This window comes from Roseomonas acroporae, from assembly GCF_023223525.1.
Classification (GTDB): Bacteria; Pseudomonadota; Alphaproteobacteria; order Acetobacterales; family Acetobacteraceae; genus Roseomonas_E; species Roseomonas_E acroporae.
The window spans coordinates 1-113,877 of record NZ_JALPRX010000068.1; the positions used below are offsets into that span (position 1 = coordinate 1).

At 74.7% G+C, this 113,877-nt stretch carries 93 protein-coding genes and 1 tRNA gene (1 of these 94 only partly in view); 40 read left to right on the plus strand and 54 right to left on the minus strand.

The genetic code is table 11. From position 1 onward, the window contains the following. The first annotated feature begins 117 nt into the window (after window positions 1-117). Complete coding sequence (locus tag M0638_RS15430; RefSeq protein ID WP_248667890.1) at window positions 118-330, plus strand: hypothetical protein; 213 nt, start codon at window positions 118-120, stop codon at window positions 328-330. A gap of 149 nt (window positions 331-479) precedes the next feature. On the opposite strand, the gene M0638_RS15435 is transcribed toward M0638_RS15430, so the two are convergent. Both M0638_RS15435 and M0638_RS15440 read right to left on the minus strand, forming a co-directional pair. Then, window positions 480-797: a hypothetical protein gene (locus tag M0638_RS15435; RefSeq protein WP_248667891.1), complete on the minus strand. Its 318-nt coding sequence runs from the start codon at window positions 795-797 to the stop codon at window positions 480-482. A 129-nt stretch (window positions 798-926) separates the two neighbouring features. Next, window positions 927-3,053, minus strand: coding sequence for a sodium-translocating pyrophosphatase (locus M0638_RS15440; RefSeq protein ID WP_282572046.1), 2,127 nt, complete (start codon window positions 3,051-3,053; stop codon window positions 927-929). 291 nt (window positions 3,054-3,344) lie between these two features. On the opposite strand from M0638_RS15440, the gene M0638_RS15445 reads away from it, so the two are divergent. From M0638_RS15445 to M0638_RS15455, 3 genes are all read left to right on the plus strand, one after another. Beyond that, window positions 3,345-3,827 (plus strand): DUF6525 family protein, encoded by a 483-nt coding sequence (locus tag M0638_RS15445; RefSeq protein ID WP_248667892.1) that lies wholly within the window; start codon window positions 3,345-3,347, stop codon window positions 3,825-3,827. 332 nt (window positions 3,828-4,159) lie between these two features. Next, window positions 4,160-5,128 carry a Bug family tripartite tricarboxylate transporter substrate binding protein gene (locus M0638_RS15450; RefSeq protein WP_248667893.1) on the plus strand — a complete coding sequence of 323 codons (969 nt, stop codon included), beginning with the start codon at window positions 4,160-4,162 and terminating at the stop codon, window positions 5,126-5,128. A 31-nt stretch (window positions 5,129-5,159) separates the two neighbouring features. After that, a complete protein-coding gene (locus M0638_RS15455) occupies window positions 5,160-6,152 on the plus strand; it encodes a hydroxyacid dehydrogenase (protein WP_248667894.1) in 993 nt (330 codons plus the stop codon). Between the two features lie 46 nt (window positions 6,153-6,198). On the opposite strand, the gene M0638_RS15460 is transcribed toward M0638_RS15455, so the two are convergent. Then, window positions 6,199-6,522 (minus strand): helix-turn-helix domain-containing protein, encoded by a 324-nt coding sequence (locus tag M0638_RS15460; protein WP_282572047.1) that lies wholly within the window; start codon window positions 6,520-6,522, stop codon window positions 6,199-6,201. A gap of 4 nt (window positions 6,523-6,526) precedes the next feature. Further along, on the minus strand, window positions 6,527-7,867 hold the full coding sequence (locus tag M0638_RS15465; protein ID WP_248667895.1) for a type II toxin-antitoxin system HipA family toxin: 1,341 nt from the start codon (window positions 7,865-7,867) through the stop codon (window positions 6,527-6,529). 289 nt (window positions 7,868-8,156) lie between these two features. Here M0638_RS15465 and M0638_RS15470 point away from each other — a divergent pair, with 289 nt between their 5' ends. Both M0638_RS15470 and M0638_RS15475 read left to right on the plus strand, forming a co-directional pair. Next, window positions 8,157-9,620: an MmgE/PrpD family protein gene (locus M0638_RS15470; RefSeq protein ID WP_248667896.1), complete on the plus strand. Its 1,464-nt coding sequence runs from the start codon at window positions 8,157-8,159 to the stop codon at window positions 9,618-9,620. Next, complete coding sequence (locus M0638_RS15475) at window positions 9,617-10,234, plus strand: acetyltransferase (protein ID WP_248667897.1); 618 nt, start codon at window positions 9,617-9,619, stop codon at window positions 10,232-10,234. The genes M0638_RS15470 and M0638_RS15475 overlap by 4 nt, the downstream gene beginning before the upstream one ends. Before the next feature lie 169 nt (window positions 10,235-10,403). On the opposite strand, the gene M0638_RS15480 is transcribed toward M0638_RS15475, so the two are convergent. The 3 genes from M0638_RS15480 to M0638_RS15490 form a co-directional block, all read right to left on the minus strand. Continuing rightward, window positions 10,404-11,666 (minus strand): CaiB/BaiF CoA transferase family protein, encoded by a 1,263-nt coding sequence (locus M0638_RS15480; RefSeq protein WP_248667898.1) that lies wholly within the window; start codon window positions 11,664-11,666, stop codon window positions 10,404-10,406. A 209-nt stretch (window positions 11,667-11,875) separates the two neighbouring features. After that, window positions 11,876-12,604: a metallophosphoesterase gene (locus M0638_RS15485; RefSeq protein ID WP_248667899.1), complete on the minus strand. Its 729-nt coding sequence runs from the start codon at window positions 12,602-12,604 to the stop codon at window positions 11,876-11,878. Window position 12,605: 1 nt separating this feature from the next. Next, complete coding sequence (locus M0638_RS15490; RefSeq protein WP_248667900.1) at window positions 12,606-14,189, minus strand: ABC transporter substrate-binding protein; 1,584 nt, start codon at window positions 14,187-14,189, stop codon at window positions 12,606-12,608. Window positions 14,190-14,773: 584 nt separating this feature from the next. On the opposite strand from M0638_RS15490, the gene M0638_RS15495 reads away from it, so the two are divergent. The 4 genes from M0638_RS15495 to M0638_RS15510 all read left to right on the plus strand — a co-directional run bounded on the left by M0638_RS15495 (window position 14,774) and on the right by M0638_RS15510 (window position 18,562). Continuing rightward, window positions 14,774-15,790 (plus strand): NAD(P)H-quinone oxidoreductase, encoded by a 1,017-nt coding sequence (locus M0638_RS15495; protein WP_248667901.1) that lies wholly within the window; start codon window positions 14,774-14,776, stop codon window positions 15,788-15,790. 91 nt (window positions 15,791-15,881) lie between these two features. Continuing rightward, the gene (locus tag M0638_RS15500) at window positions 15,882-16,844 is read left to right on the plus strand and encodes a DMT family transporter (protein ID WP_248667902.1); all 963 of its coding nucleotides are present in this window, start codon (window positions 15,882-15,884) and stop codon (window positions 16,842-16,844) included. Window positions 16,845-16,953: 109 nt separating this feature from the next. Beyond that, on the plus strand, window positions 16,954-17,736 hold the full coding sequence (locus tag M0638_RS15505; RefSeq protein ID WP_248667903.1) for an alpha/beta fold hydrolase: 783 nt from the start codon (window positions 16,954-16,956) through the stop codon (window positions 17,734-17,736). A gap of 175 nt (window positions 17,737-17,911) precedes the next feature. Further along, complete coding sequence (locus M0638_RS15510) at window positions 17,912-18,562, plus strand: hypothetical protein (protein WP_248667904.1); 651 nt, start codon at window positions 17,912-17,914, stop codon at window positions 18,560-18,562. A 34-nt stretch (window positions 18,563-18,596) separates the two neighbouring features. Here M0638_RS15510 and M0638_RS15515 read toward each other — a convergent pair whose 3' ends face one another. Next, on the minus strand, window positions 18,597-19,229 hold the full coding sequence (locus M0638_RS15515; protein ID WP_248667905.1) for a DNA-3-methyladenine glycosylase family protein: 633 nt from the start codon (window positions 19,227-19,229) through the stop codon (window positions 18,597-18,599). Between the two features lie 309 nt (window positions 19,230-19,538). Between M0638_RS15515 and M0638_RS15520 the strand changes: the two genes are divergently transcribed. Beyond that, a complete protein-coding gene (locus tag M0638_RS15520) occupies window positions 19,539-20,516 on the plus strand; it encodes a pirin family protein (RefSeq protein ID WP_408903633.1) in 978 nt (325 codons plus the stop codon). A gap of 447 nt (window positions 20,517-20,963) precedes the next feature. On the opposite strand, the gene M0638_RS15525 is transcribed toward M0638_RS15520, so the two are convergent. From M0638_RS15525 to M0638_RS15535, 3 genes are all read right to left on the minus strand, one after another. Beyond that, window positions 20,964-21,155 (minus strand): hypothetical protein, encoded by a 192-nt coding sequence (locus M0638_RS15525; RefSeq protein ID WP_248667906.1) that lies wholly within the window; start codon window positions 21,153-21,155, stop codon window positions 20,964-20,966. 249 nt (window positions 21,156-21,404) lie between these two features. Beyond that, window positions 21,405-22,448 (minus strand): DUF2891 domain-containing protein, encoded by a 1,044-nt coding sequence (locus M0638_RS15530; protein ID WP_248667907.1) that lies wholly within the window; start codon window positions 22,446-22,448, stop codon window positions 21,405-21,407. Between the two features lie 20 nt (window positions 22,449-22,468). Next, window positions 22,469-23,875 (minus strand): dipeptidase, encoded by a 1,407-nt coding sequence (locus tag M0638_RS15535; protein ID WP_248667908.1) that lies wholly within the window; start codon window positions 23,873-23,875, stop codon window positions 22,469-22,471. Window positions 23,876-24,165: 290 nt separating this feature from the next. Here M0638_RS15535 and sugE point away from each other — a divergent pair, with 290 nt between their 5' ends. After that, entirely contained in the window at window positions 24,166-24,483 is a 318-nt protein-coding gene (gene sugE, locus M0638_RS15540; RefSeq protein ID WP_248667909.1) for a quaternary ammonium compound efflux SMR transporter SugE, read from the plus strand. 4 nt (window positions 24,484-24,487) lie between these two features. Here the strand turns inward: sugE and M0638_RS15545 are convergent, their stop codons facing one another. The 5 genes from M0638_RS15545 to M0638_RS15565 all read right to left on the minus strand — a co-directional run bounded on the left by M0638_RS15545 (window position 24,488) and on the right by M0638_RS15565 (window position 36,979). Then, on the minus strand, window positions 24,488-24,925 hold the full coding sequence (locus tag M0638_RS15545) for a PaaI family thioesterase (RefSeq protein WP_248667910.1): 438 nt from the start codon (window positions 24,923-24,925) through the stop codon (window positions 24,488-24,490). A 137-nt stretch (window positions 24,926-25,062) separates the two neighbouring features. After that, window positions 25,063-25,845 (minus strand): formyltransferase family protein, encoded by a 783-nt coding sequence (locus tag M0638_RS15550; protein ID WP_248667911.1) that lies wholly within the window; start codon window positions 25,843-25,845, stop codon window positions 25,063-25,065. Between the two features lie 55 nt (window positions 25,846-25,900). After that, complete coding sequence (locus M0638_RS15555) at window positions 25,901-27,214, minus strand: aminotransferase class I/II-fold pyridoxal phosphate-dependent enzyme (RefSeq protein ID WP_248667912.1); 1,314 nt, start codon at window positions 27,212-27,214, stop codon at window positions 25,901-25,903. A 295-nt stretch (window positions 27,215-27,509) separates the two neighbouring features. Further along, window positions 27,510-35,531 carry a type I polyketide synthase gene (locus tag M0638_RS15560; protein ID WP_248667913.1) on the minus strand — a complete coding sequence of 2,674 codons (8,022 nt, stop codon included), beginning with the start codon at window positions 35,529-35,531 and terminating at the stop codon, window positions 27,510-27,512. Between the two features lie 53 nt (window positions 35,532-35,584). Continuing rightward, complete coding sequence (locus M0638_RS15565) at window positions 35,585-36,979, minus strand: glycosyltransferase family 4 protein (protein ID WP_248667914.1); 1,395 nt, start codon at window positions 36,977-36,979, stop codon at window positions 35,585-35,587. A 463-nt stretch (window positions 36,980-37,442) separates the two neighbouring features. Between M0638_RS15565 and M0638_RS15570 the strand changes: the two genes are divergently transcribed. Continuing rightward, window positions 37,443-38,234: an SDR family NAD(P)-dependent oxidoreductase gene (locus M0638_RS15570; protein WP_248667915.1), complete on the plus strand. Its 792-nt coding sequence runs from the start codon at window positions 37,443-37,445 to the stop codon at window positions 38,232-38,234. A 166-nt stretch (window positions 38,235-38,400) separates the two neighbouring features. Here the strand turns inward: M0638_RS15570 and guaD are convergent, their stop codons facing one another. Next, the gene (guaD, locus tag M0638_RS15575) at window positions 38,401-39,759 is read right to left on the minus strand and encodes a guanine deaminase (protein ID WP_248667916.1); all 1,359 of its coding nucleotides are present in this window, start codon (window positions 39,757-39,759) and stop codon (window positions 38,401-38,403) included. A gap of 276 nt (window positions 39,760-40,035) precedes the next feature. On the opposite strand from guaD, the gene dctP reads away from it, so the two are divergent. The 4 genes from dctP to M0638_RS15595 all read left to right on the plus strand — a co-directional run bounded on the left by dctP (window position 40,036) and on the right by M0638_RS15595 (window position 43,795). Then, window positions 40,036-41,043, plus strand: a complete 1,008-nt coding sequence (gene dctP / locus M0638_RS15580) for a TRAP transporter substrate-binding protein DctP (protein WP_248667917.1) — start codon at window positions 40,036-40,038, stop codon at window positions 41,041-41,043. After that, entirely contained in the window at window positions 41,040-41,723 is a 684-nt protein-coding gene (locus tag M0638_RS29125; protein WP_248667918.1) for a TRAP transporter small permease, read from the plus strand. Before dctP ends, M0638_RS29125 begins: the two co-directional genes overlap by 4 nt. Window positions 41,724-41,742: 19 nt before the next feature. Further along, complete coding sequence (locus M0638_RS15590) at window positions 41,743-43,047, plus strand: TRAP transporter large permease (protein ID WP_248667919.1); 1,305 nt, start codon at window positions 41,743-41,745, stop codon at window positions 43,045-43,047. A 124-nt stretch (window positions 43,048-43,171) separates the two neighbouring features. Beyond that, window positions 43,172-43,795, plus strand: a complete 624-nt coding sequence (locus M0638_RS15595; RefSeq protein WP_248667920.1) for a hypothetical protein — start codon at window positions 43,172-43,174, stop codon at window positions 43,793-43,795. Between the two features lie 485 nt (window positions 43,796-44,280). Here M0638_RS15595 and M0638_RS15600 read toward each other — a convergent pair whose 3' ends face one another. The 4 genes from M0638_RS15600 to M0638_RS15615 all read right to left on the minus strand — a co-directional run bounded on the left by M0638_RS15600 (window position 44,281) and on the right by M0638_RS15615 (window position 48,092). Next, window positions 44,281-44,544 carry a hypothetical protein gene (locus M0638_RS15600; protein WP_248667921.1) on the minus strand — a complete coding sequence of 88 codons (264 nt, stop codon included), beginning with the start codon at window positions 44,542-44,544 and terminating at the stop codon, window positions 44,281-44,283. Between the two features lie 292 nt (window positions 44,545-44,836). Beyond that, entirely contained in the window at window positions 44,837-46,453 is a 1,617-nt protein-coding gene (locus M0638_RS15605) for a sensor domain-containing phosphodiesterase (protein ID WP_248667922.1), read from the minus strand. 263 nt (window positions 46,454-46,716) lie between these two features. After that, window positions 46,717-47,265 carry a carboxymuconolactone decarboxylase family protein gene (locus M0638_RS15610; protein WP_248667923.1) on the minus strand — a complete coding sequence of 183 codons (549 nt, stop codon included), beginning with the start codon at window positions 47,263-47,265 and terminating at the stop codon, window positions 46,717-46,719. 251 nt (window positions 47,266-47,516) lie between these two features. Then, on the minus strand, window positions 47,517-48,092 hold the full coding sequence (locus M0638_RS15615) for a peroxiredoxin (RefSeq protein WP_248667924.1): 576 nt from the start codon (window positions 48,090-48,092) through the stop codon (window positions 47,517-47,519). Window positions 48,093-48,219: 127 nt separating this feature from the next. On the opposite strand from M0638_RS15615, the gene M0638_RS15620 reads away from it, so the two are divergent. Continuing rightward, window positions 48,220-49,125, plus strand: coding sequence for a hydrogen peroxide-inducible genes activator (locus M0638_RS15620; protein WP_248667925.1), 906 nt, complete (start codon window positions 48,220-48,222; stop codon window positions 49,123-49,125). A gap of 236 nt (window positions 49,126-49,361) precedes the next feature. Beyond that, a complete protein-coding gene (locus tag M0638_RS15625; RefSeq protein WP_248667926.1) occupies window positions 49,362-50,456 on the plus strand; it encodes an LLM class flavin-dependent oxidoreductase in 1,095 nt (364 codons plus the stop codon). 102 nt (window positions 50,457-50,558) lie between these two features. Here the strand turns inward: M0638_RS15625 and M0638_RS15630 are convergent, their stop codons facing one another. Beyond that, window positions 50,559-50,852 carry a hypothetical protein gene (locus tag M0638_RS15630; RefSeq protein ID WP_248667927.1) on the minus strand — a complete coding sequence of 98 codons (294 nt, stop codon included), beginning with the start codon at window positions 50,850-50,852 and terminating at the stop codon, window positions 50,559-50,561. 354 nt (window positions 50,853-51,206) lie between these two features. Here M0638_RS15630 and M0638_RS15635 point away from each other — a divergent pair, with 354 nt between their 5' ends. Further along, on the plus strand, window positions 51,207-53,867 hold the full coding sequence (locus M0638_RS15635; RefSeq protein ID WP_248667928.1) for a bifunctional diguanylate cyclase/phosphodiesterase: 2,661 nt from the start codon (window positions 51,207-51,209) through the stop codon (window positions 53,865-53,867). A 141-nt stretch (window positions 53,868-54,008) separates the two neighbouring features. On the opposite strand, the gene M0638_RS15640 is transcribed toward M0638_RS15635, so the two are convergent. Together M0638_RS15640 and M0638_RS15645 are read right to left on the minus strand one after the other, a co-directional pair. Then, the gene (locus M0638_RS15640; protein WP_248667929.1) at window positions 54,009-54,443 is read right to left on the minus strand and encodes an NfeD family protein; all 435 of its coding nucleotides are present in this window, start codon (window positions 54,441-54,443) and stop codon (window positions 54,009-54,011) included. Beyond that, window positions 54,428-55,453, minus strand: a complete 1,026-nt coding sequence (locus M0638_RS15645; protein WP_248667930.1) for an SPFH domain-containing protein — start codon at window positions 55,451-55,453, stop codon at window positions 54,428-54,430. Before M0638_RS15645 ends, M0638_RS15640 begins: the two co-directional genes overlap by 16 nt. Window positions 55,454-55,811: 358 nt before the next feature. Between M0638_RS15645 and M0638_RS15650 the strand changes: the two genes are divergently transcribed. Next, window positions 55,812-56,303, plus strand: a complete 492-nt coding sequence (locus tag M0638_RS15650; protein WP_248667931.1) for a MaoC/PaaZ C-terminal domain-containing protein — start codon at window positions 55,812-55,814, stop codon at window positions 56,301-56,303. Between the two features lie 96 nt (window positions 56,304-56,399). Next, on the plus strand, window positions 56,400-57,338 hold the full coding sequence (locus M0638_RS15655) for an aspartate carbamoyltransferase catalytic subunit (protein ID WP_248667932.1): 939 nt from the start codon (window positions 56,400-56,402) through the stop codon (window positions 57,336-57,338). A gap of 196 nt (window positions 57,339-57,534) precedes the next feature. Here the strand turns inward: M0638_RS15655 and M0638_RS15660 are convergent, their stop codons facing one another. After that, the gene (locus M0638_RS15660) at window positions 57,535-58,530 is read right to left on the minus strand and encodes a ketopantoate reductase family protein (protein ID WP_248667933.1); all 996 of its coding nucleotides are present in this window, start codon (window positions 58,528-58,530) and stop codon (window positions 57,535-57,537) included. Window positions 58,531-58,795: 265 nt separating this feature from the next. After that, the gene (locus M0638_RS15665) at window positions 58,796-59,992 is read right to left on the minus strand and encodes a M20 metallopeptidase family protein (protein ID WP_248667934.1); all 1,197 of its coding nucleotides are present in this window, start codon (window positions 59,990-59,992) and stop codon (window positions 58,796-58,798) included. A gap of 711 nt (window positions 59,993-60,703) precedes the next feature. Between M0638_RS15665 and M0638_RS15670 the strand changes: the two genes are divergently transcribed. The 3 genes from M0638_RS15670 to M0638_RS15680 all read left to right on the plus strand — a co-directional run bounded on the left by M0638_RS15670 (window position 60,704) and on the right by M0638_RS15680 (window position 64,537). Beyond that, window positions 60,704-61,348 (plus strand): tripartite tricarboxylate transporter TctB family protein, encoded by a 645-nt coding sequence (locus M0638_RS15670; RefSeq protein ID WP_248667935.1) that lies wholly within the window; start codon window positions 60,704-60,706, stop codon window positions 61,346-61,348. 94 nt (window positions 61,349-61,442) lie between these two features. Further along, the gene (locus M0638_RS15675) at window positions 61,443-62,945 is read left to right on the plus strand and encodes a tripartite tricarboxylate transporter permease (protein ID WP_248667936.1); all 1,503 of its coding nucleotides are present in this window, start codon (window positions 61,443-61,445) and stop codon (window positions 62,943-62,945) included. A 137-nt stretch (window positions 62,946-63,082) separates the two neighbouring features. Continuing rightward, window positions 63,083-64,537, plus strand: a complete 1,455-nt coding sequence (locus tag M0638_RS15680) for a mannose-1-phosphate guanylyltransferase/mannose-6-phosphate isomerase (RefSeq protein ID WP_248667937.1) — start codon at window positions 63,083-63,085, stop codon at window positions 64,535-64,537. Between the two features lie 264 nt (window positions 64,538-64,801). Here M0638_RS15680 and M0638_RS15685 read toward each other — a convergent pair whose 3' ends face one another. The 3 genes from M0638_RS15685 to trxB form a co-directional block, all read right to left on the minus strand. Then, a complete protein-coding gene (locus M0638_RS15685) occupies window positions 64,802-65,512 on the minus strand; it encodes a pirin family protein (protein ID WP_248667938.1) in 711 nt (236 codons plus the stop codon). A 351-nt stretch (window positions 65,513-65,863) separates the two neighbouring features. Further along, entirely contained in the window at window positions 65,864-66,757 is an 894-nt protein-coding gene (locus M0638_RS15690; protein ID WP_248667939.1) for a LysR family transcriptional regulator, read from the minus strand. Between the two features lie 32 nt (window positions 66,758-66,789). After that, window positions 66,790-67,767, minus strand: coding sequence for a thioredoxin-disulfide reductase (gene trxB / locus M0638_RS15695; RefSeq protein WP_248667940.1), 978 nt, complete (start codon window positions 67,765-67,767; stop codon window positions 66,790-66,792). Between the two features lie 281 nt (window positions 67,768-68,048). Between trxB and M0638_RS15700 the strand changes: the two genes are divergently transcribed. After that, window positions 68,049-68,555, plus strand: a complete 507-nt coding sequence (locus tag M0638_RS15700; protein WP_248667941.1) for an Lrp/AsnC family transcriptional regulator — start codon at window positions 68,049-68,051, stop codon at window positions 68,553-68,555. A gap of 270 nt (window positions 68,556-68,825) precedes the next feature. On the opposite strand, the gene M0638_RS15705 is transcribed toward M0638_RS15700, so the two are convergent. The 6 genes from M0638_RS15705 to M0638_RS15730 all read right to left on the minus strand — a co-directional run bounded on the left by M0638_RS15705 (window position 68,826) and on the right by M0638_RS15730 (window position 74,735). Further along, a complete protein-coding gene (locus M0638_RS15705; protein WP_248667942.1) occupies window positions 68,826-69,515 on the minus strand; it encodes an NnrU family protein in 690 nt (229 codons plus the stop codon). A gap of 66 nt (window positions 69,516-69,581) precedes the next feature. Further along, window positions 69,582-70,064, minus strand: a complete 483-nt coding sequence (locus tag M0638_RS15710; RefSeq protein WP_248667943.1) for a 23S rRNA (pseudouridine(1915)-N(3))-methyltransferase RlmH — start codon at window positions 70,062-70,064, stop codon at window positions 69,582-69,584. Between the two features lie 33 nt (window positions 70,065-70,097). Continuing rightward, complete coding sequence (gene rsfS / locus M0638_RS15715) at window positions 70,098-70,583, minus strand: ribosome silencing factor (RefSeq protein ID WP_408903639.1); 486 nt, start codon at window positions 70,581-70,583, stop codon at window positions 70,098-70,100. Window positions 70,584-71,530: 947 nt separating this feature from the next. After that, window positions 71,531-72,142, minus strand: coding sequence for a nicotinate-nucleotide adenylyltransferase (locus M0638_RS15720; RefSeq protein WP_248667998.1), 612 nt, complete (start codon window positions 72,140-72,142; stop codon window positions 71,531-71,533). Window positions 72,143-72,425: 283 nt separating this feature from the next. Then, entirely contained in the window at window positions 72,426-73,322 is an 897-nt protein-coding gene (locus M0638_RS15725) for a 2-keto-4-pentenoate hydratase (RefSeq protein ID WP_248667944.1), read from the minus strand. A 147-nt stretch (window positions 73,323-73,469) separates the two neighbouring features. Further along, the gene (locus M0638_RS15730; protein ID WP_248667945.1) at window positions 73,470-74,735 is read right to left on the minus strand and encodes a glutamate-5-semialdehyde dehydrogenase; all 1,266 of its coding nucleotides are present in this window, start codon (window positions 74,733-74,735) and stop codon (window positions 73,470-73,472) included. A 568-nt stretch (window positions 74,736-75,303) separates the two neighbouring features. Here M0638_RS15730 and M0638_RS15735 point away from each other — a divergent pair. The 5 genes from M0638_RS15735 (at window position 75,304) to M0638_RS15755 (ending at window position 79,351) form a co-directional block, all read left to right on the plus strand. Beyond that, window positions 75,304-76,608: an E22 family MetX-like putative esterase gene (locus M0638_RS15735; RefSeq protein WP_248667946.1), complete on the plus strand. Its 1,305-nt coding sequence runs from the start codon at window positions 75,304-75,306 to the stop codon at window positions 76,606-76,608. Window positions 76,609-76,809: 201 nt separating this feature from the next. Beyond that, window positions 76,810-76,882: transfer RNA gene (locus tag M0638_RS15740), tRNA-Ile, on the plus strand. 38 nt (window positions 76,883-76,920) lie between these two features. Beyond that, window positions 76,921-77,874 carry an SAM-dependent methyltransferase gene (locus M0638_RS15745; RefSeq protein ID WP_248667947.1) on the plus strand — a complete coding sequence of 318 codons (954 nt, stop codon included), beginning with the start codon at window positions 76,921-76,923 and terminating at the stop codon, window positions 77,872-77,874. Between the two features lie 162 nt (window positions 77,875-78,036). After that, on the plus strand, window positions 78,037-78,270 hold the full coding sequence (locus M0638_RS15750) for a DUF2171 domain-containing protein (protein ID WP_248667948.1): 234 nt from the start codon (window positions 78,037-78,039) through the stop codon (window positions 78,268-78,270). A gap of 166 nt (window positions 78,271-78,436) precedes the next feature. Next, the gene (locus tag M0638_RS15755) at window positions 78,437-79,351 is read left to right on the plus strand and encodes an NAD(P)-dependent oxidoreductase (protein ID WP_248667949.1); all 915 of its coding nucleotides are present in this window, start codon (window positions 78,437-78,439) and stop codon (window positions 79,349-79,351) included. Window positions 79,352-79,399: 48 nt separating this feature from the next. On the opposite strand, the gene M0638_RS15760 is transcribed toward M0638_RS15755, so the two are convergent. From M0638_RS15760 to hslO, 14 genes are all read right to left on the minus strand, one after another. Further along, window positions 79,400-80,761: an LLM class flavin-dependent oxidoreductase gene (locus tag M0638_RS15760; protein WP_456316043.1), complete on the minus strand. Its 1,362-nt coding sequence runs from the start codon at window positions 80,759-80,761 to the stop codon at window positions 79,400-79,402. A 136-nt stretch (window positions 80,762-80,897) separates the two neighbouring features. Beyond that, entirely contained in the window at window positions 80,898-81,914 is a 1,017-nt protein-coding gene (locus M0638_RS15765; protein ID WP_248667950.1) for a dipeptidase, read from the minus strand. Between the two features lie 137 nt (window positions 81,915-82,051). Beyond that, window positions 82,052-83,233, minus strand: coding sequence for an isovaleryl-CoA dehydrogenase (locus M0638_RS15770; RefSeq protein ID WP_248667951.1), 1,182 nt, complete (start codon window positions 83,231-83,233; stop codon window positions 82,052-82,054). Window positions 83,234-83,318: 85 nt separating this feature from the next. After that, entirely contained in the window at window positions 83,319-83,969 is a 651-nt protein-coding gene (locus M0638_RS15775; RefSeq protein WP_248667952.1) for a hypothetical protein, read from the minus strand. A 218-nt stretch (window positions 83,970-84,187) separates the two neighbouring features. Beyond that, window positions 84,188-85,012 (minus strand): c-type cytochrome biogenesis protein CcmI, encoded by an 825-nt coding sequence (ccmI, locus tag M0638_RS15780; protein ID WP_248667953.1) that lies wholly within the window; start codon window positions 85,010-85,012, stop codon window positions 84,188-84,190. Then, complete coding sequence (locus M0638_RS15785) at window positions 85,009-85,500, minus strand: cytochrome c-type biogenesis protein (RefSeq protein ID WP_248667954.1); 492 nt, start codon at window positions 85,498-85,500, stop codon at window positions 85,009-85,011. The genes ccmI and M0638_RS15785 overlap by 4 nt, the downstream gene beginning before the upstream one ends. Before the next feature lie 182 nt (window positions 85,501-85,682). Then, window positions 85,683-86,192 (minus strand): DsbE family thiol:disulfide interchange protein, encoded by a 510-nt coding sequence (locus M0638_RS15790; RefSeq protein WP_248667955.1) that lies wholly within the window; start codon window positions 86,190-86,192, stop codon window positions 85,683-85,685. A 272-nt stretch (window positions 86,193-86,464) separates the two neighbouring features. Beyond that, window positions 86,465-88,468: a heme lyase CcmF/NrfE family subunit gene (locus tag M0638_RS15795; protein ID WP_248667956.1), complete on the minus strand. Its 2,004-nt coding sequence runs from the start codon at window positions 88,466-88,468 to the stop codon at window positions 86,465-86,467. A gap of 265 nt (window positions 88,469-88,733) precedes the next feature. Then, window positions 88,734-89,246, minus strand: coding sequence for a cytochrome c maturation protein CcmE (ccmE, locus tag M0638_RS15800; RefSeq protein ID WP_248667957.1), 513 nt, complete (start codon window positions 89,244-89,246; stop codon window positions 88,734-88,736). Beyond that, window positions 89,243-89,422: a hypothetical protein gene (locus M0638_RS15805; protein ID WP_248667958.1), complete on the minus strand. Its 180-nt coding sequence runs from the start codon at window positions 89,420-89,422 to the stop codon at window positions 89,243-89,245. Before M0638_RS15805 ends, ccmE begins: the two co-directional genes overlap by 4 nt. Next, complete coding sequence (locus tag M0638_RS15810; protein ID WP_248667959.1) at window positions 89,419-90,252, minus strand: heme ABC transporter permease; 834 nt, start codon at window positions 90,250-90,252, stop codon at window positions 89,419-89,421. Before M0638_RS15810 ends, M0638_RS15805 begins: the two co-directional genes overlap by 4 nt. A 508-nt stretch (window positions 90,253-90,760) precedes the next feature. Beyond that, window positions 90,761-91,516: an FkbM family methyltransferase gene (locus tag M0638_RS15815; RefSeq protein ID WP_248667960.1), complete on the minus strand. Its 756-nt coding sequence runs from the start codon at window positions 91,514-91,516 to the stop codon at window positions 90,761-90,763. A 253-nt stretch (window positions 91,517-91,769) separates the two neighbouring features. Continuing rightward, a complete protein-coding gene (locus M0638_RS15820) occupies window positions 91,770-92,537 on the minus strand; it encodes a DUF3750 domain-containing protein (protein ID WP_248667961.1) in 768 nt (255 codons plus the stop codon). Between the two features lie 431 nt (window positions 92,538-92,968). After that, window positions 92,969-93,979 (minus strand): Hsp33 family molecular chaperone HslO, encoded by a 1,011-nt coding sequence (gene hslO / locus M0638_RS15825; protein WP_248667962.1) that lies wholly within the window; start codon window positions 93,977-93,979, stop codon window positions 92,969-92,971. Between the two features lie 285 nt (window positions 93,980-94,264). Here hslO and M0638_RS15830 point away from each other — a divergent pair, with 285 nt between their 5' ends. Beyond that, window positions 94,265-95,320 carry a DUF2272 domain-containing protein gene (locus tag M0638_RS15830; RefSeq protein ID WP_248667963.1) on the plus strand — a complete coding sequence of 352 codons (1,056 nt, stop codon included), beginning with the start codon at window positions 94,265-94,267 and terminating at the stop codon, window positions 95,318-95,320. Window positions 95,321-95,377: 57 nt separating this feature from the next. On the opposite strand, the gene M0638_RS15835 is transcribed toward M0638_RS15830, so the two are convergent. Continuing rightward, window positions 95,378-96,157, minus strand: coding sequence for a carbonic anhydrase (locus M0638_RS15835; protein ID WP_248667964.1), 780 nt, complete (start codon window positions 96,155-96,157; stop codon window positions 95,378-95,380). A gap of 108 nt (window positions 96,158-96,265) precedes the next feature. Between M0638_RS15835 and M0638_RS15840 the strand changes: the two genes are divergently transcribed. The 8 genes from M0638_RS15840 to M0638_RS15875 all read left to right on the plus strand — a co-directional run bounded on the left by M0638_RS15840 (window position 96,266) and on the right by M0638_RS15875 (window position 109,817). Next, the gene (locus M0638_RS15840; protein ID WP_248667965.1) at window positions 96,266-97,999 is read left to right on the plus strand and encodes a lysine--tRNA ligase; all 1,734 of its coding nucleotides are present in this window, start codon (window positions 96,266-96,268) and stop codon (window positions 97,997-97,999) included. Between the two features lie 63 nt (window positions 98,000-98,062). Then, window positions 98,063-100,210, plus strand: coding sequence for a lysylphosphatidylglycerol synthase domain-containing protein (locus M0638_RS15845; RefSeq protein WP_248667966.1), 2,148 nt, complete (start codon window positions 98,063-98,065; stop codon window positions 100,208-100,210). A gap of 262 nt (window positions 100,211-100,472) precedes the next feature. Beyond that, window positions 100,473-103,331 carry a bifunctional diguanylate cyclase/phosphodiesterase gene (locus M0638_RS15850; protein WP_248667967.1) on the plus strand — a complete coding sequence of 953 codons (2,859 nt, stop codon included), beginning with the start codon at window positions 100,473-100,475 and terminating at the stop codon, window positions 103,329-103,331. 176 nt (window positions 103,332-103,507) lie between these two features. Then, window positions 103,508-104,389 (plus strand): bifunctional DNA-formamidopyrimidine glycosylase/DNA-(apurinic or apyrimidinic site) lyase, encoded by an 882-nt coding sequence (gene mutM, locus M0638_RS15855; RefSeq protein WP_248667968.1) that lies wholly within the window; start codon window positions 103,508-103,510, stop codon window positions 104,387-104,389. 168 nt (window positions 104,390-104,557) lie between these two features. Further along, window positions 104,558-105,334, plus strand: coding sequence for an enoyl-CoA hydratase (locus M0638_RS15860; protein ID WP_248667969.1), 777 nt, complete (start codon window positions 104,558-104,560; stop codon window positions 105,332-105,334). Between the two features lie 225 nt (window positions 105,335-105,559). After that, the gene (gene rpsT / locus M0638_RS15865) at window positions 105,560-105,841 is read left to right on the plus strand and encodes a 30S ribosomal protein S20 (RefSeq protein WP_248667970.1); all 282 of its coding nucleotides are present in this window, start codon (window positions 105,560-105,562) and stop codon (window positions 105,839-105,841) included. A gap of 552 nt (window positions 105,842-106,393) precedes the next feature. Further along, entirely contained in the window at window positions 106,394-107,860 is a 1,467-nt protein-coding gene (dnaA, locus tag M0638_RS15870) for a chromosomal replication initiator protein DnaA (protein ID WP_248668000.1), read from the plus strand. Between the two features lie 700 nt (window positions 107,861-108,560). Beyond that, window positions 108,561-109,817, plus strand: coding sequence for an NAD(P)/FAD-dependent oxidoreductase (locus M0638_RS15875; RefSeq protein ID WP_248667971.1), 1,257 nt, complete (start codon window positions 108,561-108,563; stop codon window positions 109,815-109,817). A gap of 334 nt (window positions 109,818-110,151) precedes the next feature. Here M0638_RS15875 and M0638_RS15880 read toward each other — a convergent pair whose 3' ends face one another. The 4 genes from M0638_RS15880 to M0638_RS15895 form a co-directional block, all read right to left on the minus strand. Then, window positions 110,152-110,790 carry a LutC/YkgG family protein gene (locus M0638_RS15880; RefSeq protein WP_248667972.1) on the minus strand — a complete coding sequence of 213 codons (639 nt, stop codon included), beginning with the start codon at window positions 110,788-110,790 and terminating at the stop codon, window positions 110,152-110,154. Beyond that, window positions 110,787-112,223: a LutB/LldF family L-lactate oxidation iron-sulfur protein gene (locus M0638_RS15885; protein ID WP_248667973.1), complete on the minus strand. Its 1,437-nt coding sequence runs from the start codon at window positions 112,221-112,223 to the stop codon at window positions 110,787-110,789. The genes M0638_RS15880 and M0638_RS15885 overlap by 4 nt, the downstream gene beginning before the upstream one ends. Window positions 112,224-112,227: 4 nt before the next feature. Next, window positions 112,228-113,016 (minus strand): (Fe-S)-binding protein, encoded by a 789-nt coding sequence (locus M0638_RS15890; protein ID WP_248667974.1) that lies wholly within the window; start codon window positions 113,014-113,016, stop codon window positions 112,228-112,230. A 445-nt stretch (window positions 113,017-113,461) separates the two neighbouring features. After that, window positions 113,462-113,877: the 3' end of an L-lactate permease gene (locus M0638_RS15895; protein ID WP_248667975.1), read on the minus strand. The gene runs 1,285 nt beyond the window's last position; 416 of the gene's 1,701 nt are visible here — the last part of the coding sequence; its start codon lies off the right edge, out of view; its stop codon occupies window positions 113,462-113,464.

Here is a 113,877-nt window from a genome sequence, read left to right on the forward strand (position 1 = left end):
TTGCGCCGCCGGGCCGAAGCCCGGCATCGCAGACGCCTTCGATCAGGCTCCGCTCACCACTCTCGACGCAAACATCCCGGCATCCTTCCCGTGAGACCAGGCCGGCCATCGACCGACATGAGCAAGGGAAAGAGGCAGGAAAGCCTGCTCGCTTCCAAAGAACCAGATGTGATTTTCAAACAACCGAACCAGCCGTGCTGGTTTCTTCCATTTAGTCGCTTTGCAGCGGCCTGTAAAGAGGAAGAAAAAACTTTCTGCTTTTCGGCAGAAGGTCTTCAGCTCGACTGTCAAACAACGACCGAAGCATCCGGCCGCCAGGAACTTCTTTAACCGATTACTGAAAGCGCCTTGCGGAGCGATCGGTTGGTCTCGGAAGCGCCGGCGGCGAGTGCGTCGGGGAGCGGGCGTATATCCCCGCCCCGGATGGGCCACAAGCCCTTTTTTGCGTCCCGATGACGCTTCCGGCCGCCGTGGGGCGGTCAGCCGGGGCACGCATCCGGGGGCAGGCCCGAGGACAGGCAGCTCTCCGCCAGGGCCGTCCACTCTTCCGCCAGCGTGGCGCCGGGCCGTCCTTGCCCTGCGCGGCGGTACCAGTGGTCGGCATCGGCGAGGTCGCCTTCCCGGCGATGCAGATAGGCATGCACCCGCGCCGCCTCAACACCGTCCTCGGACTGGACCAGCGCGTGCGCGCTCTCCCATGCGCCGCGCGCATCCCACCAGAGCGCCAGGAGAGGTGGGGGCAGCCCGGCCGGCGGCGCGGACGCGGTGGTGGCGCGGCGGAACGCGTCGAGGGTCATGGGCGGCGGCCTCGTGGGAGACGATCCTGCCGGAGTCGCCGCCCTGCCCCCGCCCCCCGGGGCCCGACCGCGGGCGGGCGGCGACGGCCGCCGGACCCGCCCCCGGGGCCCGGCAGCCATGCCCCGCCCTCAGTGCGCCAGCATCGCCAGCAGCAGCAGCGCCACGATGTTGGTGATCTTGATCATCGGGTTCACCGCCGGGCCGGCCGTGTCCTTGTACGGGTCGCCCACCGTGTCGCCGGTCACCGCCGCCTTGTGCGCGTCGGAGCCCTTGCCGCCATGGTGCCCGTCCTCGATGTACTTCTTGGCGTTGTCCCAGGCGCCGCCGCCCGTGGTCATGGAGATCGCGACGAACAGGCCGGTGACGATCACGCCGAGCAGCATCGCCCCCAGCGCCGCGAAGGCCGCCGCCTTGCCGGCGATGGCGTTGATCAGGAAGTAGCAGACCAGCGGCGAGAGCACGGGCAGCAGCGAGGGGACCACCATCTCGCGGATCGCGGCGCGGGTCAGCATGTCCACGGCGCGGCCGTAGTCGGGCCGGTCGGTGCCCTGCATGATGCCGGGCTTCTCGCGGAACTGCCGCCGCACCTCCTCCACCACCGCCTGCGCGGCGCGGCCGACGGCGGTCATCGACATGCCGCCGAACAGGTAGGGCAGCAGCCCGCCGAACAGCAGGCCGACCACCACGTAGGGGTTGGCCAGCGAGAAATCGACCGGCCCCATGCCCGCGAAGTAGGGGAAGCGGTCCGGGTTGGCGGCGAAGTAGCCGAGATCCTGCGTGTAGGCCGCGAACAGCACCAGCGCGCCGAGGCCGGCCGAGCCGATCGCGTAGCCCTTGGTGACGGCCTTGGTGGTGTTGCCCACCGCGTCCAGCGCGTCCGTGGTGTGGCGGATCTCCTTGGGCAGCCCCGCCATCTCGGCGATGCCGCCCGCGTTGTCCGTCACCGGGCCGAAGGCGTCGAGCGCCACGATCATGCCGGCCACGCCCAGCATGGTGGTGGTGGCGATGGCCACGCCGAACAGGCCGGCCAGGTTGTAGGCGCAGAGCACGCCCGCGATGATCACCAGCGCCGGCAGCGCCGTGCTCTCCATCGAGACGGCCAGGCCGCGGATGACGTTGGTGCCGTGGCCGGTGACCGAGGCCTCGGCGATCGCCTTGACCGGGCGGTAGCCGGTGCCGGTGTAGTACTCGGTGATGATGACGATCAGCGCCGTGACCACGAGGCCGACCACGCCGCACCAGAACAGCGAGAGCGGCGTGAAGGCGACGCCGCGCACCGCCATCGGCACCGAGAGCCCGCCGAACACCAGCGCCGTCAGCGGCAGCAGCACCACCAGCGAGAGCACGCCGGTGACGATCAGGCCGCGGTACAGCGCGCCCATGATCGACTGGCTGGCCGGCAGCCTCACGAAGTAGGTGCCGGCGATCGAGGTGACGACGCAGACCGCGCCGATCGCCAGCGGGAACAGCATCGCGGCAAGCCGGATGCCCGGATCGGCGAAGGAGATCGCGGCCAGCACCATGGTGGCGACCATGGTCACCGCGTAGGTCTCGAACAGGTCGGCCGCCATGCCGGCGCAATCGCCCACGTTGTCGCCCACGTTGTCGGCGATGGTGGCGGGGTTGCGGGGGTCGTCCTCGGGGATGCCGGCCTCGACCTTGCCCACCATGTCGCCGCCCACATCGGCGCCCTTGGTGAAGATGCCGCCGCCGAGGCGCGCGAAGATCGAGATCAGCGAGGCGCCGAAGCCGAGGGCGACCAGCGAGTCGATCACCACCCGGCTGTCCGGCGCGTGGCCGCCCAGCACGACGAGGATGAAGAAGTAGACGGCGACGCCGAGCAGGGCGAGGCCGGCGACCAGCATCCCGGTCACGGCGCCCGCCTTGAACGCCACGTCGAGCCCGGCCGCGAGCGAGCGCGTCGCCGCCTGGGCGGTGCGGACGTTGGCGCGCACCGAGACGTTCATGCCGATGAAGCCCGCGAGCCCCGACAGCAGCGCGCCGATCGCGAAGCCCACCGCGGCGGCGAGGCCGAGCCGCCAGACCACGATCAGGAGCAGCACCAGCCCGGCGATGGCGATCGTGGTGTACTGGCGCCGGAGATAGGCCGCAGCGCCTTCCTGGATGGCGCGCGCGATCTCCTGCATGCGCTCGGTGCCGGCATCCATGCCGGTGACCTGCCTCGCGGTGACCATCCCGTAGGCGATCGAGAGCGCCCCCAGGATGATGACGAGCAGCAACGCTATGGTGAGCAAGAGTGATTCCCCCCTGACTTCGTGCGTGGCGGCGATCCGGCCGCGCCATGCGGCCCGGGCCGGGCGGGTTTGCCGCGCCCGGCGGTATTCCTGGACGGCCGTCAGCCTAGGCAGGGACCTGACGCCGGCGCAACGGCCCTCGCGCGACGTCACGGCGGGGCCGGCCAGGTCGCGGCGGGGCCGGTGGAGCGGGCGGAACCGCGGCCGTGTTCGACGCGGCGCATACGTGCCGAGCACCAGGCGGTTGGCACCGCGATTTCCCCGCCCTGCCGCCTTCGCTAGAAGGCCGGCATGGACAACAGCATGGCGGCCAGGCCCTACAGCAGGCTCAAGGGCGACCCGTACCGGGCCTACGAGGAGCTGCCGGTCGAGGTGCGCCTGGCCCTGCAGGAAGCCCTGGTGGACTGGTGCCCGCTGCGCACCCGCGAATGGTACCTGCAACTGCTGCACCGGCGCGGGATGCGGCCGGCGCAGGCGGCGTTCCTGCTCGTCCAGACGATCCGCCGTTACGACCACGCCGAGGTGGCCGCCTTCGCGAGGACGCTGTCCAAAGGTGCCGATGCCTATCCGCACCTCGCCGCCGGCGCGACGCTCCAGCGCTACGTCGGAACGGACGGCATCCCCGCGCCCGAGCCCCTTCCCGCCGCCCCCGCGGCAACGCGGCCCAGGGTCGCGGAAGCGCGGCCCAAGGTCCGGGCAGCCAGGCCCAAGGCGCGGGCGACGCGACCCAAGGCGCGAACCAAGCGCCAGGCGGGCCGTCGCTCCAGGCGCTGAAGGCGGGAGGGCGCGGCCGGCCGGTTGCCGAAGGGGCTGCGACGCCGCTCGGAGCCCCGGCCCGAGGCCGAACCCTCCAGCCACGCCGGCCGCACCGACGCGACCGGGCAGCGGGCGAAGCCGATCACCTCGGGGAAGCGGTCCGGCCGGGTTCGGGCCCATGACCTTCCGTCCCTCTCCGCGCGCCGGCCGGTCCGATGATGCCGCCCGTCCCAGCCGCGGCCGGATGCGTTGTCCCGGCTCGCTGGCCCGCCCTCGCTTGCCCACCCTCGCTTGCCAGTGCGGGGCGGAAGCGGGATGCTCGCCGCAAGGGCGGAAGCAGGGGAACGACGATGCGGCGCCGCAGCCTGGTCCTCGCCGGAGGCGCCCTCGCGCTCGCCACACGCCCCGCCCGCGCGCAGGGGTCGCCCTGGCCCGACCGGCCGATCCGCCTCGTCGTGCCCTGGGCGCCCGGCGGCAGCACCGACACCACGGCGCGCCTGCTGGCCGAATCCCTCACGCACCGCCTCGGCCAGCCGGTGACGATCGACAACCGCCCGGGGGCCGGCGGCAACATCGGCGCCGAGGCGGTGGCGCGCGCGGCGCCGGACGGCAACACGCTGCTGTTCTCGACCAGCTCGCTGCCCACCGCCGTCATGCTCTACCGGCGCCTGCCCTTCGACGTGGCGAACGACTTCGCCCCCGTCTCGCAGGTGGCCTTCGTGCCCAACCTGCTGGTGGTGAACCCGGCGGTGCCGGCGCGGGACGTGGCGGGGCTGATCGCGCTGGCCAGGGCGCGGCCGGGGGCGCTGAACTACGGCTCCTCGGGCGCGGGCAGCTCGCAGCACCTCGCCGCCTCGCTGTTCCTCTCCCGCGCCGGGATCGAGGCGGCGCATGTCCCCTATCGCGGCGGCGCGCCGGCCAACACGGACCTGCTCGCCGACAAGATCCAGTTCGTCTTCGCGCCCCTGGTCGAGGTGATCGGCTTCGTGCGGGCGGGCTCGCTGCGGGCGCTGGCCGTCACCACCGCGCGCCGCTCCGCCCTGCTGCCCGAGGTGCCGACCGTCGCCGAGACGCTGCCGGGTTTCGAGGTGGCGCTGTGGAACGGCGTCCTCGCCCCCGCCGGCACGCCGCCCGCCATCCTCGGCCGCCTCGCGCGCGAGGTCGCGGCCGCGCTCGCCGAGCCCGGGCTGCGCGCGCGCCTGGCCGAGCAGGGCTCGGTGCCGGTCGGCAGCGATCCCGACGCCTTCGCCGCCTTCCTGCGCGCCGAGATCGGCAAGTGGGGCGGGCTGGTGCGCCTCTCCGGCGCCCAGGCCGACTGACCCCGGCCCGACCGGCCCCTTCGGAGACCGCATGCCCCACATCCTGATGCTCAACCACTTCCACCCCGACGCGGTGCGCCGGCTGCGCGAGACGGCCGGCTACACGGTGGAGACGATCCCGGAGGTGACGCGCGAGGCCCTGCTGGCGCGCATCGGCGAGGCGGATGCGGTGCTGGTGCGCAGCACCCGCATCGACCGGCCCGTGATCGAGGCGGCGGGCCGGCTGCGCCTGCTCTGCCGCCACGGCGTCGGCTACGATTCCATCGACGTGCCGGCGCTGACCGAGCGCAACATCCTGCTCACCGTGACGCCGGACGCCAACGCCGTCTCGGTGGCCGAGCACACGCTGATGCTGCTGCTGGCCGCCGCGCGCCGGCTCGCCGCCTACGACGCCAACGTGCGCGCCGGCACCTGGGGACCGCGGCCGGAGCTGCCGACCTTCGACCTGGCCGGCCGCACCGTGCTGGTCGTCGGCTTCGGGCGGATCGGGGCGCGCGTGGCGCGGCTCTGCCTCGCCTTCGGCATGACGGTGCTGGTGTACGACCCCTACGTGCCGGGCAACACGATCAAGGGCGCCGGCTGCCTGCCCGCGAGGACGCTGGCGGCGGGGCTGGCCGAGGCGGACGCGGTGACGCTGCACTGCCCCTCGAACGAGGAGACGCGCGGGATGGTGGATCGCGACTTCCTCGCCGCCATGAAGCCGGGCGCGGTGCTGGTAAACTCGGCGCGCGGCACGGTGGTGCGCGAGGAGGCGCTGGCGGAGGCGCTGCACGGCCGCCACCTCGCCGGCGCCGGGGTGGACGTGTTCTGGGAGGAGCCGGTGCCGCGCGGCTCGCCGCTGCTGGACGCGCCGAACCTGATGATGACGCCGCATTCGGCGGCGAGCACCGCGCAGGGCCTGCACCGCATGGCGATGTCCTGCGCCGAGAGCGTGCTGACCTACTTCGCGGGGAATCTGGACCCGGACGTGGTGGTGAACCGCGAGGTGCTGGCGCGGGTGAACGACGTGCCGGGCGCGGGGTAGGCCGGGAGCGGGCGGTGGCGTCGCCGGCGGCCGTCCGGGCGCGCCGCTACGCGTCGTCCGACGCGGCGTCCGGGCGACCGGCCGTCGCCGCCTCGTCCCCGGGATGGATGAAGCCGACCCGGAAGCCGAAGGGGCGCCCGAGCCTGCCCAGCGTCGCGACCGTCGGGTTGGCGGTGCCGGCCTCGAGCTCGGCCACCTGCCGCTTGGTGATCCTGAAGGCCCGGGCGAACTGCTCCTGGGTCATCCCGAGCGCGCTCCGCATCCGCCGGACGGCCTCGCTCCACGGCAGGCCACCTGCCACCACGGCATCGTGCAGCTGATGGCGCAGGGTGCGCCGCGTCCCGGCATCCGGCTTCCTGACCCGCGGCATGCGCTCAGCCCCGGCCCAGGGCGGCCAGCGCGTCGGCCAGGGCCTCGCAGCGGCCCATCGCACGCCCGATCACGGCATCCGCCACCCCCAGCCGGCGGGCGAGCGCCGGCATCCGGCGCAGCGCATCGGCATGCTCCGCCAGGACCCGCATCAGCGATGCCGCCGTCAGCCCGGCCACCCCGTCGGCCGCGACGCGGCAGACCACGGCCCAGTCCGGATCGAGGTCGCGGCTGGGGCCGTTGAAGGCACGCATGCAGCGCCAGGTCGTCGAGCGGGCGATGGCACCGGGGTCCAGGCGCATCGGGCAGAAATCGTAGAGCGGCGTCAGCCGGACGGAGCCGTCCGGTCCCTTCTGCAGCGCCGTGTTGCGGCCGTGGTTGTCGGGATTGCCCAGGGCCAGGTTCAGCACGTCGCGAAGGACGTATTCCGTCACCTCGGCGGCCGGGTCGTCGCAGAAGGTCCCGATGACCGCCAGATAGTTCTCGTGCGCGGCCTGATGGGCGAAGGCGGCGACGCCGGCGGCCGACACGATGCTCTCCTGCCCCAGCCGGACGACCTTGCCGCCGGCGACATGGCGGTCGAAGCGGGGGATGCGCAGCGTGCCGTCGCGATGATCGAGCGGTCTGGCGCAACGCAGGCCGAAGGCGCGGGCAAGCTCCAGATAGGGTGCCTCGGAGGCCAGGATCAGCGACGTCGCCTCCTGTCCGTCACCCGCCCACTTGACGATGGCGTGGTCCGTGGCCTCGGCGTCCGGGACCATGGGACCGGGCAGCCAGCGGCCTTCCCGGTCGAGGGTAAGCAGCAGCTTGGGCCAGCCTCCCTGCACGCCGGAGGTGCCGCTGGCGACCGCCGTGAAGTCGCGCGCGAATTCGCCGAAGGTGTCGTGGCGGGCGACGATCTCGTCCCATGCCAGGCCGGGCCGGCGCACCCCCTGCAACCGCTTCCGCTCGGCATCCCGGGCCTGCCTGACGCGGATGTTGCCGATCGGGCCGCCACCCGCCCGCAGCAGGAGAGGCGTGTCGCAGGCATCACCGTCCGGCCCGAGTTGCAGGGCCTCGGTCAGCACCCTGCGGGCATGGCCCTGGGGCAGCAGGTCGAGCAGGAAGGGCGGCCAAGTAGCGAAGCGATGGATGCCGAGAGAGGGCGGCAGCCGGACGCTGAGGGCCGCATGGCCGCGTACCGTGTCGGTGAAGTCGGGATTCGCCCGGAAGGCATAGTCGGTCTCGTATTCCAGTGTCGTGGGACTTCTCCAGCCGGCTTCGGGCTCGGCCAGGGTCAGCCGGGCCGCGTCGTGCCAGCGTCCGTCGACGTGGAGTTGCAGGGTGAGGCTTTTCGGCTTCGCCATCGGGTTCCTTATAAGGGTTCAAAAGACACGGTTTCCAGCCGAAAGATGCCATTATAAGGATCCGGTCGATCCGCCGGAATCTCCCCGAGAAATCGCTCAATATTTTGAATCTAGTGATTTTTTCCATGATCCCGGCGGCCTCCTTCCAGCCGGGTGGCCACGCCGTGTTTCCACGGCGGCTCCTGTCGCCACGACGAGGGCATACCCGCCGGCCCCTGCGCGGTATCCTCGCCCCGGGCAGCGATGAACGGCTGCGATGCGACCGCCTGGGACGGGAGAAGCGCCACCGATGACCGAGAACCCGCTGCTGCCGCTGGCCGAGCACGCCGCCTCCTGGGCATCCCCCGGGCGCGGCCGCCCGCTGCCGCCCGACCTCGAGCACCACGCCCGCCGCGCCCTGGTGGACTGGTTCGCCGCCCTGCTCGCCGGCGCCTCGCGCCCGCCCGCGACGCTGCTCACCACGGCGCTGGCCGGCGAGCGCGGCGGACCGGGCGCGCGCTCCGTGCTCTACACCGATGGCGGCCTCGCCCCGCTCCGCACCGCCGCGCTGGTCAACGCCACGGCCAGCCACACGGTGGAGTTCGACGACATCTACCGCGATGCCGGCTACCACCCCGGCTGCCCCACCATCGGCGCGGCGCTGGCGGCGGCGCAGGACCAGGGGGCGGACATGGCGGCGCTGCTGCGCGCCGTCGTCGCCGGCTACGAGGTCTCCTGCCGCATCGGCCTCGCCGTGCAGCCCAGCCACTACCGCTACTGGCACACCACCGGCACGGTCGGCACCTTCGGCGCCGCCACCGCCGTCGCCGTGCTGCTGGGCTGCGACGCGGAACGGACCGCGCACGCCATCGCCACCGCCGCCACCATGGCGGGCGGGTTGCAGCAGGCCTTCCGCTCGGACGGGATGAGCAAGCCGCTGCACCCGGGCCATGCCGCCGAGGCCGGCGCGCTGGCGGCGCTGGCGGCGCGCGCCGGGGTGACCGGCGCGCTCGACGTGCTGCACGGGCCGGTCGGCTTCGCGGCGGCGACCAGCGAGGATGCCGGCAAGTGGGCGAAGGCGCTGGACGGGCTCGGCGAGCGCTTCGCCATCACGTCCATGACCTTCAAGAACCATGGCTGCTGCGGCCACATCTTCGCGGCGCTCGACGCGGTGCGCGACCTGCAGTCGGAACACGGCTTCGGCGCGGACGCGGTGGCGCACATCCATGTCGCCGGCTACGGCCCCACCAAGGAGGTCTGCGACCGGCCGGAGGCGCGCACGGAAAGCGAGGCGCGCTTCAGCGCCCAGTACTGCGTGGCGGCGCTGCTGCGCCTCGGCGGGGTGCGGCTCGCGGCCTTCGAGCCGGCGAACCTCGCCGATCCGGCGATCCACGCGCTGATGCGCCGCGTCTCGGTCAGCCTCGCCCCCGATCTCGCCGACGCCTACCCGGCCCGCCGCGCGGCGCGGGTGACGGTGACGCTGCATGGCGGCCGCGTGCTGGAACGCTACCAGCCGACGCGCAAGGGCGACCCGGACGCGCCGCTCTCGGACGCCGAATTGTCGGAGAAATTCCGCGAGCTGGCGGGGCCGGCCGTGGGCGCGGCGCGGGCGGCGGCGCTGCTCGACCGGCTCTGGCACGGCGACGCGCTGCCGGGCGCGGTGCCGCTGCTGGCGCCGATGGCGGCCGGGGCGGCCGACGGGCCCACCCGCGGCCCCGCCGGCGGGGCCGCCGACGGCCCCATCGGCGGAACGACCACCCGGGCCGCCGAATGAGGCTGGTCCTGGTCGGCGCCGGCGGCCACGGCAAGGCGGTGCTGGACCTGCTGCTGGCCGCGGGCGACCACGAGGTGGTCGGGGTGCTGGACGAGGCGCCGCGCGCCCCTGCCCTGCTGGGCGTGCCGGTGCTGGGCGGCCTCGACCTGCTGGCGCGGCTGCGGGCGGAGGGCGTGGCGCTGGCCGCCGTCGCGGTGGGCGACAACGCGGCGCGCGCGCGGCTGGGCGGCCTGCTGCTCGCCGCGGGCTACGCGCTGCCGGTGCTGCGGCACCCGGCGGCGCTGGTTTCCGGGCACGCGACGCTCGGCGCGGGCGTGGTGGCGATGGCGCGCGCGGTGATCGGGCCGGAGGCGCGCGTCGGGGACCTCGCCCTGGTCAACACCGGCGCGATCGTCGAGCACGACTGCGTGGTCGGCGAGGCGGCGCACGTGGCGCCGGGCGCGGTGCTGGCCGGCGGCGCCTCGGTGGGGGCGCGGGCGGTGATCGGGGCGGGCGCGGTGCTGCGGCCGGGCGTCGCGGTGGGCGAGTCGGCGCTGGTGGCGGCCGGCGCGGCGGTGGCGGCCCCGGTGCCGGCGGGGGCGCGGGTGGGCGGGGTGCCGGCGCGGCCGCTGTAGCGGACGGGCCTTCCCCGAAAGGGGGCCGCCACGGAACCCGCCACGGAACCTGCGGGAGAGCTTCCGGCTACAGCGAACCGCAGTCCGGTTGGAACTGCGGTTCGCTGTAACTTGTTGTTCTCGGCGCGGATTCACGCCGCCGGGCGTGTCCGCCCGTCGGCGATCCGCTCTACACCTCGTCCTCGTCCAGCCCGATGATGCCCTCGGCCGCCATCCGGCGTATCTCCGAGGCGCCGTAGCCGAGGCTGGCCAGCACCGCCATCGTGTCCTCGCCGACGCGCGGCGGCTGCCGGCGCAGGCCCGGCACCCCGCCGCCGATGTGCAGCGGCAGCAGCGGCAGCATGGCGCGGACCGACGCCGCCGGGTCCGCCCCGGCCAGCGCCACCTCGGCGAGGCCGCCGCTGGCCTGCAGGTGCGGGTCGGCGGCCAGCTCCTCGGGCCGCGCCACGGGCGCGCAGGGGATCAGCGCCGCGCGGCAACGCTCCAGCACCGTCGCCACCGGCAGCGGCGCCAGCACCGCCCGGATCGGCGGCAGCAGCGTCTCGCGCGCCCGCACGCGGTCGTTGTTGGTGGCCAGGGCGGGGTCGTCGGCCAGCGCCGGCAGGCCGAAGGCGGCGCAGAAGCGCGGCCACTGGGCGTCGCTGGTGACGCCGACGAAGACCTGGCCGTCGGCCGCGGCGAACACGTCGTAGACGGCCCAGGCGCTGCGCCGCTCGGTCATGGGCGGGGTGGGCTCGCCGCTCAGCGCCGCGGCGGCCATGTGCTGCGCCATCAGGAAGCCCACCGCCTCGAACAGCGCGCTGTGGACCTTCTGGCCGAGGCCGGTGCCGTCGCGCTGGCGCAGCGCGGCGAGGATGCCGATCGCGCCGAACAGGCCGCCCATCACGTCCACCACGCTGGCGCCGGCGCGCAGCGGCTGGCCGGGCGGGCCGGTCATGTAGGCGAGGCCGCCCTGCATCTGCGCCACCTCGTCCAGCGAGGGCAGGTGCTCGTAGGGGCCGGGCAGGTAGCCCTTGAGCGCGCAGTAGATCAGGCGCGGGTTCAGCGCGTGCAGCGGCTCCCAGCCCAGGCCCAGCCGGTCCATCGTGCCGGGGGCGAAATTCTCCAGCAGCACGTCCGCGGTGCGCACGAGGCGCTCGATCACCCGCTTCCCCTCGGGGTGCTTGAGGTCCACCGCCAGGCTGGCCTTGTTGCGGTTGTAGGTGCCGAAGAAGCCGGCGCCGAAGCCGACGAGCTGGCGCGTGCGCTCGCCGCCCGGCGGCTCGATGCGGATCACCTCGGCGCCGAGATCGGCCAGCACCAGCCCGCAGGAAGGGCCCATGACGGTATGGCCGAAATCCAGCACCCTGAGGCCGCAGAGCGGCGACGCATCCGGCGTGCCGCAATCCTCCTGCTCGTCCGTTGCCGGGGCCGGGGTCGGGACAAGGGCCATTCTACCTGCAAAAACAATGGATTGAGCAACGAGCATGACGCGGCCGGCAGCGCGCCGTCAACCCGCGATCCGGTGAGGTGCGAAGGCCGCCAGGGAATGTCCGCCCCAGGGCGTGATGCGGGGAGCGGCGAGGGGGATGGCGGGGGATTTCGCGTGCCGGAGCAGGATCGGAGGCGATTCAGGGTCTTGCCGTGATCGTGCGGGCCGCCTCACGCCGCCAGGAAGCCGATCCGGTCCTCCTCCAGCACGCCGCAGGTGAGCGGCCCGCCGGACCAGGCGGCGGTATCGAGGTTGATGCGGTTGGCGCGTATCTCCGGCGCGGCGCGCGCCGTGTGGCCGTGCACCACCACGGCGCCGTGCGCGGCCTCGCTGTGCAGGAAGCTGTTGCGGATGCGCAGCATGTCGTCGCGCGTCTGCCGCTCGATCGGCACGCCGGGGCGGATGCCGGCATGCACGAACAGGTAGCCGCCTTCCCGGTGGCAGAGGGCGAGGCCGCGCAGGAAGGCGAGGTGCGCGGCCGGGATCGCGGCCGACCACGCCGCCGGCGTGCCGCCGGGGTCGAGCCCGTAGCTTTCCAGCGTCGGGCGGCCGCCGCACCAGAGCCAGTCCGCCACGTCCCCGGCGGCACCCGCGAGGGCGGCGAGCATCGCCTCCTCGTGGTTGCCCGTGAGGTTCAGCACCGGCACGCCGGGGACGGGCGGGCCGGCGCTGAGATGGGCCAGCACGCCGGCGCTGTCCGCGCCCTTGTCCACGTAGTCGCCGAGGTGCAGCAGCAGGGGCGATTCCGCGGGGCGCGCGCGCAGGTCGTCGGCGATCGCGGCGTGCAGCGTGGCGAGGCGCGCGGCGCAGCCGTGGATGTCGCCCACGGCGTAGATGCGCCGTCCGGGCGGCAGGCGGGCCGGGGCGGGCCGGAAGTCCGGCAGGCCGGGATGCGGCACGCTACGGCCCGAGCCGCGCCCGCAGCGGCGCCACCGCCGCCCCGGCCGGGGCGACGGTGAGCTGCCGCCCGCCCTGCCACTGCGTCACGTAGGGCCGCGCGCGCCCGTTCTGGCCGCGCTCGTCGAGGCGTGCCCCCCAGCCATTGGCCAGGGCATGCTCGGGAAGGTCGAGCGCCAGCAGCGCGGCGCGCAGCCGGTCCTTGTCGGCGGCGCCGGCGCGCTGCCAGGCCTCGAACACGATGCGCGCGCCGACGTAGCTGGCCAGCGAGTGGCCGGAACGCGGGTCGCTGCCGTACTTGCGCCGGTACGCCTCGACGAAGGGACCGATCGCCGGCGCGATCTGCTCGCCCACCTCGAACTGCGGCACGTCCACGTTCAGCGTGCCGTCGAAGTCGGGCCCGACCGCGCGCGCCGTGTCGCCGAAGGCGTAGCCGGCGCCGAGGCCGATCACCATGCGCGGCCGCCAGCCGGCCTCGCGCATGGCGCGGTAGAGCAGCACGATGTCGTTCTGCTGGCCGTGGTGCAGCACCAGCTCGGTCCGCACACCCTGCAGGCGCTGCACGAGGCTCGCCAGCTCCGCCGGCCGGGCGGCGTAGGACAGGCGCTCGGGCGCCGGCAACGCGGCATCCCGCAGCCTCGTCTCCAGCGCGGCGGCCAGGCTCTGCCCGTCCAGCGTGTCCTCGTGCAGCACGGCGGTGCGCATGGTCTCGGCGGGCAGGCCGAGCAGCGGGGCGAGCGGGCCGGTGATCGTCTCGACCGCCTCGCGCGCGAGGTCGGCGGCGCGCGGGCCGGTGCGGAAGGTGTAGCGGAAGCCGCGCTCGGTGATCGCGTCGGCGACCGCGTTCAGCTCGAAGTAGGGCAGGCCCTGCAGCTCCGCGAGCTGCGAGGCGGCGAAGCCGACGGCCGAGACCGCGCTGCCGAACACGCAGCCCACCCGCTCCGCGCCGGCCAGCCGGCGCAGCTCGGCCTGGGCCTGGGTGCCGTCGGCGGCGTCGCCCCGGATCAGCCGGATCGGGCGCCCCAGCAGCCCGGCCGGCGGGGGCGCGACAGCCTGGACGCCGCCTCCCTGGCTGCCGGTTCCCTGGCTGCCACCCCCTTGCGCACCCTGGGCGCCCGCCCCCTGGCCAACACCCCCCTGGCCAACACCCCCCTGGCCAGCACTCCCCTGGGCACTCGCCGGGCCGGCGGCGGGATTGCCGCCCGCCGGGCCGCCCATCGGGCCACCCATTGGGCCGGTCGTCGGACCGCCGCTTTGGCCGGTGCCACCTTGGCCGGTGCCGCCATGCCCCGGCGCGGCCATGCCTGCCGCCGGCGCCGCGCCCGGCAGGCCGGCATTACGCTCCTCCACGGCCAGTTCCAGCCCGCGGAAGCTTTCGTCACCCAGGACGGCGAGGTTGCCGGAGAAGGGGAACAGCGCGCCGAGGCGGTACTCGCCACCGGCGGCGCCCGCCGGCGCGCCGCCCGCCCCGCCCGTGGCGCCGGCCTGGGCATGGACCCGGCGGATGGCGGGAATCGACAGGCCGCCCGCGACCAGTCCGCCCAGCACGCCGCGGCGGCGCCAGGGCCGGTCGTGGATCGCGGGCATCTCATCTCCTTGGCGAGAGGGCGGTGGCGGCGAGCCGGAAGGCGGCGGGGGAGACGGAGAGGCACGCCGGCCCGATGTTCCGCCGCTGCGCCGCCGCTGGCAACCCTGTCCGGCCGGCGGCCCCGTGCCGTCCCGTCGTGGCCGCCCGTCTCGGCCGCTCCGTCTCGGCCATCCGGTCCCGGCGGCCAGGGTGGGCGGCCAGAACGGGCGGCCGCGCGTCGCCGGCGCCTCCTCACGCCGGGCGTATCGGCCCGGCGGCCCGGAAGATGCGCGAAGACAGAGGGCTGAACGGTTCCCGCCCGACTCGGTCGGGCCGGAACGGTGCCGGGCGCCGCCGCCCCACCCTGCCCCCCCAGCGGGAGCCCTGCCGTCCCGGGATCAGCCGTGCCGGGATCCGTTTCCCGGCGGGGGCGGCCTCCCTTGACGGGAGCGGTGGCGGCGCGGAACCTCCGCGCCCGCCGGCGAACCGGGGGCGCCGGGCGGTCGTTTCCCGCGTCTCGTGGACCCGGCGGCCGGCGCCGGCGGTATCGGCGGCGGCGGATGGCCGCCGCATCGCGCCGGCCCCGGTGAGGAAGGACAAGGCGATGGCCGCACTGCCCGAGACGATGCTCTACATGGCGCATGGCGAGGGTGGCCCGCCCGAGGTGCTGCGCCCGGCCACCGCCCCCCTCCCCCATCCCGGCCCCGGCGAGCTGCTGATCCGCGTGCTCGCCGCCGGGGTGAACCGGCCGGAGGTGGCGCAGCGCCAGGGCGCCTACCCGCCGCCGCCGGGCGCCAGCCCGATCCTGGGGCTGGAGGCGGCCGGCGAGGTGGCGGCGCTGGGCGAGGGCGTGACCGGCTGGCGGGTGGGCGACCGGGTCTGCGCCCTCTGCAACGGCGGCGCCTACGCGGAATACGTGGTGGCGCCGGCGACGCAGGCCCTGCCCTGGCCGCGCGGCTACGACGCGCTGCGCGCCGCGGCGCTGCCCGAGACCTACTTCACCGTCTGGGTGAACGTGTTCGGCCACGGGCGCCTCCAGGCCGGCGAGACGCTGCTGGTGCATGGCGGCACCTCGGGCATCGGCATCACCGCGATCCAGCTCGCCAAGGCGTTCGGCGCGACGGTGTACGCGACCGCCGGCAGCGCGGCGAAGTGCGAGGCGATGCTGAAGCTCGGCGCCGACGCGGCGATCGACTACCGCGCGCAGGACTTCGTCGAGGAGGTGCGCCGCCTGACCGGCAAGCGCGGCGTGGACGTGGTGCTGGACATGGTGGGCGGCCCCTATTTCGGGCGCAACCTGCGCTGCCTCGGCGAGGGCGGCCGCCTCGTCATCATCGCGACGCTGGGCGGGGCGGAGGCGGAGAAGGCCGATCTGCGGCCGATCATGCTGAAGCGCCTCGTCGTCACCGGCTCGACGCTCAGGCCGCGCACCGCCGCCGAGAAGGGCGCGATCGCCGAGGCGCTGCGCGCGAAGGTCTGGCCGCTGCTGGAATCGGGCGCCGCCGCCGGGCCGGTGATCCACGCCACCTTCCCGCTGCGCGAGGCCGCCGAGGCGCACCGGCTGATGGAGAGCAGCGCGCATATCGGCAAGATCGTGCTGCGCGTCGCCGACGGGGCATGAGCATCGGGGCATGAGCACGCGGGCGACGGCACGGCCGGGGGCCACCCCGCCGGCCCCGGCCGGCGCGCCGCTGCCGGCCCGGATGCCGGTCATGCCGCCGCCGGCCGCCTCGGCATTGGCCACCCCGGCATTGGCCGCCTCGGCACCGCTCGCCCCGACGCCGGCCGCGACGGCCGGCCCGGGCGGGAACGGCGCGGCCTACCGGCTGCTCGCCCTCGCCGTGCTGCTGTTCGGCGGCGTCTGGCCGATCACCAAGTCGGCGCTGGCGGATGCGACGCCGCTCTGGTTCGCCACCGGGCGGGCCGGCTTCGCGGCGCTCGGGCTGATGGCGCTGGTGGCGTGGCAGGGCAGGCTGCGCCTGCCCGCCCGCGAGGACTGGCCGGTGGTGGCGGCGATCGGGCTGCTGCAGCTCGCGGGCTTCTTCTCGCTCGGCCACCTGGCGCTGGCGCTGGTGCCGGCGGGGCGGACGGCGGTGGTCGCCAACGCCACCACCATCTGGGTGGTGCCGCTCTCCGTGCTGCTGCTGGGCGAGCGGATGACGCCGCGCCGCTGGCTGGCGGGCGGGCTCGGCCTGCTCGGCGTCGCGTCGCTGGCGGGGCTGTTCACGCCCGGGGCGATGGGGGGTGGTGCCGGATCGCCGCTCGGCTACGCGCTGCTGCTCGGCGCGGCGCTGTCCTGGAGCCTCGCCATCGTGGCGCTGCGGGCGCGGCCGCCGCGGCGGCCGGTGGTCGAGCTGCTGCCCTGGTGCTTCGTGCTGGCCGCGCTGGTGCTGGGGGCGCTGGCGCTGTGGCGGGAGCCGGCGGGCGGCATCGGCCGGTCGAGCTGGCCGGCGCTGCTGTTCGTGGGGCTGGTGGCGGCGCCGCTCGGCACCTGGGCCACGGTGGAGGTGCAGCGGCGGCTCTCGCCGCTCGCCTGCTCGGTCGGCTTTTTGCTGATGCCGGTGGTGGGGCTGCTGCTCGCGGCGGCGTGGCTGGGCGAGGCGCTGGGGCCGGACGTGCTGGCGGGCACGGCGCTGATCGTGGCGAGCGTCGCGATCATGGCGCGGGAGCGATAGGCCGGAGCGTGGCGCGGGCGCGGCACGGGGCCGTGGCACGTGCCCGCCGCGGCAGGCATGATCCACGCCGGCCTCCGAACGGCGCGACGAACAGGGGAACGGGTACGGCATGCGTCTGAACATGGTCGAATTCGGCGCCGGGGCGGGCGATGCCGTCCCGCTGGTGCTGCTGCACGGGCTGTTCGGCATGGCGGCGAATTTCGGCCAGGTGCAGAAGCGGCTGGCCGCGCGCCGGCGCGTGCTGGCCTTCGACCTGCGCAACCACGGCCATTCGCCGCACGCATCGGCGATGGACTACCCGACCATGGCCGAAGACGTGGCGGAGAGCATGGCGGCGGCGGGCGTCGGGCAGGCCGCCGTGCTCGGCCACAGCATGGGCGGCAAGGTGGCGATGTCGCTGGCGCTGGCGCACCCGGGGCGCGTGGCGCGGCTGCTCGTGGCCGACATCGCGCCCGTCCCCTACCGCCCCACCTTCGGCGCCTATGCCGAGGCGATGCGGCGCATCCCGCTGCGGCCGGGCCTGAACCGGCGCGAGGCCTCGGCGGCGCTGGAATCGGCGGTGCCGGAGGCCGGGGTGCGCGCCTTCCTGCTGCAGGGCATGCGCTTCGACACGGACCCGCCGCAATGGCGCATCGGCCTCGACGAGATCGCCGGCGCGATCCCTTCGATCGTGGACGTGGCGCCGGTGCCGCCGGGCGCGCGCTACGAGGGACCGACCCTGTTCCTCCGCGGCGAGCGTTCCGACTACGTGCGCGCGCGGGACCACGAGGCGATCCGGGCGCTGTTCCCCAACGCCGCCTTCGAGACGCTGCCCGGGGCCGGGCACTGGCTGCACGCCGAGAACCCCGACGGCTTCGTCGCGGCGGTGGAGCGGTTCCTCGATGCCGGCTGAGGCGGCGGGCGCGGCCGATGTCGGGCCGGGCGGCGGCGGGGCCGGCCGGCGGGCGGCGCGGGAGGGAGCCGGCGCGTCGGGCGCCCCGGGCGAGGCGGATGCGGCGCCCGGCAAAGGGGCGCCCGGCGGGGAGACGGCAGGCGGGGAGGCGGCAGGCGGGGAGGCGGCAGGCGGGGTGCCGGAGACGGCCTCGGCCGCAGGCACCGCCGGCCCCGCTTCGCGCCGGCCCGTGCCGTACTACGCGCAGTGGGAATCGCCCGAGCTGGTCGGCGCGATCGTCACCGGCCGGGCGACGGCGGCGCAGGATCCGCGCTGGCGGGAGTCGGGCGCGCGCAGCCTGGACGAGTACGTGCGCTGGTCGGGCCATGTCTGCGGCATGGCGTGCCTGAAGATGCTGCTCGCCGCGCGCACCGGCCGCGTCGAGCCGACGATCGCGCTGGCCCGGCGCGCCCTGCCGCACGGCGCCTATGTCGAGGAGGGCGAGTGGATACGTGGGCTGATCTACGCGCCCTTCGTGCGTTTCCTTGCCGACGAATTCGGCATCGCGGCGCGGGTGGTGACGGAGGTCACGGAAGCCGACCTGCCGGCGATCATGGCGGAGGCCGAGTTCTTCCTGGCCTCCGTGCACCCGGACATACGCTGGCCGGCGCACGAGCCGCCGGGGCGGGGCGGGCATCTGGTGCTGGTCACGGCGGCCTCGGCGGAGGCGGTGGTGTTCAGCAACCCGTCCGGGCACGACGCGGCGAGCCGGTCGGACGTGACGCTGCCGCTCGCGGTGTTCGGGCGGTTCTTCGCCGGGCGCGGCGTCGCGGTGCTGCCGGGCTGAGCGGGGCCGCGGCGGCGCGCCGGGCGCAAGCGCCCTATGGCGGCTTGTAGGCGCTGCCCTTGGCGGCATCCGCCGCGCGCCAGAGATACCAGGCGGCGATGGAGCGGTGCGGCGCCCAGGCCCGGCCGAGCAGGCCCAGCGCCTTGGGCGTCGGCTGCGCCTCCAGCCCCGCCGCCACCTTCCAGCCCTCGCGCACGCCGAAATCGTCCACCGGCAGCACGTCCGGCCGGCCGAGGGTGAAGATCAGCAGCATCTCCACCGTCCAGCGGCCGACGCCGCGGATCGGCAGGAGGCGCTCGATGATCTGCTCGTCGTCGAGGCGGGCGCAGGCGCGGCGGGTGGGCACGATGCCGGCGGCGGCGTGGCGGGCGATGTCGCGGATCGCCGCCGTCTTGCTGCCGGAGAAGCCGCAGCCGTGCATCGCCTCGTCGGAGAGGGCGAGGACCTGGTCGGGGTCCGGGAAGGGCGCGCCCTCGGGGAACAGGGCGATGAAGCGGCCGAGGATCGCCTCGGCGGCGCGGCCGTGCACCTGCTGGTGGGCGATGGCGCGCACCAGCGCCTCGTAGGGCTCGCGCTTCACCGGCTTCAGGGTGCAGCGGCCGATCCGGTGGATCACCGGGGCCAGGACCTTGTCCTGCGACAGATGGGCGCGCGCCGCGCGACTCATGCCGAGCCTCCCTCGCTGCGACGAGGCGTAGCGCGGACGGGGTCGCGCGTAAACGGAAGGGGAACAGGCGGGGCGCACGCCGCTGGCGCCCGATGCGTCGGACGGAGGCCCTGCTTCCCGCGACGCGGCGGGGGCCTTCGCGCGCCATGGCGCGGACGCACCGCCGGACGCGGCGCCGGCGGGACCGCGATGCGCCGTGGCCGGCGGTGCGTTCGGACAACAGCGGGTGAAGTGGGCGCCACCCCCCTTCCCTTCGGCGCGGCGGTGGCGAGGCTCGGCGGACAACGGCAACAGGGGATGCGCCGGGCGATGAGCGTCGAACACGATCCGGCCGGCGCGATGCCGGCCTCGCCGGGGCCGGCCTGCATCGGGCAGGTGATCCTGCCGCGCGCGCACGACCTCGGCGGCTTCGAGGTGCGTCGCGCCCTGCCGGCGAAGGAGCGGCAGATGGTCGGCCCCTTCATCTTCTTCGACCAGATGGGGCCGGGCGAGTTCCTGACCGGCCAGGGGCTGGACGTGCGGCCGCACCCGCATATCGGGCTGGCCACCGTCACCTACCTGTTCGACGGCGAGATCCGACACCGCGACACGCTGGGCAGCGACCAGCCGATCCGCCCGGGCGACGTGAACTGGATGACCGCCGGGCGCGGCATCGCCCATTCCGAGCGCACCGCCGAGGTGCAGCGCACGCACCCCAACAGGCTGTTCGGCATCCAGTCCTGGGTGGCGCTGCCGCGCGCGCAGGAGGAGGTGGCGCCGAGCTTCGTGCACCACCCCGCCGCGTCCCTGCCGCTGCTGGAGGAAGGGGGCGTGCGGCTGCGGCTCATCGCCGGCCATGGCTGGGGCGAGCGCGCGCCGGTGGCGACGCCCTCGGAGCTGTTCTACGCCGACGCGGTGCTGGCCCCGGGCGCCGCGCTGCCGCTGCCGGACGGCCACGAGGAGCGCGGCGTGTACGTCGCGACGGGCGCGGTGGAGGTGGCGGGGGACCGCTTCGAGGCGGGGCGGATGCTGCTGTTCCGCCCCGGCGACGGTCTGGCGCTGCGGGCGGGCGAGCAGGGCGCGCGGCTGCTGCTGCTCGGCGGCGCGGCGATGGACGGGCCGCGGCACCTGTTCTGGAACTTCGTCGCCTCCTCGCGCGAGCGGATCGAGCAGGCCAAGGCGGACTGGAAGGCCGGGCGCTTCGGCACGGTGCCGGGCGACGACAAGGAGTTCATCCCGCTGCCGGAGATCCGGGTGAAGGCGGCGCCGGTGGTGCAGGCGCCGTCGGCGGGGTCGCCGACGAGCTGACCCGTTGCCGCTCGCCTCGCGCCGGAGTCGTTCCAGCCCGTTGATTCGCCGCATCTTCCGGGCCAGCGGGCGTGGGCGCTCGGCGTGAGAACGCTCCGGGCGCCGGCCGGACGCTCCCTGGGCCTGCCCAGGGCAACCCCAGGGCGCACCCCCTTGGACGTTCCCCGCCGGGACCTTCCCGGCCGGCGGGCATCGCGCGCCCCGGGACGGCACGCGGCGGGGCGGCACGGCGGCACCGATGAGCCGGGGGCGGATGCCTTGCCGACCCATGCCTTGCGTCGGCGTGATGCGCGCCACGATCGCCGGGCGGGACGAGGATATGCCGCCCCGGACGCCACCCCGGACGGGGGTCGAGCGGGGCGCCGTGCGGCTCCTGCCCCGCTTCGTCGCGGCACGGCGCGGGGATGGCGGCGCAGCGGGACGGCGACGCCGCGGCCGGCCTGCCGCTCAGCCGCGCAGCACCGCCAGGATCGCGTGGAGGAAGGTCACGCCGGCCAGCGGCGCCAGGAACCACAGCAGCAGGTTGACGCCGAGGACCCAGACGACCAGCCGCTCGTCGCGCTTCGTGAAGCGCGGCCTGGGCGGTGGCGGCGGTGGCTCGCGGTAGGGCGGCGGCCAGTCGTTCCAGTCGACGTACATGCGCGGCGATCGCCTCCTCGGCCGGGGCGGATGCCCGCCCCGGGAGCCCGCCCCGGGAGCCCGCCCCGGGAGCCCGCACGAGAGGATGGGTGCCGATGCGCCGATGGGGAGGTGCCGGGGCCGGGAATTCCGCCCGGCGCGGCAACCGGGCGCGGGCGGCCAGGGGGCCTGCCGTGGTCGGCCCCGGCCCGCCCCGCCGATGCCGCGAGGGGAAGGCCGGCCGCGGGAGGCGGCCCCGCCGGCCGGGCCTTACCGCCCGTCCTCGTCCATCGCCAGCAGGGCGAAGCTGGCGAGCCAGTGCTCGCCCATGTAGTCGCCGGCGAGATGCGGCAGGCTCGCCGCCAGGTGCGCCCCGGCGGCGGCCTCCATCACGGGGCGGCGCGAATCGCCCGCCGGCAGCGCGCCGGCGAGGGCCCGGAAGCACCAGGCGCGGCTGAGGTTCAGCCCGTCGAGATGGGCGATCTTGCCGTCGCTGCGGTCGGTCGCGACGGCCGGCCGGAACAGGGTCGCCGGCTCCCCGTCGGCGAGGCGCGGCAGGAAGCGGTCGAACCAGGGCGCGAAGTCGGCGGGCGGCAGCAGGCGGCGCAGGCATTCCGCCTCGATCAGGGCGGAGGAGAGGAAGTCGTCGCCGCCCGGCTCGCCCCAGGCGGGACAGTCGGCGTCGTCGCCGTACCAGCGCCGCGCCGTCCGCCGCAGCAGGGCGAGCAGCGCGGCGTCGCCCCCGCCCTCCACCCCCCGACTCTCCGCGTAGTCGGCCGCCATGCGCAGGCCGAAGGCGGTGTTGAAGTGCGTCCCCACCCGCACCGGGTACGGCGCGACCGGCAGGAATTCGTGGTGGCGGCGGACGAGGATCGCGGCGAGCGGCGCGATCGCCCCGGCCCAGCGCGCCTCGGGCAGCATCCGCAGCTCGTGCGCCAGCTTCAGCAGCCACGCCCAGCCATAGGGCCGCTTGAAGCCGCGCGCGGTCGGCGCCTCCAGGTAGCGGCATTCGCCCGCGACCTTCTCCGGCACCAGTTGCCGGTCGAACAGCGCCCGGATCGCCGGCGCCGCCGCGCCCCCGGGGAAGCGGCGCAGCACGCGCGCGAGCAGCCAGTAGCCGTGCACGCAGGAATGCCAGTCGTAGCTGCCGAAGAAGACCGGGTGCAGCGCGGCGGGCGTGCGCGCATCCGCCGGCCCGGCCAGGGTGTGGTCGGGCTTGTTGGGATACTCGCGGGTGACGTGGCCGAGGGCGATGGCGGCGAAGCGCGCGGCGGTGTCGGCGTCGAGCGTCGGGGGCGCGTGGACCTCGGGCATGCGGGCCTCGGGCTGCGGCCTCAGGGCCCGGCCAGCCGCCCCAGCAGCCGTGCGTGGCTGCGCGCGCCGCCGTGGAAGCAGCGCAGCTCGAACTTCTCGTTCGGGCTGTGCATGCCGTCATCGGCCAGGCCGAAGCCCAGCAGCAGGGAATCGAGCCCGAGCAGCCGGCGCAGGCTCTCCACCACCGGGATCGAGCCGCCGGCGCCGATCAGCACGGCCGGGCGGCCGTACTCCTCGGCCAGCACGGCGCGCGCGGCGCGCACCCAGGGGCTGTCGTCGGGGATCTCGATGCCGGGGGAGCCGCCGCGCATGCGGAATTCCACGCGCGCGTCGGCCGGCAGGCGCTCGTTGACGAATTGCCGGAAGGCGTCCTCCACCTTTGCCGGGTCCTGCCCGGGGACGAGGCGGAAGGAGACCTTCGCATGCGCCTCGGCGGCGATCACGGTCTTGCTGCCCTCGCCGGTGTAGCCGCCCCAGATGCCGTTGACGTCGGCGGTGGGGCGCGCCCAGAGGCGCTCCGGGCCGGAGCGGCCGCGCTCGCCCGCCGGCACGGAAAGCCCGACCTCGCCGAGGAAGGCGGCCTCGTCGAAGCCGAGCGAGTCCCACGCGGCGCGCTGTTCCGCGGTCAGCTCGCGCACGCCGTCGTAGAAGCCGGGCAGCCGCACCCGCCCCTCCGCGTCGTGCAGGTCGCCCAGGATGCGGGCGAGCAAATTGATCGGGTTCAGCGCCGAGCCGCCGTAGAGGCCGGAGTGCAGGTCGCGCGACGCCGCGAACAGGTCGATCTGCGCATAGACCAGGCCGCGCAGCCGGGTGGTGATGGCGGGGGTCTCGATGTCCCACATGCCGGTGTCGCTGATGACCGCGACGTCGGCGCGCAGCGCGTCGCGGTTGGCCGCCAGGAAGGCGTCGAGGTTGGTGGAGCCGGTCTCCTCCTCGCCCTCGATCACCACCGTCACCGGCACGGGCGGGCCGCCGGCGACGGCGTGCCAGGCGCGCAGCGCCTCGATCCACATCAGCGTCTGGCCCTTGTCGTCCACCGCGCCGCGCGCCACCACGCGCGGGCCGTGCGGCCCCTGCACCTCGACCGGCGCGAAGGGCGGGCTGACCCAGAGGTCGAGCGGCTCGGCCGGCTGCACGTCGTAATGGCCGTAGTAGAGCAGGCGCGGGGCGCCCGCCGGGCCGGTGCCGGGATGGTGGGCGATCACCACCGGGTGGCCGGGGGTGGGGCGCAATTCGGCGGCGAAGCCGATCGCGGCGAGCTGGTCGCGCACCCATTCGGCGGCGCGCACGCAATCCCCCGCATGGGCGGGCTGGGCGCTGACGCTCGGGATTCGCAGCCAGTCGAACAGCCGGTCGCGGGCGGCGGTGGCGTCGGCGTCGAGACGGGCCAGGACGGACGTGGTCGGGGCGGTGGTCGGGTCGCTCATGCGGTGCAATCTGCGCCGGCCCGGGGAAACCGCCCAGAGGGAAGTAGGATGGGAAGTGGGATGGGAAGTGGGGCGGGAAGTGGGAAGGGCCGCGGGTTCGGCGGGCCGGCAGGCGGGCACCGGGCGGACTCCGGCAGGGCCGGCCCGGCGCGTCCCGCCGGGGTGCCGCACAGCCGGGGTAAGGGCTTGAACCGCCGGACGAACGGCGCCAGATTCCGGTTGTGCCGGGACGACCCGGCGCCTCCGCGCAACCCGATGGGGACGGCCCCTCGCCAGAAATGGAGATGGGCATGTCCTGGCTCGTCCTCGTCGTCGCCGGCCTGTTCGAGACCGGCTGGGCCGTCGGGCTCAAGTACACGGAAGGCTTCACGCGGCTCTGGCCGAGCCTCGCCACGGCGGCGGCGATGCTCGTCAGCCTGTTCCTGCTCGGCCTCGCGCTGCGGCAATTGCCGCTCGGCACCGCCTATGCGGTGTGGACCGGGATCGGCACGGTGGGCACGGCGATCCTCGGCATGGTGCTGTTCGGGGATTCGGCGGCGCCGGCGCGGCTGCTCTGCATCGGGCTGATCGCGGCGGGGATCGTGGGGCTGAAGCTGGTCGGCGAGTGACCCCTCACCCCTGCTTCAGCAGCTTCCAGGTGGAGGTGGCGCTCGCCACCGCCTCGCCCGACGCGTCGCGCGCCTCGGCGCGCAGGAAGCAGATGCTGCGGCCCTGGCGCAGCATCTCGCCGCGGCAGATGACGCGGCCGCCGCGCACGGCGCCGAGGAACTGCACCTTGAACTCCAGCGTGGTGCCGACGCCGACGCGGTGGCGCAGATGGTGGCCCATCGCGATGTCGAGTGCGGTCGCGATGATGCCGCCATGCAGCGTGCCCTGCGGGTTGAACAGGAAGTCGGCGGCGTCGAAGGCGACGTTGCAGCCGGAATCGTCGTAGCCGATCTCCAGCCCGAGCAGGCGGGCGATGAAGAAGTCGCCGAACACCTCACGGTCGCCGGCGATGGCGCGGGCGAAGGCGGCACGGGCGGTTTCCTGGTCGATCTGGCGGGTCATGCGGGGCCTCCGATGCGCGTCGCGGATTCCGGCATGCTGCCCGCGATCCGGCCTGCCATGCCAGCCGGGGCGGCGCGGCGCACGGGCAGGTCGTGGCGGCAAGGGGCTCACGCCCTCCGGAACGGCCACGCGCCGGCTCAGCCCGGCGTCGCGGGCGCCAGGGCGGCGAGGGCATCCCGCCAATCCGCCCGGTTCACCAGCCGCACGCCACGCCGCGCCGCCTGCCGCAGCGTCGCGGCGTCGGGGAACGGGCAGTAGGGCAGCGGCGCCGGGGCCTCCCCCTCCCCCCTGCCCTGCCGCAGCGCCGCCAGCGCCTCGTCCAGCACCGCCACGCCCGCCAGGTGCAAGAGCCGCGCGGCGCCGCTCGCCGAGACGCCCGCCGGCAGCGCCACCGCCCGCTGCGCCAGCACCGCGCCGGCGTCGATTCGCGGCACCAGCCGGTGCGCCGTGACGCCGAAGGCCGGCGGCTCCCCCCGCATCGCCCCCTCCCACAGCGCCCAGAAGGCCGGGATCGGCCCGCGATGCCGCGGCAGCAGCGAGGGGTGCAGGTTCACCCCGCCCAGCGGCGCCAGCGCCAGCGTCGCGGCCGAGAGGATCTGGTCGAAATGGAAGGAGACCAGCAGGTCCGGCCGCGCCGCGCGGATCGCGTCGCGCATGGCCGGGCCGTTCACCTCCGCCACCTCGACCAGCGGGATGCCGCGCGCGCGGCAGAGCGCCGGCAGCGGCGCCTCGGCCCGGCGCAGCGCGGCCGCGAGGCGCGGCAGCGAGAAATTCACGAACAGGTAGGGCAGCATGCGCGGCCCGCCGCGGCGCAGGTGCCGCCACGTCTGGCCCAGCGCCCCGCCCGCCGCGCGGCGGTACGGGTCGGAGCGGCCGACCAGCACCAGCTCGCCGGCGTGCGCCGCCGCGAAGCGCGCCACGGCCTCGCTGCTGGCGAGGCTTTCCAGCGTGAGGAGGGCGAGTCGGATCGGCGTGCTACCGCGCCCGCCCGCGCGTCGCGGCGAGCATGGCGACGGCCGTGCGGATCTGCGCCTCGGTGTGCTCGGCGCCGAGGAAGAAGCGCAGCCGCGCCGACTTCTCCGGCACGGCCGGGAAGACGATGGGCTGCACGTTCATCCCCGCCTCGAACAGCGAGGCCGAGAGTCGCGTCGCCGCCACCGAGGAGCCGAGGATGACCGGCACGATGGCGTGGCCCTCGGAAAGCCCGGTGTCGAAGCCGGCCTCGCGCGCCAGCGTCAGGAACAGCCGCGCATTGGCGTTCAGCCGCGCCACGCGCTCCGGCTCCGCGCGCATGATGGCCAGCGCCTCGCGCGCCGCCGCCGCCAGCGCCGGCGCCATGCCGACCGAGTAGACGAAGCCCGGCGCCGCGTATTGCAGGTACTGGATCAGCCCGGCGCGGCCGCAGATGTAGCCGCCGCAGGCCGAGAGCGTCTTGCTCAGCGTGCCCATCCAGATGTCCACGTCCGCCGGATCGACGCCCTGCGCCTCGGCGATGCCATGGCCGCGCGCGCCGAGCACGCCGAGCGAGTGCGCCTCGTCCACCATCAGCCAGGCATCGTACTTCCGCGCGAGCGCCACGAAGCGGGCGAGGTCCGGCACGTCGCCGTCCATGCTGTAGTGGCCCTCGATCAGCACCAGGGCACGGCCGTGGCGGGCGCGCGCCGCGGCCAGCTCGCGCTCGGCGGCCTCGGCGTCGTTGTGCGGGAAGGCGATGCGGCGGGCGCCGGAGAGGCGGGCGCCCTCGACGCAGGAATTGTGGATGGCGGCGTCGTGCAGGATCAGGTCGCGCGCGCCGAGCAGGTTGCCGATCACGGTGACGTTGGTGGCGTGGCCGCTGACGAAGGTCAGGCACGCCTCGGTGCCGTAGAGCGCCGCGAGGTCGCGCTCCAGCGCCGCGTGCACCGGCCGCTCGCCCGAGACCAGCCGGCTGGCGGAGGGCGAGACGCCGTAGCGGTCGATCGCCGCCTTGGCCGCCTCGGCCACGCGCGGATCGCCGTTCAGGCCGAGATAGTCGTAGGAGGAGAAGTTCAGCACACGCCGGTCGCCGATCGTGGTCTCGGCCCCCGCCCGGCCCTCGTGCGCGCGGAAGAACGGGTTGGGCAGGCCGAGCACCGCCACCGCGTCCTTGATCATGCCCATCTCGCGCCCGTTCGGCAGGTCCGCGAAGTCGTCGCGGCCGAGGCGCGGGGCGTCCGCCGCCGGCGTGGCCTCGGGCGCGCCGTCGCGGCGGCGCGAGAGGCGCTGCAGCAGGGCCAGCTTGGCGGAGGCGGAGAGGCCGAAATTGCTCATGCGGTCCTTGTGTCCAGGCGGCTTCGGGGCTCCGCCCCGGACCCCGGCAGAGAGGGCGTTGCCCTCTCTGCACTCTCCCACCAAAGGGCGAAACCCCTTTGGAAACCCCAGATCAGGAGAGACAGCCCCAATGTTCGCACGCCCCGTGCCAGAACGAGCAGAGGTCCAGGAGGGCCTCGCCCTCCTGGCGGATGGGGGTCCGGGGAAGGCGGCGCCTTCCCCAAGGGGCGGATGGGGTCCGGGGAAGGCAGCGCCTAACCCCGGCACCGCCGCATCCCGCGAAAGCCCCGCTGCCTCAACGCGCCGGCGAAGCCGCCGCCGGCGCCAGCGCGCCGGCACGCCCATCACCCGCCGCCTCCCCACCGGCATCCCCACCCACTTCCCCACCGGGCACCACCTGATCGGCCCCCCCCGGCTCGTAGCGCGCCAGCAGGTCGCGCGCCGCCGCCTCGCGACCGGCCTCGCCGCCAGACCGCATCGCCTCGACGATGCGCCGGGCCAGCCCCTCGATGGTCAGGTCCTCGGTGACGGCGGAGAGCGGCACCTGCATGCCGATCCGCTCCTCCAGCGCCATGCGCAGCTCGAGGCCGCCCAGGCTGTCGAGGCCGATGCCGGCGACCGGCGCGTCGGCGGCGATGCCCTCGGCGGGCAGGCGCAGGATGCGGGCGATCTCGTCGCGCACCACGTCGCGCAGCAGCCCCGCCGCCTCGGCCGGCGGGGCGGCGCGCAGCCGCTCGCGCAGGTCGTCGGCGCCGAGGTCGGAGGCGGCGGCACGGCCGCGCAGCAGGCTGAAGGCGGGCTCGTTCAGCACCGGCAGCATGCCGCGCACCTGGCCCCAGGCGACGCGCGCCATGTGCGGCACCGCCGTGTGGCCCTGGCGCAGCAGCGTGTGCAGCGATTCCAGCGCCTGCACCGCCGGCATCGGCTCGACGCCGAGTCGGCGCTGCAGCGTCTCGGCGGTGCCCTTCGCCTCGGCCAGCATGCCGGCATCGGCGATCGGGCCCCAGCCGACGGCGAGGGCGGGCTTGCCGGCGGCACGACGGCGGCGGGCCAGCGTCTCCAGCGCCGCGTTGGCCGCGACGTAGTTCGCCTGCCCCGGATTGCCGAGCGCCGTGGTGGCCGAGGAGAACAGCAGGAACAGGTCCAGCGGGTCCGTCGCCGTCAGCCGGTCGAGGTTCTCGGCGACGGTGAGCTTGGCCTCCAGCACGCGGCGGAAGCGCCCGGCGTCGAGCGAGGCGGCGGCGCCGTCGTCCATCACCGTGGCGGCATGGACCACGCCGCGGATCGGCGGCAGGGCGGCGCGGATCTCGGCCAGCACGCGCTCCAGCGCCGCCGGGTCGGCGGCGTCGCAGGCATGGATCACGGTGCGGGCGCCGAGGGCGGCGAGGGTGCGCATCGCGGCCTCGGCGCCCGGCGTCTCCGGCCCGCGGCGGGAGATCAGCGCCAGCGTGCCGACGCCCTGCGCCGCCAGCCACTTCGCGACCTCCAGCCCGAAGCCCTGCACGCCGCCCACCACGATGTGGGTGCCGCCGGAGCCCCAGCGCGCCGGCGCCGCCGGGGCACGCGGCTCGGCCGGCGGCAGCAGCACCAGCTTGCCGATGTGGGAGGAGGCCTGAAGCGTGCGCAGCGCCGCCTCGGCGCCGTTGAAGCCGTGGCGCGCATGCGGCAGCGGCAGCAGCGAGCCGTCGGCGAGGCGGTCGCGGATGGAGGCGAGCAGTTCCGCGGCGAGGTCCGGGCGGGCGCGGGGAAGCTGGTCCACGTCCACCGCGAAGTAGGTGGCGTTCTGGCGCAGCGGCCGCAGCCGGGCGCTGCGGTTCTCCACGTAGTCGCGCTTGCCCAGCTCCACGAAGCGGCCGAAGGGGCGCAGCAGGCCGAGCGAGCGCTCCATCGCCTCGCCGGCCAGCGAGTTCAGCACCACGTCGACGCCCTCGGGATGATGCGCGCGAAGGGCGTCGGCGAAGCCGGGATCGCGGGAATCGAGGACCAGCCCGGCGCCGGCATGGCGCAGGAAGGCGCGCTTGGCCTCGGTGCCGGCGGTCGCGATCACCCGGGCGCCGGCGGCCAGCGCCACCTGGAGCGCGGCGAGGCCGACGCCGCCGGCGCCGCCATGCACCAGCACCGTCTCGCCCGGGCGGATCCGGGCGCAGTGCTCCAGCGCGTAGACGGCGGTGATGTAGGCGACCGGCACGGTCGCGGCGGCGGCGGGGTCGAGGCCGGGGGGCAGGCGCGTCACCGCCTCGGCGCGGGTGACGGCGCGGCTGGCCAGGGCGGCGGGGGCGAAGCCGAAGACCCGCTCGCCGGGGCGGTAGCGCACGCCGGGGCCGGCCGCCTCGACGATGCCGGCGCATTCCATGCCGAGGGTGGGGCCGGCGAAGCCGTCCAGCAGCACCTCCTCCGGCAGCAGGCCCTGGGCCCACATCAGGTCGCGGAAATTGAGTCCGGCGGCCTCGACGCGGATCGCCAGTTCGCCAGGGCCCGGCTCGGGCGGCGCCTCCTGCCGCTCCCAGCCGAGCGAGCCGAGCTGGCCGGGCTGGCGGATCGCGAGCCGCACCGGCACGCCGGGCTCGGTCTCCGGCGGCAGGCCAGGGCGCAGGCGCGGCACCAGCCGGGCGTTGCGGGTGAGCGTCACCTCGGTCTCGCCGTCGCCGGCGAACAGCTCGGCGACGAGGCGCGCGGCGGCCTCGGGCGCGGCGAGGCTGGGGCAGAGGTCGATGCGTTGCAGCGCCACGCCCGGGCACTCGTTGGCGAGCACCCGCGCCAGCCCGATCACCGCGCCGCCGGCCGGGCGGTGCCGCCCGGCCTCCGGCTGCTGCCCGCCGACGGAGACGAGGCAGAGGCGCGTGCCGGCCGCGCTGCCGGTGGCGAGGCGGGTCACGGCGGCCAGGGTCTCGGCCAGGGCCTCGGCCGACGCGGCGGCGCCGCGCGCGCCCTCGGCGAGCACCAGCAGGCCGCCGCCCCCGCCGGGCTCCGGGCGGGCATCGGCCAGGGCATCGGCCCGGACATCGGCCCGGGCATCGGTCAGTGCCGAGACCGCCACCTCGGCGCCAAGGCCGCGCAGCGCGTCGGCCACGGCGTCGCGCAGCGGCCCGGCGGCGGCGAACAGCCGCCACGGGGAGGCGGGCCGGGAAGCGGGTTGGGAGCCGGCGCCATGGCGGCCGGAGCCCGCGGCGGCCAGCGGGGCGGCCAGCGGGGCTGCCTGCGGGGCGGCGGGGGCGCGGGCGGCGAGCAGCAGCGCCGGCCAGGGCGCGCCGTTCAGCGGCTCGGCGGCGCTGTCGGCGAAGCCCGCGCCCGCCAGCGCGTCGCGCCACTGCGGCGCCGCGAGCAGCGGCGAGCCGCCGGGGCCGCGCCCGAACAGGGTGGCGGCGTTCCACCAGCCCGGCTCCTGGCCGCAGACGAAGTCGAGCAGCCCGCCGGCCAGCGGCTCGGCCAGCAGCAGCGTGCCGCCGGGGGCGAGCGCCGCGCGCAGCGACGGCAGCAGCGAGGCGCCGGCACGCGCGGCCGCGGCGGCGCCCAGCCCGACCACGAGGTCGGCCGGCGCGGGCGGCGCCGGCGTCTCGGCCGGGTCCCAGGCGAGGGTGGCGAATTCGACGTTGGCCGGCGGCTCGGGCGGGGCGCGCAGCGTCGTCGCGCCGGGGTGGGCGGCGGTGTAGAGCACGCGCCGGGCCGGGGCGCCCTGGCCGAGCGTGTCCAGCAGGTGCCGGGTCAGCGTGCCCTCGGCGCCCACCTCCAGCACGCGCAGCGGACGGCTGGCGGGCCAGCCGGCGAGCAGCTCGGCGACGGCGGCGGCGAGGGTGGCGGCGAGCCGCTCGGCCGCCTCGCCCTCGGCGGGCGGGGCCGCCGCGGGGGCGGCCGAGGGACCGGACGCCGGCGCGGCCCCGGATGCGACGCCGGGTGCGTCGCCGGCCCCGACGCCGGGCACATCCCCGGGTGCATCCCCGGGCGTATCCATGCGCACGACCTCGGGCGCGTCGCCGGCCAGCGCGCGCGGCAGATGCTCCAGCGCGTGCGCCAGCCAGGCCAGCTCGTGCGCGAGGCGCGGCTGCTCGGCCAGCACGGAACGCCAGATCTCGGCGGCGGGCGGCAGCCCGGCATCGGCGGGGACCAGCCAGGCGCCGTCGCCGGCGGGCGTGGCCGGCGGCTCGGCGAGGCCCTGGCCCTGCAGCAGGCGCAGCACCGCGCGGGCATAGGCGGTGGCCGGCACCACGCGGCCCGGCATGGCGGCGACGGCGGCGGCGGCCATGCAGCCTTCCAGCAGCAGCGCGGTCTCCGAGAGGTCCTGCGCCGCGTCGGCGCGGGCGGCGGCGGCGACCAGCCCGGGCAGCGGCGGCGCGGCGGGCGGCGGCGCGGCGGGGTCGAGCGCCGGCAGCAGGTCGAAGCGGAACAGGCTGTCAGCCAGTTCCGCCGGGGCGGCGAGGCGGACGCGCTGCAGCCAGACGTCCCAGAGCTGCGCCACCACCGCGCCCGCCGCGTCGCGCAGCACGAGGTCGGAGGCGACGGAGCGCGTACCACGGCGGCGGATCAGCAGCTCGGCGGTGGCGGCGGGAGCGGCGTCGCGGCGCGCCAGCAGGCGGCCGATGCGGACCGGCACGAGGCCGGTGCCGTCCGACGTGGCCAGCGAGGCGAGCAGCCCGACCAGCCCCTGCAGGGCGCCGTCCAGCCGCACCGGGTGCAGGATGAAGTCCTCGTCGGCGGGGGCGGCGTCGGGCAGGCGCAGCGTGACCAGGGCGCGGCCGGCCGCGTCGTCCACCGCCACCTGCGCCACCGGCTGGAAGGCGGGGCCGTAGTCCAGCCGGTGGCGGGCGGCGTGGGCGACGATCTCGGCGCCGCTCAGCGTGCGCGCCGGCCGGAAGGGCGTCTCGGGCAAGGCGGGGCGCAGCGCCGGCAGGGCGCCGATGCCGCCGCGCGCATGCTCGGTCCAGCCCTCCTCGGAGAGGCGCGGGCGGGAGCGCAGCAGGAAGGCGCCCTCGGCCGAGGCGATGTCGAGCCGCACCTCGCGCCCGCGCTCGGCCGGGATCGGCACGGCGCGGAGGATCTGCAGCTCCGTCACCTCCAGCACCGGCGCCTCGGGGAAGCGGCGCGCGGCGGCGGCGAGCGCCATCTCTGCCATGGCGGCGGCGGGCAGCACCGGCTCGCCGGCCAGCCGGTGGTCGGCGAGCCAGGGCTCCAGCGCCGTGTCGTAGGCGCGGCCCCAGCTGGTCGGCTCGGCGCCGCGGCGGAAGCCGAGCAGCCGGTGGTCGCGCGGCGCCTCGGTGACGCCGGCGGCCTCCACGGAGCGCACCAGCCAGAGCGGGCGGCGGTCGAAGGGCGTCAGCGGCAGGGCGCGGCGCGCGTTCGCGTCGTCGGCGCGGGGGGCGTCGCCGGGAGAGGCGAAGGCGAGGCCGCCGCGCGGGTCGGCGCCGGCGGCGAAGGCGCGGTCGGCGATGCCGGGGAACGGGTCGGCGGTGACGGCGTCGCGGCGCGACAGGCTGTGCAGCACGGCGGCGGTGCCGCCGGATTCGCGCAGGGATTCGCGGATGTAGCCCTGCAGCACCGGGTTCGGCCCGATCTCCAGGAACACCCGCGCCCCGAGCCGCGCCGCCTCGGCCACCGCGCCGCGGAAGCGCACCGGCTCGCGCAGGTTGCGCCACCAGTAGGCGGCGTCGCAGGCCTGGTGCTCCAGCGTGGCGGCGGTGACGGTGGAGACCAGGCGCGCGCCGCTCCCGTGGACGCCCCCTCGGAGGCTTCCCGGGGGATGGGGAACGCCTTGCAGCCCCTCCAGCTCGGCCAGCAGCGCGTCGTGCACCGGGTCCATGGCGGCGCTGTGGAAGGCGTAGTCGAGGTCGAGCGGCACCCAGCTCCAGCGGTTCGCCTCGGCGATCCGGCCCAGCCGCGCCAGCGCCTCGGCGGGGCCGGCGACGGTCAGGGCGCGCGGGCCGTTCTCGGCGGCGATCTCGATCGGCGGGCCGGCGCCGGCCGAGGCCTCCGCCAGCGCCGGCAGCGCCGCCTCGCGCGCGCAGCCCAGCGCCGCCATGCGGCCGACGCCGCGCCGCGCGTGCTGGTGGCGGGAGCGGGCGACGATCAGCCGGGCGGCGTCGTCCAGCGGCAGCAGGCCGGCGGCGTGGGCCGCCGCGACCTCGCCGACGCTGTGGCCGAGGCAGAGCGACGGCACGATGCCGTGGCGGCCGAGCTCCGCGACGGTCGCGGCCTGGAGGGCGAAGAGGAGGGGCTGGGCGATGTCGGTGGCGGCCAGCGCCTCGGCCCCGACGCCGGCCTCCAGCCGCGCGAGCGGCGACCAGCCGAGCCGGGGCGCCAGGGCGGCGTCCACCGCGCGCAGCGCCTCGCGGAAGCCGGGGCTCTCGGCCAGCGCCTCGCGCGCCATGCCGGGCCATTGCGCGCCGTTGCCGGAGAAGACGAAGGCGAGGCCGTCCGGGGAGGCGGCGTCGCCGTGGCCGGCACGGGCGACGCGGCCGGCGGTGGCGTCGGTGCCCGCGGGCGGCGCCTCGCCCCGGCGCCAGGCGGCGAGTGCCGCGGCGAGGCCGGCGGCGTCGCCGGCGCGCAGCGCCAGCCGGTGCGCGTGCAGGTCGCGGTGCCGGGCGGCGGCGCGCAGCAGGGCGGGCAGCGCCTCGGGCGGGGTGGCCGCGAGCCGCGACTCCCAGCGCTCCGCCAGCGCGCGCAGCGACGCCTCGGAATGGGCGGAGAGCAGCAGCGGCGGCAGGTCGGCGGCGCCGGCCGGCCGGCCGGGGTCGGTGGCGGGGGCGATGGCAGAGGCGGTCGCGGGGGCGATCACGGGCGCGGCGGCGCCAGGGGCGGTGGCGGTGGCGGGGGCGCTGGCGGGGGCGGCGGCCGGCGGCGCGGCCAGCACCGCCGTGGCGTTGGTGCCGCCGAAGCCGAAGCTGTTGACGCCGGTGAGCGCGGCGGCGGGATCGGGCACCGACTCCACCCCGGTCACCACGCGCAGGCCGAGCCCGGCGAAGTCGATCTCGGGGTTCGGGGTCTCGAAGTGCAGCGAGGGCGGGATGGTGCCGTGCTGCACCACCAGCATCGCCTTGAGCAGCCCGGCGATGCCCGAGCCCGCCTCCAGGTGGCCGATGTTGGTCTTGACCGAGCCGATCGGCAGCGGCGCGCGGCGGCGGCGCGCCAGCGCCTCGCCGATGGCGCCGGTCTCGGTCGGGTCGCCGACACCGGTGCCGGTGCCGTGCGCCTCGAAGTAGCAGAAGCGGTCCGGGTCGGCGCCGGTCGCGTCCAGCACCTGCCGCATCAGCGTGGCCTGGGCCGCCTTGTTGGGCAGGGAGAGGCCGATCGTGTGGCCGGCGCCGTTCACGCCCGTGCCCAGGATCACGGCGCGGATCGCGTCGCCGTCGCGCACCGCGTCCGCGAGGCGCTTCAGCACCACGAGGCCGGCGCCCTCGGCGCGCACGTAGCCGTCGGCGCGCGCGTCGAAGGCGTGGCAGCGCCCGGTGGGCGAGAGCATCGAGGCGCGCGAGAAGCCGATGAAGGGAAAGGGCGAGAGCAGGATGTTCACCCCGCCCACCAGCGCCGCCTCCAGCCCCTCGTGGCGCAGCGCCTGCACGGCGGCGTGCAGCGCGACCAGCGCCGAGGAGCAGGCCGTGTCGATGGTCTGGGCCGGCCCGCGCAGGTCGAACACGTTGGCGATGCGGTTGGCCAGGATGCTGAGCGCGAAGCCGGTCATCGCGTAGCGGTCGGCGGTCGCGATGTCCTCGAAGCGCATGGCCGAGAAGTCGGTGGCCGAGCCGCCGACGAAGACGCCGGTGCGGCTGCCGGCGAGGCGCGAGGCGGGCCAGCCGGCATCCTCCAGCGCCTGCGCCGCGACCTCCAGCAGCAGGCGCTGCTGCGGGTCCATCTCCGTCACCTCGCGCGGCGAGAGGCCGAAGGCGGCGGCGTCGAAGCCGGCGATGTCGCCCACCGTGCCGGCGGCGAAGGTGTAGCTGGTGCCGGGCTCGGCCGTGCCGGCGGCGCTGCGCGGGCGCAGGTAGAGCGCCTGGTTGAAGCGGTCGGCCGGCACCTCGGTGACCGCGTCCACCCCGTCCAGCAGCAGCCGGTGGAAGGCGTCGAGGTCGGGCGCGCCGGGCAGGCGGCAGGCGGCCCCGACGATCGCGACGGCATCGGGCGGGATGGCATCGGGCAGGACGGAATCGGGCGCGGCGGCGGGAATGGCGGTCCCGGCGGGGGCCGTGGCCGGACCGCCGACGGGCCGGCCGCCCGTCCGCGACTCCGCCCGCCGTTCCGGCGGCGCCTCGCCGGCCGTCGTGCCGCCGGCTGCCTTCCGGGATGCCGTGCCGTGGCGCGGGGTGCGGTTCCGGCCCTTCGTGATCGTCATGCCCTGGTCAGCCACCCCGGTTCGTATTCAGTAAACGGCCGTATCGTCGCCGGTCATGGCATATCGCGCTGCAACGCGGCAAGCGGCGGCCGGCGCTGGACGACGGCATGTAATTTCCTTGTCGGGTCCGTGGCCTGCGCCGCCGCCCGGCGCCGCTCCAGGGCGAGCGGCAGCAGCGCATCCACCCCGACGAAGTGCGAATCCCAGCGCGGCGCGCTCCAGCCCGGCAGGCGGGCGAGCTGGGCGGTCCGCGCCGGCGAGCCGGGCATGGCGTAGTCCAGGATGGCGCGGCGCCAGCCCGGCCCGTCCAGCGGGTCGAGGTAGTCCGGCACCTCGCCGCCCACCTCGCGCAGCGCCGGCAGGTCGGAGCAGAGCGCCGGCACGCCGAGGGCCAGCGCCTCGGCGAGCGGCAGGCCGTAGCCCTCGGCGAAGCTCGGGAAGAGCAGAGCGCGGGCGCCGGCGACCAGGCGCACGGCGAGGTCGTCCGGGATGCCGCCGCGCTCCTCCACCAGCCCGCGCAGCGCGGCGCAGCGGTCGAGCAGGTCGACCACGTTCTCGTTCTCCCAGCCGCGCCGGCCGATCAGCACGAGTCGGGGGGCCGCCGGCCCCAGCCGGGCGGCGAATTCGCGCCACAGGTGCAGCAGCAGCATGTGGTTCTTGCGCGGCTCGATGGTGCCGAGGGCGACGAAATAGGGCCGGGCGGCGTCGGGCGCCGCGTCCACGGCGCAGAGCGCCTCGGCGGCATGCTCGCCGGGCCGGGCGCCCTCGACATGCGGCGGCGCTCCCGGCTCGATGCCCAGCGGCGCCACCAGCACCGGCGGGGCGGCGGGGCCGAGGCGGCCGGCGGCGGCCAGCCAGGGCGCGAAGGCGGCCTCGGTGGCGGCGGAATTGACGATCACCGCGTCCGACAGCGCCGCCGCCGAGGCGATGCGGCGGCCGTGCTTCTCCGGCTGGCCGGGGCGGGCATATTCCGGGTGGGTGAGCGGGATCAGGTCGTGGATCAGCGGCACGAAGGCGGCGCCCGCCCCGCGCAGCCGGGCCAGGGCCTCCCGGCGCTCCAGGAAGCGGTGCGAGACGAGCAGGAAGACCGGGTCCCGCGCGCGGCGGATGGCCGGGACGATGTCGCGGCCGAGCAGCAGCCGGGCACGCCAGTGCTCGGCGAGGCGGCGCGCGTGCCGGGCGGCCGCGGCGGCCTCCGGGCCGCCGGCCCAGGCGGCGGCCAGCCCGGCGACCAGCTCGCGCACCGCCCCGGCGCCGATGGCGGCGAAGCGGCCGAGTCCGGCCGAGGCGACGAAGGTGACGGGGCCGGGGGGGGCCACCGAGGGGGAGGCCGCCGCCCCCTCGCCCGACCAGCGACGCGCATAGGCGAATTCCACCCGGTCGATGCCCGACGGCGCCGGCTTGCGGCCGCAGGTCAGCAGCCGCGAGACGTCCAGGAAAAGATGCAAGCGGTCAGAATCCGGCGCGGGAGGGATGGCCGGCGGGGAAGCGGGCGAGGCGTGGCGTTCGCAGCGGCGGCATGGCCCCCACCATGGCAACAAGCCGCCGCCATTTCAAATTGGGAACCCGGTCCGCGATCCCCCGCGGGGCGCGCCGGGGACGGCTCCGGGGCCGGTTCCGGTCCGCTCTCCGGGGCCACGCCGGGGAAGGCGCCCCCTGGGGCGGTCGGCGAGGTCAGGGCGGCCGTGGCGGCATGGCGCGCCCCGGCCAGTGATCCGCATCGGCGATCCGCGCCGGCGATCCGCGCCGGCTTGGGGCACCTTGGCCAGCCGGCCCGGCCCGGTCCAGGATGGGCGCCCGCCGGGACCCGACCGCGCCAACCGCGTGGCGGCCGGGACAGGCGGCAGGAGGAATGTCCATGATCCCGAACCACGCCAGCCGCCCCGCGCGCCCCGGCCGGAGCCACCACGCATGAGCGCGGCGGCCAACCTGTTCGACCTCGCCGGCAAGGTCGCCGTCGTCACCGGCGGCTCCAAGGGAATCGGCCGCGCCATCGCCGAGCGGCTGGCGCAGCACGGCGCGCGGGTGGTGGTGGCCTCGCGCCGGCTCGACGCCTGCCAGGAGGTGGTGGACGGGATCGCGGCGCGGGGCGGCGAGGCGATGGCCCTGGCCTGCAACATCGGCCGCAAGCCGGAATTGCAGGCGCTGGTGGACGCCACGCTGGCGCGCTGGGGCCGGATCGACGCGCTGGTCTGCAACGCCGCCGTGAACCCCTATTTCGGCCCGGCCATCGACATGCCGGACGAGGCCTTCGACAAGATCATGGCGAGCAACGTGCGCTCCAACCTGTGGCTGGCGCACATGGTGCTGCCGGGCATGGCGGAGCGGGGCGAGGGCTCGGTCATCATCATCTCCTCGATCGGCGGGCTGCGCGGCTCGCCGACGCTCGGCGCCTACGGCATCTCCAAGGCGGCGGACATGCAGCTCGCGCGCAACCTCGCCGTGGAGTGGGGGCCGCGCGGCATCCGCGCCAACTGCATCGCGCCGGGGCTGGTGCGCACCGACTTCGCGCGGGCGCTGTGGGAGGACCCGGCGAACCTGCGCAAGCGCACGCGCGACACGCCGCTCCAGCGCATCGGCGAGCCGGACGAGATCGCGGGGGCGGCGGTGTTCCTGGCCTCGCCGGCCAGCACCTTCATGACCGGCCAGACCATCGTGATCGACGGCGGCGTGACGGCGGGGGCGCCGCGCGTCGAGGAGTGAGGGACGGGACGGCGCCGGCGCCGTCCCGTCCGGGGCGCCCGGCGCATTTTCCGAGGCGCCGGGCGAGTACGCCCCGCCTGAAAATGCTCCGGCGCATCGCGGGTGGTGCGGCCGGTCGGGGAAGGCGGCGCCTTCCCCGGCGCCGAAGCGTCGGCCACCCCCTGCCCTACGCCCCCGCGTAGCTGAACGGGTCCCCTTCCCGGTCGCGGTCGTAGACGCAGCGCCCGGCGGCCCAGGTGGCGCGCACCACGCGGTCGTCGCCGAGCGTCATCAGCACGAAGAGCAGCTCCTCGATGCCGCCGCAGAAGCCGGTGCGGAATTCCAGCAGCGGCGTGGCGCGCGGGTCGAGCACGCAGAGATCGGCGTCGGCGCCCGCGGCGAGGCGGCCGATGCGGCCTTCGAGGTGCAGCGCCCGCGCCCCGCCCTCGGTGGCGAGCCAGAAGCCCTGCGCCGGGTGCAGGCGGTGGCCGGTGAGCTGGGCCACCTTGTAGGCCTCGTTCAGCGACTGGAGCTGCGACAGGCTGGTGCCGGCCCCGACATCGGTGCCGAGGCCGACGCGCACGGCGCGGCGCGGCTCCACCGCGTCGAACAGCCGGAACAGGCCGCTGCCGAGGAACAGGTTGGAGGTGGGGCAGTGCGCGATCGCGGCGCCGGCGGCGTGGCAGGTGCAGAAATCCTCCTCGCCGAGATGCACGCCGTGCCCGAACACCGAGCGCCGCCCGACCAGCCCGGCATGGGCGTAGACGTCGAGGTAGGAGCCGCGGCGCGGGAACAGCTCGCGCACCCAGTCGATCTCGGCGCGGTTCTCGCAGAGATGGGTCTGCATGAAGAGGCCCGGCGTGGCGCGCAGCAGGGCGCCGGCGGCGTCGAGCTGCGCCTCGGTGCTGGTGGGGGCGAAGCGGGGCGTGACGCAGTAGTGCTGCCGGCCGCGCCCGTGCCAGCGCCGGATCAGCGCCGCGCTCTCGTCGTGGCCGCGCTGGGCGGTGTCGAGCAGGTTGGCCGGGGCGTTGCGGTCCATCAGCACCTTGCCGGCGACCATCAGCGCGTCGAAGCGCTCCGCCTCGGCGAAGAAGGCGTCCACGGATTGCGGGTGGACGGTGCAGTAGACCATGGCGGTGGTGGTGCCGCAGCGGAGCAGCTCGCGCAGGAAGAAGCGGGCGACGCGGGCGGCGTGCTCGGCGTCGGCGAAGCCGGCCTCGGTGGGGAAGACGTAGGTGTCGAGCCATTCGAGCAGCTGCTCGCCATAGGCGCCGACCATGGGGAGCTGCGGGTAGTGGACGTGCGCGTCCACGAAGCCGGCGGAGATGATGGCGTCGCCGTACTCCACCAGTTCGGTGCCGGGCGGCAGGGTGGGCGCCAGCGCGGCGTAGGGGCCGACGGCGCGGATGCGGCCGCCCTCGACCAGCACCAGCCCGTCGCGCTCGTGGACCAGGCTGCGCGAGGGGTCGTCGAGGAAGGGGTCGGCGCGGAAGGCGACGGTCTGGCCGCGCAGCGCGACCGGCGGGGCGGACGCGGCGCCGCTCATCGTGGCGCGCCCGGCCGGCCGTTGCCGCGCCTCCCGGGCGGGCGCGCGACCAGGGGTCCGCCGGCGGCCGGCGCGGCCGCCATCGGCGCCCGGCCCCCGCCCTGGTTCCGGTCCGGGTTCCGGCCGGCCGGCCCGCGCGCGGCGCCGGGCCGGCGGACCGCCCGGGGCGGCGCGCCGTGGCAGGCGGTTGACCGCGGCGCCGGCGGTCCCTTAGTTGCGCGCCCGGCCGGGACGCGAGACAGCGGCCGGCGACAGGGTACGGGAGAGTCCAGGATCATGCAGCGCCGCCATCTCCTCGTCGCAACCGGCATGGCCGCGGCGGCGGGATCGCTCCTGCCGCGCCGCGCGGCGCGGGCGCAGCGCCCGGCCGTGATGCGACTGTCGCATCAATTCCCCCCCACGCACCACATCGCGCGCGGTCTCGCGGCCTTCGCCGAGGCGGTGAAGCAACGCTCGGGCGGCACGGTGGAGGTGCAGGTCTTCCCCGCCGAGCAGCTCGCCCGCGCCGGCGAGAACTTCCCGGGCGTCGCGCGCGGCGCCTTCGAGGCGGCCTGCGCGGTGAATTTCCAGTGGGGCAACACCCTGCCGGAGATGAGCGCCACCACCATCCCCTACTACATCACCGACCTCGCCCGGCTGCGGAAATTCCCCGGCTCCGAGGCCGCGAAATTCCTGGAGGCGCAGCTCGAGAAGCGCGCCGTGCGCAACCTCGCCTGGCTGTACACGACGCGGCTCTCCATCTTCACCTCCGGCCGCCGGCCGCTGGTGGCGCTGGAGGACTTCCGCGGCGTGAAGATACGCGGCCTCAACCCGCTGACCGACCACGCGCTGAGCGCGGTGGGCGCCGCCCCCTCCGCCATGCCGGGGCCGGAGGTGCCGCAGGCGCTGCAGTCGGGCGTGCTGGATGCGGGGCTGACCGACCTTTCCGCCGCCGTCTCCCGCCGCTTCTACGAGATCCAGAAGTTCGGCACGATCGCGCCCTGGTTCTCGGTGTTCAGCCACGTCTACGTCAACCCGCGCTGGTGGAACGGGCTGACGGCGGAGCAGCGCGGCGCCATCGAGGCGGCGGCAAGGCAGGCCGAGCAGGACCAGTTCGCCGTCACCGAGGAGACCGCCGCCAGCGCCGCCGCCGAGCTGCGCGCCAAGGGCATGACCATCCACGAGCAGACGCCGGCCGAGAGCGAGGCCTGGAAGGCGGCGATGCAGCCGCCGGTGATCCAGGCCTTCCTGCGGCAGGCCCCGGAGGGCGGGCGGCGAATCCTCGACCTGCTCGGCGCGCTGTGACGCGCGACGACGGCAGGCGCGATGCCGCGACGGGCGGCGCGGTGGCAGGGGAGAGCCGGTCGGAGAGCCGGGCGGAGGGCCGGGCGGAGAACCGGGCGGAGGGCCGGGGAGAAGGCCGGGGGAATGCGCCGAGGCCCGCCCTCCTGCGCCGGACCGAGCGCCTCGCCGCCCTGGCCTCGCGCACGGCCGAGGCGCTCGCGGTGGCGGCGACGCTGCTCTGCCTGGTGCTGGTGAGCGCCTCGGTGGCGGCGCGCTACCTGTTCAACGCGCCGCTGCCCTGGATCGACAAGGCGGCGGGCTGGCTGGTGGTGGCGCTGGTGCTGCTCGCCGCCCCGGAGGCGCAGCGCCGCTTCGAGCACATCGGCGTGGACGTGGTGACGGAGCGGGTGGGGCCGCGCCTGGCCCGCGCGGCGCAACTGCTCGGCGTGCTGTCAGTGGCGGCGGTGGGCGCGATCCTGCTGGATGCCGGGATCGAGACGGTCTCCTTCTCCCGCATGATCGGCATCGAGAGCGAGCTGGAGGGCGTGCCGGCCTGGTGGCTGCAGATGCTGCTGCCGGTGGGGGCGGGCGTGCTGCTGCTGGTGGCCGTGGCCCAGGCGATGGCGCTGCTGCTGGGGCGCGAGCCGCCATTCCTGCCGAAGCCCGGCGAGGAGCGGCTGGACGGCGTGCACGGCGAGTGAGCACGGGGATACCGGACGCGTGACCTTCCTGCTGCTGCTCGCGGCGCTGATCGCGCTGCTCTACTGCGGCCTGCCGATGTTCGCGGCGCTGTTCCTGCTGCCGCTCGCGGTCCTGTACTGGACCGAGGGCGGCGTGCCGGCGCTGGGCGAGCTGGTGATCGGCAACCTCAACGGCTACCTGCTGGTGGCGATCCCGCTGTTCATGCTCAAGGCGCACATCATGGTGCGCGGGCGGGTGGTGGACGACCTCTACGCCACCGCCTTCCTGCTGCTGCGCGGCGTGCGCGGCGGCGTGGGCATCGCGACGGTCGCGGCCTGCACCATCTTCGCGGCGATCTCCGGCTCATCCGTCGCGACGGCGCTGACGGTGGGCAAGATCGCCATCCCGCAGATGCTGCGCTACGGCATGTCGCGGCGCGGCGCCTTCGGCGTGGTGGCGGGCGGCGGCACGCTCGGCATCCTGCTGCCGCCCTCGGCGCCGATGGTGCTCTACGCCTACGTCACCGAGACCTCGGTGGTGGCGCTGTTCGCCGCCGGCCTCGTGCCGGGTGCGATGATGGCCGCGATGTTCGCCGGCTGGTGCTGGCTGACCGAGGGCAGGGCGGTGCCGCCCGCGGATGCCCCCGCGGCCGACGGGGCGCCGGGCGCGGACGCCACCATGGCCCGCCCCTCCTTCGCGCGCGCCGCCTGGGCGCTGTCGCTGCCGGTCTTCGTGCTGGGCGGGCTCTATCTCGGCATCTTCACCGCGACCGAGGCGGCGGGCACGGGCACGCTCTACGCGCTGCTGATCGCGGTGCTGGTGTACCGGCACCTTTCCTGGGCCGACCTCGTGGACGGCATCCGCGACGCGACGCGCACCGGCGCGATGCTGCTGCTGATCATCGCGGGGGCGGCGATCTACGGCTACATGCTGACCAAGCTGCGCGTGCCGCAGGAGATGGTCTCGCTGGTGACCGATCTCGGCCTGTCGCGCACCGGCTTCCTGCTGGTGATGATGGCGCTGCTCTTCGTGCTGGGGCTGATCCTGGAGAGCTTCTCGATCATCCTGCTGACCATGCCCGCCGTGCTGCCGGCGATGGCGGCGCTGGGCATCGACAAGGTCTGGTACGGCGTGCTGCTGACGCTCTCGCTGGAGATGGCGCTGATCTCGCCGCCCGTGGCGATGAACCTCGTGGTCATCAAGGCGATCACCGGCGCGCCGCTCGCCGAGGTGAACCGCTCGGTGCTGCCCTACATCGCGATGCTGGCGATCGGCACCGGGCTGCTGATCGCCTTTCCCGGCATCGCGCTCTGGCTGCCGCGCGTCATGGGCTATGCCGGCTGAGACTTGCAAGGGCGGCGGGACGGCCCCTTCGCGCCGGGGCGGGCCGATCCGGATCGACCGGCGGCGGCGAAGCCCCCTATAACGGCGGCGGGGCCATTCCCGGAGACCCCGCTGCCGGAGAACCATGGTGCGCGCCGCCCTCGTGCCACTCCTGCTCCTGGCCGGCTGCGCGTCCCCGGACGCGTCGGCGCCCGGCCCTGTGGCCGGCGCGCCCGGCGTGTCGGCCGCCGCGCGTGCCGCCGAGGCCCTGCCGCCGATGCTGGCGTCGTTCCGCCGCAGCGGCCCGGTCACCGACTTCGAGCAGCGGCCGGGCGGTGCCGGGCTCGGCGCCGCGGTGCCCTATGCGCCGACCGGCGGGGAGAGGATGGCCGCGACCGTCTTCATCTACGACCGTGGCCGGCGGCCTCCCGATGGAGACGGCCCCGAGGTGGCGGCGGAGTTCCGCCTGGCGGCGGCCGAGCTGGACGCGGCCATGCGCGCCGGCATCTACCGCTCCGTCTCCTTCGCGAACGGCATGGGCGTCCGGTCCGCGGCCACCGCCCGCAGCTTCCGCTGCGCGAATTTCCGCATCACGCAGCAGGATGGCGCCCCCACCGGCAGCAGCCTGTGCGTCGCCGTCCAGCGCGGCATGTTCGTCAAGGTGCGGCTGACCGCCTGGCAACCGCCCGATCCCGGCATCGCCGGCATCGCCGCGGCCGCGCTGACCGCCGCGGTGCTGCAGGCGCGGGACCGCACCACGGAAGGATAGAGCGGATCGCCGGCGGGCGGACACGCCCGGCGGCGTGAATCCGCGCCGGGAACAACGAGTTGCAGCGAACCGGAGTCCCGACCGGACTGCGGTTCGCTGTAGAGCGTTTCCAGGCTGGGCGTACTCGCCCGGCGGCTCGGGAAGACGCGTCGCATGGCGGCCAAGGCCGTTCCGGCCCGCTTCGGTCGGGCCGGAACGGCGCCACGGCGAGCCGCGGTCCGGCCGGGATCGCGGCTCGCCGCGGCCGTCCTTTCCGAAGCGGTTGCGCGCTTCCCGGCGTGCCTGCCCTCCGGCGATCCGCTCCGGGCGGCAGGGCCGGCCCGCGAACGCGGCCTCGGCGCCGGGATGGCGGGCCGCGCCCGACCGCGAGGGCGGGCACGGGGGGCGGGCACGGGGGCCGCCCACCGGCCGCGGCAGGGTGCCGATGGCCCGAGGACGCCGATGGCCCGAGGACTCCGGCGGCCGTAGGCCCGGAGTCCGGAGGCTCAGCGGAAGGCGCGCTTGGCTTCCTCCAGCTCGCCGAGCGCGGCGCGGATCAGGCGCTGCGCCTCGCCCTTGTGGCCGCCGAAGCGGTCGGGCGCACGCTCCAGCGAGGCCAGCGCCGCCTGGAGGTGGTTCTGGGCGTCGACGATGTTGGGAAACGGCGTCTGCGCGACGACGCAGCCGCCGGCGAAGCCGGTGCCGGCCAGCAGGAGTGCGCCCAGGATCCGCGGCAGGCGGTTGCGGGGCCACGACGGACGATGTGACATCATGGATCTCCTCCGGAATGATGCCCGGCGCCGCATTGTCGCAGCGGGTTCGTTACGGGGCCAGAGCTGCCCGCCGGCCACGCGAGCCGCGATCCGGTCGGGACCGAGGATCGCCGCAGGTCCCGGTCTTCGGCACGGCGTCACGCCTCCGGGCATGTTCGCCGCCCCCCGGCGCGGCAGGCGGGCGGCGGCGTCCACGCCGATCCGGCCGGCGGCGGCCGCCCCTGCCCGGGACGCTCCCCCACGCGCGCGGTTGCCGGCCGGCGCAGGCCCGGACCCGTGCGTGGCGGGATCAGGCCTCCCGCCGGCCCGGCAACGCGCCGGGCCGCCCGAACAGGTAGCCCTGGCCGAATTGCACGCCGAGCTCGCGCATCACCCGCGCCTCCGCCTCCGTCTCGATCCGCTCGGCCACCACCTGCGCGTCCATGGTGCGGGCGAGATCGACCATCGAGGCGACGAAGCAGCGCTCCCGCTCGGAACGCACGGCGCTCTGCACGTAGGAGCCGTCGATCTTGACGAATTCCACGCGGAAGGTGCGCAGGTAGCGCAGCGCCGAGGCGCCGGCGCCGAAGTCGTCGAGGCAGAGCCGCACGCCGCGGTCGCGCAGCCCCTCGGTGGTCTCCAGCGCCGCCGCCGGGTCCTCGATCTCCGCCGTCTCGGTGATCTCGGCGAGCAGCCGGCCGGCGAGGCCGGGGCTGGCATCGAGCCGGGCGAGGAGCTGGCGGCGGAATTCGGGATTCTGCAGGGACAGGCCCGACAGGTTCCAGGCGAGGTTCGGCGTGTCGCGGTGGCGCAGCATGTCGCAGACCCGGTCGGTCACCGCCCAGTCCAGCTCCTCGGAAAGACCGACGGCCTCGGCGAAGGTGACGAATTCCTGCACGTTGCTGATGGGCAGGCCGGGGGTGGGGTGCGGCCGCAGCAGCGCCTCGAAGTGATGCGCCGGGCCGCCGGCCAGCGGCATGATGGGCTGGAAGGCGAGGTGGAAGCGGCGTTCCGCCAGGCTGCGCCGCAGCGCCGTGGCGCGCGTGGTGGCGGCGGCGACGAAGGCGGCCAGACCGCCGTCGAACCCGGCGTCGGAGAAGCCCGCCGCGCCGCCGCCCGAGAAGGCGACCAGGGCGTGGCGCAGGGCACGCGTCGCCTGGACGGCGGTGAGGCCGTCATCCCCCTGGAGCGGCAGGGTGCGCGTGTCCAGCCGGGCCTTGCTGCCGGAGGCGGCCAGCACCTCCTCCAGCCGTGCCGCGAGGCGCGTGAGATCGTCGACCGAGCCCTGCAGCACCCCGTAGCGGCCTTCCGACAATTCGCAGGCGATGGAGTCGGGCCCCGCATCGTGGGTCAGCATCCGGCCGATCTCCTGCATGACCTCGGGGCGGAGCGCGCCGCTGCCGTCGGGCCCCACCAATTCCAGCAGCCCCAGCGCGGACGCGCCGCCGCCATCGAGCGCGGCGCGCAGCCGGGACTGGCTCTCGCGCACGAAGTCCGCCCCGGCCGCGGCCGGGGCGGAGGGGGCAGAGACCGGCAACGGGGCGAAGCAGAGACAGAGGCGCTGCCGGTCGCCGGCCTCGGGCACGACCAGGCCGGAGAGCGCCACGGCGCGCCGGCCCGGCCCGGCGAGGTGCAGGGCGAAGGGCAGCAGGCGGCCGCGCAGCAGCAGCAGCGCGAAGGCGGTGTCGAAGGCGGCCCGGTCCTCGGGTGCCACCAGCAGGCGGGCCGGCTGGCCCAGGCAGGTTTCCGACTCCCGGCCGAGGCGCATGGGAAAGGCGCCGGTGGCGTAGGTCACGCGCCCGTCCGGGCCGGCTTCCACCAGCAGCTCGGCGGCGGCCAGGGCGAAGGCGATGAAGCGGTCGGAAGGGGCCGCGCGGCGTGCCTTCCGCCCTGTCGTCGCGCTGCAAGCTGTACCCGCGCCGGCCATGCTGCATCCTGCCTGATCCGAAGCAGGACTAAGGCGGGCCGCTTAATGGCGCATGAACCAGGGAGACAAGTCGCCGCCGGCCCGGCCCGCGCCTGCGCGCGCGCCCCGCGGGACCCGGCCGGCCAGGCGCGACGGCGATGCCGCGCGCCCCGCCGGAAGCCGTGGAATCCCGGCGGCCGTGCGGCCGCCGGGGTCGGGCCGTGCGCTCCCCGCCGCCGGGGAGGCGGGCATGGCGCTCCCCCGCCGGGGGAGCACGGCCGGGATCAGGCGGCGGCGCGCACCGTGCCGGCCAGCGCGTCCTCGCCGTCCAGCACGGCGGCCACGGCATGCACCACGGCGGCGATGCGGACGGCGGCCTGCACCTGCTCCTGGCCCAGCCCGGCGGCGCGGACCACCTTCTCGTGCGCCTCCATGCACATGCCGCAGCCGTTCACGGCGGAGACGGCGAGCGACCACAGCTCGAAGTCCACCTTGTCCACGCCGGGCTTCGCCATGACGTTCATGCGCAGCTTGGCCGGCATCTTCGCGTAGTCGCCGCCGACGAGGTGGGTGAAGCGGTAGTAGATGTTGTTCATGCCCATGATCGCCGCGGCGGCCTTGGCGGCGGTCAGCGCCTCGGGCGAGAGCTTCGGGCCGAACTCGGCGACGATCGCCGCCGTCACCTCGGCGTTGCGCGAGGCGAGGGCCGAGACGACGAAGGTGCCGGCGAGCTTCTGCTGGTCGAGCACCGGCTCGGTCGCGAGGCTGCCGAGGTTGAGCTTCAGGTCCTTGGCGTATTCGGGCAGGCGGTTGCGCAGGGCTTCGAGGGACATGCTTGGCCTCCTTCGTGAAAACGGGGCGTGCCAACGGGGCGTGCCAACAGGGCCGCTGGCCGGCGCCGGGTGGGGCGCCTGGGGAGCGGCGGCGGGGCGGATGAGAACGGGCCTGCGGGCCCGGACGGGTCGGGCCGCCCTGCCGGCATGCGGGGCGGCCCGGCCCGTCCGGCGCGGCGGTCGACCGCCGGCGCCGGAACGGAAGCCGGCCGGCACGGCTCGCGCCGCGCCGGCCGGGCATCAGGCGTGGCTCAGGCGGCCTGCTCGAACAGCTTCGCGGGGTCGAGCGTGTCCTTGCCCTTCTCCCAGTTGCACGGGCAGAGCTCGTCGGTCTGCAGCGCGTCGAGGACGCGGACGACCTCCTGCGGGTTGCGGCCGACGTTCAGCCCGTTCACCGAGGCCCACTGGATGGTGCCGTCCGGATCGACGATGAAGGTGGCGCGGAGCGCGACGCCCTCGTTCTTGTCGAGGATGCCGAGCGACTCCGCCAGCTCGCGCTTGGTGTCGGCCAGCATCGCGAAGGGCAGGTCGCGGATGTCGTCGTTGTGGACGCGCCAGTTCAGGTGCACGAACTCGCTGTCCGTCGAGGCGCCGTAGACCACCGCGTCGCGGTCCGCGAACTCGCCGTTCAGCTTGCCGAAGGCCGCGATCTCGGTCGGGCAGATGAAGGTGAAGTCCTTCGGCCAGAAGAAGACGATCTTCCACTTGCCGGCATCGGACTCGTTGGTGATCTCGGTGAAGGACTTGCCGGGGCCGCCCAGGCCCTCGGCGCCGCCCTTGACGGCCTGCAGCTTGAAGCTCGGGAACTTGTCGCCAACGGTGAGCATGTGGCTCCCCCCAGGGATAAGGGTTGCGGATCTCGGGACGCCGTCATGCGGCGCCGCAGCAGAGATATGGCAAGCCGTTCAGCGGTGTGCCAATGAATAGTTTTGTTCGTTGTGATCGATTGGCCCGATGACCACCCTGCCCAGTCCGCAGCAGCTCCGCTACCTCCTGGCGCTGGCCGAGCACGGCCATTTCGGCCGCGCCGCCCGCGCCTGCGGGGTGACGCAATCCACCCTCTCGGCCGGCATCATCGCGCTGGAGCGGCAGCTCGACTCGACGCTGCTGGAGCACGGGCCGGTGAAGCGGCCGGTGTTCACGCCGCTCGGGCTGGAGGTGGTGGGGCGGGCCCGCGCGGCGCTCGGCGCGCTGGAGGCGGTGGCCGAGACGGCCGCGGCGGCGCGCGAGCCGCTGAGCGGGCCGCTGCGGGTCGGCCTGATCCCCACCATCGGCCCGTTCCTGCTGCCGCGCCTGATGCCGGCGCTGCGCGAGGCCTTCCCGCGCCTGCGGCTCTGGCTGCGCGAGGACCTGACGGAGCGGCTGGTGGAGCGGCTGGAGAGCGGCCGGCTCGACCTGCTGATCCTCGCCCTGCCCTGCGACTGCAACGAGGCGGAGACGATGGCGATCGCCGAGGACCCGTTCCTGGTCGCCCTGCCCCCCGGCCACCGGCTGGCCGGGCGGGAGCGCGTGCCGGTGGCGGCGCTGGGCGGCGAGCGCCTGCTGCTGCTGGAGGACGGGCACTGCCTGCGCGGGCATGCCCTGTCGGCCTGCGACCTGCCGGGCGCTGCGGCGGGGGACGAGTTCGCCGCCACCTCGCTGCACACCCTGGCCCAGATGGTGGCGGGCGGCCTCGGCGTGACGCTGCTGCCGCGGCTGGCGGTGGAGGGCGGGCTGCTCGCGGAGACGCCGCTGGCGGTGCGGCCGCTGGAGCACGAGGCGGCGCGGACCCTGGGCCTCGCCTGGCGGGCGCGCAGCCCGCGCGCGGCGGAATTCCGCGACCTGGGCGCGCTGGTGCAACGGGCGATCAGGCCCGCCTAGAGCATTTCCGAGCTGGGTGCACTCACCCGGCGACTCGGAAGATGCGAAAAACCGAAAGGCCGGAACGGCTCCGGCGCGTTTCCAAGCCGAGCGCGCGCCCGGCGTCTCGGGAAACGCGCCGGATAAGAAGGCCGGCCCACGGCCGGCGCGGGACGCGGCGAACCGGGCCGCGGCCATTGACGCCGGGTTCCGAACGCCCGAAGACCGCGGCGCCGAATCGCGGGAGATCGACCGGCATGTCCCTCGTCCTGTCCGTCCTCGACCAGGCGCCCATCGCCTCGGGCCGCACCCCGGCCGAGGCGGTGGGCGAGACGCTGGCGCTGGCCCGCCACGCGGACGCGCTCGGCTTCCGACGCTACTGGCTGGCCGAGCACCACAGCTCCGGCAGCCTCGCCTGCGCCGCGCCGGAGGTGCTGATCGCGGCCATCGCCGCCACCACGCCGCGCATCCGGGTCGGCTCGGCCGGGGTGATGCTGCCGCACTATGCCAGCCTGAAGGTTGCTGAGCAGTTCCGCATGCTGGAGGCGATCGCGCCCGGCCGCATCGACCTCGGCGTCGGCCGCGCCCCGGGCTCGGACGGGCGCACCGCCTACGCGCTGAACCCGAATGCCGGCGAGGCGGCCGAGCGCTTCCCGCAGCAGGTTTCCGAGCTGCTGGGCTGGCTCGGCGAGGGACTGCCGGAGAACCATCCCTACCGGGCCGTGACGGCGCAGCCGGCGGTGCCGACCCGGCCGGAGGTCTGGGTGCTGGGCTCAAGCGACTACGGCGCCCAGGTCGCCGCGTATTTCGGCCTGCCCTACTGCTTCGCCCACTTCATCACGGACGGCCGCGGCGGCGAGGAGGCGATGGCGGCGTACCGCGAGAGCTTCCGCCCCTGGGGCCTGGCCCCCGCCGACGGCCGGGGGGACGGGGCGGCGGCGGCCCCGGCCGCCCGTCCGGGCCGACTCGGCGCGCCGCACGCGGCGCTCGGCGTCTTCGCGCTCGCCGCCGACACCGAGGCCGAGGCGCGGCGCCTGTTCGCCTCGCGCGCGCTGTGGCGCCTCTCGCGCGACCGCGGCGTCTACCCGCCGCTGCCGAGCCTCGCCGAGGCCGATGCGCATCCCTACACCGAGGCGGAACGCGCCAAGGTGGAGCGGCTGCGCGAGCGGGCGATCATCGGCACCGCCGCGCAGGTTCGGGAGAGGCTGGAGTCGTTGGCCGCCGCGCATGGCGCCGCGGAGGTGGCGGTGCTGACCGCCTGCCACGACCCGGCGGCGCGGCGGCATTCCTACACGCTGCTGGCCGAGGCATTCGGCCTCGCCGGCGCCCAGTCCCGAGACGTCAAATCCTGAGACGTCAGGTCCCGCAGGGGAAGGCGCGGCCTGCCCGGCCGCGCGCGGCCCTCCGCCGGCTCCCTCGGGGCGGCGGGGCCGCCGCGGGCCCGACCCGGCGGCTCAGCGCCGGATCGTCACCACCCGGAACACGGGCCGGCCGGAGCGCTGGCGCCAGTAGAGGGTCAGCGCGGCGAAGGCCGCAACGCCGATCGCCACCGGCAGCATCACGCTGAGGAAGACCAGCGCCAGCGCCACCGCCAGGACGCCGGCCGCGGCGAGGCCCGCCAGCATGGCCATGCCGCGCAGCCTGGCCAGCGCCTTCTCCAGCCGCGACGGCTCGCGGAAGGTGCCATCCGGGCTCATGTCGAGGATCAGCCTCGGCGTCGGGCCGAAGCGGGGGTCTTCTGGACGCATGCGCGGAAGGTGGCGATGACGGCCCGCCGGTGCAAGGGAAAAGATTGCGGAAAGTTCATTTTCCGGGCCCTCCCCTCCGGCGCCGGGCATTGCCGCCGACCGGGGGGCACGGCTTTCCCGGCCGCTCGGGGCGAGGTCCGCGTCCGCGCAGGCCACCGCCGGCGGATGACCGCCTCGGCGCCGCGACGTGGAACGCGCGGCTTTCGCAATCCGTGATTGCATCGCCCTCCGGCCGCACGTCATCGTGACCGGTGCGCCGACGGCCCCGGATCCGTTCCCGCTTAAGCAAGGCTTCGCTTTCCTGGCCCATCCTGGCCTCACCCGCCGCTCCCGGCGCACGATGCGGAGGAAGATTTGAGCCTGTCTGCCGACCAGGCGGCCCCGCGCCCGCGCAAGCTCCTGGCGGGCACCCTGCCGGATCTCGGCCTCGTCGCGCTGATCCTCGCGGTGATCTGGCTCGCCATCGGCTACCGCCTGACGCAGCAGCGCGACGACATGCTGCGGGAGACCATCCGCACCGCCACCAACATCTCCGCCGCCGCCGAGCAGGGCATCGCCCGCACCATCGAGGCGATCGATCAGCGCCTGCTCTTCGTGCGCGAGGCCTACCGGCGCGATCCCGCCGGCTTCAGCCTGGACTTCATCAGCCGCGGCAACGGCTACTTCGACGGCATGATGGTGCAGCTCGCCGTGATCGGGCCGGACGGGAAGCTGCTGATGAGCAACCTCGGCCGGCCGGAGCAGCCGACCGACCTGTCCGACCGGGTGCATTTCCGCGTCCAGCGCGAGCGTCCGGACGAGGACTTCCTGTTCGTCAGCGTGCCGGTGCTCGGGCGGGTGTCCAACCGCTGGTCGGTGCAGTTCACCCGCAAGCTCTACGCGCCGGACGGCGCCTTCGCCGGGGTGATCGTCTGCTCGCTCGATCCGTACTGGCTCACCCAGCTCTTCGAGAGCCTCGACATCCGCGGCAACCTGCTGCTGGTCGGCCAGCACGACCGGATCGTGCGGGCGGAGGCGCCCTCGCACGGCCTGCTGGGCCGGGTGGCGCAGCTCTCGCCGGAGGCCCGGGCGGGGGCCGAGTCCGGCCACTTCCACCTCGACGGCGCGGCGGATGGCGGCGGCGGCCGGATCGTCGGCTTCCACCGGCTGCGCAACCACCCGCTGATGGTGATGGTCGGCCTCGATACGGCCCCCCTGCTCGCCGCCTATGCCCGGCTGCGCAACCAGGCCCTGCTGGTCGGGCTCGGGCTTTCGGTGCTGGTGCTCGGGCTGGGCGCGCTGCTGGTCCACCACCGCCACCGGCTGCTGCTCTCGCGGCAGTCGCTGCGCAACGCCATCGAGAACATCGACCAGGGGCTGGTGATGGTCGACCGGCATGGGGCGATCCCGGTCTTCAACCGCCGCTTCGCGTCGCTGCTGGGCCTGCCCGCCGCCCTGCTGGCCGGGCGGCCGCACTTCCACGCCATCGTCCGGTGGCAGATCCAGCAGAACGAGTTCGCCGCCGGCATCGACCCCACCGCGCTGGCGGCCGCGGCCGGGCATGTCTCCCTGGAGGAGAGCCCGCGTGTCTACGAACGCATCCGGCCCGACGGCACGGTGCTGGAGATACGCAGCCAGCCCCTGGCGGAAGGCGGCGCGGTGCGCACCTACACCGACATCACCGCCCGCCGCCGCGCCGAGGAGCGGGTGCGCCACCTCGCCCACCATGACGGGCTGACCGGGCTGGCCAACCGCTTCCTGCTCAGCGACCGGCTCGGCCAGGCGATGGCGCACGCCTCGCGCGCCGGGACGATGGTGGCGGTGCTCTGCCTCGACCTCGACCGCTTCAAGCCGGTCAACGACGTGCTGGGCCACGCCGCGGGGGACAGGCTGCTGGTGCAGGTGGCCGAGCGGCTGCGTACCCTGGCACGCAGCGCCGACACGGTGGCGCGCATCGGCGGCGACGAATTCGTGCTGGTGCAGAGCGCCGTGTCGCAGCCCACCGACGCCGCCGAGCTGGCCCGGCGCGTGACGGCGCAGCTGGCCCCACCCTTCGACCTCGACGGGCAGATGGTCACGGTCGGCACCAGCATCGGCATCGCCCTGTACCCCACCGACGGCGTCGACGAGGAGACGCTGCTCAAGAACGCCGACACCGCGCTCTACCGCGCCAAGGGCGCCGGGCGCGGCACCACCTGCTTCTTCGAGCCCGGCATGGAGGCCAAGCTGCGCCAGCGCAGCCTGCTGGAGCACGATCTGCGCCTCGCGCTCGAATCGGACCAGCTCTCGCTGGCCTTCCAGCCGCTCTATGCCTGCGGCACGCGCGACGTCACCGCCGTCGAGGCGCTGGTGCGCTGGCAGCACCCGACGCGCGGCGCCCTGCCGCCGACCGAATTCATCCCCGTGGCCGAGGAGAGCGGCCTGATCCAGCCGCTCGGCCGCTGGGTGCTGGAGCGCGCCTGCACCGCCGCGCTGCGCTGGCCGCGCCCCTACAACGTCGCGGTGAACCTCTCGCCCGCCCAGTTCCGCCACGGCAGGCTGCCCGAGATCGTGGCCGAGGTGCTGGAGCGGACCGGCCTGCCCGCCGGCCGGCTGGAGATCGAGGTGACCGAGGGGCTGCTGATCGACGACGCCGACGGGGCGCTGGCGGTGATACGCGCCCTGAAGCGGCAGGGCGTGCGGATCGCGCTCGACGATTTCGGCACCGGCTATTCCAGCCTCGGCTACCTGCGCCGCTTCCCCTTCGACAAGATCAAGATCGACAAGTCCTTCGTGCAGGCGCTGGAGGCCGATCCCGGGGCGCGGGCGATCGTGGACGCCATCCTGGCCATGGGGCGCAGCCTCAACCTGCAGGTCACGGCCGAGGGCGTCGAGACCGAGCAGCAGTTCCGCTTCCTGCAGCGGCTTGCCTGCGACGAGGCGCAGGGCTTCCTGCTCGGCCGCCCGATGACGGCCGAGCGGCTGCAGGAGCTCCTGCTCGCGAACAGCGGCGGCCGGGCGGATGCCCCGCTGACGGCGCTGCACGCCGCGCCCTGAGGGCGGGCCGGCACGCGCCGCGGGCCGGGAGCCGGTGCCGGGGGCGGGCCGGGATCCGGCGCCCGGAGCGGCCCCCACCGGCGGAGAAGGCCGCGGGAGGAGGCGGCGGGAGAGGTCGGGCGGGTCGAGCCGCCGGCGGCATCAGCCGCCGTCGGGCCGCACCACCAGGAGGGTGCCGTCCACGCCCTCCACCCGCACCCGCGTTCCCGCCGGCAGGGGCGGCAGGCCGCGTGCCGGGCGCGCCGCCCAGTCGGAGTCGCCGAGGCGCACCCGCAGCACCGTCCCCTCGTCCGACAGCACCATGCCGAGGCGGCCGGCCAGGCCGGAGTCGGGCTGGTTCAGCGCCGGCCGCGCCCGCCGCGCGGCGGCGCGCACCCGCAGCGCCGCCGTGATGGAGGCGGCGAGCAGCGCCACGAACAGCAGCACCACGGCCCAGAAGGGCGCGTCGAACAGCAGCACGAAGCCGCCGGTGACGACCGCCGCGATGCCGATCCAGAGCAGGAAGGCGCCGGGCAGGGCCAGCTCGGCCGCGAGCAGGACGCAGCCGGCGAGGATCCAGATCAGGCCTGGTTCCACGGATTGCCTCCCCGGCCGGTCTCCGGCGACGGCCGCCCGGTCCCCGTTCCCGTTCCCGGGCCCGGGCCCGGCCCGGGCGGCGGGGCCGCGCCGGGCGGCCGGTCGCCGGCGCGCAGCAGCTCCAGCGCGGCGGTGACGCCGCCGGCCAGCGCCGCCGATTCCATCGGCACCAGCACGAGCTTCTGCGCCGGGTTGCCGGCCAGCACCTCGAAGGCCTTCACGTACTTGTCGGCGATGAAGTAGCGCAGCGCGTCGCCGCCGGCGCCGGCGGCGGCCTCGGCCACCAGGCGCGTCGCCTCGGCCTCGGCGGCGGCGAGGCGCTCGCGCGCCGTGGCGTCGCGCTGCGCCGCCTCCTGCCGGCCCTCGGCGTCGAGGATCTGCGCCTGCTTGCGGCCCTCGGCGCGCTTCACCTCGGCCTCGCGCTCGCCCTCGGCCTTGGCGACGGTGGCGCGCCGCTCGCGCTCGGCGGTCATCTGCAGGTTCATGGCGCGGATCAGGTTCTCCGGCGGCTCGATCTTGCGGATCTCGACGCGGCTGACCTTCACCCCCCAGGGGTCGGTCGCGCCGTCCAGCGTGGTGAGCAGGGAGGAGTTGATCCGCTCGCGGCCCGAGAGCGTCGCGTCGAGGTCCATCTCGCCGATCACGGCGCGGATGTTGGTCATGGCGATGGCGGTCAGCGCCTGCTTCAGGGACTGCACCTGGTAGGCGGCCTTGGCGGGGTCCATCACCCGGAAATACACGATGCCGTCCGTGGTGACGCTGGCGTTGTCGCGCGTGATTACCGCCTGCTCGGGGATGTCGAGCACCTGCTCCTGCACGTTGAGGCGCCGGCCGATCACGTCGATGAAGGGAATGATGAAGTGCAGGCCGGGCTGGAGCATGTGGGTGAAGGCGCCGAAGCGCTCCACCGTCCAGACCTCGCCCTGCGGCACGGTGCAGATGCCCTTGGCCGCGGTGAAGGCCGCGAGCAGCAGCAGGACGAGCAGGACGATGGTGGAGCCGGTGAGCATGGGCGGGTTCCCGCTGGTTGGCGCCGGCGCCGTCGTGCCGGAGGCGGCCGGACGAGCAGCCTCCGGGCGCCGACGCGGCCCCGGGGATGGCCAGACTAGAGCCGTTCCGGCCTGACTGTATCGGGACGGAACGGCTCCGGCCTTTCGGTTCTTCGCATTTTCCGGGTCGCCGGGTGAGGACACCCGGCCTGAAAATGCTCTAGCCCGCCCGGCTTACGGAGTCGCGCCGGCCACCCGCGCCCCGCCGGGGCCGCGCCGGGCTCGCCACCGAAGCTGCCACCGAAGCTGCCCACCGGGGCGACAGCGGGCGCGCCCTGCCCTACCCTGTCCCTCCTGCCGCCACGCCGACCGGGGATCCATGAGCCGCGAACCGGACGACCTTCCGCCTCCTCCCCGGCCCCTGCCCGCCGAGCCGCTCGCCTCGCTCGACCAGCTCCTGCCCGGGCAGGCCTGGGCGATCGGCACGCTCTCGCTCAGTGCCGCGGAGATCGTGGAGTTCGCCCGCCGCTACGACCCGCAGCCCTTCCACCTCGACCCGGAGGCGGCGAAGGACTCGATCTTCCGCGAGCTGGTGGCGAGCGGGCTGCACACCTACGCCGCCGTCTTCTCGCTGGTGATCCAAAGCAACCTGCTGCGCGCGATCAGCCTGGGCGGCAACGCCTTCGAGCTGCGCTGGCCGGCGCCGCTGCGTCCCGACGAACCGGTCTCGGTACGGGTCGAGGTGCTGGCCGTGACGCCCTCCCGCACCCGGTCCACGCGCGGCACGGCGCGGCTGCGCTACGTCGCGACCAGGGTCGCGGACGGGGTGGTGGTGCTGGACGCGGTCGGCCATCACATCCTGCGCCGCTGAGCCGCGGCGCCCGTCGCGCCCCCCCCCCCCGCCCCCCACGCTCCTGCCCACGCCCCTGGCCTCGCCCAGCCGGCAACCTTCTCCGGACGATCCGCCATGCTGCCCTTCCCGCACCGCCACCTGCTCGCCATCCAGGGGCTGGAGCCGCCCTACATCGCGGACCTGCTCGACCTCGCCGAGAGCTACGCGCTGCTCAACCGCTCGGGCAAGACGCAGCGCGACCTGCTGCGCGGGCGGACGCTGATCAACCTGTTCTTCGAGGACAGCACGCGCACGCGCACGAGCTTCGAGCTGGCCGGCAAGCGGCTCGGCGCCGACGTGATCAACATGTCGGTCTCGACCAGCAGCGTGAACAAGGGCGAGACGCTGCTCGACACCGCCTCGACGCTGAACGCGATGCACTGCGACCTGCTGGTGGTGCGCCACGCGCAGTCCGGCGCGCCGGCGCTGCTGGCGCAGAAGGTGGATGCCGCCGTGATCAACGCCGGCGACGGCACGCACGAGCACCCGACCCAGGCGCTGCTCGACGCGCTGACCATCCGCCGGCGCAAGGGGCGGCTGGAGAACCTCGTCGTCGCGATCTGCGGCGACGTGCTGCACAGCCGCGTCGCGCGCTCCAACATCCACCTGCTCTCGGCGATGAACAGCCGGGTGCGGCTGGTCGGGCCGCCGACGCTGATGCCGGCCGCCGCCGAGCGGATGGGCGTCGAGGTGTTCCACGACATGCGCCAGGGCCTCGCGGGCGCCGACGTGGTGATGATGCTGCGGCTGCAGAAGGAGCGGATGCAGGCGGGACTCGTGCCCTCCTCGCGCGAGTTCTTCCGCTTCTACGGCCTCGACGCGGAGAAGCTGGCCTTCGCGAAGCCGGACGCGCTGGTGATGCACCCGGGGCCGATGAACCGCGGCGTCGAGATCGACAGCGCGGTGGCCGACGACCCGGCGCGCAGCGTGATCGGCGAGCAGGTGGAGATGGGCGTCGCGGTGCGCATGGCGGTGCTGGACCTGCTCGCGCGGCAGCTCCGGCGCAACGCCTGAGCGGGCCCGCGCCGCCCTCCTTCATCCTCCCGCCCTGGAGGCCATTGGGGGGCGAGGCCCCCTTCGGATCTCCCGTATCGGGAAAGGCGGCCCGGCCGTCGCAACACCCGGGCCCCGGACGGACAGAGTTGCAGGAGGGCCTCGCCCACCCGCCGGGATGGGTCCGGGAAGGGCAGCGCCCTGCCCGGGGATGGTGTCAGGCCGCCTCCGGCTCCCGGTACAGCCCCGCGGCCATCGCCGCCTGCTTCGCCAGCCCGATCACGAGGTCCAGCGTCGGCGTCGCCACGCCGAGCTTGCGCGCGAGGCGAAGCGGCACCGCCCATTGCGCCTCGATCTCCATGGGCCGGCCCAGCTCCAGGTCCTGCAGGATGGAAGGCTTGTGCGCGATGCCGGCGCTGTGCTGCATGCGCTTCTCCACCGAGATCGCCACCTCGCGGCCGAGGGCGCGGGCGATCGCCAGCGCCTCGTGCGTCATGCGCTCGGCCGCCCGCATCACGGCCGGCTCCCGGTAGGCGTCCCTGATTCCCTGCCGGCCGAGCACGCAGAGCGGGCCGTTGGCGATGTTGCCGACCAGCTTGGCCCAGACCTCGGTGCGGATGTCGGAGACGACGGGCGACTGGAAGCCGCCATCGGCGGCGATGGCGGCGGCGATCGCCTCGGCGCGCGGGCTGGCGCTGCCGTCCGGCTCGCCCAGCAGCAGGCGGTTGCGGTCGTGCTCGGTGTGGATCACGCCGGGCTCGACCACGGTGCAGGCGGAGTAGACGACGCCGCCCAGGGTGCGCCCGATGCCGACCGCGCGACGCACCGCCTCGCCCGGGTCGAGCGTCGGCAGGCGGGTGCCGTCCAGCGGGCCGCCATCGTGGTCGAAGTACCACCAGGGGATGCCGTTCATCACGAAGGCGACGGTGGTGTCGGGCCCCAGCAGCGGCCCGATCGCGGCGGCCACCGAGGGCAGGGCGGGCTGCTTCGTGGTCACCAGCACCGCGTCCTGCGGGCCGAGTTCCGCCGGGTCGGCGGCGGCGCGCGGGCGGGCGTGCAGCACGCCGCCCGGAGCGTGCACGGTCAGGCCGCGCTCGCGGATCGCCTCGAGCTGGGCGCCGCGCGCGACGATGGAAACATCCGCCCCGCCCCGCGCCAGCCGGGTCGCGACATGGCCGCCGATCGCACCGGCGCCGAACACGCAGATCCTCATCCGCTCCGATCCTCAGCCCAGGGGCCCATGACGGGCCCCGTGCCCAAGCAGGCCGCCGACGGTTCGCCCCCGACGGTTCGCCCCCGGCATTCCGCGCCCGCCGCAACGATCGGGCGGGCTCCCGGCGCCGCGCCCGCCGACAGGGTTTCCGAGGCGCGCCGCGCGGTCAATGCCCCACCGGCCGGCCCATGGCACCGGGTCGGGCCAGAGAGGCAGGGCCGGCGGGTCAGGCCAGCGGGTCAGGCCAGCGGGTCAGGCCAGCGGGTCAGGCCAGCAGGTCGAACGCCGCGCGCGACAGCGCCTGCACGCCGAGGCCGATGCACCCCTCGTCCGGCTGGTAGTCGGCGTTGTGCAGGCTGTCGCGCCGGCCCGGCGCGCCGGAGCCGACGCGCAGGTGGAAGGCCGGGGCACGCTCGGCGAACAGCGCGAAATCCTCGGCGCCCATGCTGGCCTCGCCCTCGTCCAGCACGTCGCCGAGCTGCGCCCGCGCCGATTCCACCACGCGCGCCAGCATCGCGTCGTCGTTGCGCAGCGAGGGCACCATGCGCTGGTAGTCCAGCGCGCAGCGCACGCGCAGCGCCACCGCCAGCCCGTCGGCGAGGCGGCGCAGCGCGGCCTCGGCCGTGTCGCGCGCGTCGGGGTGCAGGGTGCGTATCGTGCCCTTCAGCGCCACGCGCTCGGGGATGATGTTGTAGGTGGTGCCGCCGCTGAGCATGCCGACCGTGACCACGGCCGGGTGCAGCGGCCGCACCTCGCGGCTGACCACGGCCTGCACCTGGCCGACGAAGCTCGCCGCCGCCACGATCGGGTCGATCGCGCCGGAGGGGTGCGCGGCGTGGCCGGAGCGCCCGCGCACGACGAGGTCGAAGCGGTCCGCCGCGGCGAGCGCCGCGCCGCGCACGTAGCCGAGCCGCCCGACCGGCAGGTGCGGCGCGTTGTGGAAGCCGAGGGCGAGGTCGAAGCGCTCCGGCCGCGCCTCCCGGTCCATGTCGGCGAGCATGGCGGCGGCGCCCTGCAGAGTCTCCTCGGCCGGCTGGAACACCAGCAGCACCCGGCCGGCGAGCCGCGGCGCGAGATCGCGCAGCACCGCGGCGACGCCGAGCAGCGTCGCGGTGTGCAGGTCGTGGCCGCATGCGTGCATACGGCCCTCGACGGTGCTGGCGTAGTCGAGTCCGGTCTCCTCGTGGATCGGCAGCGCGTCGAGATCGGCGCGGATGGCGAGGGTGGGCCCCGGCCGGCCGCCCTCGATGACGCCGAGGATGCCGGTGCCGCCATAGCCGCCGCGGTGCGGTATGCCGAGGCGGGCGAGTTCGGCGGCCACGATGCCTGCCGTGCGCGTCTCCTCGAAGCCCAGCTCCGGGTGCGCGTGGATGTCGCGGCGCAGCGCGACGAGGCGCGGCCCGATCGCCGCGGCCGCCGCCCGGATCGCGCCTTCGGGGTCGTTGTGCAGGGTCGCCGACATGTGCGCGCCGTCCGGAAGGATGAGGCGGGCGAAGGTAGTCGAACGGCGCGCCGTGGCAACGCCGTGCGTCGGCGCGCCGCGGCCGGGCGCCGGCCGAAGGAAAACTTGTCCGGTAGGAGGGCCCGTGTAATACGCTGCCGGGACGGGAGGGATGATGGTCCTGGCGGCGCGGCAGGCAAGGCTCGAAGGCGGCGTGGCGCTGGCCCGACCGGTGGCGGCGTGCGCTCGTCCGGAACCGCCCTGTCCCGTCTTGCTCCGCCCCGCCCTGCCCCGCTGCGTCTCGCCCCGCTGTGTCTCGCCCCGCCTTGGCGCGCACCGCCGGCGGGCGGCTTGCCGTGGCGGGCCGTTTTCCGGCCGGGCGGGCTTCCGGCCGGCAGGCATCCATCCTCCCGCACCACGGATCATCCTCGCGCCGCGCGCGCGGGCCGTGCGGCAGGGCCGCCACGCTCCCTCTTCCCCGTCCGCGCCGCTGCGGCGCAACATCGCAACATGCTTGCGCGCGCAGCGTGGATATGCTGTCGGGTGCGAATGTCGCGGCCCGTGCCCACGCAACGGCGCCAGCGACAGGGTGTCGCAACGCAGTGCACCGGACCGGCGCCAACCCTGCCTCAGGGGCAGGCGCGCCGGCCCGGTCCGCTGAGCCGCGCACTTGGGGCTTTTCGACACGCGGCGGCTGACTCCGGCGCCGCCGTTCCGAGGGAAGGTTCGGGAATGAAACTCAACGCCAAGGACCTGGCATCAGGGCTCTTCCTGGTTCTGCTGGCCGCGGTCGGCCTGTGGCTGAACCAGGACCACGCGCTGGGATCGGCGCGTCGCATGGGTCCGGGCTACATGCCCATGCTCGTGTTCTGGATCCAGATCGCCCTCGGCGCGGTGGTGCTGGTCGCGTCCTTCTTCAACGGGCCGGACCCGCTGGAGCGCTGGACCGGCCTCGACGCGGCGAGCCTCGCCGGCGGCGTCATCGCCTTCTCGGTGGTCTACTGGTTCGTGCTGCCGATGCTCACCGGCGCGCCGCCCGCCGGCACGACCGAGGTGGAGGCCGGCAGCCAGAGCTTCCTCGGCAGCGGCTACAACGGGCTCGGCATCGCGCTGCTGGTCGGCTTCCTGGTGCTCGCCATCTCCGGCGGCTGGCGCCCGACCGCCTTCATCTGCGCCTCGCTCTGCGCCTTCGCGCTGCTGCTGGAGCGCGGCGGGCTGATCCTGGCGACGATCGGCACCGTGGGCGTGGCGGCCTTCGCCGACCGCTCGCAGCGCGTGCTCGGCGTGCTCGGCTGCATCGCGGTGCTCTGCCTGATGTGCTGGTGGATCTTCATCGACCAGCTCGACATCCGCGTGCCGGTCTGGCCGCAGTTCTGATACCGGGGACCGCGATGCGCACCGAACCAAGCAACAAGACCCACCCGATGCCCCCGGCGCCGCCCCTGGCGCCGGCCGAGGGAGCCCGGAGCTGATGGAAACCCTCCTCGCCAACCTGGCGCACGGCTTCTACGTCGCGCTCAGCTTCCAGAACCTGCTCTTCGCCCTGCTCGGCGCGCTGATCGGCACCGCCATCGGCGTGCTGCCGGGCATCGGGCCGGTGGCCACCATCTCCCTGCTGCTGCCGATCACCTTCGGCCAGCCGGCGACGACGGCCATCATCATGCTCGCCGGCATCTACTACGGCGCGCAGTACGGCGGCTCGACCACGGCCATCCTGCTCAACCTGCCCGGCGAGGTGTCGTCCGTCGTGACGACGCTCGAAGGGTACAAGATGGCCCGCAACGGCCGCGCCGGCGCGGCGCTGGCCACCTCGGCGCTCGGCTCCTTCTTCGCGGGATCGGTCTCCACCCTGATCGTGGCGGCCTCCGGCCCGCTGCTGACCTCGGTGGCGCTGTCCTTCGGCCCGGCCGACTACTTCTCGCTGATGCTGCTCGGCCTCATCATCTCCTCGGTGCTGGCGCAGGGCTCCGTCCTCAAGTCGGTCGCCATGGTGGTGCTGGGCGTGCTGCTCGGCCTGGTCGGCACCGACGTGCAGACCGGCCAGCAGCGCTTCACCTTCGGCATCGCCGAGCTCTCGGACGGCATCGGCTTCGTGCCCGTCGCCATGGGCGTGTTCGGCATCGCCGAGATCATCCTGAACCTCGAGCGCCCCGAGGCGCGCGACGTGCTCAAGACCAAGGTCGGCAGCCTGTGGCTGACCAAGGAGGAGTGGAAGCGCGCGACGCCCGCGGTGCTGCGCGGCACGGTGGTCGGCTCGGTGCTGGGCATCCTGCCCGGCGGCGGCGCCTCGCTCGCCTCCTTCGGCTCCTACATGATGGAGCGGAAGATGTCGAAGGGCCGGGCCCAGTTCGGCAACGGCGCCATCGAGGGCGTCGCCGGCCCGGAGGCGGCCAACAACGCCGCCGCCCAGACCTCCTTCATCCCGCTGCTCACCCTCGGCATCCCGGCCAACGCCGTGATGGCGCTGATGGTCGGCGCGCTGATCATCCAGGGCATCCAGCCCGGCCCGCGCATGGTGGAGGCCCAGCCGGACCTGTTCTGGGGCCTGATCTGCTCCATGTGGCTCGGCAACCTGATGCTGCTGGTCATCAACCTGCCGATGATCGGCATGTGGGTGAAGCTGCTGGCCGTGCCCTACCGCTACCTCTATCCCTCGATCCTGATCTTCTGCGCCATCGGCGTGTACAGCCTGAACAACAACGTGTTCGACGTGTACATGACGATCCTGTTCACCCTCTGCGGCTACATGTTCAACAAGCTGAAGATGGAGCCGGCGCCGCTGCTGATCGGCTTCGTGCTCGGCCCGATGATGGAGGAGCATCTGCGCCGCGCCATGCTGCTCTCGCGCGGCGACCCGATGATCTTCCTCCAGCGCCCGATCAGCGCCACCATGCTGGCGATCGCCGCGATCGCCCTCGGCCTGATGCTGATGCCCAACCTGCGCAAGGGCAAGGAAGAGGCGATGGCGGGCTAGGCCAGGGGCCGCCCTTCCGCCTCCGGCCCGTGGCCGGGGGCGCGCCAACGGGGGAAGCCGGTCCGGACGAAAGTCCCGATCGGCTTCCCTTTTTTTATGCTGCACCGCATTATGCGGCCAATACCTGGAGGCACTTCATGCCGAGCGCGTTGGACGAGCGGATCGTACCGGTCATCCTGTCGGGGGGCAGCGGCACGCGCCTGTGGCCGCTGTCGCGCGAGACGTATCCGAAGCAGTTCTGGCCGCTCGTCTCCGAGCTCACCATGCTGCAGGAGACGGCGGCCCGCGCCATCGGGCCGGACTTCGCCCCGCCCGTCGTGATCTGCAACGAGGGCAGCCGCTTCATGGTCGCCGAGCAGCTCCGCGCGCTGCATTCCGGCACGGGCGCCGCCGAGGGGCCGCTCGGCGCCCGGGTGGTGCTGGAGCCGCAGCCGCGCAACAGCGCCCCGGCCATCGCCGCCGCCGCCCTGCTGGTGCACGAGGAGAATCCCGGCCAGGTGCTCTGGCTGCTCGCGGCCGACCACGTGGTGACCGACCTGCCGGCACTGCATGCCGCCCTGGGCCGTGCCGCGGCGGCGGCGCGCCGGGGCAAGATCGTCACCTTCGGCATGTCGCCCACCTCGCCGGAGACCGGCTACGGCTACATCGAGACCGGGCCCGAGCTGAAGGAGGCCCCGGGCGTCCACCGCGTGGCCCGCTTCGTCGAGAAGCCCGACGCCGCCACCGCCAGGACCTTCGTCGAGGGCCACCGGCACCTGTGGAACTCCGGCATGTTCGTGGCGACGGCCGCGACCCTGATCGCCGAGCTGGAGCGGTACGAGCCCGAACTGCTGGCCGCGGTGCGCACCGCCGTGCAGGCGGCCAGGCGGGACCTCGACTTCATCCGGCTGGGCGAGGCCTTCCTGGCCGCCCCCTCGGTCTCGATCGACTACGCGGTGATGGAGAAGACCGAGGCGGCGGCGGTGGTGCCGGCCAGCATCGGCTGGTCCGACCTCGGCTCCTGGGCCGCCCTGTGGGAGGTGGCGCCCAAGGACGCCGCCGCCAACGCGACGCAGGGGCCGGTGGAGCTGCTGGACGCCAAACGCTGCCTGGTCCGCTCCGAGGGGATCCTGACCGCCGTGGTGGGGCTGGAGGATGCGGTGCTGGTCGTCACCGACGACGCCGTGCTGGCCATGCACCGCGACCGCGCCCAGGACGTGAAGAAGGTGGTGGACCGCCTCAAGGCCAAGGGCGTGAAGCAGGCCACCGAGCACCGGCGCATGTACCGCCCCTGGGGCCACTACGAGGGCCTCATCATGGGCGACCGCTTCCAGGTGAAGAAGATCCAGGTCCGCCCCGGCCAGAAGCTCTCGCTGCAGAAGCACTTCCACCGCGCCGAGCACTGGGTGGTGGTGAACGGCACCGCCATCGTCCAGCGCGACGCGGAGAGCATCCTGCTGCGCGAGAACGAGAGCGTCTACCTGCCGCTGGGCTGCGTCCACCGGATGGAGAATCCGGGCATGATCCCGCTGACCCTGATCGAGGTGCAGGCGGGCTCCTATCTCGGCGAGGACGACATCGTCCGCTTCGAGGATACCTACGGGCGGACCTGAGCACCCCAGGCCCGCGTCCCGCCTCCGGGGCCGCGGCGCGGGAGGGGTCGCCGCCTCCGGCGGGACGGGGCGGCCGGAGCATTCCCGGGCCGGCGCCGTTCCGGCCTGACCGCGTCGGGTCGGAACGGCGCCGGACCCGGCGCGAAAGCGGCGGGGCCCGGCCCCGCCCCGGAGCTTGGCCCCGGCGCCTGTCGGAGAGGCCGGCGGCGGACGGGATGGCGCGGCTGGCCCCGCCGCGCCGGTCCGCCGCCCCCGGACAGGCCGTCAGTCCGCCGCCACCTCCACCAGCACCAGTTCCGCATCCTCCGTCGCCGTCACCGCGATCTCCGACTCGTCGGCGATGGCGGCGCCGTCGCGCTCGCCGAGCGGCCGCCCGTTCACCGTCACCGCGCCGCGCGCCGGCACGAGGTAGGCGGCCCGCCCCGGCGCCAGGGTCTGGCGCAGCGTCTGCCCGGCCTTCAGCGTCGCCGCCAGCACCGCGGCGTCGGCCTGGAGCGGCAGCGCCTCGCCGCCGGCATCGCCAGGCCGGCCGGAGGCGAGCACGCTGAAGCCCGCCTCGCGCGACTCCTTCGGGAAGCTGCGCGCGCCCCAGCTCGGCTTCGCGCCGCGCTTCTCGGGCATGATCCAGATCTGGAAGATCCGGGTGGTGCCCGGCTCCAGGTTGTACTCGGAATGCACGATGCCGGTGCCGGCCGACATGATCTGCACGTCGCCCGCCTCGGTCCGGCCGGTGTTGCCCAGGCTGTCGCGATGGGTGATCGCGCCTTCCCGGACGTAGGTGACGATCTCCATGTCGCGGTGCGGATGGGGGTCGAAGCCGGTGCCGGCGGCGATCTCGTCGTCGTTCCAGACGCGCAGCCGGCCCCAGTTCATGCGCGCCGGGTCGTGGTAGCCCGCGAAGGAGAAGTGATGGCGGGCCTTGAGCCAGCCATGGTCGGCGCCACCGAGGGTGGCATGGGGGCGGATGTCGATCATCTCTCGTCGTGTCCCGGGGGCCGCGTGTGGCGTGGCCCTCTGTCGCGTCGAGAGGTGGCGGGGGTGGCAGGGCGCGGCAAGGCGCGGGGCCATTGGCGGGGGTGATGACGGTCATGGCGGGCCGGCGGCAGCCACCGCCCGGCGACGCCGGCAGCCCGCCGGCCCATCCCCGCCGAACCGGGGTTTCCGGAGGGGCTTCGCCCTTGGTGTTTCCGGAAGGGCTTCGCCCCTTGGTGTTTCCGGAGGGGCTTCGCCCCTTGGCGGGATGGTCCGGGAAGGGCAGCGCCCTTCCCGGCGGGGTTCGGGGCGTCGCCCCGATGCCCCCGGCGCCCCTGCCCGGCCCGGAGCGCCTCAGCCCGGGCTGGCGGCCAGCTCGGCGATCAGGAAGTCGCGGAACACCGAGACGCGCTTCGAGTGCCGCATCTCCTCCGGATAGACGAAGTAGGCGTCGATGCGGGGCGCCTTCAGCTCCGGCAGCAGCACGGTCAGCCCGTCGAGGTCGGTGCCGAGATAGCTCGGCAGCGCCGCGATGCCGAGGCCGCTGCGCACCGCGAGCAGGATGCCGAACAGCGAGTTCACCTCGACCGAGGGCCGGCGCGGCGTGCCGGGACGGCGGCCGACATCGGCGAGCCAGTTGATGTCCTCGATCGGCGGGCGGTAGTCGCCGTAGACGATCAGCCGGTGCGCGTCGAGGTCCTCGGGCCGCTGCGGCGTGCCGGCGGCCTTGAGGTAGTCGGGCGAGGCGACGACCTTCCAGCCGAAGGTGGCGATGTGGCGCTGGATCAGGTCCGGCTGCCGCGGCGCGTGCATGCGGATCGCGACGTCGGCCTCGCGCATGGCGAGGTCGAGCTCGGAGTCGTCGAGCAGCAGCGTCGCCGTCACCTCGGGGTGGGAGCCGAGGAAGCGGTGCAGGCGCGGCGCCAGCCAGGTGCTGCCGAAGCCGGTGGTGGTGGTGATCTTGATCCGCCCGGTCGGCCGCTCGCGGCTTTCGGTCAGCAGCGCCTCGGTCATCGCCAGCTTGGCGAAGACCTCGCGCACCGCGCGGTTCAGCGTCTCGCCCTGCTCGGTCAGGATCAGGCCGCGCGCGTGCCGGTGGAACAGGGGAACGGAGAGGGATTCCTCCAGCCCCTGGATCTGCCGCGACACGGCGGACTGGCTGAGGTTGAGCGTCTCGCCGGCATGCGTGAAGCTGCCGGCCTCGGCGACCGCGTGGAAGACGCGAAGCTTGTCCCAGTCAAGCGGCATCAGCTTGCGGCCTGCATGCGGTTACGGTCTCCTCAATCGTAGGCGGCGATGGCGGGCGCGTCGGCGGGGCGGTGGGCGAGGAATTTCTCCGCCTCCAGCGCCGCCATGCAGCCCGTGCCGGCGGCGGTGACCGCCTGGCGGTAGATGCGGTCCTGCACGTCGCCGGCGGCGTAGACGCCCTCGACGCTGGTGCGCGGCGTGCCGGGGCGGGTGAGGATGTAGCCGTCCTCGTCCATCTCGAGCTGGCCGCGGAACAGCGCGGTGGCGGGGTCGTGCCCGATGGCGACGAACACGCCATCCACCGGCAGCTCGCTCCGCGCGCCGGTCACGGTGTCGCGCAGCGCCAGGGCGCGGACCACCGGCATCTTCGCCTCGGTGCCGAGCACCGCCTCGGCGACGCTGTTCCAGCGAACCTCGATGCGCGGATGCGCGAACAGGCGTTCCTGCATGATGCGCTCGGCGCGCAGCGAATCGCGCCGGTGCACCAGCGTGACCTTCGCGGCGAGGTTGGCGAGGTAGAGCGCCTCCTCGACGGCGGTGTTGCCGCCGCCGACCACCGCCACCTGCCTGTTGCGGAAGAAGAATCCGTCGCAGGTGGCGCAGGCGGAGACGCCGAAGCCGCCCAGTTCCTTCTCGCCCGGGATGCCGAGCCAGCGCGCCTGGGCGCCGGTCGCGATCACCAGCGCCTCGGCCTCGTAGCGGGTGCCGGAATCGCCCTCGCAGCGGAAGGGGCGGCGCGAGAGATCGACCGCGGTGACGATGTCCTGCACGACCTCGGCGCCGACATGCTCGGCCTGGAGCTGCATCTGCTCCATCAGCCACGGCCCCTGCACGGCCTGGGCGAAGCCGGGGAAGTTCTCGACGTCGGAGGTGATGGTGAGCTGCCCGCCCGGCTGCAACCCGGCCACGACGAGCGGCGCCAGGCCCGCGCGCGCCGCGTAGATCGCGGCGGTGTAGCCGGCGGGGCCCGTGCCGATGATCAGCAGGCGGGTACGGCGAATCTCGGCCAAGGCTCCATCCCGATACGACAGGTTCACACTCATATCGGTCACGGCGCGGACATAACAAGCAGAACCCGCATGTTGACGCGCGACCGGCCACACTGTTGCAGCGGCGCGGCACCGATGGCCACCCCGATGGCGGCGCCGGGTGCGGCCCGTGGAGGCCGGCGACGGGCGCGGGTTGCGGCGGCCGGGCCGGCCACCGATGGCGGCGAATGCGTCGTGCGTCTTGATCCCCGGCGCGCGTGCAAGGATATTGCGCTTACCAGCCGGCGCGAGCAACGAACAAGGTGCACCCGATCAAACCCGATCCCGAAGCCGCAACCCTCGACGCCGTGGCCCTCGACAGCGTGGATCGCCAGATCCTCGGGGAATTGCAGGCGGATGGGCGCATCACCAATGTCGAGCTGGCCCGCCGCGTCGCGCTGAGCGCCCCGCCCTGCCTGCGCCGCGTGCGCCGGCTGGAGGAGACGGGCGTGATTCGCGGCTACCACGCCGACATCGACCCCGCCTCGCTCGGCTGGCAGATCACCTTCTTCGCGCTGGTCGGCCTCGAGACGCAGAAGGAGGCGGTGCTGACCGCCTTCGAGGCCATGGTGCGCGAGTGGTCCGAGGTGCGCGAGTGCCACATGATCCGTGGCGGCGGCGACTTCCTGCTGCGTCTCGTCGCGCGCGACACGGCGCACGAGAACGCGCTGACCGCGCGGCTGACCGCGGCCGACCAAGTGATGCGGGTGCAGACGCTGCAGACCATCCGCACCGCCAAGGACGTGGCCGGCGTGCCGATCCCCGGCTAGAGCCGTTCCGGCCTGACCGTATCAGGCCGGAACGGCCCCAGCCTTTTGATTTTTCGCATTTTCCGAGCCGCCGAGCGAGGACGCTCAGCTTGAAAATGCTCTGGAGCCGTTCCGGCCCGACCGTATCAGGCCCGAACGGCTCCAGCCTTCTGGTTTTTCGCCTTTTCCGGGCCGCCGGGTGAGGACACCCGGCTTGAAAATGCTCCAGGGGCCGGCGCCGGCCAGCCGCCCTCCCCGATCCCGACCGGAGCGGGCCGTGCCGAAGCCGGCTCAGCCCGGCGGCAGCGGCGAGACGCCGAACAGCAGCGGGTGCAGGTGCAGCAGCGTGCCCCAGGCGAGCACCGCCAGCGCCGGCGCCAGCCAGCCGATCTCGGCCAGCAATTCCCTCGGGGCCAGATGGTTGCGCCCCGCCGCGATCGCGCCGAAGGGCAGCACCGAGGTCCGCGCCGCGAAGCGCCGCCAGCCGGCCGGATCGCGCCGCGCCAGCTTGGCGTCGAGCGAGGGCATGCCGGCCAGCGCGGTGACGGCGAAGGCGCCGAAGAACAGCAGCGCCGCCGAATCGCCGTTGCCGACGATGTGGACCAGCGCCCAGAGCGCGAAGCTCCACAGCATCGGGTGCCGGGTGACGCGCTGGATGCCGCGCACCGGCGCCTCCAGCCCGCCGCCGCCGACCGCCGTCGGGTTGCGCGCCGTCACGGCCGCGAAGAACAGCAGGAAGGCCGGCAGCATCAGCAGCACCAGCAGCCAGCGCAGCCAGCCCGGCGCGTACCAGAGCGGCGTGGTGGGCGCGGCGTCGAAGGCGCGCACCAGCAGCACGATCAGCACCACGGACAGGACCGAGAAGGCGGCCCGGAAGCCGCCCTCGCCGAGCCGCGCCGCCAGCGCGTCGCGCAGAGGCGTGCCCGCGAGGCCGACATGGGCGGCGACCCAGAGGATCGCGGCGAGGAGGAGCGGCAGCATCGTGTCAGCCTCCGGCGGCGGTCGGGACGCGGCACGGCGTTCGGCCGTCCCCTTGGGGCTGCCGCCTCACGCCGGCCGCCAGGCGCGATGGTACGGGTGCCCGGTCCGGATCGCCTGCGCGCGGTAGAGCTGCTCGGCCAGCAGCCCGCGCACCAGGAAGTGCGGCCAGGTGAGCGGGCCGAGCGACAGCCGGCACTCGGCCCGCGCCAGCACCGCCGGATCAAGCCCCTCGGCGCCGCCGATCAGGAAGCAGGGGCCGCGCCCCTCCCAGCGGCCGAGCAGCGCCGCCAGCCCCTCGCTGCCGGGCGAATCGCCGCCGAGGTCGAGGGCCACGGCCGGGGCGCCCTCGGGGATGGCGGCCAGCATGGCGGCGGCCTCGCGCCGGCGGATCTCGGCCGGGCTGCCGCGCCCCTCGGCCAACTCGGTTACGAGCAGGGGCGGACGCAGCCGGGCGTTGTACTGCTCGAACAGCGCCAGCTCCGGCCCCGGCCGCAGCCGGCCGACCGCGATCAGGCGCGGCGCCGAGCGCGGGATGCGGGGCGCGGCCACGCGGCGGGCGGCCCCCTGCCCTGCCGGACGCGCCTACTCGGTGTCCGACCCCACCAGGCGCACCTCGCCGGCGGGGCTGTCGGGCCCCCACATGCGCTCCAGCGCCCGCTCGGCGCGGGCCTCCGGCTTGAACAGGTGGATCACGAGGTCGCCCGCGTCGATCAGCACCCAGTCGGAGGAGCCGAGCCCCTCCACCTGCACGCGCTGGCGCAGCCCGGCCTCGCGCAGCGCCTGTTCCAGGTGCTGCGCCATGGCCTGGATCTGCCGGTCGGCGAGGCCGGAGGCGACGATCATGCGGTCCGCGAAGGAGGAGCGGTCGGCGATGTCGAGGACCACGATGTCCTCCGCCTTGTCGTCCTCCAGGCTGCGCCGGGCGGCCTCCACCAGCCGGTCCACGGCGGGCGGCGCGGCGACGGGCTTGCGCGGCTTGCGGGCGCGCGGGGTGGCGACGGGGCCGGCCTCGACCTCGGTCTTGCGCAGCTTGCGCGGCCGCGGCGCGACGGGCTCCAACGCCTCCAGCTCGGCCTCGACGCGCTGCGCCTCGCGCGCCGGCCGCTGGCGGGCGCGGCGCTCGGCGTAGGGCGAGGCGGGAGCCTTGGCCCGCGCCGCGGTGGCGCGGGCACGCGCCGGGGTCTCGGTGGCGCGGGAACGCGCCGGGGGCTCGGTGGCGCGGGAACGCGCCGGGGTTGCGGCGGTGCGGGCGCGGGTCGGCCGCGCCGGCGCCTCGGCGGTACGGCCGCGACGCGTGGGCGCCTCGGCGACGCGGGCGCGCGGGGCCTTCGTCCCGGCGGCGGCGCGCTTCGCGGCCGGCCTGGGCTCGTCCTTCGCGCGGGCGGGTGCGGCAGCCTTGGCGGCGCGGGGCCGGGATTCGCCGGCGGCGGGCTTGCGGGCGCGGGCCGGGGCCGCCGCCTGCGGCCTTGCCCGCCGCGTCACCCCGGCCTCGCCCTCGGCGGACCGGGCGGCGGGGCGCTTCGCGGGCCGGTCCGCGCGGCTCCCTGAAGCGGCGCGACGCGGGCCGGTGCGGGCGGGCTTGTCTCCCTCGGTCTTGCCGGGGCCCTTCGGGGTGCGGGCGATGGTCGCCTCCTGTGCGACGCTGTGGTGCGGCCAACCCTGGCCGCAAACGGCCGGGATTGTGAAGCCTCGCGCCCGGGCAGGCGGCACGGCACGGCACGCATGGATGCGGCCGGTGGCGAGGGAATGGTCGCGCGGGCGGCGCGAGGCAAGGGGCGCGGGCGGCCCCGCGCGACGCTGGCGTCATCGTGAATCGATGGGGTGACGAGGCGGGGTGGTGCGGCGGGCGGCGACCCCGCCTCCGACGCCGCCCGCCCCTGGTCCGAGCCCCTGGCCTACCTCCCCTGGCCCGCCTCCTCTGGCCCGCCTCCCCTGGCCCGCCTCCCCTGGCCTACCTCCCCTGGCCCGCCTCCTCTGGCCCGCCTCCCCTGGTCGGTGCCCCCTGACCGTGTCGTTCAGGCGGCCCGTGCCAGCGCCGCCCGGATCGCGGTGGCCGAGGCCGAATGCTCCGGCGCGACCAGCAGGCTCCAGCCGGCATGCCGGGCCTTTCCCGGGTCCTGCCCCGCCAGCAGCGCCGCCGGGCGGCGCCGATGGCGGGCGAGCACGTGCGCCGCCCGCCCGGCCAGGGCGTGGCGCGTGTAGCCGGGGCGCGGCAGCACCGCGAGCGCGGTGCGGCACGCGATCTCCCGCCAGCGGCCCCAGCGCGGCAACTGGGTGAGGTTGTCGGCGCCCAGCAGCAGCACGAAGGAGGCGCGCGGGAAGCGGCGCCGCAGCAGGCGCAGCGTGTCGGCGGTGTAGCGCGTGCCGAGCCGCGCCTCGACATCGACGGCCAGCACGCGGCGTCCGTCGGCGATGCGTCGGGCGGCGGCGAGGCGCTCGGCGAAGGGCGCCATGCCGCGCCTCGGCTTGAGCGGGTTGCCGGGCGAGACCAGCAGCCAGACCTCGTCCAGCCCCAGCCGGCGCAACGCCTGCTCCGCCACGTGGCGGTGGCCGGCATGCGCGGGATTGAAGGAGCCGCCGAGCAGGCCGATGCGCCGGCGGCGGCGATCGCCCCAGGGGCCGGGCAGGCGATGGCCGGGCAGGCGATGGCCCGGCGACGCCTGGTCGGGTGCAGGGCGGTCGGCGCCGGCCGCCGGGAGACCGGGCCTCACGCCCGCCCGCCCGCCACGGCCGGCGCCGCGCCACCCGGCCGCGGGCGGACCGGCCATGGGCGACCCGGCCATGAGCGGACCGGCCCCGCACGAACCGGCCATGAACGAGCCTGCGCCGCACGAGCCCGCCATGGGCGGGCGCCGGCGCGGGAAGCGGGCCGGCGGGCGTGGCGACGGCGGTGGCGGGCGGCGTTCTGGATCACTGCATCCGGACGGTGACGCTGACCGGCTCGGCCAGCAAGCCCTCGTAGCGCAGCGTGTAGGTGCGGCCGGCGACGCTGGGCACGGAGGGCGCGAAGCCGCCGAGCGAGACGATGTCGCCCGCCCGCAGCCGCTGGCCGGACTTCGCGAGGTCGGCGACCAGCCACGGGATCACGTCGAGCGGGTGGCCGAGCAGGGCGGTGCCGGGGGCGCGGGCCAGCTCGCGCGTATCGTCGGCGAGGATCACCGTCATGCTCGCCAGCCGGTCGGCGAATTCCGGCGTCGCCTGCACCGGAATCGGCGTGCCGACCACGCCCGAGCGCGCGGCGACCTCGATGGCGATCAGGTTCGGACCATCCACCTGCCCCTGGGCGAGCGAGACGTCGGGCAGCTCGATGAAGGGGACCACCTGGTCGAGGTGGCGCAGGATCTCCACCCGGTCGGTGGCGCCGTTGATGCCCTCGTCGCGCACCCGCACCAGCAGGTCGGCCTCGACGCTCGGATTGACGCCGAAGCGCGCCGGCATGGCGTCGCCGGAGCGGTGGCGCAGGGTCGCCTCGAAGATCGCGCCGCGCACCGGGTGCGGCACGCCGAATCGCTGCTGCACGGCGGTGTTGGTCAACCCGACCTTCCAGCCGACCTGCCGGCCCCACTCGCGCGCCAGCAGCGGCGTCAGCCGGTCCTGCGCGCACTGCCCGTCGGCGAGCGAGAGGCCCGGGCCGTAGCCCTGCACCGGCGCCTCGGCGCGCAGGATGGCGGCGGCGCGCTCGGCGACGGCCGCCTCGGAGGGGCATTCGGCGCGGGCGGCGGCGGGCAGCGCCGCGAGGGCCAGCACGGCCAGGGCGGCGGGCAGGCGCCGCGGCGGAATCGGGCGCGGGATGCGGTCGGGGGTCATGGTGCCTTGGCGTTCCTCTCGGGCTTCCTGCATCGGGGCGGCAGCCGGCGGGCCGGTGGCCCCCTGGCGGCTTCCCCGATGCCCCGAGGGGCCGGCGCGCGGCCGCCTCCCCCGGGGAAGCGGCCGGCCGTTCTCAGGACCCGGGCTTCAGGGCCGGGTCTGGCCGCTCCCGAGCACATGGTAGCGATAGGTGCAGAGCTGTTCCAATCCCACCGGCCCGCGCGCGTGCAGCCGGCCGGTGGCGATGCCGATCTCGGCGCCGAAGCCGAACTCGCCGCCGTCGCAGAACTGCGTCGAGGCGTTGACCATGCCCACCGCGCTGTCGAGGCCGTTCAGGAAGGCCTCGGCGGCGGCCGCGTCCCCGGTGACGATCGCCTCGGTGTGCTCGGAGCCGTGGCGGCGGATGTGGTCGAGCGCCGAATCCACCCCGTCCACCACCGCGACCGAGAGCCGCGCGTCCAGCCACTCGGTCGAGAAGTCCTCGTCCGAGGCGGCGGGCAGGGTCGGCACGACGGCACGGGCGCGCGCGTCGGCGCGGAAGTCGCAGCCCAGCGCGGCGAGGTCGTCCACCAGCACCGGCAGCAGGGCGGGGGCGATGGCGGCGTCGATCAGCAGAGTCTCGGTGGCGCCGCAGATGCCGGTGCGGCGCATCTTGGCGTTGGCGAGGATGCGCCGCGCCATGTCGGGATCGGCCGCCGCGTGGACGTAGGTGTGGCAGAGCCCCTCGGCATGGGCGAGCACGGGCACCCGGCTCTCCTCCTGCACGCGGGTGACGAGGCCCTTGCCGCCGCGCGGGATGATGAGGTCGATCAGCCCGGCGGCGCGCAGCATGGCGCCGACGAAGGCGCGGTCGGCGACCGGCGCCACCTGCACGGCGGCCTCGGGCAGCCCGGCGGCGCGCAGCCCTTCCAGCAGGCATTCGTGGATGGCGCGGGCCGAGCGCAGGCTCTCCGAGCCGCCGCGCAGGATCACCGCGTTGCCGGACTTGAGGCACAGCGCGGCGGCATCGGCCGTCACGTTGGGGCGGCTCTCGTAGATCATGCCGATCACGCCGATCGGCTGCGCGACGCGGCGGATGACCAGGCCGTTCGGCCGGGTCCATTCCGCCAGCACTCGGCCGACGGGGTCGGGCAGCGCCGCCACCTCCTCCAGCCCCTTCGCCATCGCCTCGACGCGGGCGGGGGTGAGGGTCAGTCGGTCGCGGTAGGCGGGCGTCAGCCCCTCGGCGGCGGCGAGGTCGGCGGCGTTGGCGGCCAGGATGTCGCCCGCGCGGGCACGGAGCGCGGCGGCGGCCTCCCGCAGCGCGCGGTCCTTCGCCGGTCGCGGGGCGCGCGCGAGCAGGGAGGCGGCCGCCTTCGCATCGCGGGCGGCGCTCTCCAGGAGGCGGGCAACCTCGTCGGCGAGCTGGTTCACGGCACGGACCTTTTCGACAGCCGGGACAGGCGGCCGCACCGGACGGCCGCCGCCGCCATGCCCGGACGAACCTTCCGCAGGTTCGCGCACGGGCGGATGGCGAGGCAGACTTGCGCAGCCTGATTAGCGCGGCGGCGGGCCGCCGAACAGGGCGGGCCGCGCGGGGTGAGCCATGCGCGGACCGGCGGCACGCTCGCCCCGACGGCCGGGACGGGGCACGGCCCCCATGGACAGGACGGGGCATGGCCCCGACGGCCGGGACGGGGCACGGCCCCGATGGCCGGGACGGGGCACGTCCCCGATGCCGGTTCGCCCGTCGCATGCCTCCCGGCCCCGGCCCCCGGTCGCGCAGGCCGGCGCCGCCCGCGCCCCTGCCCCCTCCGACGCGGCCAGCACCGGGCACGACGCCGCTTGCCGTCCCGCCGGGGCGGTAGGCACGATACCGCGCGACCGGAACGGCGGGCGGCGGGGATTCGGGGCCATCGTGGTCCGGGCCGCCGGCGAAGGGCAGGCGCGGCAGGGAAGGCGCGGGGGGCCGATGGCCGCCCGGCACGCGCAGGGGGGATGGATGCTGAGACGCGCACTGATCCGGGCGGCGCTGGCGCCGGCGGCGATCCGCGGGGTGCTGGATGGCGCGGCCCGCCGGGCCGGGCTCGCCGCCGGCCTGTCGGGCGCCCTGGCCGCGCCGGCCATCGCCCAGGCCCCCACCCAGGCCCCCACCCAGCCCCCCGTGCAGACCGCCCCGTCCGGCACGGCCGCGCCGGAGGACGGGCTCGTCGAGAAGAAGGTGTTCGAGACCCAGGGCTTCCGCACCCGCGGCGGCGCCACCATCCCGACCGTCCGCCTCGGCTACCAGACCATGGGGCAGCTCAACGCGGCGGGCGACAACGCGGTGCTGATCTGCCACTTCTTCTCGGCCAACAGCCACGCCTTCGGCCGCTACGCGGCGGGCGAGGCGCCGGGCTACTGGGACGCGATCATCGGCCCGGGCAAGGCGATCGACACGGGGCGGTTCTTCGTCGTCTCCTCCGACACGCTGGTCAACATCAACCCGCGCGACGCCCGCACCACCACCACCGGCCCGGCCACGGTGAACCCGCAGACCGGCCGGCCCTGGGGCATGGAATTCCCCGTGATCGCCATGCGCGACTTCGTGGAGGCGCAGAAGCTGCTGCTCGACAGCCTGGGCGTGAAGCGGCTGGCGCTGGTGGCGGGGCCGAGCAACGGGGCGCTGAACACCATCGAATGGGCCTGCGCCTACCCGGAGATGATCGAGCGCGCCATGCCGGTGATCGGCGCGGGCGAGTTCGACGCCTGGATGATCGGCTGGCTCGACGTCTGGGAGAGCCCGATCCGGCTCGACCCGAACTGGCGCGGCGGCGACTACTACGGCGTCGGGCGCGAGGCGCCGCTGCGGGGGCTGGCGGAGGCGCTGAAGATCGTCTCGCTGCATGCGCGCGACCGCGGCTGGGCGCGGCAGTTCGGTCGCCGCCCGGCCGAGGGGCAGGACCCGGCGCGCCGGATCGGCGACCGCTTCGCCGTCGAGAAGTGGCTGGAGGACACGGCGACGGCCCGCGCGCGCACGGCGGACGCCAACTCCTTCCTCTACATGGTGCGGGCCAACCAGCTCTTCCTGAACGAGTACCCGTCGAGCGAGGCGGCGCTCGCGAACAGCAAGGCGCGCTGGCTGGTGGCGGCGAGCCTGGGCGACCGCGTGTTCCCGATCGAGTACAACCACGAGCTGGTGGCGATGCTGCGCCGGGCGGGGCGCCCGGTGGAGTTCGTGGAGCTGCGCGGCGATCTCGGGCACCTCGAGGGCGTCGCCGGCATGGCGCAGGCGGCCGGGCCGATCGGGCGCTTCCTGGCGGGGTGAGGGCGGGCCCGGCGGCGCCCGTCTCCGGGTGCCGCCGACAGGATGGCCGGCGGACGGCGCCGGTGACCGGAACCGGCGGGCGGAACCGCGGGGAATGCGCGGCGCCATGCCCGCCTGGTCCGCGCGGTCGGGGGGCGGCGAGCCCGCGCCGTCCGCCGATGGTCAAGCGCCACGGCATGCGCTAAGCGGGGCCGCAGGTGCGGGCCTGTAGCTCAATGGTCAGAGCGGACCGCTCATAACGGTTTGGTTGCAGGTTCGAGTCCTGCCGGGCCCATCCTTCCGCCCACCCTTCCGAGAGCACAAGACACGCGCATGACCGGGATTGCCGGGGCCGGCGCCGATCCGGCGGCAGGCGGGATCGCCGCCGCCTATCTGGCGGCCGAGGGGTTCGAGGCGGAACTGGCCGAGGAGCTGGCCCGCGCCGGCCGGCGCATCGCCGGCTGGCACGGCCGGCTGGCCCTCTCGCCGGACCCGCCGGCCACCATCGCCTGGGCGCTCGACACCTGGACCGCGCCGCGCGCGCTGCCCGCCCCCTCGGTCAAGGCCGCCGCCGACGCGCTGCGGGCGATGCAGCGCAACTGGTCGCACTACGGCGCGTCGCACCACCGGCGCGCGGCGCTGATCGAGGCGCGGCTGCCGCCGGTGAAGGCACGGCCGCTGACCTTCCCGGAGCCCGCCCCCACCGGCCATCTCGGCGCCTGGACGCTGCTGGCGCCGGACCGGCTGCTGGCCAGCCCGACCAAGGCCAGCCCCTTCGTCAACGGCGCGCCGCGCTTCGTGGAGGATCGCGAGGGGCCGCCCTCGCGCGCCTACCTCAAGCTGTGGGAGGCGCTGACGCGGCTCGGGCGCTGGCCGGGGCCGGGCGAGACCTGCCTCGACCTCGGCGCCTCGCCCGGCGGCTGGACCTGGGCGCTGGCGCGGCTCGGCGCCACGGTGATCGCGGTGGACAAGGCGCCGCTCGATCCCGCCATCGCCTCCATGCCGGGCGTCTCTGTGCGGCAGGAGAGCGCCTTCGGCCTCGACCCGCGCGCGGAACCCGCCGTGGACTGGCTGTTCAGCGACGTGATCTGCTACCCGGCGCGCCTGCTCGCCCTGGTGCGCCGCTGGCTGGAGGCCGGGGCGGCGCGCAATCTCGTCTGCACCATCAAGTTCCAGGGCGTGACCGACCACGACACGGCGGCGGAATTCGCCGCCATCCCCGGCGCGGTGATGTTCCACGGCGCGCACAACAAGCACGAGCTGATGTTCGCCCGCCTGGCCCCGTAGGCTGCCGCCCGGGCCGGCGCGGATTCACGCCTTCGGGCGTGTCCGCCCTCCGGCGACCTGCGCCGGCCCGGCCGCCGGCGCGACTTGTCCGGATTGTCATCCCTGCATCCCGGACGCCCGTGCCACGTTCAGGGCATGGCAAACACGGCAGGAGAGCCAGCCATGGTCGATCGCAGCCAGATCAAGGAACACATGGAGGTCGTCGGCTCGGACGGCGGCCATATCGGGACGGTGGACCACCTCGACGGGGACCGGATCAAGCTCGCGAAGAAGGATCGCGGCTCGGGCGGGCACCACCACTACCTGCCGCTCGGCCTGGTCGAGGAGATCGACGAGGCCGGGGTGCGCATGTCCTTCAAGTCGGAGCTGGCCGAGCAGTTCTGGGAGGCGAAGTAGCCGCCCCGCCCCGCGCCCTCGCGGCCGGGGCACGTCGCGACGGGCCGGGGGACGCCGATCCGCGGATCGACGGCCCACGGATTGCCAGGCCGCGCGGGATCGGGCACTCGTGCCCGCCGCCCGCGCGGCCGAGGCCGGCTGCCGGGCGCCGCAGAAGGAGCCCGGCATGCGCGCCATCTTCGTCGACGCCAATTCCAGCCTTGCCGCGGTGACGCGCCGCCTGCTCCGCCCCGGCGACCCGGCGGTGGAGATCCTGGAGGATCCCGACATCACCGCGGCGCAGCTGCCGGCGCTGCTGCGCGACGCGCCCATCGCCATCGACGACCATACCGCCTTCCCGACCGACATCGTCCGGCAGTGCCCGGCGTTGCGGCACGTCGTCTTCCTCGGCACCGGCGCCCGCTCCTACATGAACCCGGAGGAGCTGGCCGGGCTCGGCGTCACCGTCCACACCATCAAGGGCTACGGCGACACCGCCGTCGCCGAGCACGCCATCAGCCTGATGTGGGCTGCGGCGCGCGACGTGGCGGCGATGGACCGCGGCATCCGCGCCGGCGGCTGGCCGCGCACCGAGGGCATGCAGCTCACCGGCAAGACGATCGGCCTGATCGGCTATGGCGGCATCGCGGCCGAGGTCGCGCGCATCGCCGGCGGCTCGGGCATGCGCGTGCTGGCCTGGAACCGCTCGCCGAAATCGGCGCCGGGGGTGGAGTTCGTCGATCTCGACACGCTGCTGGCCGAGAGCCACGTCGTCTCGCTGCACCTGCTGCTGAACGACGAGACGCGCGGCTTCCTCTCGGCCGAGCGCATCGCCCGCATCCGGCCGGGCGCCATCCTGGTCAACACCGCCCGCGCCGCCGTGGTGGACGAGGCGGCGATGATCGCGGCGCTGGAGAGCGGCCGGCTCCGCCATGCGGCGCTCGACGTGTTCGAGACGGAGCCGCTGCCCGCCGGGCACCGGCTCGCCGCCCTGCCCAACGTGACCCTGACCTCGCACTCGGCCTTCCGCACCCCAGAGGCGAGCGACAACCTGATCGAGGCGGCGCTGGAGCACTGCCGGCGGATCGCGGCGGGCGGCTGACGCGGCCGGGTGCCGCTCGGGCGGCGGCCGGCGCGGCGCCGCCCGCCGTCAGCCCGCGGGGAAGAAGCGGTTCGCCGGGCGCGGCAGGCCGAGATGCTCGCGCAGCGTCGTGCCCTCGTACTCGCGGCGGAAGATGCCGCGGCGCTGCAATTCCGGCACCACCTTGGTCACGAAGTCGTCGAGGCCGGCGGGCAGGAAGGGGAACATCACGTTGAAGCCGTCGCAGGCCTCGGTCTCCAGCCATTCCTGCATGGTGTCGGCGATGTTGGCCGGCGTGCCGGTGATCTGCCCGCCGCCGTAGCCGCCCACCTTCTGCGCGAGCTGGCGCACGGTGAGGTTGCCCTCGCGCCCCAGGGCGATGGCGCGCTCGCGGCCGCTCTTGCTCTCGTTGGTCTCGGGGATGTCGTCGGGCAGCGGCGCGTCCGGGTCGAAGCGGGAGGCGTCGGTGCCGAGCATCACGGAGAGCGAGGCGATGCCGCTGTCGTAGTGGACGCGGCTGTCGAGCAGGGCGCGCTTCTCCTGCGCCTCCGCCATCGTGTCGCCGACCGTGACCAGCACGCCGGGCAGGATCTTCAGGTGGTCGCGGTCGCGGCCGAGCCGGTCCATGCGGCCCTTCACGTCGGCGTAGAAGGCGCGCGCGGCATCGATGTTGCCGCCGGCGGCGAACACCACCTCGGCCGTCTCGGCGGCGAGCTGGCGGCCGGGCTCGGAGGCGCCGGCCTGCACGATCACCGGCCAGCCCTGCACCGGGCGCGCGATGTTGAGCGGCCCGCGCACGGAAAGGTACGGCCCCTTGTGGTTCAGCACGTGCATGCGCGCGGGATCGAAGTAGAGGCCGGACTCCGCGTCGCGCACGAAGGCGTCGTCGGCGAAGCTGTCCCAGAGGCCGGTGACGACGTCGTAGAACTCGCGCGCGCGGCGGTAGCGGTCGCCGTGCTCGCGGTGCTCCTCCAGCCCGAAATTCAGCGCCGCGTCGGGGTTCGAGGTGGTGACGATGTTCCACCCCGCGCGGCCGCCGCTGATGTGGTCGAGCGAGGCGAAGCGGCGGGCGATGTGGTAGGGCTCGTCGAAGGTGGTGGAGGCCGTCGCCACCAGCCCGATCCGCTCCGTGCAGGGGGCGAGCGCCGAGAGCAGCGTGAAGGGCTCGAAGGAGGTGACGGTGTGCGAGCGCTTCAGCGCGTCGATCGGCATGTTCAGCACGGCGAGGTGGTCGGCCATGAAGAAGGCGTCGAACCGGCCGCGCTCCAGCGTCTGCGCGAGGCGCACGAGGTGGCGGAAATTGAAGTTGGCGTCGGGCCAGGCGCCGGGATAGCGCCAGGCGCCGGTGTGGATGCTGACCGGGCGCATGAAGGCGCCGAGGCGGAGCTGCCGAGGGGACTGCCGAGAGGGCTGGCGTGGGGCTTGGGGCAAGGCGGGGACTCCTGCCGGGCCGGCGCGGAACGCGCGGCCTATTCACGCCGGACACTCGCGCTTTGCCGGCCTCCCCGCAAGATCCACAGCCCGTAATCGGGCTTGCGCCGCCGGCCGGGGCATGCGGCCGCCCGCTTCAACCCGCCGCGAGCGCCTCCGCGTGGCGCAGCAGCCGCAGGAAGTTGCCGCCCCAGAAGCCGGCGATCTCGGCCTCGCCCCAGCCGCGCCGCAGCAGCTCGGCGGTGAGGTTGCCGCTCTCCGAGGCGTCGCCCCAGCCGCGGAAGCCGCCGCCGCCGTCGAAATCCGAGCTGATGCCGACATGCGCCGGGCCGCAGCGGCGGGCCACGTGGTCGAGATGGTCGCAGTAGTCGGCGACGCCCACCTGGTCGAAGCCGGCGCGGCGGCGCAGGAAGCCCGGAACGGCGGTGATCTGCACGAGGCCGCCCGTCTCGCGCAGCACGTCGAGCTGCGCGTCGTCGAGGTTGCGCGGGTGGTCGCAGAGGGCGCGCACACAGGAATGGGTGGCGACGACCGGGGTCGCCGAGCATCCGGCGGCCTGGAGCATGCCGGCGCGGGAGACGTGCGAGACATCCACCAGCATGCCGAGCCGGTTCATCTCCGCGATCGCCGCGCGCCCGAATTCGGAGAGGCCGCCATGCCGCGCCTCGCCGTCGCCGAGATCGGCGCGCGGGTTGGCGCTGTCGGTGATCAGGTTGTGGCCGTTATGGCAGAGCGTCACGTAGCGCGCGCCGACGGCACGGAAGCGCGCCAGCAGCGACAGGTCCTCGCCGATGGCGTAGCCGTTCTCGACGGCGGGGATCAGCGCGATGGCGCCGTCGCGGTGCGCCTGCTCCACCGCGTCGACGGTGTCCACCACGCGCGCCTCGATGCCGTTGCGCGCGCCGCCCATGCCGGCGATGCGCGCGAGCATCGCCTCGGCGCGGCCGGCGGCGATGCGGTGGCCCTCGTCGGTGAGCGGCCCCTGCGGCACGTAGGCGGCGAGGCAGGCGGCGACGAGATGGCCGCGACGCATCTTCGGCAGGTCCACGCGGCAGGTGGTGTCGCCGAACGGGTCCGGCGCCTCGGGCCAGGGGATGTCGACATGGCTGTCGAGCGTCAGCAGACGGTCGTGCAGCGTCTCGGCGTCGGTCATGCGTTCTCGGGCCTTCCACCGGCTCGGGCCTTCCACCGGTCGGTGTGCCGGCGGGAAGGAAGGTGACGGGTTCCGCGCCCGCCGTCACCCTCCCACCGTCACCCTCCCGCCGGCGCGGCACGTCGCCGCTGCGGGCCTCAGGCGGTCTCGTTGAAGAGCTCGCGGCCGATCAGCATGCGGCGTATCTCGCTCGTTCCGGCGCCGATCTCGTAGAGCTTGGCGTCGCGCAGCAGGCGGCCGGTCGGGTAGTCGTTGATGTAGCCGTTGCCGCCCAGGCACTGGATCGCCTCCAGCGCCATCCAGGTGGCCTTCTCGGCGGCGTAGAGGATGGCGCCGGCCGCGTCCTTGCGCGTGGTCTGGCCGCGGTCGCAGGCCCGCGCCACGGCGTACACGTAGGACTTCGCCGCGTTCATCGTGGTGTACATGTCGGCCAGCTTGCCCTGCATGAGCTGGAACTCGCCGATCGCCTGGCCGAACTGCCTGCGCTCGTGCACGTAGGGCACCACCACGTCCATCGCCGCCTGCATGATGCCGAGCGGCCCCGCCGCCAGCACGGCGCGCTCGTAGTCGAGCCCGCTCATCAGCACGTTGACGCCGCGCCCGACGGCGCCGAGCACGTTCTCCTCCGGCACCTCGCAATCCCGGAACACCAGCTCGCAGGTGTTGGAGCCGCGCATGCCGAGCTTGTCGAGCTTCTGCGCGGTGGAGAAGCCGGGGAACCCTTTCTCGACGAGGAACGCCGTGATGCCGCGCGGCCCGGCGGCGGGGTCGGTCTTGGCGTAGATCACCAGCACGTCGGCATCCGGGCCGTTGGTGATCCACATCTTGCCGCCGTTCAGCACGAAGCGATCGCCACGCCGCTCCGCGCGCGTGCGCATGCCGACCACGTCCGAGCCCGCCCCCGGCTCGCTCATCGCCAGCGCGCCGACATGCTCGCCGGCGATCAGCCCCGGCAGGTAGCGGCGCTTCTGCGCGTCCGTGCCGTTGCGGTTGATCTGGTTGACGCAGAGGTTGGAGTGCGCGCCGTAGCTCAGCCCGACCGAGGCGGAGCCGCGGCTGATCTCCTCCATCGCCACCACGTGCTCGAGGTAGCCCATCCCGGCGCCGCCGTACTCCTCGGGCACGGTGACGCCGAGCAGGCCGAGATCGCCGAATTTGCGCCAGAGATCGGCGGGGAACTGGTTCTCGCGGTCGATCGCGGCGGCGCGCGGGGCGATCTCGTCGGCGGCGAAGGCGGCCACCTGCTCGCGCAGCGCGTCCGCCATCTCGCCCAGGCCGAAATCGAGGCCCCTGAAGCTGCCCCTGGAACTGTTGGACATTCCCCCGCTCCCCGTTCGTCGCCGGACAAGGGGGGCGCGGGGCGGCGGTGCTTGTCAAGCGTCCCCGAACGGCGGGGAGCGACCGCTACTGGCCCGGGTTCATCCGGTACCAGCTCCCGTTCGGCGCCTGGGCGAAGTAGTTGCCGGCGCCGTCGCGCATGAAGTTCTGCCCGGTGCGCGGGTCGGTGTAGCCGTTCGGACCCATGTAGGGCAGCACGCGCTGCTGGCCGGTGTAGGGGTCGGTCCAGGTGCCGTTGCCCTGCATGGTGCGGCCCGACTCCTGCAGGTTGCGGCTGTAGCCGTCGGCGTATTGCTGCTGCGCCTGGGCGCGCTGCCGCTCCGCCTCCTGCACGCCCTGCCAGGACTGCTGCTCGCGCCGCTGGTTCTGCAGCTCCGTCTGCCGGTACTGCTGCATGCCCTGCGCGGTGAAGCCGCCGGTGGCCGCGTACTGGTAGGCGAATTGCGGGTAGCTCAGCGTGCCGCCCTGCGCCCGGTGCTGCTGGTACATGGCCCAGCAATTCGGGTCCTGCATGGTGCGCTGCACGACGGCCGCCGTCTGCTGCTGCATCTGCTGCTGCTGCATCTGCATCTGGCGCTGCTGCTGCTCGACCATGGCGCCGTAGTCGGGGCCGAGGTTCCAGCCGTTGTACGTGACCTGCGCCGAGGCCCCCCCGGCGGCGAGGGCGCTGCCGAGACCCGCGAGCAGGGCGGCAGCCAGCAGGGAGGGGCGGGTCATGACGGCGGGTTCCGGGGGGTGGCCGGGATCATTCCCGCCGCCCACGCCCCCTTCTACCGGTCGGGCGCCGGCCCGGGCCACGAAATCCTTCATCGGCCGGAACGAGACCGCGCGAGCGGCCGGCGCGCTTCGGGGCCGCGCCCCGTGCTCAGCCCCCGGGCTCAGTCCCCCCCCCCTGTTCAGCACCCGTGTTCAGCGCCCGTGTTCAGCCCCCGTGTTCAGCCCCCGGGCAGCTCGGCCAGGCGCTGCTCGACGAGGCGGCGCCAGGGCGCGTCGGCGGGGCTGTCCGCCAGCAGCGCCTGCCAGGTCCGCCTCGCCGCCCCGTTCTCTCCCGATCGTGCCTGGAGCACGCCGGAAAGGTAGCGCAGGCGCGGATCGGCCGGCGCCGCCGCCAGGGCGCTGTCGAGCAGGGCGCGGGCCGCTTCCGGCTGGTCCCGGTCGATCTGCAACTCGGCCATCATGGCGGCCAGCGAGGGATCGAAGCGCGCCGCCAGCGCGCGGTCCCAGGCCGCCAGCGCGGCCTCCGCGCGGCCGCGGTTGCGCTCCGCCTCGCCCAGCAGCAGCCAGCCCTGGCGCGCGGCCTCGCTGCGCGGGTCGATCGCGGCGAGGCGGGCGCGAAGCTGCGCCAGCAGCGCCTCGTCGCGCGCCGCCGCCTCCTGCCGCAGCCGCAGCGGCGCCGAGGGCGTGCCCGGCGCGCCGTGCAGCAGGTAGGTGCCGAGCGCCACGGTCGGGATCAGCAGCAGCGCCAGCAGCAGCGCCATCGGACGCGGCGGAGCGGCGGCGCGCCCCGCCCCGCCCGCGGCAGCGTCGGCCGCCGCCCCGGGCGTGGCCAGCAGGCGCCGCTGCACCTCCAGCGTCGCGGCCTGATGCGCGGCCTCGTCCATCCGGCCGAGCGCGCGCTCGCGGTCCAGCTCGGCGAGCTGGGCGCGGTAGAGGGCGAGGTCGGCGGCGCGCCGGCCCCGCGCACGGGGGGCGCGCCACAGCACCAGGGCGAGCGGCAGCAGCGCCGCCAGGGCCAGCAGGCCGAGCAGGAGGAAGGTCAAGCGGCCGGCCCACCCTCCAGCCGCGCCAGACGCTCGCGCTCGGCCTCGGTGAGCGGCGCGGGCGGGGCCGGGTGGCGCCGGCGACGGGCCAGCAGCACGGCGCCGGCGCCGCCGAGCAGCGCCAGGGCGGGCGTCGCCCAGAGCAGCGCCGTCGCGGCGTTGACCGGCGGCCGCAGCAGCACGAAGTCGCCGTAGCGGTCATGGACGAAGCGCACCACGGCGGCATCGTCGGCGCCGGCGGCGACCTGCTCGCGCACGAGGCGGCGCAGGTCGCGCGCCAGGGCGGCGTCGCTGTCCTCGATGGACTGATTCTGGCAGACGAGGCAGCGCAGCTCCCGCCCGATCGCCTGCGCGCGCGCCTCCAGCGCCGGGTCGCGGAGCTGCTCGGCGGGGTCGCCGGCGGCGAGGGCCGGGCCGAAGCGGAGCGGCAGGGCGAGCAGCAGCGCGGCGGCGAGGACGCCGGCCCGACGCCGCGGGACGACACGCATGCCGCCGGCGCGCCTGATCCCCGACGCCTCGTCTGCCGACGCTGCCGGGGCGCTGCCCCGGACCCCGCGCCAAGGGACCGTGGGGGGCGAAGCCCCCTTCGAGCCCCCCTTTTCGGGGAACGGGTCGGGCTTCGTCACCGCGCGCACGGGTCGCGGCACCGGCAGAGGAAGGTCCGGCGGCATCAGGCGTAGCGGCGCAGCAGGGGTTGCAGGTCGCCCGCCAGCACCTCGGGCGTCACCGGGCCGGGCCAGCGCCAGCGCACCTTGCCCTGGCGGTCGATCAGGTAGGTCTCCGGCACGCCGTACACGCCCCAGTCGATGGCCACGCGGCCCGGCTCGTCGCGGCCGAGCCGCGCGAAGGGGTTGCCGCGCCGCTGCAGGAAGGCGGCCGCGTCGGCCGGCCGGTCCTTGTAGTTGATGCCGAGCAGCGTCACCCCGTCCGCCTTCAGGCGCATGAGCTGCGGGTGCTCGATGATGCAGGGCACGCACCAGGAGGCCCAGAAATTCACCAGCACCGGCGCCGCGCCGCCGCGCAGGTCGGCGCTCGCCACGCCGGGCAGGCCGGATTCCGCCAGCGGCGGCAACTCGAACGCCGGCGGCGCCTTGCCGAGGAGCTGCGAGGGCAGGCTCTGCGGCGCGTAGCTGCCGGATTCGAGGCCGCGCAGCATCGCGTAGAAGCCCGCGCCACCCACCACCGCGACACCGAGCGGCGCCAGCAGCAGCGCCCGGCGCGACGGGCGCGGGGAAGGCGGGGCGTCCGCCGGAACGGCGTCGCCGGTGGCCGTGTCCGGCGTCGCGCTGGCAGGCGCGCCAAGGACCGCGCCGACAGGCGCGTCAAGGGCTGCGCCGGCAGGCGCGCCAAGGATTGCGCCGGCAGGCGCGCCGGGAACAGGGCCGGCAGGCGCGCCAGGGACCGCACCGTCCGCGCCATCCAGGCGCGGCGCCCGATCGTCCACCGTCCCGCTCATGTGCCCGCTACCGCCTCGCCCCGAGACCCGTTCCCGGTCCCCTTCGGCGCCGCCCGCACCGGCGCCGAGACCCGCATCCGCCGGTCGCTCAGCGACAGCCCGCCGCCCAGCGCCATGATCGCGCCGCCGAGCCAGATCCAGGGCGCCAGCGGGTTGTGGTGCAGCCGCAGCACCGCGCCGCCGTCGCGCTCCTCGCCCAGCACCACGTAGAGGTCGGCGAGCCAGGTGGTGTGGATCGCGGCCTCCGAGGTGGTGGTGCGGCCCACCGGGAAGAAGCGCCGCTCCGGCCGCAGCACCAGCGCGGCGCGGCCGTCGCGCAGCACCGTCACCTGCGCCTCGCGCGCGGTCCAGTTCGGGCCGATCACGTCGCGCACCGCGTCCAGCCGGTACTCGCGCCCCGCCAGCGCGGCGCTCTCGCCGGGATGCAGCAGCACCAGCCTCTCCTGCGCCAGCCCCATGCCGGCGAGCCCCAGCAGCGTCACGCCCAGCCCCGCATGCGCCACCGCGGCGCCCCAGGCGGCACGCGGCAGCCCCGCCGCCCGGCGCAGCGCGGCCAGCGGCGAGAACGGGCGGCGGCGGAACAGCGCCACGCGGTCCAGGATGTCGGCCGCCGCCCCGGCGACCAGCCACAGCCCGCCCGCGAAGCCCAGCACCGGCCCGACCCGCCAGCCTTCCAGCGCCAGGCACAGCAGCGCCCCGCCGGCCGCGAGCAGCGCCGCCCACCACAGACGCTGCAGCACCGGCCAGAGCCGCGCGCGCTTCCAGGAGAGCATCGGCCCCACCGCCATCGCCGCCACCAGCGGCACGGCGAGCGGCAGGATCGCCGTGTCGAAGAAGGGCGGCCCCACCGAGATCTTCTCGCCCAGCAGCAGGTCCGCGAACATCGGGTAGAGCGTGCCGACGAACACCACCGCGGCGATGGCGCAGAGCAGCACGTTGTTCAGCACCAGCGAGCCCTCGCGCGAGATCGGCGCGAACAGCCCGGTGGGCGAGAGCGCGCCGGCGCGCAGGCCGAACAGCGCGAGGCCGCCGCCGACGTAGAGCATCAGCAGCGCCAGGATGAACACGCCGCGCATCGGGTCGCTGGCGAAGGCGTGCACGGAGTTCAGCACGCCCGAGCGCACCAGGAAGGTGCCGAGCAGCGACAGGCCGAAGGCGAGGATGGCGAGCAGCACCGTCCAGATGCGCAAGGCCTCGCGCTTCTCGACCACGATGGCGGAATGCAGCAGCGCCGTGCCCGCGAGCCAGGGCATCAGCGAGGCGTTCTCCACCGGGTCCCAGAACCAGTAGCCGCCCCAGCCCAGCTCGTAGTAGGCCCACCAGGAGCCGAGCGCGATGCCGAGCGTCAGAAAGCTCCACGCCGCCAGCGCCCAGGGCCGCACCCAGCGCCCCCAGGCGGCATCCACCCGCCCCTCGATCAGCGCCGCCACGGCGAAGGCGAAGGTGACGGAGAATCCGACATAGCCGAGGTAGAGCAGCGGCGGGTGGAAGGCGAGGCCGGGGTCCTGCAGCACGGGGTTCAGCCCCTGCCCGTCCGCCGGCGCCGGCCAGACTCGGGCGAAGGGGTTGGAGGTGAGCAGGATGAACAGCAGGAACCCCGCTGCCACCATCCCCAGCACCGCCAGCACCCGCGCCTGCAGCGCGCTCGGCAATTCCCGCCCGAAGGCGGCCACGGCGCCGCCGCACAGCGCCAGCACCGTGACCCAGAGGACCATCGAGCCCTCGTGGTTCCCCCAGGCGCCGCTGAGCTTGTAGAGCAGCGGCTTGGCGGAGTGGCTGTTCTGCACCACGCCGAGCACGCTGGTGTCGTTCACCGCGAAGCTCCAGAGCAGCGCGGCGAAGGCGGCGAGCACGGCGAGGAGCTGCCCGGCGGCGAGGGCGGGGGCGGCGGCCATCAGGCGCGGCTCGGCCCGGTGCGCGCCGAGCAGCGGCAGGGTGGATTGCGCGAGCGCGAGCGCGAAGGCGAGGGCGAGGGCGAAGTGGCCGAGTTCGGGGATCATGCGGCGGCGCCGGTACGGGGGCTTCGCCCCTGCGACCCCACCAAGGGGCGCCGCCCCTTGGAACCCCGCCAAGGGGCGAAGCCCCCTTGGATCCCCCGTTCGGCCTTGAGGCCCGACGATTGAAGCGCCGAGGCCCGACGCCGGCGGAGGTCCAGGAACCTGAGGTTCCTGGCGGGATGGGTCCGGGAAGGGCAGCGTCCTTCCCGGGCGGAAGGGGCCCGGGGAAGGCGCCGCCTTCCCCGCCGGGCATCCCCGCCCCGCATGCTCAGCTCCCGCTCCGCGACGCCGTCGGCGCCATGGTGTTCCAGTTCCCGGCCGGCGGCGCCGCCCCCTGCGACGGGTTCCAGTGGCCCGAGCGGCGCAGCGCGTCGGCCACCTCGGGCGGCATGTAGGTCTCGTCGTGGCGGGCCAGCACCTCGCTGGCCCGGAACACGCCGTCCGGCCCCAGCCGGCCGAGCGCCACCACGCCCTGGCCCTCGCGGAACAGGTCCGGCAGCACGCCGGTATAGGTGACGGTCAGGGTCGTCGGCCCGTCGGTGACGCGGAAGCGGGCGGAGGGGCGGCCGTCCGGCGCCTGCTCGCGGGTCACGCTGCCGGCCTCGACCAGCCCGCCGAGGCGGAAGGCGCGGCCGGGCGGCGGCGCCTCGCGCGCGATGTCGGAGGGGGAGCGGAAGAACACCAGGTTGTCCTGGAACGCCGTCAGCGTCAGCGCCGTGGCCGAGCCGAGGCCCAGGCCGCAGAGCAGCAGCAGGTAGAGGCGTCGGCGCTTGCGGGTCATGCGAGGGATTCCGTGCCGGGCCGCGCGGCGGCCGGCCGATTGGTGCCGCGCGGCTCCAGCCGCGCCAGCAGCCGGCGCGCGGCGCGGTGGCGCAGCGCGGTGCCGAGGGCCAGCGCGCCGAAGCCGCCCAGCACCAGCGCGTAGCCGATGCCCACATGCCACCAGTGCAGCGTCATGCGGCGGCGCTCCCAGGGGAGACTTCCGGCCGGTCCAGGCGGCGGGCGGCGGCGAGTTGCAGGGCGCGGATGCGCCGCTCCATCACCGCGGCGCGGGTGCGCGCCAGCACCAGCGCGGCGAAGGCCAGGGTGAAGCCGAGGGCGCAGACCAGCAGCGGGTAGAGCATGCCGACATGCAGCCCCGGCGCGCCGAGCCGCGCGACGGAAGCGGGCTGGTGCAGCGTGTTCCACCAGTCCACCGAGAATTTCACGACCGGCAGGTTCAGCGCGCCGAGCAGCGCCAGGATGGCGCCGGCCCGCGCGCCGCGCTCCGGCGCATCGAAGGCGCGCACCAGCGCGGCGTGGCCGAGCCAGAGGAAGAACAGCACCAGCACCGAGGTGAGCCGGGCATCCCACACCCACCACGTGCCCCACATCGGCTTGCCCCACAGGCTGCCGGTGACGAGGCAGAGGAAGCAGGCCAGGGCGCCGACCGGCGACAGCTCCCGCGCCGCGAGGTCGGCCAGCGGGTGGCGCCAGACCAGCGAGGCGACCGAGAGCAGGGCGAGGCCGGCATAGCCACCCATGGCCAGCCAGGCCATCGGCACGTGGATGTAGAGGAGGCGCACCGTCTCGCCCTGCTGCCAGTCGGGCGGCGAGAGGAACAGCGCCCAGGGCAGGCCGATGGCGAGGACCAGGATCGCCGCCCCGCCCAGCCAGGGCAGCAGCCGGCCGGTGGCGCGCAGGAAGCGGCCGGGGTTGGCGAAGCGGTGCAGCACGGGCGGCCGGGCCGGGGCCACGCGCGGCGCGGCGGACGGACCCGGGGCCGCCGTCAGGGACGGGGTTTCCACGGCACGCAAACTACGACCATCGGGACAGAGATTGAAGTGTTCCGTCGGGCGCGACCCGGATATAGATGCGTGCTGCATAGCTGGCAAGCATTGACCACAATACCAACGAATAGCGTATGTATGCCGCCTATCCGATGTAGCGGATGTACTTGTCCGTTCCCGTGCCATTATCCAAGACCGGACCTATGCTCAGATCGTCAAATATCATCTCAATACTATAGTGATTTGAATTGCCCGGCGCCACATAAATCCCAATTTGTTGCATCTGCGAGGCCGGAAGACCTTCAATGTCTCCAACCGAGCATGTTCCATTGAAACTCCAGTGGCTTGCATCTGGGGACACAACCATCCCACATGCGTTTATGCCACTATCAGGATTCACGCCGTTCCCAGACAAGTTAAAGTTACTGAATGAAATAAGGCTACAACCCGAAGAAAGCGCAATACCATTTTGGCCAGCATAGACACTTTGGCCGCCCGTAAAACGTAAGTTTCTGTGCGGGCAATTTTACGCTGGCGCACAATAGAGTTGGGCGTGCGGTGATTTAGTAAACCACTCAGCGTCCACATTCTTGCCGATATCCGTTGCTTTTTCAAAATCATCTATCCATACATAGTAGTCTAGATTGTTTAGAATGCGACCAATCTCAGTTGCCGTCCCTTGAGCATCCGACCACAGGAAGTGATGAAGTTCCAGCATCAGGAATGGCCTGTTGGACAAAATACGCTCCGCCCCTCGCAAAGCGTGCAATTCGTGGCCCTCAACATCAATTTTTAAGAAATCAACCCGCATATCAGGACTAACATCGTCGTCCAGCCTGACAACTTTGATTTGCCCTGTTGCTGGAAAAATAGATCCGGCTCCAACAATAACACTATTGCCCGAATTTTCACTAATTGGGATTAGGCCGGATTGGCTGCCCACACCATAGGGATGCACCACAATATTTGTTCGACCATTGAGTATAGCATTCCGCTCAATCAAGGAGGCATTTTGGGGCAAGGCCTCCCAAGCATGCACCACTCCATCCGAGCCTACACAGTAAGAAAAAAGAAGCGTTGTTAAGCCCTGATGTGCGCCACAATCAAGAACATTGAAGCCGGGGCGGATAGTATCAATACACCATTGACGCTCACGCTGCCATTGATTGGGATTTGTATCATACCATTCCTTGGCGTTTTCGTCCTCAATATGCATATCGAATTGATATGGTCCGATGTATCGGTCCTTAGCGATAAAAGGAGTGAAGGAGTTCGTCATCATCAAGCCCTCAGTGGGTAGGATCCACATCAGAACTACTTCGCGCAAGCATCTTCGCATAAGCCGGCTACACAGGGTAGCATCCCACCCTGTCCAGAGCAACTAATGCCCTGTCGCGCCGATTTTTACGAAACGATTTTCGACGATTTTTACGAAACGACTTTCGAGTCGCTCCGACAAGTGGTCTGGCCAGCGACGATGAACCAGGAAAACCTCAACACTTGTTGCACACCGCCAGCTTGAAGCCAGCACGAACTCAGCCCGACGCCGCTGCCGGCGCCGGCCCACGCATCCCGATGCGTCCGAGCCCCGGCAGCTTGATCGCCGGGCGGCGCAGGTCGAGCCCGGCGACGGCGCCCAGGATGTTCACCTCGATCCCCTCCACCCAGGCCAGCGTCAGACCGGCATAGCCGCCGAGCGAGAGCCGCAGCCCGGTGCCGGACGGCGTCGGGCGCAGCCAGCTTCCGTCGTAGGGATAGTCCTTGCCGATCGCGGTGGGCGGCAGGGCGGCGCGTATCTCCGGCACCGCATCCATCACGGCGGCGACGAAGGTGTTGGAGTTGGGGCCGGGCCAGGCGCGGTAGTCGCCCTCCTCGCGGAAGGCGTAGTCGCGGATCGCCGTCTCGATGCGCGGGATCAGCCCGGCGGCGGCGGGGCCGTCGACGGCGAACACCACCTCCGGCACGCGGCCGAACCAGCGCCCGTCCGGCTCGAAGCCGTTCAGCCGGATCGGCTCGCCCCAGGCGGTGTAGTCGTAGCGCGTGTAGCGGGCCTCGCCCTCGCGCTTGAAGACGATCCAGCAATGGGTGGCGAAGATGCCGCGCCAGCGCACCGTCTGCGCCGCGAAGATGCGCACCACGGCGGCGGGCTGGCGCGCGGCCGGCGGCAGGTGGCCGATCGAGGAGCGGTCGGCGGTGCGCCAGCCGGCGCCCGTGCCCTCCCAGCGGTAGAGCGCGGCGGAGACGCCGATCGGCGCGAGGTAGAACAGCAGGAACAGCAGCAGGCTGAGCTTGGCGACGGACATCGGCGACGGAAATTGGTGCGTCGCAGCGGAACTCAAGGCCGGGGGGACGCGGCGGCGCGGGCCGGCGTTGCCCGCGGCCATGGCGCGTCGGCACCCGGCCCCGGTGGCGGCGGCCCCGGTGGCTGCGGCCCCGGCATCCCGCCCGACGGCGATCCACCGCCGCGGCCACGTCCTCGCGGATCTCCCGGGCCGCCGGGCGCGTCTACCCGGCCCGGGAAAGACCTGCCGTAGCGAACCGCGGTCCGGTCGGGACTGCGGTTCGCCGTAGCTCGTTGTTCCCGGCGCGGATTCACGCCGCCGGGCGTGTCCGCCCGCCGGCGATCCGCTCTAGAGCATTTTCAAGCTGAGCGTCCTCGCTCAGCGGCTCGGAAAATGCGAAAAATCAAAAGGCTAGAGCCGTTCCGGCCTGATACAGTCAGGCTGGATCGGCTCTAGCCAGCCGCCCGCTTGCCGCGCACCTCGCGGCGCTCGAAGCGGAAGCCGACGTTGCAGAACTCGCAGGTCACGGTGATGGCGCCGTCGTCCTGCACCATGTGGTCGAGGTCCTCGGGCGGGAAGCCCTCCAGCACCCCGGCGAGGCGCGCCCGCGAGCAGCGGCAGCCGTAGGAGAGGGCCCGCGCCCGGTCGACCGACAGCCCCTCGGCGTGGAACAGCCGGTGCAGCAGCCGGTCGGCGGGCAGCGAGTCGTCGAGCAGCTCGGCGTCGGTCAGCGTGTCCGCGAGGACGCAGGCGGTGTGCCACGCCTCGTCCGGGTCCTCGGGGTCGGCCGCCGGCAGGTCCGCGTCGCGGTCGTCGGTGCCGAGGGCGATGCCGCCCTCGGTCGCCACCTTCTCCATGATGAACGCGGCCGCCCGCCAGCCCGCCTCCGTGCGCGCGCAGGCCAGCCGGACCAGGGTGCGGATCTGCTCGGAGGTGCGGAAGTAGCTGCCGGCCATCTGCGCCAGGCTGATGCCCTCGATCGCCACGATGCCCTGGTAGCGGTCCATGTCCGGGCCCTGGTCGCAGGTGAAGGCGAGGTAGCCCTTGCCCAGCAGCGCCGCCGCCGAGGGGTCCGGGTCGCCGCGCAGCAGCCGCGCCAGCTTGTCCGGCTCGGCGCGGGCATAGCCGCGCAGCTCGCCCGATTCGGTGCAGTCGGCGAGCAGCATCGGCACCACCCCGTCGCCCTTCGCCTGGAGGCTGAAGGAGCCGCGGAACTTCAGCGCCGCCGCCAGGCCGGCGGTGAGCGCCAGCGCCTCGCCGGCGAGGCGCGTCACGGCCGGGTGGTTGTCGTGGCGGCCGAGCAGCGCCTCGGCGAGCGGGCCGAGGCGCACCAGCCGCCCGCGCACCGGGCGGTCGCGCAGGTGGAAGGGCTGCACGCCGCGCGGCACCACGATCTGCGGCACCGGCGGGCGGTCATGGTTCAGGAAGTCGGGCGTGGCGGCGGGCCGGGGAGCGTCGGACAACGGAGGCGGACCTTCGGCGGGATGTCGGGAAAAGGGATCGGTCGGCGCTGAGATAGGGTGCCGCCCGCCGCCGGACCACCGCCGGGGCCGCGCGGCCGGCGCGGCACCGCCATGCGGCGGGGCGGCCGTGCCCCGGCCACGGCGCCCGCGCCGGCTGGCGGGGCGTGTCGCGCCGGTGACACCGAGGCCATCCGGTCACACCAGGCATGGACGCTGACGGGATTCGCGACCGATATTGTTGCGCTGCGGTGCGACCCTGCCGCCGCATGGACGTTAGGCGGACCCGTGCGCGCCCTGCTTTCCCTCCTCCTGCTGCCCGCCCTCCTGCTCGCCTGCGCCTCCCCCCCTTCCGCCACGCCAGGAACCGCCGTCCCGATCGGCGGGCTGCGCGGCGCGGTGCTGCGGGTGTCGGTGGAGGAGTGGCAGGCCTGGGGACGGCTCACCGTCGACGGCTGGGTGCCCTACCTGCCGCCCGGCCAGGAGGCGGCGCCGGAGAACTACACGCGCATCCTGGGCTACTGGGGCGCGGTGCCGGACGGGCCGGGCGTGATCGCGCAGCACCGGCGCAACTACGCCAGCATGCGCGAGGAGCTGGCCGAGGCGGCCGACCTGCAGGGCGGCCGCTCCGCCATGGGCGTCTCCATCTCCTTCTGGGGCGTGCCCTTCTGGTCGGCCGCCTTCATCAGCCACGTGATGCTGACGGCCGGCGTGCCGGACTTCCCGCTCTCCTCGGCCCATGCGCGCTACATCGACATCCTGCTGGCGCGCTACCTGCGCGACCCGGACGGCGCCGCCTTCGTGCCGCACGACATCGACGAATTCGCGCCGCGCCCGGGCGACCTGCTCTGCGCCGACCGCAGCGGCAACCCGATCCAGCGCTGGCAGGAGCGGCTGGCGCAGGCGGGCCGGCCGCGGCCGATGCACTGCGACGTGATCGTCGCCAATGCCGGCGGGGTGGCGGAGGCGATCGGCGGCAACGTGCTGGACGCCGTGGTCAAGCGCCGCTTCCCGACCGATGCCGCGGGGCACGTGCTCCAGGCGCCGCTGGGCGAGCCCGCCTTCTTCGTGGTGCTGGAGGACCGGCTGGACCGGGTGGACGCGCCGCTGCCGACCCTGCTGCGCGCCCCCTCGCCGTCGGGCCCGGCCGCGGCGCCCGGCCCGCCGGAACCCGGCCCCTCCCCGGCGCCGGAGACGGGAGCGCCGGAGACGGGGGCCTCGGCACCGGGGCCGGGCACGTCGCCGGCTCCGTCCCCGCCGGCCGGCCCGGAGCCGGCGCCCTTGCCCGCGGCGGCGCGGCGGCCCGCCGCGCCGGCGGTGCCATCGGCCCTGGCGAGCCGGTAGGGCGTCCCGGCCGGCCCGCGACGCCCAACCCGCGACACCCGGCCCGCGACGGCGGGTTCAGGAATCGAAGAAGTCCACGTCGCCGTCGTCGAGGTCGTAGCGGGCGCCGACGATCCGCAGCTTGCCCTCTCGCATCGGTCCCTGGAGCACGGCGCTCTGCTGCGGCAGGCGGGCGACGATGCGCCGGACATTGGCCCGCACCGAGCGGTCCAGCAGGTCCCCCCCGGACCCGCTCCCCATCTGGGCCCGGGCCTGGAGCACGGCGGGCACGATCGGCTCGACCATCGGGCCGATGCTGCCGGGGAAGGTGGCGTTCCTCTCCACCACCTCGATGGCGGCGGCGACCGCGCCGCACCGCTCGTGGCCCAGCACCATCACCAGCGGCACGCCGAGCACGCCCACCGCGTACTCGATGCTGCCCAGCGCCGCCGTGTCCACCGTGTTGCCGGCGTTGCGGACGATGAACAACTCGCCCAGGCCGCGGCCGAACAGCAGCTCCGGCGGCACCCGGCTGTCCGAGCAGCAGACCAGCACGCAGAACGGCGCCTGCGCCAGCGCGATGGCGATCCGCCGCTCGCGGTTGATGTCGCCGTGGAACGGCTGGCCGTGGGCGTACTCGTCGTTGCCCTTCTTCAGCAGCTCCAGCGCCTGGTCCGGCGTCAGGCTGGTGCGGGGGCCGTGCGGGTCGGCGGCCAGCGCCGGGCGGGGCAGCCCCGGCACTCCGCCGGGCAGGGCGGCGCAGGCGAGCAGCCCGGCCCCGCCGGCCAGCAGGCCGCGCCGGGCGAAGGCACGGCCGTGGCGGGTCGGGTCGGAGCAGGCGCAGGGGTCGGCTTTCATGGCGGTGTCTCCTCCATTGCCGCGGAAGCGCGGGTGATGGCTGGACTGTAACTCGATTCGGTGGCGTGGGGTCGCACTGCCGGCCCGGCCTCCGTATAAGCAGCCACCATGTCGCCCGATCCTTCCTTGCGTAGCGTTAAGGCCTGGCCCTTCGAGGAGGCCGCCCGTGTCGCCGACCGCCTGAAGGCCTCCGGCAAGGAGGAGGCGCTGTTCGAGACCGGCTACGGCCCCTCCGGCCTGCCGCATATCGGCACCTTCGGCGAGGTGGCGCGCACCACCTGGGTCCGCCGCGCCTTCGGGCGGCTGACCGGCCTGCCCTCCCGCCTGCTCGCCTTCAGCGACGACATGGACGGGCTGCGCAAGGTGCCGGACAACGTCCCGAACCGGGAGATGCTGGCCGGGTATCTCGGCCGGTCGCTGACCGCCATCCCGGACCCGTTCGGCACCCATCCGAGCTTCGGCGCCCACAACAACGCGCGGCTGCGCGCCTTCCTCGACGCCTTCGGCTTCGACTACGAGTTCGCCTCCGCCACCGACTACTACCGCTCGGGCCGCTTCGACGCCGCCCTGCTGACCATGCTGGCGCGGCACGAGCAGGTGCGGGAGGTGATCCTGCCCACCCTCGGCCCGGAGCGGCGCGCCACCTACTCCCCCTTCCTGCCGATCCACCCGGAGACGGGCGTCGTCATGCAGGTGCCGATGGAGGAGACGCGCCCCGAGGCCGGCACCGTGGTCTGGCGCGACCCGGAGACGGGGCGGCTGTACGAGACCCCCGTCACCGGCGGCCACTGCAAGGCGCAGTGGAAGGCGGACTGGGCGCTGCGCTGGACCGCGCTCGGCGTGGACTACGAGATGTCCGGCAAGGACCTGATCGACAGCGTGAAGCTCTCCTCGCGCATCTGCCAGGTGCTGGGCGGCACGCCGCCGCTGAGCCTGACCTACGAGCTGTTCCTCGACGACCAGGGGCAGAAGATCAGCAAGAGCAAGGGCAACGGCCTGACCATCGAGGAGTGGCTGCGCTACGCGCCCCCCGAGAGCCTGGCCCAGTTCATGTACGGCGCGCCGCAGCGGGCCAAGCGCCTGTACTTCGACGTGATCCCGCGCGCGACCGACGAGTACATCGCCAACCTCGACCGGCTGCGCGCCAACCCCGACCCGGCCAACCCGGCCTGGCACATCGCGGGCGGCCCGACCAACGACCCGGGCTCGCCGGTCTCCTTCGCCATGCTGCTCAACCTCGCCAGCGTGGTGAACGCGGACGCGCCGGAGATGCTGTGGGGCTTCCTGCGCCGCTACGCGCCGGAGGCCTCGCCCGAGGCCAACCCGCTGCTGGCGCGCCTCGTCGACCACGCCGTGCACTACTACCGGGACTTCGTGCTGCCGAAGAAGCGGTTCCGGGCGCCGACCGGGGCCGAGCGCGCCGGCCTCGAGGCCTTCGCCGCCGCGCTGCGCGACCAGGCGGCCGAGCTGGAGGCGCTGCCGGTGGAGGCGCGCGCCCGCGCGGCGCAGGACCTGGTCTACGATGCCGGCCGGCGCGAGCCCTTCCTGGAGGCGGGCAAGGACGGGCGGATGGGCGTCTCGCGCGCCTGGTTCAACGCGCTCTACCAGGTGCTGCTGGGCCAGGAGGAGGGGCCGCGCTTCGGCGGCTTCGTGGCCCTCTACGGCGTCGCCGGCACGATCGGGCTGGTCGAGTCGGCGCTGGAGCGGGAAGCCCCGGGAGAGGCTTCCGGGGAGCCCCCAGGGGAGACCCCAAGGGAAACCCCAGGGGAGACCCCAGGGGAGCCCGATGCGGCATCCGGCGTTGCGGACGGTGCGGGAGCCGGCGGCGGGCGGGCGGCGTGACGGCGCCCGGCAAGGCGGCCATCCCCGCGCGGCAAGGCTGAGAAGAAAGAGGGCGCTCCGGCCGTGAAGCATTCCTGGCGCCGCCTGCTGCGCCATGCCCCCGCCCTGTTCGGCGTGGTGCTGCTGGTGGGCGCGGTCTATGTCGTGCAGAAGGAATTCCGCGACCTCTCGCTCCACGACATCCGCCTGGCGATGGGCGCGATCCCGGCCTCGGCGCTCTGGATCGCGGCCGGCTGGACCCTGCTCGCCTACGCCGTGCTGACGATCTACGACCGGCTCGGCTCGGTCTATGCGGGCAGGCCGATCTCCTACTTCCGCACCTCGATCGCCTCCTTCTGCGCCTACTCGCTGTCGCACAACCTCGGCGTGCCGGCGGTCTCGGGGGCCGCGGTGCGCTACCGCTTCTACTCGCAATGGGGGCTGACGCCGGGCGAGATCGCCAAGGTGGTGGCCTTCACCTCGCTCACCTTCGGCCTCGGCGCCTTCGCCCTCGGCGGCGCGGTGCTGATGCTGGAGCCGGGCGTGGTGCCCTGGCTCGGCGAGCACCTGCCGCACTGGGCGATGCGGCTGGTGGCGCTGCTGCTCTGGGCGATCGTCGCGGCCTACGTCACGCTCAGCCGCCTCGTGCCGCACTTCCGGCTGTTCGGCCACCAGATCGACCTGCCCGGCTTCCGGCTGGCGGTGATGCAGGTGGTGCTGGCGGCGGTGGACGTGGCGGTGACCGCCGCGATCTTCTGGGCGCTGCTGCCGCATGCCGACGGGCTGACCTTCACCCGCTTCCTCGGCATCTACCTCGCCTCCTACAGCGCGGGCCTCGCCAGCCACGCGCCGGGCGGCATCGGCGTGTTCGACGGCGCCATCCTGCTCGGCCTCGAACCCTACATGCCGGCCGCCGAGGTGATCGGCGCGCTGCTGGTGTTCCGGCTGTTCTACTACATCATCCCCCTCTTCATCGCCGGCGCCCTGTTCGTCGGCAACGAGCTGGCGCAGCGGCGGGAGCTGGTGGACTGGCTGCTGGCGCGCCTCGGCCGCGCCCCGCGCGCCCCCACGGGCACCTCGGACCGCGTCTTCGAGCCGACCCGCGGCTCGGAGGCGCTGGAGGTGCCGGTGCTGGCCGGGCTGGTCGGGCTCGGGGGGGCGGTGCTGATCTTCATCGGCGCCCTGCCGCCGCGGTCGCACGCCACGGAGGGCTGGGCGGGGCACGAGGTGGCGCTCGCCTCGCACTTCGCCGCCTCGCTGGTCGGCACGCTGCTGCTGGTGGGCGCCTGGGGGCTGCTGCGCCGGCTGCGCCTGGCCTGGGGCGGCTCCATGATCGCGCTCGTGCTCGGCGCCTCGATCGCCTCGCTGCGCGGCGAGCCCTGGTGGCTGGTGGCGGCCTACGCCACGGTGCTGCTGCTGCTGGCGGCGCTGCGCCGCTCCTTCTACCGCGACGCGCGGCTGCTGGCCGAGCCGCTCTCGGGCGAGAGCCTGTTCGCCTTCGCCGCGCTGTTCGGCTGCGCCGTCACCCTGGCGCTGGTGGCCTATGGCCGGCGGGTGGCCGAGACCTCCTGGTGGGGGGTGGTGTTCTCGCCGCTGGCGCCGGATTCGCTGCGCTTCACCGTCGGCCTTTCCGTGGTGATGCTGATCCTGGCCTCGGTGCGGCTGCTGCGGCCGGTGAAGCTGCGGCCGGAGCCCTTCTCGGTCGAGAGCGCGGCCCGGCTGCGCGCCCTCGGCGCGCTGGTGCCCGCCAGGGCGGACGGGGTGGTGTTCGGCGAGGACGGCGAGGCGGGCTTCGCCATCCTCAAGGGCGAAGAGGTCTGGCTCGGCCTGGGCGACCCGGCCGGGGCGCCGCGCGACCGGATCTCGGCGATCTGGCGCTTCCGCGACATGTGCGAGCGCGCCGGGGTGGACGCGGCCTTCTGGCGGGTGGGGTCGGAGCTGCTGCGCGTCTACGCCGATATCGGCCTGATCGCCTTCCCCCTGGCGCCGCCCGCGGCCTCGCCACCCGCCTCCCCGCCCAACGCTGCCGGGGCGACGCCTCCGGCAGCGGGCGGCGACCCGGACGGCCCCGTCGCGGGGGGAGCCGCCGAGGGGGCGACGGCGGGGCCGGGGTCGGGGCAGGGGCAGGGGCAGGGGCAGGGGCAGGCCAGATGGGGCGTCGCCGGACCGCGCTACCTGGTCTGCCGCGCCGAGCGCGACCTGGAGCGGCTGCGGCCACTGCTGCCCTGCTGATGCCGCCCCCGCACGCGATGCCGGCCCGTGCGGGGCAGCCCGGCCCAGGGCGACCTGGCCCGGGGCGACCTGGCCCGGGGCGACCTGGCCAGGAGCATCCCTCCCTGCGGTTGTACGATCCCCGCGCCCACGCCTAGATTCGGCGCATCGGCCGGCTATCGGCGCCGCAGGCGCGGCGCCGGCCATGCCGGCCGCCCCTGCCACAGGAGAGGATCGGTCACGCTGAACAGGGTTCCCGCACGGCACGGAGTCCCGGGGTAGCATGGAGACCTCCGCGGCGACCGGGGCAGCGCCCCCGCGCAAGGCACCGCCGGGGCGGCGAGGCTCCGCCCGGCTGCTGGTCGCCTGCGGCGTGGCGCTGGCCCTCGCCGTGGCGGCGGGCACCTGCTGGCTGCTGGTCGACCTGCGCGCGCGCATGGCGCGGGACCAGCGCCAACGCCTTGCCAACCTGGCCCTGGTGCTGGCCGACCATGGCGAGCGCGCCTTCGAGGCGCTGACGCTGATCCAGGACGGGCTGATCGAGGCGGTGCGGGCCGCCGGCATCGAGAGCACCGCCGGCTTCGAGCAGGGCATGGCCGGCGTCGAGCTGCACCGCACCCTGCGCGACCGGATCGCCGGCCTGCCGGCGGTCGACGCGCTGACGCTGATCGGCAGCACCGGCCGGCTGCTCAACTTCTCCCGCTACTGGCCGATCCCCGGCGTCAGCGTCGCGGACCGCGACTACTTCCGCGCCCTGAGCGTGGACGGGGCGCCGTCCCTCTTCGTCAGCGAGCCGGTGCCGAACCGCGGGACCGGGACCATGACCATCTACGTCGCGCGCCGCGTCTCGGCGTCCGACGGCCGCTTCCTCGGCCTCGTGCTCGGGGCGATGGAGCTGCGCTACTTCGAGGAGTTCTACCGCTCGGTGGTCCCCACCCCGGCCACCGCGATCTCGCTCCTGCGCACCGACGGGCTGCTGCTCGCCAGCTATCCGCCGCGCCAGCCCGGGGCCCGCCTGCCCCGGGCGATCGAGCCCCTGCTGGAACGCTCCATCAGCGGCCCGCAGGTGGTCCGCCTCGCCGGCGACGCCGAGGGCAGCCCCGACGGCCAGGACCGCTTCGTGGCGGTGCGCGCCATGGCGCGCTTCCCGCTGGCCGTGCAGGTCGGCACCACGGTGGGCGCGGCGCTGTCGGGCTGGCGCCGCCAGGCGCCCTGGCTGGTGGCCGCGGCCGGGCTGCTGGAGCTGGGCATCGCCGGCATCGTCCTGCTCGGCGTGCGGCAGCTGCGCAGCCAGGCGCTGCTGGCCGAGGCCGATGCGGCGAGGTCCGCCTCGGCGCTGGCCCTGGCGCGCGAGCGCGAGAGCGCGGAGCGCGAGCGCCGCCGGCAGCACCGGCGCTTCGGCGTGGCGCTCGACAACATGAGCCAGGGCCTGTGCATGTTCGATGCCGACGGCCGGCTGCTGGTGATCAACCGCCGGCTCGCCGCGCTGCTCGGGCAGGAATGCGAGGCGCCGGATACCGGCAGCTGCGTCGGCGAGACGCTGGCCGGCCTCGTCGCGCGGATGGTGGCGGCGGGCCTCGCCGGCTCGGCCGACGCGGCGGCGCTGCAGGCGCGGCTGGGCGAGCTGGCGGCGCGGCGGCTGGCCGCCTCCTTCACCTGGTCGCTCGCCGATGGCCGTGCCTTCACGGTCGGCTTCCAGCCCATGGCCGCCGACGAGGCGTGGCCGGCGCGCGCGGCGGAGGCGGGCGAGGCGCGCGGCGGCTGGCTCGCCACCTTCGAGGACATCACCGAGCGCCGCCGCGCCGAGCAGCGGATCAGCCACATGGCGCGCCACGACGCCCTGACCAGCCTGCCCAACCGGCTGCTGCTGCGCGAGCGGCTGGAGGAGGCGGTGGCGCGCGCCCGGCAGGGCCGGCCCTGCGCCGTGCTCTGCCTCGACATCGACCACTTCAAGACGGTGAACGACACGCTGGGCCATGCCGCGGGCGACGCGCTGCTGCGCGGCATGGCGGCATGCCTGCGCCGCCATGCCGACGAGGACGCCGTGGTGGCGCGCCTCGGCGGCGACGAGTTCGCGGTGATCCAGTTCGGCGCCGACCAGCCGCGCCAGGCCGAGCGGCTCGCCGACCGGCTGCTGCGCGAGCTGGGCCAGCCCTTCGAGATCGCCGGCCGGCCGGTGGAGCGGAGCGTCAGCATCGGCATCGCCGTGGCGCCCGGCCATGGCGAGGACGGCGACCGGCTGCTGCGCAACGCCGACCTCGCCCTCTACCGCGCCAAGCTGGACGGGCGCGGCCGCGCCCGGCTGTTCGAGCCCGCGATGGACGCGCTGATGCAGGCGCGCCGGGCGCTGGAGCTCGACCTGCGCAAGGCGCTGCGGCAGGGCGAGTTCGAGCTGCACTACCAGCCGCTGGTGGACCTGCGCCGGCACCGCGTCAGCGGCTTCGAGGCGCTGCTGCGCTGGCGCCACCCCGAGCGCGGCCTGGTGCCGCCCGGCGAGTTCGTGCCGCTGGCCGAGGAGATCGGCCTGATCGCCCCGATCGGCGCCTGGGTGCTGGCCGAGGCCTGCGCCCAGGCGGCGCTCTGGCCGGAAGCGGTCCGGGTCTCGGTCAACCTCTCGCCCGCGCAATTCGGCCAGGGCGAGGCGCTGGTCGACACGGTGCGGGAGGCGCTCGCGCGCTCCGGCCTCGCCCCGTCCCGGCTGGAGCTCGAGATCACCGAGACCGTGCTGCTGCTCGACACCCACGAGACGCTGGTGACGCTGGGCGAGATCAAGGCGCTCGGCGTCGGCATCGTCATGGACGATTTCGGCACCGGCTACTCCTCGCTGGGCTACCTGCGCAAGTTCACCTTCGACAAGGTCAAGATCGACCAGTCCTTCGTGCGGGACCTCGGCCGGCGGGAGGATTGCGCCGCGATCGTGCGGGCCGTCACCAGCCTCTGCGACAGCCTCGGCATGTCCACCACCGCCGAGGGCGTGGAGGACGAGGCCCAGCTCGCCTACCTCACCGCCGAGGGCTGCACCGAGGCGCAGGGATACCTGTTCAGCCCGCCGCGGCCCGCGGCCGACGTGCCCGAGATGCTGCGCCTCTGCGGGGAGCGCGGCGACGCGCTCCTGACCCGCCTGGAGGCGGCCTCGGGCTGAGGCCGGGCCGGGGCGGGCCGAGGGGGGCCGAGGGGGCCCCAGGGGAGGCCAGGAGCCGCCCGGACGGCGCCGGCGGGGCGCGGCGCCCCCGCGGCCGGGCGGCATGCGGCCATGCGCGCCGCCGGGCCTGCCGGCCCCCCTGGCGCCGCGTCCCGGCTCCCACCATCTGGGCCGCCATGCCCGAGCTTCCCGAGGTCGAGACCGTGATGCGCGGCCTCGACGCCGTCCTGACCGGCCGCCGGATCCTGGCCGCCGACATCCGCCGCGAGGGGCTGCGCTGGCCCTTCCCCGAGGGCCTCGCCGCCCGCCTCGCCGGCGCCCGCGTGCTCGGCTTCCGCCGGCGCGGCAAGTACATGCTGATGCGCCTGTCCGGCGGCGACAGCGTGCTGGTGCATCTCGGCATGTCCGGCCGCATGGTGGCGCGCCCGGCCTCGCAGCGGGCCGACGCGCCGGTCGCGCACGAGCACCTGGCGATCGAGGTGGCGGGCGAGGACGGCGCCGAGGGGCTGCGCGTCGGCTTCGTCGATCCGCGCCGCTTCGGCTGCGTCGACCTCGTGCCCACCGCGGCGGAGGACGGCCACCGGCTGCTCGCCGGGATGGGGCCGGAGCCGCTGGAGGACGCCTTCACCCCCGCCGTGCTCGGCGCGGCGCTGGCGGGAAGGCGGACGCCGATCAAGGCGGCGCTGCTGGACCAGCGCGTGGTGGCGGGCCTGGGCAACATCTACGTGTGCGAGGCGCTGTTCCGCGCCGGCATCGCGCCGGAGCGGGAGGCGGCGACGGTGCCCGGCGCCCGGGCGAGGCGCCTCGTGCCGGAGATCAGGGCGGTGCTGCTGGAATCGATCGAGGCGGGCGGCTCCAGCCTGCGCGACTACGTGCGCGCGGATGGCGGGCTGGGCTTCTTCCAGGACCGCTTCCGGGTCTACGACCGCGAGGGGGAGCCCTGCGAGCGCTGCCCGAACCTCGCCGCCCCGCCGGGCACGCGGCCGCCCTGCCCCGGCGTGCGCCGGCTGGTGCAGGCGGGGCGCTCGACCTTCTTCTGTCCGCGCACGCAGCGCTGAGGCTTCTGCCCGCGCACGCAGCGCCGAGGCTTCTGTCCGCGCACGCAGCGCCGAGGCTTCTGCCCGCGCGGGCCGGCGCCGAGGCGGCCCCGGGGCACGCCCGCCCCTTCTGCCGTGCCGGTTCCTGCGCTAAGCCGGCCGGCATCGAATCGCGGGGAGACGGGCGAGATGGCCGAATACGGGATGATCCTGACCGAGGTGCAGGGCCGGGTCGGGCTGATCCGGCTCAACCGGCCGCAGGCGCTGAACGCGCTGTGCGACCAGCTCATGGCCGAGCTGGCCGACGCGCTGAAGGGGTTCGACAAGGACCCCGCCATCGCCGCCATCGTGCTGACCGGCAGCGACAAGGCCTTCGCCGCCGGCGCCGACATCAAGGAGATGCAGCACCGCACCTATCCGGAGGTCTACTTCGACGACTGGATCGGCGAACGCTGGGAGGCCGTGCTCACCGTGCGCAAGCCGGTGATCGCGGCGGTGGCGGGCTTCGCGCTCGGCGGCGGCTGCGAGGTCGCGATGATGTGCGACATCATCCTGGCCGCCGACAACGCGAAGTTCGGCCAGCCGGAGATCAGGCTGGGCGTCATCCCCGGCGCCGGCGGCTCGCAGCGGCTGACGCGCGCGGTCGGCAAGTCCAAGGCGATGGAGATGGTGCTGACCGGGCGGATGATGGACGCCGCCGAGGCGGAGCGCGCCAACCTCGTCTCCCGCATCGTGCCGCTGGCCGACCTGGTCGCCGAGGCGGTGAAGCTCGGCGAGACGATCGGCACCATGTCGGCGCCCGCCGTCGCCATCGCCAAGGACGCGGTGAACGCGGCCTTCGAGACCTCGCTGACCGAGGGCGTGCGCTACGAGCGGCGGGTGTTCCTGTCGCTGTTCGGCACCGAGGGGCAGAAGGAGGGCATGGCGGCCTTCGTGGAGAAGCGCAAGCCCGCCTTCCGGCGCTGAACGCGGCGGCGCGCGGCCCCGGCCCGCGCCGGACGCCGGCCTGCCGCCTTGACTCGCGGGGGATGGGGGGCCTAGAACCCCCGCCTTCCACTGGGGCGGCCCACTGGGGGACGGCCCACTGGGGGCGGCCCACCGGGGCGGCCATCCGTCCGTCCCGGCCGGGCATCGGCGCGCCGAGCGCCCCGGCCTTGTCCATTGCCCGAGATCTGGTCCGAACAAGACGTCATGGCGAATACGGCTTCCGCGCGCAAGCGCATCCGGCAGACCGAGAAGCGCACCGCCCGCAACCGCGCGCGGCGCTCCCGTACCCGCACCTTCCTCCGCAAGGTCGAGGAGGCGATCGTCGGCGGCGACAAGTCGCAGGCCGACGCCGCCTTCCGCGCGGCCCAGCCCGAGCTGCACCGCGCCGCCACCAAGGGCGTGTTCCACCGCAACATGGTGGCCCGCAAGCTGGCGCGCCTGACCGCCCGCATCAAGGCGCTCGGCGCGGCGACGCCCGCGGCCTGAGCTTCCGGACCGGTTCGATTCGGCCCTGACGGCGGGTGCTCCGGCACCCGCCGCGGGGTCGGCGTGCGTCCGGCCGTGTTGCGGCGTGACCGCAACATCGCCGGGCATCGCCTTGCCATCGCGCGATCTTCTTGCGCCGTGGCACGGCCCGCCCCTAGCATCGGCGGGCCGGCGATCAGCAGGCTGGCAACCGGCCCTCGGCGACATGATCCGCATGCCAACCGCGCCGTTCCGTACCCACGGGACGCGGCAGCCCCGGCATTGCGCATCGCGTCCCGATGACGGCGGCGGCAATCCCTCGCCCTGGGCCTTCGCCCTGGGCCCCCGCCCACGGGCGGGGACGGGTGGCGGAACCGAAGCGGCCCTCGGCGCGCTGGGCGTGCCCTCGTCCGCCTCGCGGTCCGCCTCGTGCCTTTGGCCGTGCCTTCCGGCGCCCCGGCGCGGGAAGGACAGAGCGGCCGCCGGCGGCACGGCCGGGCGGGCGAACCGCCGGGCCCTGCGCTGGCGGTATCATGAACGGCCGAACGGCCATGCGGGGTGGTACACGTCGCCATGGAGAACCAGCTCGACGCGGCTTCATCGCAGCTCGGCCCGCAGATCATCGAAAGCTGGTCCCGGGTGCGCGGCCGGCTGCGCGACGAGGTCGGCGAGGTGGAGTACCGCACCTGGCTGCGCCAGATGACCCTGGCCGGCGTGGAGGGCGACGAGGCGGTGGTGGTGCTGCCCAGCCGCTTCCTGCGCGACTGGGTGCGCGACCAGTACGGCGACCGGCTGCGCGCCCTCTGGCAGGCCGAGCACCAGGGCATCCGCCGCATCGACATCCGCGTCTCGCCCGAGACACGTCCCGCCGCCTTCGCCGCGGCCGCGCCGCCGCAGGACGCCGCGCGGGAACCGGCGGCGGAACCGGTCGCCGCACCGGCGGCCGCACCGGCCGCTTCTGCTCCCGTCGTCGCCGCGCCGGAGCGCGCGCGCCCGGCCGAGTCGCGCGCCGAGCCCTCGCCCGCGCTCGACCCGCGCTTCACCTTCGACACCTTCGTGGTGGGCAAGCCCAACGAGTTCGCGCATGCCTGCGCGCGGCGCGTCGCCGAGCGGCCCGCCTCGCCGGGCTTCAACCCGCTGTTCCTCTACGGCGGCGTCGGCCTCGGCAAGACGCACCTGATGCACGCCATCGCCTGGACGATCCGCGAGAGCGATCCCTCGCGCACCGTCTCCTACATGTCGGCCGAGAAGTTCATGTACCGCTTCATCGCGGCGCTGCGCTCGCAGAGCACGATGGAGTTCAAGGAGAGCCTGCGCTCGGTCGACGTGCTGATGATCGACGACCTGCAATTCCTGATCGGCAAGGACAACACGCAGGAGGAGTTCTTCCACACCTTCAACGCGCTGGTGGATGCCGGCAAGCAGATCGTCGTCTCCTCCGACAAGCCGCCCTCGGACCTCGCGGGCATCGAGGACCGGCTGCGCACGCGGCTCGGCTGCGGCATGGTGGCCGACATCCACGCGACGACCTACGAGCTGCGGCTCTCGATCCTGGAGAGCAAGGCGGCCGGGGCGGGCGTCGCCGTGCCGTCCAAGGTGCTGGAGTTCCTGGCGCACCGCATCACCAGCAACGTGCGCGAACTGGAAGGCGCGCTGAACCGGCTGATCGCGCACGCCAACCTGTTCGGGCGCTCGATCACGCTGGAGGGCGCGCAGGAGGTGCTGCACGACATCCTGCGCGCGCACGACCGGCGGGTGACGATCGAGGAGATCCAGAAGCGCGTCGCCGAGCACTACCACATCCGGCTGACCGACATGTCCTCGGCGCGGCGCGCGCGCAACGTGGCGCGGCCGCGGCAGGTGGCGATGTATCTCGCCAAGCAGCTCACCGCGCGCTCCCTGCCCGAGATCGGCCGGCGCTTCGGCAACCGCGACCACACCACGGTGATGCATGCCGTCTCGCGCGTCGCCGAGCTGATGCAGCAGGATTCCGCCTTCGCCGAGGATGTGGAGCTGCTGCGGCGCATGCTGGAGACCTGAGCGGGGCGGCCGCCGGGTGCGCGCCATGCCGCTCGGCACCGAGGCGCTGCCGGATGTGGCGCGGGGGATGCTGACGGCCGGGCCGGCGGTGCGGTAGCGGCGGGCCGGTCACCTGGCGGCCGGCATGGCGCCGCCGGCGTCACCGCGGAAGCGGGGTGCCGGAGCGGCGCTAGAGCCGATCCAGCCTGACTGTATCAGGCCGGAACGGCTCTAGCCTTTTGATTTTTCGCATTTTCCGAGCCGCTGAGCGAGGACGCTCAGCTTGAAAATGCTCTAAGGGGAATGCTGCGGGCCGGGCCTGTCTTCCCGGCGGCTACGGGTTCACCACGTGGGTTTCCGACTCTGCCAGCGCACGTCACCAGCGCGTTTCCGCGCCGCCGCAGCAGAGGCAGTATACACGAGCAAGGCTTACCAATTCGTTTACGAATCGGCCCGGCTTCGCATCGTGTCGCAGGCCGGGGCGGATCGCTGCCGTGCCGGGGCCTCGCCGCGGCGCCCTTCCCGCGGCACGGATCCGGGCCGCCGGACGTCGCGTCCCTCGACGATCCGCATGCCGGCGCCGCCCGTGGCGCGGGACTTGCCTGATCCGCCCGTGCCTGCCACCCCTGGCCATGCCGCGCGACGACCGGATCGCTGCCCAGGCCCTTGCCGGCGGCGCGAAGGCAAGCCCGGGCGATGCCCGGGCGGATGACGGGAAAGGATGACGGAGCCGATGCAGGCGGATGTGGTGGTTCTCGGCGGGGGCATCGTCGGCGTCTCGGCGGCGGTGCACCTGCAGAAGCGCGGCCGGCAGGTGGCGCTGCTCGACCGGCGCGCGCCGGGCGAGGAGACCTCCTTCGGCAATGCCGGGCTGATCCAGCGCGAATGCGTCTTCCCGCGCGCCTTCCCGCGCGAGGTGTTCGATCTCGCGCGCATCGCGCGCAATGGCTCGATCGACGCCTACTACCACCTCTCGGCGCTGCCGGCCCTGGCCGGGCCGCTCTACCGCTACTGGCGGGAGTCGGCGCCGGACCGCTACGCCGAGATCGTGCTGCACTACAGCAGACTGATCGCCACCTGCACCGACGAGCACCTGGCGCTGGCGGGCGAGGCGGGGGCGATGGACCTGCTGCGCCACACGGGCTGGATGCAGTTGCACAGCGAAGCGGCGACGCTGGAGCGCGAACTGGCGCATGCCGAGGTGGCGAAGCGCGACTTCGCGGTGAACTACACGGTGCTCGACCCCGCGACCCTCGCCGCCGCGGAACCCGCGCTGCGCGAGGGCTTCGCCGGGGCGCTGCACTGGACCGATCCCTACGCGGTGATCGACCCGCACGGGCTGACCATGGCCTATCTCGGCCTGTTCGAGCGGCTGGGCGGCAAGGTCTTCCTGGGCGACGCGGCCACGCTGGCGCGCGACGGCGCGGGCTGGACGGTGCGGACGCGGGCCGGGGCGCTGCGCGCGCGCGAGGCGGTGGTGGCGCTCGGCGCCTGGTCGGGCAAGGTGACGGCGCCGCTCGGCTACGACCCGCCGCTGTTCGGCAAGCGCGGCTACCACATGCACTACGGCATGCGGGGCAACGCGGTGCTGAACCACCCGGTGCTGGACGTGGCGAACGGCTACATGCTGGTGCCGATGCGCGCCGGGGTGCGGCTGACCACGGGGGCGGAATTCGCGACGCTCGACTCGCCGCCGACGCCGGTGCAGCTCGGGCGCGCGGAGCCGAAGGCGCGCGCGCTGCTGCCGCAGCTCGGCGAGCGGCTGGACCCGAAGCCGTGGATGGGGACGCGGCCCTGCACGCCGGACATGATGCCGATCGTCGGCGCGGCGCCGGGGCAGCCGGGGCTGTGGTTCGACTTCGGCCACGCGCACCAGGGGCTGACGCTGGGGCCGACCACGGGGCGGTTGCTGGCGGAGATGATGACGGGGGAGGAGCCGTTCCTGGACCCGGTGCCGTATCGGGCGGATCGGTTCTAGAGCATTTTCAAGCTGAGCGTCCTCGCTCAGCGGCTCGGAAAATGCGAAAAATCAAAAGGCTGGAGCCGTTCCGGCCTGATACAGTCAGGCTGGATCGGTTCTAGCGGCAGGCGCGGGGGGATCGGGGCGCTGCCCCGAACCCCGCCAGGGGCTTTGCCCCTGGACCCCACCAAAGGGCGAAGCCCCTTTGGAAACCCCTTATCGGGAAAGGCATCCGGGCTGTTGAAACACCCGGCCCAAACGAACGGAGGTCCAGGAGGGCCTCGCCCTCCTGGTGGATGGGTCCAGGGAAGGCGAAGCCTTCCCTGGTGGGGTCCGGGGCGAAGCCCCGAAGTCACCCCACCAGCACGACGTGCAGGAAGCGCGGCCCGTGCGCCCCGCGCACGTAGCTGCCCTCGATGTCGGTGGTGCCGCTCGCCCCGGTAACGAGGTTGGCGTTGCGCGGCGCCGGGTCGGACAGGGCCGCGTAGTCCTCCAGGTAGGGCAGGATGCGCGGCGCCTGGAGCACGGCGATGTGGTGCAGCGGCAGGAAGTGGTTCAGCACGGCGGTGTCGGCGCCCGAGTGGAAGACCAGCGTGCCGGTCTCGGCGATCCCCCAGAGCGCCTGGCCGAGCGCCGCCGCCTCGTCCGGCCGCGCGGTGTCGCGCAGGGCGTAGCCGGCCCAGTCCAGGGCGCGCAATTCGGGGTCCGGCTGCAGGGCCAGGGCGTGGGGCAGGCCGTGCGCGTCGAGGTAGCGGGCGACGGCGGCGGGGAGCGCGCCGAGGGCGGCGATGCGCTCGAGCGTGGCGCCGACCTTGGGCGAGACGACGCGCAGGGCGAAGGCCTCCACCGGGTCCGGCACCGGCAGGGCGGGGCGGATCGCCGCGGGGTCGGCCAGCAGCGCGGCGGCCTCGGCGGCGATGGCGGCGGGGTCCGGGCGGCGGCGGCCGAGGGCGGCGCGGACGGAGTCCAGGATGGTCTCGCGGGTGCTCATGGCTGCCTCCCCCCTTGGCGCTCGCGGTCGCGCAGCTGCTCCATGAAGGTGCGGCCGGCGGGGGCGGGCATGTCGCGGTAGGCGGTCCAGCTTTTCGCCAATGGCAGGCTGGCGATCCAGCCGCCGCGCCGGAACAGGCGCATGGCGCGGACGGCAACGGCCGAGCCGAGGCGGTAGAGCCGGGGGCGCTCGGCGACGAAGCGCCAGAGGCCGAGGCCGGTGCGCATGGCCTGGGGCACCAGCCCTTCCTTCCAGCTCCGGTCGCGCCAGCCGCGCAGCAGGGTGGGCAGCGGGATGGAGACGGGGCAGACCTCCTGGCAGCGGCCGTTCAGCGTGCAGGCGTGCGGCAGGTCCTTCGCCTTCTCCACGCCTTCGAGGGCCGGCGTCAGCACCGCGCCCATCGGGCCGGGATAGGTGGCGCCGTAGGCGTGGCCGCCGATCTGGCGGTACACCACGCAGTGGTTCATGCAGGCGCCGCAGCGGATGCAGCGCAGCATCTCGCGCAGACCGTGATCGGCGAGCATGCGCGAGCGGCCGTTGTCCACGAGGACGATGTGGAATTCCTCCGGCCCGTCGCGGTCGCCGGCGCGCCTCGGGCCGGTGTGGAAGGTGGTGTACTGGGTGAGGTCGGCGCCTGTCGCGGAGCGGACGAGCAGGCGCAGCATCGCCATGGCGTGCGCCATGGAGGGCACCAGCTTCTCGATGCCGGCGGTGACGATGTGCACGCGCGGCGGCGTGGTGGTCAGCTCCGCATTGCCCTCGTTGGTGACGGTGCAGACGGCGCCGCTGTCGGCGAGCAGGAAATTGGCGCCGGAGATGCCGACATCGGCGTTCATGAAGCGGTCGCGCAGCTCGCGGCGGGCGCTTTCCACCATCGCCTCCACCTCCTCGACCTTGTGCGGGTCGCGGTGGGCGGCCTTGAACAGTTCCGAGACCTGCTCGCGCGTCTTGTGCAGGGCGGGCCAGATGATGTGCGAGGGGGTCTCGCCGGCGAGCTGGATGATGTGCTCGGCGAGGTCGGTCTCGACGCGCTCGATGCCAGCCTCGGCCAGGGCATGCGGCAGGCCGATCTCCTCGCCCAGCATGGACTTGGCGCGCGTCACGCTGCGCGCCCCGGCCGCGCGGCAGAGGCGGATGACGATGGCGCAGGCCTCGTCGGCATCCTTCGCCCAGTGGATGTGCGCGCCGCTGGCCAGCGCGTTGCGCTCGAACTGCTCCAGGTAGTGATCGAGGTTGGCGACGACGTGGTTCTTGATCGCGGTGCCGCGGCGGCGGGCCTCGGCGAATTCGGGAAAGTCCACCAGGGCTGCGGCGCGCTTGCGCTCGGCGGTGACGGTGGTGCGGTCGATCGCGAGCTTGAGGGTGGCGTCGCCCAGGGCGCGGGTGACGTCCTCCTTGAAGACATGGACCTTGTCGGCGTGGGTGGCGGCCATCGCGTCAGCCCTCCTCGCCGATGGCGGGCCCGTCGCCCATGCCGGCCAGCACCTCGGCCGTGTGGAAGGCGCGCACCCGGCTGCCGCGCCGGTGCAGCGCGCCCGCCATGTTCATCAGGCAGCCGAGGTCGCCGCCGAGCAGCAGGTCCGCGCCGGTCGCCTCGATGGCGGCGGCCTTCTCGCCGACGATGGCGTTGCTGATCGCGGGATACTTGACGCAGAAGGTGCCGCCGAAGCCGCAGCACACGTCGTTGCCGGCGAGCGGGCGCATCTCCAGCCCGTCCACCTCGCGCAGCAGGGCGCGGGGCTGGGCCAGCACGCCCAGCTCGCGCAGGCCGGAGCAGGAATCGTGGTAGGTGGCGCTGGCCGCGAGCGCCACGCCTTCCGGGCGCCAGCCGCGTACGTCGACGAGGAAGCTGAGCAGCTCGTGGGTGCGGGCGGCGAGGGCCTCGGCGCGGCGGCGCCAGGCGGGGTCGTCGGCCAGGGCCTCGCGGTAGTGCGACCGGATCATGCCGGCGCAGGAGCCGGAGGGGACGACGACGTGGTCGTAGCCCTCGAACGCCGCGATCACGCGGCGGGCCAGGGCGGCGCCGCCCGCCGTGTCGCCGCTGTTGAAGGCGGGCTGGCCGCAGCAGGTCTGGGCGCGCGGCACCTCCACCGCGCAGCCGGCCTGCTCCAGCAATTGCAGCGCGGCGAAGCCGAGGCGCGGGCGGATGGCGTCGGCGAGGCAGGTGACGAACAGCGCGACGCGCGGACGGTCTCCGCGGGGCGGCGCTTCCCGTGGGTCGGGCATGGTTGTCGTTGTCCCTCGGAGGCGGAAGGAAGAAAGAAAGGCCAGGGGGCGAAGCCCCCCTGGAACCCCCCGTTTCGATTCAGGCCTCGGCGGCTGGGCCGCGCGGGCATGAAACCCAACGGGGGGTCCGGGGGGCTTCGCCCCCGGCGGGGTTCGAAGGGGCGGCGCCCCTCGCCGGAGGGGCTCGGGGCGGGCGGGGCCCGCCCCCCGGGTGGAGGCGGGGGGGGGGGGAGGGGGGGGCCGCCCCCCCGGGGGGGAGGGCACGGCCTGCCCCGACCCCCGCCTCGATCAGCGGGGGGGGGGGGGGGGGGCCCCCCCCCCGGCGGGGTTCGAAGGGGCGGCGCCCCTCGCCGGAGGGGCTCGGGGAGGGCGGAGCCCTCCCCGCTGATCGAGGCGGGGTTCGGGGAAGGCGGAGCCCTCCCCGCCGGTGGGGCGGCCTACCCCCTCAGGGCACCATCGCGGTGAAGGGCCACACATAGGCCTGGAGCATGATCAGCAGGCCCACCAGCACGGCGAGGGCGATGGAGTGGGGGAAGACGTAGCGCAGGATCGCCTTCTCCTGCCCGTACCACTTGGTGGCGGTGGAGGCGACGACGATGCTCTGCGCATCGACCATCTTGCCCATCACGCCGCCCGCCGAGTTGGCCGCCGCCATCAGCACCGGCGAGAGGCCGAGCTGCTGCGCGGTGACGCGCTGGAGGCCGCCGAACAGCACGTTGGAGGCGGTGTCCGAGCCCGTCAGCGCGACGCCGAGCCAGCCGAGCAGCGTGCCGAAGAGCGGGTAGATCCAGCCGGTCTGCGCGAAGGCGAGGCCGAGCGTCGCGTCGGTGCCGGAGTAGCGGGTGACGAAGCCGAGGGCGA

Coding starts and splice junctions, on each gene's coding strand:
- M0638_RS15430 (WP_248667890.1), top strand. CDS start 118: ATGAGCAAGGGAAAGAGGCAGGAAAGCCTGCTCGCTTCCAAAGAACCA.
- M0638_RS15435 (WP_248667891.1), bottom strand. CDS start 797: ATGACCCTCGACGCGTTCCGCCGCGCCACCACCGCGTCCGCGCCGCCG.
- M0638_RS15445 (WP_248667892.1), top strand. CDS start 3,345: ATGGACAACAGCATGGCGGCCAGGCCCTACAGCAGGCTCAAGGGCGAC.
- M0638_RS15450 (WP_248667893.1), top strand. CDS start 4,160: ATGCGGCGCCGCAGCCTGGTCCTCGCCGGAGGCGCCCTCGCGCTCGCC.
- M0638_RS15455 (WP_248667894.1), top strand. CDS start 5,160: ATGCCCCACATCCTGATGCTCAACCACTTCCACCCCGACGCGGTGCGC.
- M0638_RS15460 (WP_282572047.1), bottom strand. CDS start 6,522: ATGCCGCGGGTCAGGAAGCCGGATGCCGGGACGCGGCGCACCCTGCGC.
- M0638_RS15465 (WP_248667895.1), bottom strand. CDS start 7,867: ATGGCGAAGCCGAAAAGCCTCACCCTGCAACTCCACGTCGACGGACGC.
- M0638_RS15470 (WP_248667896.1), top strand. CDS start 8,157: ATGACCGAGAACCCGCTGCTGCCGCTGGCCGAGCACGCCGCCTCCTGG.
- M0638_RS15475 (WP_248667897.1), top strand. CDS start 9,617: ATGAGGCTGGTCCTGGTCGGCGCCGGCGGCCACGGCAAGGCGGTGCTG.
- M0638_RS15480 (WP_248667898.1), bottom strand. CDS start 11,666: ATGGCCCTTGTCCCGACCCCGGCCCCGGCAACGGACGAGCAGGAGGAT.
- M0638_RS15490 (WP_248667900.1), bottom strand. CDS start 14,189: ATGCCCGCGATCCACGACCGGCCCTGGCGCCGCCGCGGCGTGCTGGGC.
- M0638_RS15495 (WP_248667901.1), top strand. CDS start 14,774: ATGGCCGCACTGCCCGAGACGATGCTCTACATGGCGCATGGCGAGGGT.
- M0638_RS15500 (WP_248667902.1), top strand. CDS start 15,882: ATGCCGCCGCCGGCCGCCTCGGCATTGGCCACCCCGGCATTGGCCGCC.
- M0638_RS15505 (WP_248667903.1), top strand. CDS start 16,954: ATGCGTCTGAACATGGTCGAATTCGGCGCCGGGGCGGGCGATGCCGTC.
- M0638_RS15515 (WP_248667905.1), bottom strand. CDS start 19,229: ATGAGTCGCGCGGCGCGCGCCCATCTGTCGCAGGACAAGGTCCTGGCC.
- M0638_RS15520 (WP_408903633.1), top strand. CDS start 19,539: ATGAGCGTCGAACACGATCCGGCCGGCGCGATGCCGGCCTCGCCGGGG.
- M0638_RS15525 (WP_248667906.1), bottom strand. CDS start 21,155: ATGTACGTCGACTGGAACGACTGGCCGCCGCCCTACCGCGAGCCACCG.
- M0638_RS15530 (WP_248667907.1), bottom strand. CDS start 22,448: ATGCCCGAGGTCCACGCGCCCCCGACGCTCGACGCCGACACCGCCGCG.
- M0638_RS15535 (WP_248667908.1), bottom strand. CDS start 23,875: ATGAGCGACCCGACCACCGCCCCGACCACGTCCGTCCTGGCCCGTCTC.
- sugE (WP_248667909.1), top strand. CDS start 24,166: ATGTCCTGGCTCGTCCTCGTCGTCGCCGGCCTGTTCGAGACCGGCTGG.
- M0638_RS15545 (WP_248667910.1), bottom strand. CDS start 24,925: ATGACCCGCCAGATCGACCAGGAAACCGCCCGTGCCGCCTTCGCCCGC.
- M0638_RS15555 (WP_248667912.1), bottom strand. CDS start 27,214: ATGAGCAATTTCGGCCTCTCCGCCTCCGCCAAGCTGGCCCTGCTGCAG.
- M0638_RS15560 (WP_248667913.1), bottom strand. CDS start 35,531: ATGACGATCACGAAGGGCCGGAACCGCACCCCGCGCCACGGCACGGCA.
- M0638_RS15570 (WP_248667915.1), top strand. CDS start 37,443: ATGAGCGCGGCGGCCAACCTGTTCGACCTCGCCGGCAAGGTCGCCGTC.
- guaD (WP_248667916.1), bottom strand. CDS start 39,759: ATGAGCGGCGCCGCGTCCGCCCCGCCGGTCGCGCTGCGCGGCCAGACC.
- dctP (WP_248667917.1), top strand. CDS start 40,036: ATGCAGCGCCGCCATCTCCTCGTCGCAACCGGCATGGCCGCGGCGGCG.
- M0638_RS15595 (WP_248667920.1), top strand. CDS start 43,172: ATGGTGCGCGCCGCCCTCGTGCCACTCCTGCTCCTGGCCGGCTGCGCG.
- M0638_RS15600 (WP_248667921.1), bottom strand. CDS start 44,544: ATGTCACATCGTCCGTCGTGGCCCCGCAACCGCCTGCCGCGGATCCTG.
- M0638_RS15605 (WP_248667922.1), bottom strand. CDS start 46,453: ATGGCCGGCGCGGGTACAGCTTGCAGCGCGACGACAGGGCGGAAGGCA.
- M0638_RS15610 (WP_248667923.1), bottom strand. CDS start 47,265: ATGTCCCTCGAAGCCCTGCGCAACCGCCTGCCCGAATACGCCAAGGAC.
- M0638_RS15615 (WP_248667924.1), bottom strand. CDS start 48,092: ATGCTCACCGTTGGCGACAAGTTCCCGAGCTTCAAGCTGCAGGCCGTC.
- M0638_RS15620 (WP_248667925.1), top strand. CDS start 48,220: ATGACCACCCTGCCCAGTCCGCAGCAGCTCCGCTACCTCCTGGCGCTG.
- M0638_RS15625 (WP_248667926.1), top strand. CDS start 49,362: ATGTCCCTCGTCCTGTCCGTCCTCGACCAGGCGCCCATCGCCTCGGGC.
- M0638_RS15630 (WP_248667927.1), bottom strand. CDS start 50,852: ATGCGTCCAGAAGACCCCCGCTTCGGCCCGACGCCGAGGCTGATCCTC.
- M0638_RS15645 (WP_248667930.1), bottom strand. CDS start 55,453: ATGCTCACCGGCTCCACCATCGTCCTGCTCGTCCTGCTGCTGCTCGCG.
- M0638_RS15650 (WP_248667931.1), top strand. CDS start 55,812: ATGAGCCGCGAACCGGACGACCTTCCGCCTCCTCCCCGGCCCCTGCCC.
- M0638_RS15655 (WP_248667932.1), top strand. CDS start 56,400: ATGCTGCCCTTCCCGCACCGCCACCTGCTCGCCATCCAGGGGCTGGAG.
- M0638_RS15660 (WP_248667933.1), bottom strand. CDS start 58,530: ATGAGGATCTGCGTGTTCGGCGCCGGTGCGATCGGCGGCCATGTCGCG.
- M0638_RS15665 (WP_248667934.1), bottom strand. CDS start 59,992: ATGTCGGCGACCCTGCACAACGACCCCGAAGGCGCGATCCGGGCGGCG.
- M0638_RS15670 (WP_248667935.1), top strand. CDS start 60,704: ATGAAACTCAACGCCAAGGACCTGGCATCAGGGCTCTTCCTGGTTCTG.
- M0638_RS15675 (WP_248667936.1), top strand. CDS start 61,443: ATGGAAACCCTCCTCGCCAACCTGGCGCACGGCTTCTACGTCGCGCTC.
- M0638_RS15680 (WP_248667937.1), top strand. CDS start 63,083: ATGCCGAGCGCGTTGGACGAGCGGATCGTACCGGTCATCCTGTCGGGG.
- M0638_RS15685 (WP_248667938.1), bottom strand. CDS start 65,512: ATGATCGACATCCGCCCCCATGCCACCCTCGGTGGCGCCGACCATGGC.
- M0638_RS15690 (WP_248667939.1), bottom strand. CDS start 66,757: ATGCCGCTTGACTGGGACAAGCTTCGCGTCTTCCACGCGGTCGCCGAG.
- M0638_RS15705 (WP_248667942.1), bottom strand. CDS start 69,515: ATGCTGCCGCTCCTCCTCGCCGCGATCCTCTGGGTCGCCGCCCATGTC.
- M0638_RS15725 (WP_248667944.1), bottom strand. CDS start 73,322: ATGACCCCCGACCGCATCCCGCGCCCGATTCCGCCGCGGCGCCTGCCC.
- M0638_RS15735 (WP_248667946.1), top strand. CDS start 75,304: ATGCTGAGACGCGCACTGATCCGGGCGGCGCTGGCGCCGGCGGCGATC.
- M0638_RS15745 (WP_248667947.1), top strand. CDS start 76,921: ATGACCGGGATTGCCGGGGCCGGCGCCGATCCGGCGGCAGGCGGGATC.
- M0638_RS15750 (WP_248667948.1), top strand. CDS start 78,037: ATGGTCGATCGCAGCCAGATCAAGGAACACATGGAGGTCGTCGGCTCG.
- M0638_RS15755 (WP_248667949.1), top strand. CDS start 78,437: ATGCGCGCCATCTTCGTCGACGCCAATTCCAGCCTTGCCGCGGTGACG.
- M0638_RS15765 (WP_248667950.1), bottom strand. CDS start 81,914: ATGACCGACGCCGAGACGCTGCACGACCGTCTGCTGACGCTCGACAGC.
- M0638_RS15770 (WP_248667951.1), bottom strand. CDS start 83,233: ATGTCCAACAGTTCCAGGGGCAGCTTCAGGGGCCTCGATTTCGGCCTG.
- M0638_RS15775 (WP_248667952.1), bottom strand. CDS start 83,969: ATGACCCGCCCCTCCCTGCTGGCTGCCGCCCTGCTCGCGGGTCTCGGC.
- M0638_RS15785 (WP_248667954.1), bottom strand. CDS start 85,500: ATGCGTGTCGTCCCGCGGCGTCGGGCCGGCGTCCTCGCCGCCGCGCTG.
- M0638_RS15795 (WP_248667956.1), bottom strand. CDS start 88,468: ATGATCCCCGAACTCGGCCACTTCGCCCTCGCCCTCGCCTTCGCGCTC.
- ccmE (WP_248667957.1), bottom strand. CDS start 89,246: ATGACCCGCAAGCGCCGACGCCTCTACCTGCTGCTGCTCTGCGGCCTG.
- M0638_RS15805 (WP_248667958.1), bottom strand. CDS start 89,422: ATGACGCTGCACTGGTGGCATGTGGGCATCGGCTACGCGCTGGTGCTG.
- M0638_RS15815 (WP_248667960.1), bottom strand. CDS start 91,516: ATGATGACGAACTCCTTCACTCCTTTTATCGCTAAGGACCGATACATC.
- M0638_RS15820 (WP_248667961.1), bottom strand. CDS start 92,537: ATGTCCGTCGCCAAGCTCAGCCTGCTGCTGTTCCTGCTGTTCTACCTC.
- M0638_RS15835 (WP_248667964.1), bottom strand. CDS start 96,157: ATGAAAGCCGACCCCTGCGCCTGCTCCGACCCGACCCGCCACGGCCGT.
- M0638_RS15840 (WP_248667965.1), top strand. CDS start 96,266: ATGTCGCCCGATCCTTCCTTGCGTAGCGTTAAGGCCTGGCCCTTCGAG.
- M0638_RS15850 (WP_248667967.1), top strand. CDS start 100,473: ATGGAGACCTCCGCGGCGACCGGGGCAGCGCCCCCGCGCAAGGCACCG.
- mutM (WP_248667968.1), top strand. CDS start 103,508: ATGCCCGAGCTTCCCGAGGTCGAGACCGTGATGCGCGGCCTCGACGCC.
- M0638_RS15860 (WP_248667969.1), top strand. CDS start 104,558: ATGGCCGAATACGGGATGATCCTGACCGAGGTGCAGGGCCGGGTCGGG.
- rpsT (WP_248667970.1), top strand. CDS start 105,560: ATGGCGAATACGGCTTCCGCGCGCAAGCGCATCCGGCAGACCGAGAAG.
- dnaA (WP_248668000.1), top strand. CDS start 106,394: ATGGAGAACCAGCTCGACGCGGCTTCATCGCAGCTCGGCCCGCAGATC.
- M0638_RS15875 (WP_248667971.1), top strand. CDS start 108,561: ATGACGGAGCCGATGCAGGCGGATGTGGTGGTTCTCGGCGGGGGCATC.
- M0638_RS15880 (WP_248667972.1), bottom strand. CDS start 110,790: ATGAGCACCCGCGAGACCATCCTGGACTCCGTCCGCGCCGCCCTCGGC.
- M0638_RS15885 (WP_248667973.1), bottom strand. CDS start 112,223: ATGGCCGCCACCCACGCCGACAAGGTCCATGTCTTCAAGGAGGACGTC.
- M0638_RS15890 (WP_248667974.1), bottom strand. CDS start 113,016: ATGCCCGACCCACGGGAAGCGCCGCCCCGCGGAGACCGTCCGCGCGTC.